The sequence below is a fragment of the Ensifer sp. 1H6 genome (genome assembly GCF_001976035.1).
In the GTDB taxonomy this organism is placed as follows: Bacteria; Pseudomonadota; Alphaproteobacteria; order Rhizobiales; family Rhizobiaceae; genus Ensifer; species Ensifer canadensis.
This window is the reverse complement of sequence record NZ_MOAI01000002.1, coordinates 169,874-282,778: the sequence shown is the minus strand read 5'-3', so window position 1 is coordinate 282,778 and position 112,905 is coordinate 169,874. Positions and strand designations below refer to the sequence as shown.

101 protein-coding genes, 9 pseudogenes and 1 riboswitch (2 of these 111 only partly in view) are annotated in these 112,905 nt (G+C 61.7%); of the genes and pseudogenes, 62 read left to right on the top strand and 48 right to left on the bottom strand.

Features of this window, described 5'->3' with window-relative positions; genetic code table 11:
• The 6 genes from BKP54_RS04215 to BKP54_RS04190 form a co-directional block, all read left to right on the top strand.
• Nucleotides 1–619, top strand: partial view of a sulfite exporter TauE/SafE family protein gene (locus BKP54_RS04215; RefSeq protein ID WP_025427284.1) — the 3' portion only. 203 nt of this gene lie to the left of the window's left edge; only the last 619 of its 822 coding nucleotides appear in the window; its start codon lies off the left edge, out of view; its stop codon occupies nt 617–619.
• Between the two features lie 301 nt (nt 620–920).
• On the top strand, nt 921–1,253 hold the full coding sequence (locus BKP54_RS04210; protein WP_025427283.1) for a metalloregulator ArsR/SmtB family transcription factor: 333 nt from the start codon (nt 921–923) through the stop codon (nt 1,251–1,253).
• Nucleotides 1,250–1,657 (top strand): YeeE/YedE family protein, encoded by a 408-nt coding sequence (locus BKP54_RS04205; protein WP_025427282.1) that lies wholly within the window; start codon nt 1,250–1,252, stop codon nt 1,655–1,657. Before BKP54_RS04210 ends, BKP54_RS04205 begins: the two co-directional genes overlap by 4 nt.
• On the top strand, nt 1,654–2,142 hold the full coding sequence (locus BKP54_RS04200) for a YeeE/YedE family protein (protein WP_025427281.1): 489 nt from the start codon (nt 1,654–1,656) through the stop codon (nt 2,140–2,142). Before BKP54_RS04205 ends, BKP54_RS04200 begins: the two co-directional genes overlap by 4 nt.
• 112 nt (nt 2,143–2,254) lie before the next feature.
• Entirely contained in the window at nt 2,255–3,181 is a 927-nt protein-coding gene (locus BKP54_RS04195; RefSeq protein WP_025427280.1) for an ABC transporter ATP-binding protein, read from the top strand.
• A complete protein-coding gene (locus BKP54_RS04190) occupies nt 3,178–3,939 on the top strand; it encodes an ABC transporter permease (RefSeq protein WP_025427279.1) in 762 nt (253 codons plus the stop codon). The genes BKP54_RS04195 and BKP54_RS04190 overlap by 4 nt, the downstream gene beginning before the upstream one ends.
• 36 nt (nt 3,940–3,975) lie before the next feature.
• On the opposite strand, the gene BKP54_RS04185 is transcribed toward BKP54_RS04190, so the two are convergent.
• The 4 genes from BKP54_RS04185 to BKP54_RS04170 form a co-directional block, all read right to left on the bottom strand.
• Nucleotides 3,976–4,656, bottom strand: coding sequence for a hypothetical protein (locus BKP54_RS04185; RefSeq protein ID WP_025427278.1), 681 nt, complete (start codon nt 4,654–4,656; stop codon nt 3,976–3,978).
• A 116-nt stretch (nt 4,657–4,772) separates the two neighbouring features.
• Nucleotides 4,773–5,474 carry a TIGR02281 family clan AA aspartic protease gene (locus BKP54_RS04180; protein ID WP_025427277.1) on the bottom strand — a complete coding sequence of 234 codons (702 nt, stop codon included), beginning with the start codon at nt 5,472–5,474 and terminating at the stop codon, nt 4,773–4,775.
• Nucleotides 5,471–5,692, bottom strand: coding sequence for a DUF1289 domain-containing protein (locus BKP54_RS04175; RefSeq protein WP_025427276.1), 222 nt, complete (start codon nt 5,690–5,692; stop codon nt 5,471–5,473). Before BKP54_RS04175 ends, BKP54_RS04180 begins: the two co-directional genes overlap by 4 nt.
• A gap of 165 nt (nt 5,693–5,857) precedes the next feature.
• Nucleotides 5,858–6,646, bottom strand: coding sequence for an adenosylcobinamide-GDP ribazoletransferase (locus BKP54_RS04170; protein ID WP_025427275.1), 789 nt, complete (start codon nt 6,644–6,646; stop codon nt 5,858–5,860).
• Nucleotides 6,647–6,797: 151 nt separating this feature from the next.
• On the opposite strand from BKP54_RS04170, the gene cobT reads away from it, so the two are divergent.
• Nucleotides 6,798–7,814, top strand: coding sequence for a nicotinate-nucleotide--dimethylbenzimidazole phosphoribosyltransferase (gene cobT, locus BKP54_RS04165; protein ID WP_025427274.1), 1,017 nt, complete (start codon nt 6,798–6,800; stop codon nt 7,812–7,814).
• A gap of 225 nt (nt 7,815–8,039) precedes the next feature.
• The gene (locus tag BKP54_RS04160) at nt 8,040–8,453 is read left to right on the top strand and encodes a diacylglycerol kinase (protein ID WP_025427273.1); all 414 of its coding nucleotides are present in this window, start codon (nt 8,040–8,042) and stop codon (nt 8,451–8,453) included.
• A 100-nt stretch (nt 8,454–8,553) separates the two neighbouring features.
• Here BKP54_RS04160 and BKP54_RS04155 read toward each other — a convergent pair whose 3' ends face one another.
• Both BKP54_RS04155 and BKP54_RS04150 read right to left on the bottom strand, forming a co-directional pair.
• Nucleotides 8,554–9,096 carry a GNAT family N-acetyltransferase gene (locus BKP54_RS04155; RefSeq protein ID WP_025427272.1) on the bottom strand — a complete coding sequence of 181 codons (543 nt, stop codon included), beginning with the start codon at nt 9,094–9,096 and terminating at the stop codon, nt 8,554–8,556.
• 3 nt (nt 9,097–9,099) lie between these two features.
• Nucleotides 9,100–10,635: a HAMP domain-containing sensor histidine kinase gene (locus tag BKP54_RS04150; protein WP_025427271.1), complete on the bottom strand. Its 1,536-nt coding sequence runs from the start codon at nt 10,633–10,635 to the stop codon at nt 9,100–9,102.
• A gap of 150 nt (nt 10,636–10,785) precedes the next feature.
• Between BKP54_RS04150 and BKP54_RS04145 the strand changes: the two genes are divergently transcribed.
• The 3 genes from BKP54_RS04145 to BKP54_RS04135 all read left to right on the top strand — a co-directional run bounded on the left by BKP54_RS04145 (nt 10,786) and on the right by BKP54_RS04135 (nt 12,626).
• Nucleotides 10,786–11,445, top strand: a complete 660-nt coding sequence (locus BKP54_RS04145) for a thermonuclease family protein (protein WP_081788859.1) — start codon at nt 10,786–10,788, stop codon at nt 11,443–11,445.
• The gene (locus BKP54_RS04140; RefSeq protein ID WP_057208708.1) at nt 11,438–12,073 is read left to right on the top strand and encodes a uracil-DNA glycosylase family protein; all 636 of its coding nucleotides are present in this window, start codon (nt 11,438–11,440) and stop codon (nt 12,071–12,073) included. The genes BKP54_RS04145 and BKP54_RS04140 overlap by 8 nt, the downstream gene beginning before the upstream one ends.
• A 64-nt stretch (nt 12,074–12,137) precedes the next feature.
• The gene (locus tag BKP54_RS04135; RefSeq protein WP_025427268.1) at nt 12,138–12,626 is read left to right on the top strand and encodes an Lrp/AsnC family transcriptional regulator; all 489 of its coding nucleotides are present in this window, start codon (nt 12,138–12,140) and stop codon (nt 12,624–12,626) included.
• 31 nt (nt 12,627–12,657) lie between these two features.
• Here BKP54_RS04135 and BKP54_RS04130 read toward each other — a convergent pair.
• From BKP54_RS04130 to BKP54_RS04115, 4 genes and pseudogenes are all read right to left on the bottom strand, one after another.
• Nucleotides 12,658–13,649, bottom strand: a pseudogene (locus BKP54_RS04130) (carbon-nitrogen hydrolase family protein).
• A 254-nt stretch (nt 13,650–13,903) separates the two neighbouring features.
• Nucleotides 13,904–14,626, bottom strand: a complete 723-nt coding sequence (locus tag BKP54_RS04125; RefSeq protein WP_025427266.1) for a DNA alkylation repair protein — start codon at nt 14,624–14,626, stop codon at nt 13,904–13,906.
• Nucleotides 14,623–15,491, bottom strand: a pseudogene (locus BKP54_RS04120) (NAD(P)-dependent oxidoreductase). Before BKP54_RS04120 ends, BKP54_RS04125 begins: the two are co-directional and overlap by 4 nt.
• Nucleotides 15,492–15,602: 111 nt before the next feature.
• Nucleotides 15,603–16,430 carry a class I SAM-dependent methyltransferase gene (locus BKP54_RS04115; RefSeq protein WP_057208705.1) on the bottom strand — a complete coding sequence of 276 codons (828 nt, stop codon included), beginning with the start codon at nt 16,428–16,430 and terminating at the stop codon, nt 15,603–15,605.
• 182 nt (nt 16,431–16,612) lie between these two features.
• On the opposite strand from BKP54_RS04115, the gene BKP54_RS04110 reads away from it, so the two are divergent.
• Nucleotides 16,613–17,338, top strand: coding sequence for a DUF2270 domain-containing protein (locus tag BKP54_RS04110; RefSeq protein WP_025427263.1), 726 nt, complete (start codon nt 16,613–16,615; stop codon nt 17,336–17,338).
• 153 nt (nt 17,339–17,491) lie between these two features.
• Here BKP54_RS04110 and BKP54_RS04105 read toward each other — a convergent pair whose 3' ends face one another.
• The 4 genes from BKP54_RS04105 to BKP54_RS04090 all read right to left on the bottom strand — a co-directional run bounded on the left by BKP54_RS04105 (nt 17,492) and on the right by BKP54_RS04090 (nt 20,517).
• A complete protein-coding gene (locus BKP54_RS04105; RefSeq protein ID WP_084814287.1) occupies nt 17,492–17,758 on the bottom strand; it encodes an usg protein in 267 nt (88 codons plus the stop codon).
• A 176-nt stretch (nt 17,759–17,934) separates the two neighbouring features.
• Nucleotides 17,935–18,765, bottom strand: a complete 831-nt coding sequence (locus BKP54_RS04100) for an ABC transporter permease (RefSeq protein WP_025427261.1) — start codon at nt 18,763–18,765, stop codon at nt 17,935–17,937.
• Nucleotides 18,762–19,565 carry an ABC transporter permease gene (locus BKP54_RS04095; protein WP_025427260.1) on the bottom strand — a complete coding sequence of 268 codons (804 nt, stop codon included), beginning with the start codon at nt 19,563–19,565 and terminating at the stop codon, nt 18,762–18,764. Before BKP54_RS04095 ends, BKP54_RS04100 begins: the two co-directional genes overlap by 4 nt.
• A 169-nt stretch (nt 19,566–19,734) precedes the next feature.
• Complete coding sequence (locus tag BKP54_RS04090; protein WP_057208703.1) at nt 19,735–20,517, bottom strand: ABC transporter substrate-binding protein; 783 nt, start codon at nt 20,515–20,517, stop codon at nt 19,735–19,737.
• A gap of 415 nt (nt 20,518–20,932) precedes the next feature.
• On the opposite strand from BKP54_RS04090, the gene BKP54_RS04085 reads away from it, so the two are divergent.
• Entirely contained in the window at nt 20,933–22,864 is a 1,932-nt protein-coding gene (locus BKP54_RS04085; RefSeq protein WP_084814286.1) for an OmpA family protein, read from the top strand.
• Nucleotides 22,865–22,964: 100 nt separating this feature from the next.
• The gene (locus BKP54_RS04080) at nt 22,965–23,708 is read left to right on the top strand and encodes a polysaccharide deacetylase family protein (RefSeq protein ID WP_084814285.1); all 744 of its coding nucleotides are present in this window, start codon (nt 22,965–22,967) and stop codon (nt 23,706–23,708) included.
• Between the two features lie 75 nt (nt 23,709–23,783).
• Here BKP54_RS04080 and mobB read toward each other — a convergent pair whose 3' ends face one another.
• Genes mobB through BKP54_RS04065 form a run of 3 tightly spaced genes read right to left on the bottom strand, consistent with a single transcriptional unit; the run spans nt 23,784 to nt 25,898 of the window.
• Nucleotides 23,784–24,311 (bottom strand): molybdopterin-guanine dinucleotide biosynthesis protein B, encoded by a 528-nt coding sequence (gene mobB, locus BKP54_RS04075; protein WP_025427256.1) that lies wholly within the window; start codon nt 24,309–24,311, stop codon nt 23,784–23,786.
• Nucleotides 24,308–24,973 (bottom strand): molybdenum cofactor guanylyltransferase MobA, encoded by a 666-nt coding sequence (gene mobA, locus BKP54_RS04070; RefSeq protein ID WP_051509168.1) that lies wholly within the window; start codon nt 24,971–24,973, stop codon nt 24,308–24,310. The genes mobB and mobA overlap by 4 nt, the downstream gene beginning before the upstream one ends.
• Nucleotides 24,974–24,989: 16 nt before the next feature.
• Nucleotides 24,990–25,898 (bottom strand): DMT family transporter, encoded by a 909-nt coding sequence (locus BKP54_RS04065; RefSeq protein ID WP_025427254.1) that lies wholly within the window; start codon nt 25,896–25,898, stop codon nt 24,990–24,992.
• 455 nt (nt 25,899–26,353) lie between these two features.
• Between BKP54_RS04065 and BKP54_RS04060 the strand changes: the two are divergent.
• Nucleotides 26,354–28,905, top strand: a pseudogene (locus tag BKP54_RS04060) (methyl-accepting chemotaxis protein).
• Nucleotides 28,906–29,171: 266 nt separating this feature from the next.
• Here the strand turns inward: BKP54_RS04060 and moaA are convergent.
• Nucleotides 29,172–30,221 (bottom strand): GTP 3',8-cyclase MoaA, encoded by a 1,050-nt coding sequence (moaA, locus tag BKP54_RS04055; RefSeq protein WP_025427252.1) that lies wholly within the window; start codon nt 30,219–30,221, stop codon nt 29,172–29,174.
• A 148-nt stretch (nt 30,222–30,369) separates the two neighbouring features.
• Between moaA and BKP54_RS04050 the strand changes: the two genes are divergently transcribed.
• Both BKP54_RS04050 and BKP54_RS04045 read left to right on the top strand, forming a co-directional pair.
• Nucleotides 30,370–30,744 (top strand): DUF971 domain-containing protein, encoded by a 375-nt coding sequence (locus BKP54_RS04050; RefSeq protein ID WP_025427251.1) that lies wholly within the window; start codon nt 30,370–30,372, stop codon nt 30,742–30,744.
• Between the two features lie 24 nt (nt 30,745–30,768).
• Nucleotides 30,769–32,588: pseudogene (locus BKP54_RS04045) on the top strand (monovalent cation:proton antiporter-2 (CPA2) family protein).
• A gap of 26 nt (nt 32,589–32,614) precedes the next feature.
• On the opposite strand, the gene BKP54_RS04040 reads toward BKP54_RS04045, so the two are convergent.
• Nucleotides 32,615–33,100 carry a MarR family transcriptional regulator gene (locus BKP54_RS04040; RefSeq protein ID WP_025427249.1) on the bottom strand — a complete coding sequence of 162 codons (486 nt, stop codon included), beginning with the start codon at nt 33,098–33,100 and terminating at the stop codon, nt 32,615–32,617.
• A gap of 47 nt (nt 33,101–33,147) precedes the next feature.
• Between BKP54_RS04040 and BKP54_RS04035 the strand changes: the two are divergent.
• The 3 genes and pseudogenes from BKP54_RS04035 (at nt 33,148) to BKP54_RS04025 (ending at nt 35,746) form a co-directional block, all read left to right on the top strand.
• Nucleotides 33,148–34,054 (top strand): annotated as a pseudogene (locus BKP54_RS04035) (alpha/beta fold hydrolase).
• A 212-nt stretch (nt 34,055–34,266) separates the two neighbouring features.
• Nucleotides 34,267–34,875, top strand: coding sequence for a pyridoxamine 5'-phosphate oxidase family protein (locus tag BKP54_RS04030; protein WP_025427247.1), 609 nt, complete (start codon nt 34,267–34,269; stop codon nt 34,873–34,875).
• Between the two features lie 64 nt (nt 34,876–34,939).
• On the top strand, nt 34,940–35,746 hold the full coding sequence (locus BKP54_RS04025; protein WP_084814284.1) for a M15 family metallopeptidase: 807 nt from the start codon (nt 34,940–34,942) through the stop codon (nt 35,744–35,746).
• Nucleotides 35,747–35,774: 28 nt separating this feature from the next.
• On the opposite strand, the gene BKP54_RS04020 is transcribed toward BKP54_RS04025, so the two are convergent.
• The 3 genes from BKP54_RS04020 to fumC form a co-directional block, all read right to left on the bottom strand.
• Nucleotides 35,775–36,419: a L,D-transpeptidase gene (locus BKP54_RS04020; protein ID WP_025427245.1), complete on the bottom strand. Its 645-nt coding sequence runs from the start codon at nt 36,417–36,419 to the stop codon at nt 35,775–35,777.
• Nucleotides 36,420–36,594: 175 nt separating this feature from the next.
• Entirely contained in the window at nt 36,595–37,665 is a 1,071-nt protein-coding gene (locus BKP54_RS04015; protein WP_025427244.1) for a GGDEF domain-containing protein, read from the bottom strand.
• A 189-nt stretch (nt 37,666–37,854) separates the two neighbouring features.
• Complete coding sequence (gene fumC / locus BKP54_RS04010; protein ID WP_107027596.1) at nt 37,855–39,276, bottom strand: class II fumarate hydratase; 1,422 nt, start codon at nt 39,274–39,276, stop codon at nt 37,855–37,857.
• A 503-nt stretch (nt 39,277–39,779) separates the two neighbouring features.
• On the opposite strand from fumC, the gene BKP54_RS04005 reads away from it, so the two are divergent.
• Nucleotides 39,780–41,675, top strand: a complete 1,896-nt coding sequence (locus BKP54_RS04005; RefSeq protein WP_025427242.1) for a murein L,D-transpeptidase — start codon at nt 39,780–39,782, stop codon at nt 41,673–41,675.
• 253 nt (nt 41,676–41,928) lie between these two features.
• Here the strand turns inward: BKP54_RS04005 and BKP54_RS04000 are convergent, their stop codons facing one another.
• A complete protein-coding gene (locus BKP54_RS04000; RefSeq protein ID WP_025427241.1) occupies nt 41,929–42,606 on the bottom strand; it encodes an HAD family hydrolase in 678 nt (225 codons plus the stop codon).
• A gap of 224 nt (nt 42,607–42,830) precedes the next feature.
• On the opposite strand from BKP54_RS04000, the gene rpiA reads away from it, so the two are divergent.
• The 5 genes from rpiA to BKP54_RS03975 all read left to right on the top strand — a co-directional run bounded on the left by rpiA (nt 42,831) and on the right by BKP54_RS03975 (nt 47,945).
• Complete coding sequence (gene rpiA, locus BKP54_RS03995; protein WP_084814283.1) at nt 42,831–43,526, top strand: ribose-5-phosphate isomerase RpiA; 696 nt, start codon at nt 42,831–42,833, stop codon at nt 43,524–43,526.
• A 121-nt stretch (nt 43,527–43,647) separates the two neighbouring features.
• Complete coding sequence (locus BKP54_RS03990; RefSeq protein WP_025427239.1) at nt 43,648–44,196, top strand: DUF2059 domain-containing protein; 549 nt, start codon at nt 43,648–43,650, stop codon at nt 44,194–44,196.
• A 218-nt stretch (nt 44,197–44,414) separates the two neighbouring features.
• Entirely contained in the window at nt 44,415–45,806 is a 1,392-nt protein-coding gene (gene gor / locus BKP54_RS03985) for a glutathione-disulfide reductase (RefSeq protein ID WP_025427238.1), read from the top strand.
• A 245-nt stretch (nt 45,807–46,051) separates the two neighbouring features.
• Entirely contained in the window at nt 46,052–47,425 is a 1,374-nt protein-coding gene (locus BKP54_RS03980; protein ID WP_025427237.1) for a 3-deoxy-7-phosphoheptulonate synthase class II, read from the top strand.
• Nucleotides 47,426–47,546: 121 nt separating this feature from the next.
• A complete protein-coding gene (locus BKP54_RS03975) occupies nt 47,547–47,945 on the top strand; it encodes a GFA family protein (protein ID WP_025427236.1) in 399 nt (132 codons plus the stop codon).
• Nucleotides 47,946–48,039: 94 nt separating this feature from the next.
• On the opposite strand, the gene BKP54_RS03970 is transcribed toward BKP54_RS03975, so the two are convergent.
• The 5 genes and pseudogenes from BKP54_RS03970 to BKP54_RS03950 all read right to left on the bottom strand — a co-directional run bounded on the left by BKP54_RS03970 (nt 48,040) and on the right by BKP54_RS03950 (nt 53,480).
• Nucleotides 48,040–48,990 (bottom strand): hypothetical protein, encoded by a 951-nt coding sequence (locus tag BKP54_RS03970; RefSeq protein WP_038576148.1) that lies wholly within the window; start codon nt 48,988–48,990, stop codon nt 48,040–48,042.
• A 162-nt stretch (nt 48,991–49,152) separates the two neighbouring features.
• Nucleotides 49,153–50,167, bottom strand: a pseudogene (locus tag BKP54_RS03965) (pilus assembly protein TadG-related protein).
• Nucleotides 50,158–50,556: a TadE/TadG family type IV pilus assembly protein gene (locus BKP54_RS03960; RefSeq protein ID WP_171520354.1), complete on the bottom strand. Its 399-nt coding sequence runs from the start codon at nt 50,554–50,556 to the stop codon at nt 50,158–50,160. The pseudogene BKP54_RS03965 and the gene BKP54_RS03960 overlap by 10 nt, the downstream one beginning before the upstream one ends.
• A gap of 195 nt (nt 50,557–50,751) precedes the next feature.
• Entirely contained in the window at nt 50,752–51,300 is a 549-nt protein-coding gene (locus BKP54_RS03955) for a DUF1003 domain-containing protein (RefSeq protein ID WP_025427232.1), read from the bottom strand.
• Between the two features lie 257 nt (nt 51,301–51,557).
• Entirely contained in the window at nt 51,558–53,480 is a 1,923-nt protein-coding gene (locus tag BKP54_RS03950) for an LTA synthase family protein (protein ID WP_025427231.1), read from the bottom strand.
• Between the two features lie 269 nt (nt 53,481–53,749).
• Between BKP54_RS03950 and BKP54_RS03945 the strand changes: the two genes are divergently transcribed.
• From BKP54_RS03945 to BKP54_RS36005, 6 genes are all read left to right on the top strand, one after another.
• Complete coding sequence (locus BKP54_RS03945) at nt 53,750–55,432, top strand: NAD+ synthase (protein ID WP_025427230.1); 1,683 nt, start codon at nt 53,750–53,752, stop codon at nt 55,430–55,432.
• A 152-nt stretch (nt 55,433–55,584) separates the two neighbouring features.
• Nucleotides 55,585–55,770, top strand: a complete 186-nt coding sequence (locus BKP54_RS03940) for a hypothetical protein (RefSeq protein WP_025427229.1) — start codon at nt 55,585–55,587, stop codon at nt 55,768–55,770.
• A gap of 24 nt (nt 55,771–55,794) precedes the next feature.
• Complete coding sequence (locus BKP54_RS03935) at nt 55,795–56,622, top strand: TolB family protein (protein WP_025427228.1); 828 nt, start codon at nt 55,795–55,797, stop codon at nt 56,620–56,622.
• 267 nt (nt 56,623–56,889) lie between these two features.
• Complete coding sequence (locus BKP54_RS03930) at nt 56,890–58,623, top strand: ankyrin repeat domain-containing protein (RefSeq protein WP_084814282.1); 1,734 nt, start codon at nt 56,890–56,892, stop codon at nt 58,621–58,623.
• Nucleotides 58,624–58,786: 163 nt separating this feature from the next.
• Nucleotides 58,787–59,902, top strand: coding sequence for a CHASE4 domain-containing protein (locus BKP54_RS03925; protein ID WP_084814281.1), 1,116 nt, complete (start codon nt 58,787–58,789; stop codon nt 59,900–59,902).
• Nucleotides 59,793–60,302 (top strand): GGDEF domain-containing protein, encoded by a 510-nt coding sequence (locus BKP54_RS36005; protein ID WP_245317802.1) that lies wholly within the window; start codon nt 59,793–59,795, stop codon nt 60,300–60,302. The genes BKP54_RS03925 and BKP54_RS36005 overlap by 110 nt, the downstream gene beginning before the upstream one ends.
• A gap of 4 nt (nt 60,303–60,306) precedes the next feature.
• Here BKP54_RS36005 and BKP54_RS03915 read toward each other — a convergent pair whose 3' ends face one another.
• The gene (locus BKP54_RS03915) at nt 60,307–60,978 is read right to left on the bottom strand and encodes an XRE family transcriptional regulator (protein ID WP_025427225.1); all 672 of its coding nucleotides are present in this window, start codon (nt 60,976–60,978) and stop codon (nt 60,307–60,309) included.
• Between the two features lie 111 nt (nt 60,979–61,089).
• Here BKP54_RS03915 and BKP54_RS03910 point away from each other — a divergent pair, with 111 nt between their 5' ends.
• Nucleotides 61,090–61,578, top strand: a complete 489-nt coding sequence (locus BKP54_RS03910) for a 2,4'-dihydroxyacetophenone dioxygenase family protein (RefSeq protein WP_025427224.1) — start codon at nt 61,090–61,092, stop codon at nt 61,576–61,578.
• Nucleotides 61,579–61,590: 12 nt separating this feature from the next.
• Entirely contained in the window at nt 61,591–62,556 is a 966-nt protein-coding gene (locus BKP54_RS03905; protein WP_084814279.1) for a quinone oxidoreductase, read from the top strand.
• Between the two features lie 34 nt (nt 62,557–62,590).
• On the opposite strand, the gene BKP54_RS03900 is transcribed toward BKP54_RS03905, so the two are convergent.
• Nucleotides 62,591–63,616, bottom strand: a complete 1,026-nt coding sequence (locus BKP54_RS03900) for a LacI family DNA-binding transcriptional regulator (protein WP_025427222.1) — start codon at nt 63,614–63,616, stop codon at nt 62,591–62,593.
• A 100-nt stretch (nt 63,617–63,716) separates the two neighbouring features.
• Here BKP54_RS03900 and BKP54_RS03895 point away from each other — a divergent pair, with 100 nt between their 5' ends.
• From BKP54_RS03895 to bluB, 3 genes are all read left to right on the top strand, one after another.
• Nucleotides 63,717–64,910: a phytanoyl-CoA dioxygenase family protein gene (locus BKP54_RS03895; RefSeq protein ID WP_057208695.1), complete on the top strand. Its 1,194-nt coding sequence runs from the start codon at nt 63,717–63,719 to the stop codon at nt 64,908–64,910.
• A gap of 91 nt (nt 64,911–65,001) precedes the next feature.
• On the top strand, nt 65,002–65,823 hold the full coding sequence (locus BKP54_RS03890; protein WP_025427220.1) for an SDR family oxidoreductase: 822 nt from the start codon (nt 65,002–65,004) through the stop codon (nt 65,821–65,823).
• A 77-nt stretch (nt 65,824–65,900) separates the two neighbouring features.
• A riboswitch (cobalamin riboswitch) is annotated at nt 65,901–66,110 on the top strand.
• 44 nt (nt 66,111–66,154) lie between these two features.
• Nucleotides 66,155–66,946, top strand: a complete 792-nt coding sequence (gene bluB, locus BKP54_RS03885; RefSeq protein WP_057214315.1) for a 5,6-dimethylbenzimidazole synthase — start codon at nt 66,155–66,157, stop codon at nt 66,944–66,946.
• Here bluB and BKP54_RS03880 read toward each other — a convergent pair.
• The 4 genes and pseudogenes from BKP54_RS03880 to BKP54_RS03865 all read right to left on the bottom strand — a co-directional run bounded on the left by BKP54_RS03880 (nt 66,855) and on the right by BKP54_RS03865 (nt 72,137).
• Nucleotides 66,855–67,925: a DUF2865 domain-containing protein gene (locus BKP54_RS03880; protein WP_025427218.1), complete on the bottom strand. Its 1,071-nt coding sequence runs from the start codon at nt 67,923–67,925 to the stop codon at nt 66,855–66,857. The two genes, bluB and BKP54_RS03880, sit on opposite strands and share 92 nt — an antisense overlap.
• Nucleotides 67,926–68,112: 187 nt before the next feature.
• Nucleotides 68,113–68,757 (bottom strand): acyl-homoserine-lactone synthase, encoded by a 645-nt coding sequence (locus BKP54_RS03875; protein WP_025427217.1) that lies wholly within the window; start codon nt 68,755–68,757, stop codon nt 68,113–68,115.
• Between the two features lie 154 nt (nt 68,758–68,911).
• On the bottom strand, nt 68,912–69,649 hold the full coding sequence (locus BKP54_RS03870) for a LuxR family transcriptional regulator (protein ID WP_025427216.1): 738 nt from the start codon (nt 69,647–69,649) through the stop codon (nt 68,912–68,914).
• Nucleotides 69,650–69,825: 176 nt separating this feature from the next.
• Nucleotides 69,826–72,137: pseudogene (locus tag BKP54_RS03865) on the bottom strand (NADP-dependent malic enzyme).
• A gap of 175 nt (nt 72,138–72,312) precedes the next feature.
• Here BKP54_RS03865 and BKP54_RS03860 point away from each other — a divergent pair.
• Nucleotides 72,313–73,152, top strand: a complete 840-nt coding sequence (locus tag BKP54_RS03860; protein WP_025427214.1) for a UDP-2,3-diacylglucosamine diphosphatase — start codon at nt 72,313–72,315, stop codon at nt 73,150–73,152.
• A gap of 105 nt (nt 73,153–73,257) precedes the next feature.
• Nucleotides 73,258–74,478 (top strand): MFS transporter, encoded by a 1,221-nt coding sequence (locus BKP54_RS03855; protein ID WP_025427213.1) that lies wholly within the window; start codon nt 73,258–73,260, stop codon nt 74,476–74,478.
• Here BKP54_RS03855 and dgcA read toward each other — a convergent pair.
• Nucleotides 74,430–75,413, bottom strand: a complete 984-nt coding sequence (dgcA, locus tag BKP54_RS03850) for an N-acetyl-D-Glu racemase DgcA (RefSeq protein WP_025427212.1) — start codon at nt 75,411–75,413, stop codon at nt 74,430–74,432. The genes BKP54_RS03855 and dgcA overlap by 49 nt on opposite strands.
• A gap of 138 nt (nt 75,414–75,551) precedes the next feature.
• On the opposite strand from dgcA, the gene BKP54_RS03845 reads away from it, so the two are divergent.
• The 4 genes from BKP54_RS03845 (at nt 75,552) to BKP54_RS03830 (ending at nt 79,711) form a co-directional block, all read left to right on the top strand.
• Nucleotides 75,552–76,706 carry an MlaE family lipid ABC transporter permease subunit gene (locus tag BKP54_RS03845; RefSeq protein WP_025427211.1) on the top strand — a complete coding sequence of 385 codons (1,155 nt, stop codon included), beginning with the start codon at nt 75,552–75,554 and terminating at the stop codon, nt 76,704–76,706.
• 13 nt (nt 76,707–76,719) lie between these two features.
• On the top strand, nt 76,720–77,529 hold the full coding sequence (locus BKP54_RS03840) for an ABC transporter ATP-binding protein (protein ID WP_057208693.1): 810 nt from the start codon (nt 76,720–76,722) through the stop codon (nt 77,527–77,529).
• A 102-nt stretch (nt 77,530–77,631) separates the two neighbouring features.
• Nucleotides 77,632–79,002 carry an MlaD family protein gene (locus BKP54_RS03835; protein ID WP_025427209.1) on the top strand — a complete coding sequence of 457 codons (1,371 nt, stop codon included), beginning with the start codon at nt 77,632–77,634 and terminating at the stop codon, nt 79,000–79,002.
• Between the two features lie 91 nt (nt 79,003–79,093).
• Nucleotides 79,094–79,711: an ABC-type transport auxiliary lipoprotein family protein gene (locus BKP54_RS03830; RefSeq protein ID WP_025427208.1), complete on the top strand. Its 618-nt coding sequence runs from the start codon at nt 79,094–79,096 to the stop codon at nt 79,709–79,711.
• A 7-nt stretch (nt 79,712–79,718) separates the two neighbouring features.
• On the opposite strand, the gene BKP54_RS03825 is transcribed toward BKP54_RS03830, so the two are convergent.
• Nucleotides 79,719–79,991 carry a BON domain-containing protein gene (locus BKP54_RS03825; RefSeq protein ID WP_025427207.1) on the bottom strand — a complete coding sequence of 91 codons (273 nt, stop codon included), beginning with the start codon at nt 79,989–79,991 and terminating at the stop codon, nt 79,719–79,721.
• 156 nt (nt 79,992–80,147) lie between these two features.
• Between BKP54_RS03825 and BKP54_RS35745 the strand changes: the two genes are divergently transcribed.
• Nucleotides 80,148–80,324, top strand: a complete 177-nt coding sequence (locus tag BKP54_RS35745) for a hypothetical protein (protein ID WP_156407975.1) — start codon at nt 80,148–80,150, stop codon at nt 80,322–80,324.
• Nucleotides 80,325–80,535: 211 nt separating this feature from the next.
• Here BKP54_RS35745 and hemF read toward each other — a convergent pair whose 3' ends face one another.
• Nucleotides 80,536–81,447: an oxygen-dependent coproporphyrinogen oxidase gene (gene hemF, locus BKP54_RS03815; protein ID WP_084814293.1), complete on the bottom strand. Its 912-nt coding sequence runs from the start codon at nt 81,445–81,447 to the stop codon at nt 80,536–80,538.
• Between the two features lie 298 nt (nt 81,448–81,745).
• Here hemF and BKP54_RS03810 point away from each other — a divergent pair, with 298 nt between their 5' ends.
• Complete coding sequence (locus tag BKP54_RS03810) at nt 81,746–82,006, top strand: hypothetical protein (protein ID WP_025427204.1); 261 nt, start codon at nt 81,746–81,748, stop codon at nt 82,004–82,006.
• Between the two features lie 6 nt (nt 82,007–82,012).
• On the opposite strand, the gene soxR is transcribed toward BKP54_RS03810, so the two are convergent.
• Entirely contained in the window at nt 82,013–82,492 is a 480-nt protein-coding gene (gene soxR, locus BKP54_RS03805; RefSeq protein ID WP_025427203.1) for a redox-sensitive transcriptional activator SoxR, read from the bottom strand.
• Nucleotides 82,493–82,570: 78 nt separating this feature from the next.
• On the opposite strand from soxR, the gene BKP54_RS03800 reads away from it, so the two are divergent.
• Nucleotides 82,571–83,146 carry an NADPH-dependent FMN reductase gene (locus BKP54_RS03800; RefSeq protein ID WP_025427202.1) on the top strand — a complete coding sequence of 192 codons (576 nt, stop codon included), beginning with the start codon at nt 82,571–82,573 and terminating at the stop codon, nt 83,144–83,146.
• A gap of 77 nt (nt 83,147–83,223) precedes the next feature.
• Here BKP54_RS03800 and BKP54_RS03795 read toward each other — a convergent pair whose 3' ends face one another.
• Complete coding sequence (locus BKP54_RS03795; protein WP_057208691.1) at nt 83,224–83,685, bottom strand: tRNA (cytidine(34)-2'-O)-methyltransferase; 462 nt, start codon at nt 83,683–83,685, stop codon at nt 83,224–83,226.
• 6 nt (nt 83,686–83,691) lie between these two features.
• Nucleotides 83,692–84,264, bottom strand: coding sequence for a GNAT family protein (locus tag BKP54_RS03790; protein ID WP_025427200.1), 573 nt, complete (start codon nt 84,262–84,264; stop codon nt 83,692–83,694).
• On the opposite strand from BKP54_RS03790, the gene BKP54_RS35735 reads away from it, so the two are divergent.
• The 6 genes and pseudogenes from BKP54_RS35735 to BKP54_RS03765 all read left to right on the top strand — a co-directional run bounded on the left by BKP54_RS35735 (nt 84,252) and on the right by BKP54_RS03765 (nt 91,659).
• A complete protein-coding gene (locus BKP54_RS35735; protein ID WP_144239149.1) occupies nt 84,252–84,695 on the top strand; it encodes a hypothetical protein in 444 nt (147 codons plus the stop codon). The two genes, BKP54_RS03790 and BKP54_RS35735, sit on opposite strands and share 13 nt — an antisense overlap.
• Complete coding sequence (locus BKP54_RS03785) at nt 84,679–86,532, top strand: ABC transporter ATP-binding protein (RefSeq protein ID WP_025427199.1); 1,854 nt, start codon at nt 84,679–84,681, stop codon at nt 86,530–86,532. Before BKP54_RS35735 ends, BKP54_RS03785 begins: the two co-directional genes overlap by 17 nt.
• Nucleotides 86,533–86,653: 121 nt before the next feature.
• Complete coding sequence (locus tag BKP54_RS03780) at nt 86,654–88,519, top strand: ABC transporter ATP-binding protein (protein ID WP_038576142.1); 1,866 nt, start codon at nt 86,654–86,656, stop codon at nt 88,517–88,519.
• A gap of 380 nt (nt 88,520–88,899) precedes the next feature.
• Nucleotides 88,900–89,462: pseudogene (petA, locus tag BKP54_RS03775) on the top strand (ubiquinol-cytochrome c reductase iron-sulfur subunit).
• A gap of 14 nt (nt 89,463–89,476) precedes the next feature.
• Nucleotides 89,477–90,757, top strand: a complete 1,281-nt coding sequence (locus BKP54_RS03770; protein WP_025427196.1) for a cytochrome b/b6 — start codon at nt 89,477–89,479, stop codon at nt 90,755–90,757.
• 32 nt (nt 90,758–90,789) lie between these two features.
• Entirely contained in the window at nt 90,790–91,659 is an 870-nt protein-coding gene (locus tag BKP54_RS03765) for a cytochrome c1 (RefSeq protein WP_025427195.1), read from the top strand.
• Nucleotides 91,660–92,932: 1,273 nt separating this feature from the next.
• Here BKP54_RS03765 and BKP54_RS03755 read toward each other — a convergent pair.
• A pseudogene (locus BKP54_RS03755) lies at nt 92,933–99,399 on the bottom strand (kinesin).
• A gap of 607 nt (nt 99,400–100,006) precedes the next feature.
• On the opposite strand from BKP54_RS03755, the gene BKP54_RS03750 reads away from it, so the two are divergent.
• Nucleotides 100,007–100,375 (top strand): Hpt domain-containing protein, encoded by a 369-nt coding sequence (locus BKP54_RS03750; protein ID WP_025427193.1) that lies wholly within the window; start codon nt 100,007–100,009, stop codon nt 100,373–100,375.
• 181 nt (nt 100,376–100,556) lie between these two features.
• Nucleotides 100,557–100,877 (top strand): 2Fe-2S iron-sulfur cluster-binding protein, encoded by a 321-nt coding sequence (locus BKP54_RS03745; RefSeq protein ID WP_025427192.1) that lies wholly within the window; start codon nt 100,557–100,559, stop codon nt 100,875–100,877.
• A gap of 463 nt (nt 100,878–101,340) precedes the next feature.
• Here the strand turns inward: BKP54_RS03745 and BKP54_RS03740 are convergent, their stop codons facing one another.
• Nucleotides 101,341–101,970, bottom strand: coding sequence for a DUF922 domain-containing protein (locus BKP54_RS03740; protein WP_025427191.1), 630 nt, complete (start codon nt 101,968–101,970; stop codon nt 101,341–101,343).
• Nucleotides 101,971–102,075: 105 nt separating this feature from the next.
• Here BKP54_RS03740 and folP point away from each other — a divergent pair, with 105 nt between their 5' ends.
• Genes folP through folK form a run of 3 tightly spaced genes read left to right on the top strand, consistent with a single transcriptional unit; the run spans nt 102,076 to nt 103,824 of the window.
• Complete coding sequence (folP, locus tag BKP54_RS03735) at nt 102,076–102,927, top strand: dihydropteroate synthase (RefSeq protein WP_025427190.1); 852 nt, start codon at nt 102,076–102,078, stop codon at nt 102,925–102,927.
• Nucleotides 102,928–102,941: 14 nt separating this feature from the next.
• Nucleotides 102,942–103,310, top strand: coding sequence for a dihydroneopterin aldolase (gene folB, locus BKP54_RS03730; RefSeq protein WP_025427189.1), 369 nt, complete (start codon nt 102,942–102,944; stop codon nt 103,308–103,310).
• A gap of 1 nt (nt 103,311) precedes the next feature.
• The gene (gene folK / locus BKP54_RS03725; RefSeq protein WP_025427188.1) at nt 103,312–103,824 is read left to right on the top strand and encodes a 2-amino-4-hydroxy-6-hydroxymethyldihydropteridine diphosphokinase; all 513 of its coding nucleotides are present in this window, start codon (nt 103,312–103,314) and stop codon (nt 103,822–103,824) included.
• Between the two features lie 69 nt (nt 103,825–103,893).
• On the opposite strand, the gene BKP54_RS03720 is transcribed toward folK, so the two are convergent.
• Nucleotides 103,894–104,445, bottom strand: coding sequence for a hypothetical protein (locus tag BKP54_RS03720; RefSeq protein WP_025427187.1), 552 nt, complete (start codon nt 104,443–104,445; stop codon nt 103,894–103,896).
• 248 nt (nt 104,446–104,693) lie between these two features.
• On the opposite strand from BKP54_RS03720, the gene BKP54_RS03715 reads away from it, so the two are divergent.
• Together BKP54_RS03715 and BKP54_RS03710 are read left to right on the top strand one after the other, a co-directional pair.
• Complete coding sequence (locus BKP54_RS03715; protein ID WP_162249743.1) at nt 104,694–105,557, top strand: cytochrome b/b6 domain-containing protein; 864 nt, start codon at nt 104,694–104,696, stop codon at nt 105,555–105,557.
• The gene (locus BKP54_RS03710; protein ID WP_025427185.1) at nt 105,554–106,342 is read left to right on the top strand and encodes a molybdopterin-binding protein; all 789 of its coding nucleotides are present in this window, start codon (nt 105,554–105,556) and stop codon (nt 106,340–106,342) included. The genes BKP54_RS03715 and BKP54_RS03710 overlap by 4 nt, the downstream gene beginning before the upstream one ends.
• A gap of 110 nt (nt 106,343–106,452) precedes the next feature.
• Here the strand turns inward: BKP54_RS03710 and BKP54_RS03705 are convergent, their stop codons facing one another.
• From BKP54_RS03705 to BKP54_RS03695, 3 genes are all read right to left on the bottom strand, one after another.
• The gene (locus tag BKP54_RS03705) at nt 106,453–107,538 is read right to left on the bottom strand and encodes a TIGR01620 family protein (RefSeq protein ID WP_025427184.1); all 1,086 of its coding nucleotides are present in this window, start codon (nt 107,536–107,538) and stop codon (nt 106,453–106,455) included.
• Entirely contained in the window at nt 107,535–109,028 is a 1,494-nt protein-coding gene (locus tag BKP54_RS03700; protein ID WP_025427183.1) for a YcjX family protein, read from the bottom strand. Before BKP54_RS03700 ends, BKP54_RS03705 begins: the two co-directional genes overlap by 4 nt.
• Before the next feature lie 120 nt (nt 109,029–109,148).
• On the bottom strand, nt 109,149–109,670 hold the full coding sequence (locus BKP54_RS03695; RefSeq protein ID WP_057208685.1) for a histidine phosphatase family protein: 522 nt from the start codon (nt 109,668–109,670) through the stop codon (nt 109,149–109,151).
• 415 nt (nt 109,671–110,085) lie between these two features.
• On the opposite strand from BKP54_RS03695, the gene dksA reads away from it, so the two are divergent.
• On the top strand, nt 110,086–110,505 hold the full coding sequence (gene dksA / locus BKP54_RS03690; RefSeq protein ID WP_025427181.1) for an RNA polymerase-binding protein DksA: 420 nt from the start codon (nt 110,086–110,088) through the stop codon (nt 110,503–110,505).
• Nucleotides 110,506–110,607: 102 nt separating this feature from the next.
• Here dksA and BKP54_RS36370 read toward each other — a convergent pair whose 3' ends face one another.
• Nucleotides 110,608–110,889, bottom strand: a complete 282-nt coding sequence (locus tag BKP54_RS36370; protein ID WP_245317804.1) for a hypothetical protein — start codon at nt 110,887–110,889, stop codon at nt 110,608–110,610.
• Nucleotides 110,789–111,445, bottom strand: a complete 657-nt coding sequence (locus BKP54_RS36365) for a hypothetical protein (RefSeq protein ID WP_348626725.1) — start codon at nt 111,443–111,445, stop codon at nt 110,789–110,791. The genes BKP54_RS36370 and BKP54_RS36365 overlap by 101 nt, the downstream gene beginning before the upstream one ends.
• Between BKP54_RS36365 and BKP54_RS36360 the strand changes: the two genes are divergently transcribed.
• Nucleotides 111,341–111,658, top strand: a complete 318-nt coding sequence (locus BKP54_RS36360) for a hypothetical protein (protein WP_245317803.1) — start codon at nt 111,341–111,343, stop codon at nt 111,656–111,658. The genes BKP54_RS36365 and BKP54_RS36360 overlap by 105 nt on opposite strands.
• A 189-nt stretch (nt 111,659–111,847) precedes the next feature.
• Nucleotides 111,848–112,905 carry the 5' portion of a PAS domain-containing sensor histidine kinase gene (locus BKP54_RS03680; protein WP_025427179.1) on the top strand. The gene runs 1,567 nt beyond the window's last position, so only the first 1,058 of its 2,625 coding nucleotides appear in the window; it begins with the start codon at nt 111,848–111,850; its stop codon lies beyond the right edge, outside the window.

Below are 112,905 nucleotides of genomic sequence, written 5' to 3'. Positions count from 1 at the left end.
GACCTCGGTGCGGTCCTTCCTGTCGCACTACAAACGCGGCGTCGTCGACATGGCGCTGTTGCGAAACTGGACCATTGCCGTGCCGCTTGGCGCGATCCTTGCGTCGGTCATCGCGGCTTCTATCAGCAGCGGAACGCTTCGGCTGATCTTTGCGGTGATCGCGCTTGCCGTCGCCTTTCGCATGCTGCTCAACCGCGCGAGCTGGCGGCTTGGATCCGACCTGCCGGCCAATCCGGTGAAATGGCTGGTCGGCGTGGCGATCGGCATCCTCTCGGGGCTGATGGGCATCGGTGGCGGCGTTCTCAACAACACCTTCATGACGCTCTATAACCGCCCGATTCACCAGGCGGTCGCGACGTCTGCGGGCGTCGGTGTGTTGATCTCTATCCCTGGTCTGTTCGGCTACGTCTGGGCCGGGTGGGGCATGCCGGGCCTGCCGCCGTTTTCGACCGGCTTCATCAACTGGATCGCCGTTGGCCTGATCATACCGATCACCCTGCTGGTTGCGCCACTCGGCGTGCGCGCCGCTCACGCCATGAACCGCCGGCAGCTCGAGGTCGGATTCGGCATTTTCATGATTCTGATTGCAGCCCGTTTTTTCTACAGCCTGTACGGTTAAGCCGTTTTTATACCGTAGGTTTTAGCGCTTCCTCATGGTTGATTTCAGGAATCGACCCAACTTTGGCGCGTCGTTCTCCCGTGGTGCGCAATTGTAACAAGCTGAATTTGCGGTATTATTTTCTCTGTGAGGATCGGTGCGGGCCGAAGTGGGTCGGTAACGCGTTTGTGTGTCGTCTGGCTTGCGTATAAGTAATATGATATTATATTACTTCATATAACAATCATGGATAGAATCCGGGCTTGTCCCGGACGCATTGTTTTAGGGTTCTACTCACTCCTTGATACGACGGGAGGACGGCATGGGAACTGTGATGCGATTTCCCGGCGTGCGCGCCGACATGACCGCGCATGCCACAGAAGTTTCGAAGATCCTGCGCACGCTTGCCAATCGCAACAGACTGCTGATCGTGACGACGCTTCTCGAAGGGGAGCATTCGGTGGCGGCACTTGAGGAATTGCTCGGAATCCGACAGCCGACGCTCTCACAGCAACTGACTGTGCTGCGGGAAGCCGGCGTCGTTTCGACGCGGCGGCAGGCCAAGCAGGTTTTCTATCGCCTGAGCCATGATAAGGTCGCCCGGCTCGTGGGCACGCTTTGTCAAATCTTCTGTCGCGAAGGCGCGAAAAAATGAATGAGTACTGGAATGCGCTTGCCGGAGGCCTGCTGATCGGGCTTTCGGCGGCAATACTGATGGTGGCAAACGGACGTGTGGCCGGTGTCAGCGGAATTGCCGGCAGGCTGCTGCAGGGTGTGCAGGCCTCGACCGGCATCGTCTTCGTTCTTGGCCTGCTGGCTGGCCCGGTGATCTACCGTCTTTTCTCCGGCATCTGGCCAACCGTCACCGTCACCTCCTCCTGGCCGTTGCTGGTGGTCGGCGGGTTGCTTGTCGGCTTTGGCTCGCGCATGGGTTCAGGCTGCACCAGCGGACATGGTGTCGTCGGTCTCGCCCGGCTTTCCCGCCGGTCGATTGCAGCGGTTGCGACCTTCATGATCGCTGCCGTCGTCACCGTCTATCTCCAAGGTTTCGTCCAATGAACGGCAGCGCCTTCCCGCGCCTGTTGGCAACGCTTGCCTCCGGCGTGATCTTCGGTATCGGCCTGTCGCTCTCCGGCATGTTGGATCCGGCCCGCGTTCGCGGCTTTCTCGACGTCACGCGCGACTGGAACCCGAGCCTTGCCTTCGTGCTCGGAGGCGCTGTCGCCGTCTCGGCGCTTGGCGTTCTCTTGACCCGGCGCATGCGGCGCCCGCTGCTCGACGATGCCTTTCATCTGCCTTCGAACCGCGTGATCGACCGTCGCTTGATCATAGGCTCGGCGATCTTCGGTGTCGGCTGGGGCCTTGTCGGCCTATGTCCTGGCCCCGCGCTGGCATCGCTGTCGCTCGGGTTGCCGGCGACGGCACTCTTCGTGGTCGCCATGCTTGCCGGCATGGTGCTGCACGACCGGTTGCCGCGGGTGGGATCGCGTCAGCAAGGTGAGGGCCGAGGTCCGATCGGAATGGAAAGCGGCCGATTGTCCTGATGTTGACGCTCTGTCACCTTGTTTTTTGCGGGGCGCGGGCTGCAAATCGTGATGAAACGGCCCATATAGGCGTGACCTGCCGACTTCGCCCCCCGCATTCCGGATCAGCTTCATGGCACCAATCGTTTCCGTTTCCAATCTTTCGAAGACCTATGCCTCGGGCTTCAAGGCGCTGAAAGGCGTTAGCCTCGATATCGAGCAGGGCGAGATCCTGGCCCTGCTTGGTCCGAACGGGGCGGGCAAGACCACGCTGATCTCGATCATCTGCGGCATCGTCAACCCGAGTGGTGGTACCGTGACGGTCAACGGCCATGACGTCGTGCGCGATTTTCGCGAGACGCGGTCGATGATCGGTCTGGTGCCGCAGGAACTGACGACGGACGCCTTCGAGACCGTCTGGAACACCGTCACCTTTTCGCGCGGCCTGCACGGCAAGAAGCCGAACCCGGCCCATATCGAAAAGGTGCTGAAGGATCTGTCGCTGTGGGACAAGAAGGACAACATGCTGCGCGAGCTTTCCGGCGGCATGAAGCGTCGTGTGCTGATCGCCAAGGCGCTGTCGCATGAACCGCGCGTGCTCTTCCTCGACGAGCCGACGGCCGGCGTCGACGTCAGCCTGCGCAAGAGCATGTGGGAAGTCGTCGAGCGGCTGCGCGCCTCGGGCGTGACGATCATCCTGACGACGCACTACATCGAAGAGGCAGAAGAGATCGCCGACCGCATCGGGGTGATCAACGGCGGCGAGATTCTGCTGGTCGAGGACAAGACGGCGCTGATGTCGAAGCTTGGGCGCAAGCAGTTGCGGGTCGACCTGTCGCATCCGCTGGAAGCCGTGCCCGAAACGCTCTCGGGCTACAACCTGATGCTTGAGGGTGATGGTCATTGTCTGATCTACGATTATGACACCAGCGCCGACCGCACCGGCATAACCTCGCTGCTGGCGGCTCTTGCCGAGGCCGGCGTGCGCCTCAAGGATATTTCCACGCGGCAGAGCTCGCTGGAGGATATTTTCGTCGAGATCGTGGGAGCAGGACGATGAACATCGAAGCGATCAAGTCGATCTATTTCTTCGAGATGGCGCGCACGCGGCGCACCCTGTTGCAGAGCGTGGTGTCGCCGGTCATTTCCACCTCGCTCTACTTCATCGTCTTCGGCGCGGCGATCGGCGCGCGCATCCAGGAGATCAACGGCGTCTCCTATGGCGCCTTCATCACGCCGGGCCTGATCATGCTGACGCTTCTGACGCAGTGCATCGGCAACGGCTCGTTCGGCATCTATTTTCCGAAGTTCACCGGCACGATCTACGAGGTGCTGTCCTCGCCGGTCTCGATGATCGAGATCGTGCTCGGCTATGTCGGCGCGGCGGCGACCAAGGGGTTGATGATCGGCACGATCATCCTGTTGACGGCTTCGCTGTTCGTCGATCTTTCGATCGCCCATCCCATCGCGATGGTGTTCTTCTTCGTGCTGACAGCCGTGTCGTTCAGCCTGTTCGGCTTCATCATCGGTATCTGGGCCAAGGACTTCGAGCAGTTGAACCTGATCCCGATGCTGGTCATTCCGCCGCTGGTGTTCCTGGGCGGCAGCTTCTACTCGATCGACATGCTGCCGCCGTTCTGGCAGGCGGTCAGCCACTTCAACCCGGTGCTCTATCTCATCAGCGGTTTCCGTTGGAGCTTCTTTGAAGTGTCCGACGTCAACCCAGTCTTCAGCGCCGCGATCATCCTGGTGTTCCTGACGATCTGCCTGTCGGTTCTCGCTTGGATCTTCCGCACCGGCTACCGGCTGCGGAACTGACGGCGGAGAGCCAAAACCTGCGGGCGCCAGCCGATATCAGGCGGGCGTTGCGCCTGTGCCGAAGACGATAGCGGCGCCAACCAGGAAAATAGCGATCAGCGCTTGAAACAAAGTCCACACGACGCGCAGGGCCGCCTGTGATGTCGACAGACCGAGGTCGGACTTGAACCAGCGCGTTTCGACGATCACGTACCAGACGAACGCGACAAGGATGAAGGCGAGGCCTGCGGCAAGCGCCTTCTGGTTTTCCGCTCGGGAGAGCAGCGTACCGATGCTGAGTGCAAGCGCGAACGGCGCCGTGATGTAACATTGGCTGTAGAAGGGCGCCCTCAGCGTGTGTCTGGTCAGCCGCACGCCCTTGCGGTGCAGCAACTTGACTGCCATCAGCAGCGGCAGAATGCTGAAGGCGACGGCGCGAAACATCAACAGATTGGAATGGCTTGCAAGCAGCGGCGGCGGTGCCCAAGGCGTCGTCTGGTTGACAAGCCCGAGTTCGACGCCGTGGGCGAGCAGCAGCGTGATCAGCAGAAAGAGTGGCGGGCTCAGCGTCTCGGTATATTGCTCGGACACATCGTCCGTCAGCTCCACATCAGCATAGCGCATCATCGCCTGCGGTTGCCGCAGTGTGCGCCACATCGTCAGCGGATAGAACAGCAGCCATGACACGAGTTCATAGAGAAGCTCTTCGATCGACTTCAGCAATCGCATGAAATCCATGAGGCGCTTCTCCTTGACGTCTGTCGTGCAAAAATAATCGGCGGTTTTGCGATGGCGATAGGCGCAGGCCGGATCTCGCCAACATGCACGAAGACGCGTTCGCCGCAAATGCCCGATCAATCGCGCAGTCGAAGCTCGTCGGTGCGCATCTGCAGGAAGTCGAGCGTCGAGAGGAAGGTCATGCCGAGCAGGCTCTGGTCGAGCTTGCCTTCAGCGGCGACCGTCGCACGGATGTCGTTGCGCACGATCGGGCCGATCGCGACCTCGGAAAGCAATACGGGTGCGGCCATCGCCTGCCCATTGGCGGTCATGACCGTCATCGTGTAGCTCAGATTCGCCGGATCGAGACCGATACGCTCAGCATCTTCATAGGTCAGCGCAATGCTGCTGGCGCCGGTATCGACCAGCATGTTGATTTCCTTGCCGTTGACCGCGGCATTGGTCTCGAAATGACCGTTGATCATCTTCTGCAGCACCACTTCCTGACGACCCTCGCTGTCGGTGATCACAGTCGCGCGGCCCGGCATCAGACCGGAGAGCACCCGGTTGCCGAAGCCCTGAAACTCGAAGCGGTAGACATAGGCCGAGACGAGCGCCAGCACGATGAGCAGCCAGATCGCAGCCTGTCGGGCGCCTTCGCCAAAGCGGCGGCGGCTTTGCCAGATGCCGGCACTCAAGAGCGTGGCAATTGCGCCGAGTGAAACGAGCTGGCCGAAATCGTCATTTGCCAGTCCGAAGGTGCGGCCGACGTCGTGATTGACGATCAGCAGCAGGAGGCCGATCGCAAGGATCGAGAGCAGGATCAAAAGACGTGTCATGCGTCGCCGCGTTCCCTGGCCATGCGCGCGCGGCGCGTTTCGCGCCGGGGCTTTCGCACCATTGTTTCAAGCCTTGCCGGGAGCGCCAGCATGATCGCGTGTCTGTCGGCATCGGTGTAGAGCGTCCAGGCGCCGATCTCGTTTCGTGTGCGACCGCAGCCGAAACAGTAGCCGGTCTTTTCATCGATAGAACAGACGAGAATGCAGGGAGATTCCATGGTCCTGAACTGACGGTCCCGGGTTGCGGCGAATGGGACTGCATGTTCCTCAAATCCCATCCGGTTTGGGGAAACATGCAGCATTTCAAAGTGCTACAGCGACCTTTGCACGTCTGACAAGACGTGCGGCACTGTAGCGTTGTTTCGAATGATTATATCGGCGTTTCAAACTGTCAGCGCAAGGGCGCTGAGAACAGCGATCTCCGTCAGTTGCTGGGTAGCGCCGATGGTGTCGCCGGTGTGGCCGCCGATCTTGCGGGTGGCCAGACGGCCGAAGGCGGCAACGGTTGCGATGAAAGCGACGAGCGAGAGGATGAGGGCAAGGGCCGGGGCCTTGGCGAAATAGAAGAGCAGCATGGCGGCGAGCACGCCCGAGGTAAGCGCGAAGGATGTCGCTGCCGGGTCCGGTTCGCCGGCCGAGGCGGCAACCCCGTCGCGGCGTGCCGGCGGCAGCCGTGACCAGTGCCAGACCATGGCCGCACGGCTGAGGGCGGCGGCACCGAGGATCATGAGGCCTGCGCCAGTCGGCGTGAACAGCGGCAGGAAGGATGCAAGCGCCGACACGCGAAGGCCGAAGGAAAGGATCAGCGCCACGGCGCCATAGGAGCCGATGCGGCTGTCCTTCATGATCACCAGCGCCGCCTCCCGGTCTCGCCCGCCGCCGAAACCATCGGCGGTGTCGCCGAGCCCGTCCTCGTGCAGGCAGCCGGTGATGAGCGCCTGCACCGCGACGACCACGAAAGCGGTGAAGAGGGAGCTGACCTGAAGCGCAATCAGCAAGGAGGCGACCGCGGCTGCGGGCAGGGCGATCAGCATGCCCGCCAGCGGAAAGGCGCGAACGGCGCGATTGAGCCGGCCGTCATAGTCAACGAAATGGCGTTGCGGCATGTGGATGCGGCTGAGGAAGGCGACCGAGCGCGCCACATCGTCACAAAAGTCGCGAAGATAGGTCATGGCCCCTCCAAATTCCGGTGCGCCGAATCGCCGCGCGTTCGGCGGATCATGCTCCGGCGACGCGGATTGGCGCAAATGTCGTTGCCCGAAATTTCCTCGCCCTCTATGAGGAGCGTGGATTGAACTTCACGAAATGCAAGGATTCTTCTCCATGAGCGCCAGCGGCCTGCCGTTTGATGATTTCCGCGAATTGTTGCGCAACCTGCCAGGCCCGAATTCGGCCGCGCTGGTTGCCGCGCGCGATCGCGATGCGCAACTGACGAAGCCGCCGGGCGCGCTCGGGCGGCTCGAGGAGATCGCCTTCTGGCTCGCCGCCTGGACGGGCAAGCCGCCGGCGGTCAACCGGCCGCTCGTCGCGATCTTCGCCGGCAACCACGGCGTCACCCGCCAGGGCGTGACGCCATTTCCCTCGTCGGTGACGGCACAGATGGTCGAGAACTTTGCCGCAGGCGGTGCCGCGATCAATCAGATCTGCGTCAGCCACGATCTCGGCCTGAAGGTCTTCGATCTGGCGCTCGACTATCCGACCGGTGATATCACCGAGGAGGCAGCACTTTCCGAGCGCGACTGCGCGGCAACGATGGCCTTCGGCATGGAGGCTGTCGCCGGCGGTACCGACCTCTTGTGCATCGGCGAGATGGGCATCGGCAACACGACCATCGCCGCGGCGATCAATCTCGGCCTTTACGGCGGTTCTGCCGAAGACTGGGTCGGTCCGGGCACCGGTTCGGAAGGAGAGGTGCTGAAGCGCAAGATCGCCGCCGTCGAAAAGGCAGTCGCGCTGCACCGCAACCATCTGTCCGACCCGCTCGAGTTGATGCGCCGCCTCGGCGGCCGTGAGATCGCGGCCATGGCCGGCGCCATCCTGGCAGCCCGCATGCAGCAGGTGCCTGTCATCATCGACGGTTACGTCGCGACGGCCGCTGGCGCCATCCTCAAGGCTGCCAATCCTTCGGCGCTCGACCATTGCCTGATCGGCCACGTCTCCGGCGAGCCCGGGCATATGCGGGCGATCGAGAAGCTCGGCAAGACGCCGCTGCTGGCGCTCGGCATGCGGCTTGGCGAGGGCACGGGTGCAGCCCTTGCCGCCGGCATCGTCAAGGCGGCTGCCGCCTGCCACGGCGGCATGGCGACGTTTGCGCAGGCCGGCGTCAGCAACAAGAACTGACGAAGAAACGGCGGGCCTTTGAGCAAAGGCCCGCGTTTGCTGTCGATTGGCTGTCGTCGCTGCTTCGCTACGCGTGTCGGGCCTTGCTGGCCGCATTCTTCTCGCCTATCCAGAGGCGCAGATGCACGCCGCAGCCACCTGCCGGCGTCTCTGCAACCGAGACCGCCTTGCATTCGCCTCAATGACGATGTCGAAGCAGCGCAGTTTATAGCCAGTCGAGATGAAATGGACGCCAACAACACCACGCCCCGCCGCGGCCAGACCGGCCCCGTCGAAAAGCAGACCGGGATCCGCCATCTGTTCGCTGCCGCCAGCTATTCGCTGGGCGGCGCCAAACGGCTGATCGGCGAGGCGGCGTTCCGGCACGAGCTGATCGCCTTCGCGGTGGCGATGGTCGCGTTCGCCATCGCCGGCGCCACCTTCTTCCAGTATGTCGCCATGGCGATCCTGTTCCTGCTGATGATGGCGTTCGAGGCGATCAACACGGCGATCGAAGAGATCGTCGATCGCGTCTCGCCGGAAATCTCGGAGATGGGCAAGAATGCCAAGGACCTCGGCTCCTTCGCCTGCCTCTGCCTCATCGTCGCCAACGCCGTCTATGCCGGCTACGTGGTGATCTTCGTCGGCTTCATGAGCTGAGCACGAGAGCGTTTCCGGTTTCCACGGACTCGTAGAAACGCTCGATCTCCTTTTTCAACATTTCATTGCGGAAAACGCGTCGCATTTTTCCAAGGAATGCTCATCGGTCAGCCGGACTGATCCGATAAAGCACGTGCGGCCGCAGCGGATTGCCTTCGGGCACCGTGACGTCGTCGAAATCCTCAGCCGGATCGGTCCGCATTCCCAGCTTTTCCATCAATGCCCGTGAGGGATGGTTGATCTGCGAGGTGTAGCCGATGACTTCGGCAAGTCCGAGCGTCGTCCAGGCATATTGCATGCAAGCGCAGGCCGCCTCCAGCGCATAGCCGTTGCCCCAGTAGGGCCTTCCGAGGATCCAGCCGATCTCGACATGCGGACCATCAGGAATTTCGTTACCGGCAATGGAAAGGCCGAGCCCGCCGATGAGGGCCGCATCCGTGTTGCGCTCCAGTGCGATGAAGGCAAAGCCGTGTTGGCGCAAGTGGGCATCACACTCTGCGATGACGCCCGCGGTTTCTTCAGGTGTCAGGATGGCGGGATAGTAGTAGCGCCGGACTTCAGGATCGGCATTGATGACCGCAAAAGGCGAGACGTCGCGCTCCTGCCAGGGCCGGAGCCGCAGGCGTTGTGTCTCAATCTGCATGGATCAAGCGAAGCTTTTGCGGCGGCGGGCAGGGGCGGGCACATCCTCGACCGCGGGCAGGCTTTCGAGCACGCGGCGGGCCGGCAGGATGGCGATGGCTTCGGTGCCTTCGCGCAGCTTGGAGCGCAGGATGAACTCGCCATTGTGCTTGGCTAGGATCGCCTGCACGATCGGCAGGCCGAGGCCAGTGCCCTGTTCGGCGCTCTTGATGGCGATGGAACCCTGACCGAAGGCCGAAAGCACGATCGGGATCTCCTCATCGGGAATGCCCGGGCCATTGTCCTTGATCGAGAGATATTGACCGCCGCCGGCCGTCCAGCCGACCTTGACGGTGACTTCCCCGCCGGAACTGGTGAACTTCACCGCATTCGACAGCAGGTTGAGGATCACCTGGCGCATGGCCTTTTCGTCGACCCAGACGGCAGGCATGCCCTGCTCGAACTGCGCGTGGATGGCAATCGTCTTGGCGCGGGCGCGAAGCTGGACCATGCCGATGCAATCGTCGGCGATATCGACCAGGCTGACGGCCTCTTCGTTGAGGTCGTAGCGGCCGGCCTCGATACGCGACAGATCGAGGATCTCGTTGATCAGGTTCAGGAGATGTTCGCCCGAGCGGTGGATGTCGCTGGTATATTCCTTGTAGGTCGGGTTGTTGAGCGGCCCGAGAACTTCGGTCGACATGACCTCGGAGAAGCCGAGAATGGCGTTGAGCGGCGTGCGCAGCTCGTGCGACATCGAGGCGAGGAACCGCGACTTGGCAAGGTTCGCTTCCTCGGCGCGCCGACGGGCTTCGTCCGACATCGATTTTGCCACTTCGAGCTCGGCAATCAGGTCGTCCTTCTCCGATTGCATCGACAGAATGTGCACATTGGCGCGGTTCATGCGGTCGGTCATGAAGACGAGGAACAGCAGAGACAGCGAGATCACGCCGGTGAGACCGACGTGAACCGGATCGGCCGTGGTCAGCGAGGAAAAGGCGAGAGCGGCGACGACAGGTACGAACGTGTAGAGCAGGGCATTGCGCAGCAGGAAGGTGCCCATCGCGGTGGCAGCAAGCGCGATCAACAGGCCGGCGCCTTCGAACAGGCCATAGCGGATATCGCCGCAGGTTGCGCAGTCCTGCGTGACGAACGTCGCCCAGCAAAGGCCCATCAGCAGCTGGCCGATCAGGAAGCGGCGGCGCCACACCGGCACCTTATCGGCGGCGATGTCCTCCTTGCGCGCCTTTCGCGCCAGGAAGACGGTGACGGCGTGAGTCGAAAGCGTCATCACGGCCCAGACGACGATGCTCAGATTGCCAGAAAGGTAGATGCCGACCGCAGTGATGAGCGCAACCAGCAACGGCACGGCAATGGCGCCATGCAAGGCGGACCCGATATAGAGATTGAGCATTTCGCGTTCAAAGCCGGAAGGGGCGGACGAACCGGTTTGCAGCCGTTCGCGCGTCGCGCGTACCGTCTTCGAAACAGCCTTGTTTCGATGGCTTCGCGACTTGTCGACGATGATCTTATCTGTCGAGGTGCTGACGGCGATACTCATGCTCATATATGCAAAGGTTACAGCTGGTTGCAGTCTAGACAGCAATCCTTAAGAAGTTGCTGCCTCAGGTGAAGGATTCGACAACCATTGTGGCGCGATCGTGTTTGGCGATCGCCTTGAGACACCGAAAAACAAGGGGATGCGGACAAGTTGAGATCGGGCAGATCGAGATATCGGTTCACGGGCGGAGGCGGAAAGGGCGCGCCTGCCGGGCACATCGGGACCATCGGCGGTTGGGTCATTTTCCTGCTGCTCTGCGCCGGCGCCTATGTCGCCTCGCAACTGCCGCCGCCAGAGCGGACCGTGACAGGAGAACTCTCGGGGTTTGCGACCGCGAGCGATGGCGACAGCCTGCGCCTTGACGGCCGGCGCATACGCCTAGAAGGCATCGATGCGCCCGAGATCGGCCAGACCTGCAGACGCGATGGAGCGGAGTGGGACTGTGGGGCGGATGCCCGCAAGCGGTTGAAGGCAATGGTCTCGGGCGGCACGACGCTGTGTCGCCTGCATGGACGCGACAAATATGGCCGCGATCTCGGCACCTGCGAGACCAATGGGCGAGACGTCGGGCGCCAGATGGTGGCGACCGGCTATGCCGTGAGCTACGGCCGCTATCAGAAGGAGGAGGCAACGGCCGAAAGGCAGAGGGTCGGGCTTTGGGCCGGCGAGTTCACCCGGCCGCAGGCCTGGCGCCGCAGCAACCGCCATGCGGAAGAGGCGCCGCATGTGGTTGACGGTTGGCTTGAGGCGATCCGGCTTTGGCTGTTCGACCACCTATCGGCGCTGTTTGCGAGGATCGGCGATGGGTGAGGAACGGGATGATCTCGCAGCACTTCGCGCCGCTATCGCCGCCTGCCGTATCTGTCGCGACCAGCCGGCGCGCGGGGCGGAAGACCGGCTGCCGCACGAGCCGCGACCGGTTGCGGTCATTTCCAGCTCCGCGCGGGTGCTGATCGCGGGTCAAGCACCGGGCCTGCGGGTGCATGAAAGCGGATTGCCCTTCAACGACGCCTCCGGCGACCGGCTGCGGCAATGGCTCGCTGTCGATCGCGAGACGTTTTACGACAGGGACAAGCTGGCGATCGTGCCTATGGGGTTCTGTTTCCCCGGCTACGATGCCCATGGCAGCGATCTGCCGCCGCGGCGGGAATGCGCGCCTTATTGGCGCACGAGCGTGATGGCGGCGATGCCGCAGGTGGAGCTGGTGCTGGCCATCGGTCACTATGCGCAGCGCTGGCATATCGGGCCGGACTGTCCGAAATCAATGACCGCGACCGTCGTCGGCTGGCGTCGTTACGCCATGCGCAACGCCATGCCTGCGATCCTGCCATTGCCGCATCCGAGCTGGCGCAATACCGGCTGGCTGAAGCGCAATCCGTGGTTCGAAGCGGAGGTTTTGCCGTTCCTGCGCGAGCGCGTCGGTCTGTTGATTGTCTGAAAAAATATTCTTTATCTTTGTCGATTTCACGCTATAGAAAGAAAAATAATTCGAGAGGGACATCATGGATCGTCTAGACCGCAAAATCCTGCGCCTGTTGCAGGAGGATTCCACGCTGGCTGTTGCTGACCTCGCCAAGAAGGTGGGCCTGTCGACCACACCTTGCTGGCGGCGCATCCAGAAGATGGAAGAGGACGGCGTCATCCGCCGCCGTGTGGCGCTGCTCGATCCGGTGAAGATCAACACCAAGGTTACGGTGTTCGTGTCGATCCGCACCAACACGCATTCGATCGAATGGCTCCGGCGCTTCTCGGAAGTGGTCGGCGAATTCCCCGAAGTCGTCGAGTTCTACCGCATGAGCGGCGACGTCGACTACCTGCTGCGGGTTGTCGTTCCCGATATCGCCGCCTATGACGCCTTCTACAAGCGGCTGATCGCCAAGATCGAGATCCGTGACGTCTCCTCAGCTTTCGCGATGGAGCAGATCAAGTACACGACCGAGCTTCCGCTCGACTACATGATGATCGATCAGGCGAAATCCAGCGAGGATTGAGGCTTGGTAAACGGGCGGCGGAGAACGCCGCTTAGAATGTGTTGCGGCCGTCGCTCCTTGGATCACTGTGGATCTGATGCGGCATGTAAAGATCGGCCCGGCCGTTCGTCTCCATAGCCGTGCAGGATGCTCCGGATTGGGATTGATATCCGCGATAGCGATTGCGGGGGTGCCGTCTGACGAAGATTGCGCGGCCCATTGAGCGTCGGGCGCGGCTATTCCCGAGGGAACGACTACACTTTGGCGCGCATGGGCGGAATAGCTGACCCAAAATGCGTTGCTCGCGGCATGGCCCAGCACCTCAGCCGCGAAAGCCGGCGCAGCGGAAGGGACTTCGCCTGTCGTTGAGAAGAGGACGCAATCGACGTCCAGCCCTTCATATTCTCGGAAGATTTCGGGATAATGCGTTTCCATACCCAGTGCGCATCCGAAGCGGACGCCATCAACCTCAAATGTCACCGGGATTTTCCCTGGCGCGTACATGAACGAGATCTTCGTGTTCGACAGCATGCGCTCGTCGTAGCGCGTCACCAGTTCTCCGTGATCGGAAACGACATAAAGGCTGTTATGCGGGCAATGTGGTGGCGTGAGTTGATGGACCGAGCCAAATACCGTCCACAGCTTGAGTTCTCTCGCTAGCTGGCTGGTTACGCTTAGCTCCTCACGCAAAACCGTCCATTCGAACCTGCTCCAATCGGATGGGCCGATCTCTCTGGGACCGGTTTCAGACATGATGCGCTTGTTGGGCGCGCACGTTGCTCCCTCGGGGAAATGTATTAGGCGCGCGCCGGTCTCGCGTGCTTCCCGCATGAGGCGTCGCATTTCCATTCCGCTGGCACGAAGGCCTGAAATGTCGTGGGGGTCGTCGAAGAGCGACGTTTGCGCGACAGCCAAACGCACCGATTTGGCGCCGGGATGATCAGGGGATGTTTGCCGAACGTGTCTGAGAGCTGATGTATAGGACTCGCCCGTTTTGGCTGCGCGAGCACGGACGCGGCGCTTGAGATTTCCATTTTTTGTCATTGTCGGGCCTTTCACGTCGCGGACGTCAGTTCCCCAGCAACCACGTCCGAAACGATCGGACCAAGACAATAGCCCGAGACAGAAGTCCCTTTGCCTCCGTTTAAGACCATGCTGAGGAAGGCCTTGGGAGGTTAGGCGAAGGTCACGCCAAGGGAAGGATGGCGTTGCCGTTTTGATTCGTCAAGCTCTTGAGAAGACCCGGATCGTTCGGTTTGCGCCCGACAAAGCAGCCGTCTTGTGTTGGGCGATCCGATCTAGGATTGAGCGCGATCCGTGCTGGCGCCGACGACACCGAGCCTCGCCAATACCTTGTCGCTGCTCAGTTCACGCAGGGCGTCCTTGCCGATCCACCTTGCTGTGCGATCGGTGCTGCCTGCGAGTTTTTGGGCAAGTGCCAGTGCAGGACCATGACAGGCGGCGTTGCGCTTGCCGATCTGGCGCAGCGCCCAGTTGACCGCCTTCTTGACGAAGTTGCGTTCATCTTTGGCGTGGCGCTCGATCAGCGGCAGCCAGGCAAGAAGGCTTGCATCCGGCTCCTTCTTCAGATGCACCGCGGCGGTCGCGATCATCGCGAATGCGATGCGGCGAACGAATTCTCGGGTGTCCGCCGCGAACTCCGGGATCAGGACCTGTTCGAAGCGCGCAGCCACGAAGACGTCGGCGATGGTGTCGACGACCTCCCAGGAATTGCAATCATCGGCCCAGAGCCTTGCATCATCGAGCGTCAACGTCTTCGGGTCGGCGGTGAAGGCGGCGAGAATACGTGCCTCGCGGATGCCGGACTGCCATAGTTCGAGCGCGCGGGCATGGTTGACCTTCACCAGCCGCGTGATCCGGTGGAGCTCGACATTCGAGAGCCCAAGCGCCGTCTCGGTGACGATGCCGAACCGTGCCATGCCGGCGAGGTTCTCCTGCGAACGCAGCGTCCGCAAGTGCTCGATGATGTCGCCGGCGCCCGAGGTCGGCGAAAGGCTCATTTTTCCAGCCGAGCGAGCAGCGAAGACGTATCCCAGCGGTTTCCGCCCATGGCCTGCACGTCGCCATAAAACTGGTCGACGAGGGCGGTCACCGGCAGCTTGGCGCCGTTGCGGCGCGCTTCCGTCAGCACGATGTCGAGATCCTTGCGCATCCAGTCGACGGCAAAGCCGAAATCATATTTGCCGGCATTCATCGTCTTGTGGCGGTTTTCCATCTGCCAGGAGCCTGCAGCGCCCTTGGAGATGACGTCGATGACTTTCTCGATGTCGAGACCGGCCTTCTTGCCGAAGTGAATGCCTTCGGCGAGGCCCTGGACGAGACCGGCAATGCAGATCTGGTTGATCATCTTGGTGATCTGGCCGGCGCCGGCCGGTCCCATCAAGCCGACCATGCGGGCAAAGGCGTCGATCACCGGCTTGGCGCGCTCGAAGGCAGGCTCGTCACCGCCGCACATCACCGTCAGCGCGCCGTTCTCGGCGCGGCCTGACCGCCGGACACGGGCGCATCGACGAAATGGGCGCCACGGGCCTGGGCCGCCTCGTAAAGTTCACGGGCGACTTCGGCCGAGGCCGTGGTGTTATCAATGAAGATGGCGTCAGCCGCCAGCGTTTCGAAGGCGCCGTCCTTGCCTGTGGTGACCGAGCGCAGGTCGTCGTCGTTGCCGACGCAGGCGAAGACGAAATCGGCGCCATCGGCCGCTTCCGCCGGCGTCTTGACTGCACGTCCGCCGAACTCGGCGGCCCACTTCTCGGCCTTGGCGAAGGTGCGGTTATAGACCGTCAGTTCGTGTCCGCCACGTACCCTAAGGTGGCCGGCCATGGGGTAACCCATCACGCCGAGACCGATGAATGCGACCTTTGCCATTTCCAAAACACTCCCGATTGCTCTGGGTGAGGTTTAGCCGATGGCGCGGGTGCGCGAAAGGGGCGAGGGAACAGGCGGACGCCTGTTCCCTCGCAAGCTTTTGTTTTCTGCTTAAGGTTTGAAGCGGGCGATCACGAGGTGGCCGGCGATCGGCTCGCCTTCTTCCATGCGTACGGTGATGTCGCCGACTTCGATCACTTCGAAACCGGTCGCCGTCAGGCGTTCGCGCAGATAGGTCTCGGCATGGGCAAAGCGCTGGTGCGCGCCGACCATGAAGGGGCGACCGGCGAAGATCTCGGCCGGCAACGTTTCGCTCGAAAAGATGAACAGGCCGCCGGGTACGAGATTGTCGACGGCGCCGAAGAACAATGCCTCGAGCGCGCCCATATAGGGCAGAACGTCGGTTGCGACGATCAGGTCGAAGGGTTCGTCGTCGTTGTCGTCGAGAAAGTCCACCGCTTCGGCGACGTAGAGGGTGTCGTAGAGCTCCTTCTCGTGGGCGATCTCAACCATGTTTTCGGAGAGGTCGATGCCGGTGATGTCTTCGGCCATGTCGCGCAGGGCGCCGCCGGTCAGGCCCGTGCCACAGCCAAGGTCGAGCACGCGGTTGAAAGGACCGAGTTCGAGCGCCTGCAGGCGCTGGCGCACGAGCAGCGGCACGCAGTAGCCAAGCTGCTCGACAAGCACGTTGTCGAACACGTCGGCATGCTGATCGAAGAGCGTCGCGACATAGGCGTCCGGCGCCTTCACCGGTGTTTCGCCGCGCCCCATCGAGGCGAGCCGCACGGATGCGCCGCCGTGATCCTCGGGATCGAGCGCCAGCACTTCGGCATAGGCATCGGCGGCGGCATCGAAGTTGCCGGATTTTTCCAGGGTGAGGGCGCGGTTGTAGGCTTCCGCCAGCGCTTCCTCGTCGATTTTCGTGGTGTTCTGGGTCATGCGCGCTTCTTACGTCCGAAGGCCGCTTTTGGCAATGCGCCGCAAGATGCAGCCCGCCGAGATCCTTGGGTCTCCGGGGCGCCGAAAATGCAAAAAACGACGGCCGGCGGCGAGCACGGGATTTATCCGGAGGGGGAAAGGGTTCATGATCGCAACAACAAGAAAAGACGGAGGAAATGCCGATGGCTGCCGAACTCAGTCCGCTGCTTGTGGGCACGGAAATCAAGGAGCCGAAGGGCCCGCCACTGCCCCAGACCTCGCAGGAGCAGATCAATGCCGTCGTGCATTATTATCGCGGCGAATTGGGGCGGATGGCCGGCTGGCGGGATCGCATCGACCGCACGTCCAACTGGGCGATTACCGTGGTCGCCGCCCTGCTGTCGGTATCGTTGTCGACGCCCAACTCCCATCACGGCGTGCTGCTGTTCGCGATGCTGCTGATCACGTTACTGCTTCTGATCGAGGCTCGCCGCTATCGCTTCTTCGACGTCTACCGCGCCCGCGTGCGCCAGCTCGAGCGCGGGTATTTCGCGCAGATCCTGGCGCCGGACGGCACTGCCAACCTTAACTGGGCCGCGTCGATTGCCAAGAGCCTGCGCAAACCGGCGTTCCTGATGAGCTACCGCGAGGCGTTGTGCCGCCGGCTGCAGCGCAACTACTGCTGGATGTACCTGATCCTGCTGCTCGCCTGGGCCCTCAAGATCTCGTCGCCGAAACTGTCGACCAATGGCGAGCCCTTCGGGCACGTGCGCTCCTGGATCGATGTCACGGAGAATGCAGCGCTAGGCCCTTTGCCCGGCTGGCCCGTCATCATGGTGGTGGTGCTGTTCTACGCAGTGGTGCTTTACGGCTCGCTGCACAAGGAACCGGGCGAGGGCGAGCTTGCCCATGGCGAGGTCCATGTCTGACGCGGCATAGGCGCCAAGGATTGTTGCATTTGTGGCCGACGGCGGTGCGTCGTTCTCTACAGCACCGCGCGTCAAGTGTGACGGGCCGGGCGCGCAGCAACCTGGCTGCATGATTTTGCGCTCAATAGAAACCTGATGCAGCGGAGGGCGGGTTCAGTGCAGGTTGAACTCGCCGTTGAGTGCCCGCCATTCGGTGGCCGAGATCAGCTTGCGGTGGACGTAGCGTACCGAATGCAACGGGCCATCCAGCTTTTCCTGCCAGAACTTCAGGAAGCTGCGCATCTCCGGGAAATCCGGGGCGATGTCGTAGTGCTGCCAGATGTAGGTCTGCAGGAATGTCGGATGATCCGGCATGCGGTAGAGGATCTGGGCCGTGGTCACGCCGTAGCCCTTCAGCTGCAGTTCCATTTCGTTCGTCATATGAACCTCACTTCTCGCAAAGGTTGGTCTTTATGATGAAACGCTTGATTTATTAATCAAGTTCTAATATTTGCTTCAATATGAAATTTTAGGCGTAATAACAATAGCTTGGCAGCACTCCATGCAGAGTGCTGCCACGCTATTTCATTTCAACTCGGTCTTGGCGAGATAACGCTTTAGCGCTTCAGATGCCGGGTCAGGCGGTTTTCGAGCCAGGCCCAGATATTGCGCAGCACTTCCACCATCAGGAGATAGAGGATCGCCGCCCAGACATACATCTGGTAGTCGAAGGTGCGCGAAAAGGCGCGGCGCGTTTCACCCATCAGGTCGAACACGGTGACGATCGCGACGATGGCCGAACCCTTGATCATCAGGATGATCTCGTTGCCGTAGGGGCGCAGCGCCACGATCATCGCCTGCGGCAGGATGATCTTGTAGAAAGCGATGCGCTCCGGCAGCCCGAGGGCGGCTGCACCTTCGCGCTGACCGCGCGGCACGCTCTCGATCGAGCCGCGCAGGATTTCCGCCTGGTAGGCGGCGGTGTTCAGCGTGAAGGTAAAGAGGGCGCAGTTCCAGGCCTCGCGGAAGAACCACCAGAGGCCGACGGATTCGAGCTGCGGGCGGAAACTGCCGAGGCCGTAGTAGATCAGGAAGAGCTGGGCGATCAGCGGCGTGCCGCGGAAGAAGTAGACGTAGCCATAGGCAAGCCAAGACCAGATCTTGTTCTTCGACATGCGGCCGAGCGCGACCGGCAGCGACAGGAGGGCGCCGAGCACCACCGAGCAGGCGACCAGCATCAAGGTGACGCCAAGACCCGACAGGAAGCTCGGACCGTATTTGGCGAATTTCGCCGGATCCCAGCCGTTGACGACAGTCAGGAAGACGCCGACGCCGAGGGCGAGCCAGATGCCGAGCGTTACGCTGCCGACGAAGCGCGCCAGGGTGTAAGGCTTGGGCGGCGCCGGTGGCGGCGCTTGCGGCGGGATCATCGTTTCGACGAAGCTCATCGACCCATCTCCGCGCGTTTGGTCCAGCGTTCAAGGTTCGAGAATATGATCGACGAAACCATGGCCAGCACCAAGAAGAGAATGCAGGCCATGCCGAAGAACTCGAAGGCCTGCTTGGTGACGCGGGCGGCAATGCCGGTCTGGCGCAGGATGTCGGGCAGACCGACGACCGAGACCAGAGCCGTATCCTTGAGCAGCGCCATCCAGAGATTGCCGAGGCCCGGCAAGGCGATGCGCACGAGCTGCGGCAGGATGATCAGCCGCATGGTGCGGCCGCGATGGAGCCCGAGTGCCGCACCCGCCTCGTACTGGCCATGCGGGATCGCCTTGAAGGCCGACAGCAGAACCTCGGAGCAATAGGCCGAGAAGACCACGCCAAGCGCGATCATGCCGGCAAAGAAGGCGTTGATCTCGACCGGCCCTTCGTAGCCGAACGATGCCAGAAGCTGCTGCACCAGAATCTGCAGGCCGTAGTAGACGATGAACAGCGTCAACAGTTCCGGCAGACCGCGGAAGATGGTGGTGTAGATGTTCGATGCCAGGCGGACCGTGCGCTCTTCTGACTGTTTGCCGAGTGCAACGAAGAAGCCGATCAGAAGGCCGACCGGCAAGGTCGCGATGGCAAGGCTTGCGGTGACAACGAAGCCGTAGGCGATCTCGTCGCCCCAGCCGGCGTCGCCGCAGGCAAGGAGCGTACCGGGTGCCAGCCAGCGAAAGACGCCGACAGGGCCGCACAATGGATCCACGATGGAGCCGATCCAGGCTAGGATCGAGTAGAAGCCGGTAAACAACCCGCTCATGTCAGAGAATTCCCCTTTGCGCTGTTCTTATGGATATGGATCGCGCTTATGTTTTAGTTTCTTGTCAAACAAAAACGGCGGAAGGGCAAGCCATCCGCCGTTGCATTTTTTTCATCAACCAACGTTTTTCCGGCATGATTCACTAGGAAAACAGGCCGGAAGCCGTCGATCAGCTGCCATAAACGTCGAACGGGAAGTACTTTTCGTTGATTTCCTTGTACTTGCCGTTGGCGCGGATGGCTTCGATCGCCTTGTTGAACTTCTCGCGCAGCGCGTCATCGCCCTTGCGCACCGCGATGCCGGCGCCTTCGCCGTTGATGACAGGATCAACCGGCAGCGTGCCGAGCAGCTTGCAGCATGCGCCGTCAGCCGACTTCAGCCACTCGGAAAGAACGACGACGTCGTCGATCACCGCGTCGATGCGGCCGTTGACGATGTCGAGCTTGTACTCTTCAGCGGTCGGATAGAGCTTGATGTCCGCTTCCTTCATATGCGCTTCGGCATAGTTGGAGTGGGTGGTCGAGCCCTGAGCACCAAGCGACTTGCCGGCAAGTGCTGCCTCGGTTGCTTCGGTGATCGGCGAATCCTTCGGCACCACGATCGCCGGCGGCGTGTTGTAGTACTTGTTGGTGAAGTCGACCTTTTCCTTGCGCTCGGCAGTGATCGACATGGAGGCGATGATTGCATCGAACTTCTTGGCGATTAGTGCCGGAATGATGCCGTCCCAGTCCTGCGTCACGAACGTGCATTCGACCTTCATCTCGACGCAGAGGGCCTTGGCGATGTCGACGTCGAAGCCGGTCAGCGTGCCGTCTGATTCGAGATTGTTGAAGGGCGGGTAGGCGCCTTCCGTGCCGATAACGACCTTTTCGCCATCTGCCATGGCAGAGCCAGCCATGAGCACGAAAACGGCAGCCGATGCGGCGGCTGCCAGCCGTCTGGAAATACGCATGATAGTCCTCTCTGTTGGCCGACATCCGGTTTCTTGTTCTTCACGGATGCCTATCTTGACCGGGGCGCTTGCCACCGGTTGAGGCGATATTCGTACTGTTTTCCCGCAAAAATCAACTGGAAAGCGACAACGCTCGCCGGGAAAAGAATTTCGACCGGAGATTGCACTGGCCATGATCCAAGCGAACATGAACGGTGCGTTCAGGGGCGGTTAATCTTGCTTTGGTTAGCCCTATTACGGGAACCGATCTGAGGTGCGGGCGTTGGGTTGGCGGCTCGTTTGGCCGGCAACACAAAAAAGCCGGAAGCTTGGATCAAGGCCCTTGAGAATTCACGCCTACCCCCTGTTGCCGAACTGGCTGTCCGGTGGGTAACAGTGGCAGGTAAGGGACCTCCCAGGACGAGGAAGGAAGACTATGTCGATTCGATCCAGACTATTCGCAACCGTGGCGCTACCGGTGCTCTCGGTGTCGCTTGCGGTGCAACCAGCCCTTGCCGACAGCCTGATGAAGCCGTTCGAAGTGGCGCAGGAAGGAAGCGGGCAGCCATCGGAAGAAGAGCTTCTGCTGCAGCAGCGCCAGGCGGAAGAGCAGCAGCGCGCAGCGGAAGAACAACAGCGGGCCGCTGAGGAGCAGCAGCGTGCGGCGGAAGCCGAAGCGCAGCGCCAGCAACAGGAACAGCAGGCCGCCGAACAGCAGAAGGCCGCCGAAGAGGAGGCTGCCCGCCAGGCGGCCGAGCAGCAGAAGGCCGCCGAGGAAGAAGCCAAGCGCCAGGCCGATGAAGCCAAGAAGGCCCAGCAGGGCGAGTGCGTCGTGCCGGAAGGCCAGGATGCATCCACCGCTTGCCCGCCGGCTGGTGGCGAAGCGACGACCGGTCAGCCGCCGGCGACCGAAGGCCAGAACGCCGGTGAACAGCCGCCTGCAACCGACGGGCAGAATGCCGGCGAAGCCGTAGCACCCGCCGTCGAGCCTCAAACCGAGCCGCAGACAGGCGAGGGACAGCCGGCTCCGGGCACCGAGCAGCCGGCGACGGCTGAGCAGCAGCCTCAGGTCCAGCCAGTACCGGAGGTGGTCGACACCCGCACCGAGGAAGAAAAGCAGAAGATCGCCGAAGATCCCGCGGCGTCAGACGAAACTGTCGTTCTGCCGGTTGAAAACGGCGCTGCCGTTCTCGACAGCGACAAGGACGCCGACAATGCCGGCGGCAACAAGTCGCGCGAAGACCGACAGAAGCAGCGCGAAGAACTGCGTGCGCAGGAAGAAGCCGCTCCGGCGCCGACCGATGACGCCTCTTCGCAGGCGCAGATACCGGCAGAGATTCAGGCTGACTTGCCTCAGAAGATCGAAGCGAACCTGAACGAGAAGGGCACGCGCGTCGAGGAAGTGCCGGTATTCGCCGTTCCCGAGACGACCAACATCGTCAACAACACCATTGTCAACAACACGGTGATCAACAACAACACGACCGTCAACAACGTGACGAACAACGTCACCAATGTGGAGGTGGTGCAGGAGATTGACAACCGCGTCATCCTCGGCGTTGGCGACCAGATCTTCGTTCGCGGCGACGATCGTCCACGCCTTCGCCGCGATGCGGAAGAGACCTTCTACGACGAGCTGCCGCGTGGCCGCACCCGCGAAACCATCGTTCGTCCCGGCGGCTACCGGATCGTCACGGTCTACAACCGCTATGGCGACATCCTGCAGCGCTCGCGTGTCGACCGTGATGGCAACGAGTACCTGATGATCTACGCGCCTGAGCGCGACGAAGGTCCGCGTCCGGCGATCATCGACGTCGGCTACGAGCTGCCGCCGATGCGCCTGCGCATCCCGGTTCGCGAATACATCGCCGATGTTTCCGAAGATCCGGACCGTGACTACTACGACTTCCTGGCCGAACCGCCGGTGGAGCGCGTAGAGCGCGTCTATACGATCGACGAAGTGCGGCACTCCGCGCGTCTGCGCGACAAGGTTCGCCGCATCGACCTCGACACCATCACCTTCCCGACGGGCAGTGCCGAAGTGTCGATGTCGCAGGCAAAGACCATGCGCAGCGTTGCCGCCGCCATGGAGAAGGTGCTGGCCAAGGATCCGGGTGAAACCTTCTTCATCGAAGGTCATACCGACGCTGTCGGCTCCGACCGCTCGAACCTGGTGCTTTCCGACCAGCGCGCCGAATCGGTCGCCTCGCTTCTGACCGAGGTCTACGGCATTCCTGCCGAAAACCTGGTGACGCAGGGCTATGGCGAGCGCTTCCTCAAGGTTCGCACCGAGGTCGCCGAGCAGCAGAACCGCCGCGTTACCATTCGCCGCGTGACGCCGCTGGTTCGCCCGGTCGCCCAGCGCTGATCAAAGCGCGGGCACAGTCGCCCGCGCAAATCTTCGGAAACCCGCCCGTCACAGGGCGGGTTTCTGCCGTTTCCATTCTTCTTCTTCATTCCGGATTGCCATGAAAACCGCTGCTCTTCTCATTGCCTCCCTTGCCCTGTTTGCCCAGTCCGCCACTGCGGCGCCGGCACTCGTCGAACCGGACCTGCGGCTTCCGAGCAATCCTTTGGGCAGGGACCAACCTCCGCGCGTGGCGTTGACGCTTGACGCCTGCAGCGGCGCAACCGACATGCGCATCCTCGGAACCCTGATCGAGAACCGCATTCCGGCGACGATCTTTGTGACGGCGCGCTGGTTGAAGCGCAACGGGCTGGTGGTCGAGATGATGAAGGCGCACCCGGACCTGTTCGAGATCGAGGATCATGGCGCCATGCATGTGCCGCCGATCGACATCAAGGTCTCTGTCTATGGGTTGGCTGCGGCAGGCTCGAGCGCTGCCGTTGCGGCCGAGGTCGACGGTGGCGCGGCCGCAATCAAGGCGCATGGCCTTGCCGCACCACGCTGGTTCCGCGGCGCGACGGCGAAATACACCCACACCTCGATGAGCCAGATCCGCGAAATGGGCTACCGCATCGCCGGCTATTCCGTAAATGGCGACGGCGGGTCGCTGCTCGGGGCGGCCATGGCAGAGAAGCGCATCCGCACCGCCCGGGACGGCGACGTCATCATCGCCCATATCAACCAGCCGACGCACGCCGCCGGCGCCGGCGTCGCTCGCGGTATTCTCGACTTAAAGGCAAAGGGCTACAGCTTCGTCCGCCTCAACGATATTCCCGATGAAATGACAGTCGGCGCCACCAACTGACTCTGTTCGACCGCGTGTCGTGACTTCGCGCGGGTAAGCCCTGCGTTTCGCTTGCTCAGCAATGACATGACGGCGTTAACGAGCGCCGCTGTTGCTTTGCAAGCCGGTCACGCGCTCGACAAAATCGGCAATCGTATTCGTGTCGTCGAGATCGAACACGGGCAGATCCGTGTCCGTAACCGGGTGATCGGCGGCAATGGCGCAGATATGCGGATCGGTCGGAGCCAGAGGTTCGCGGTTGGCCGATTCCAGCCGACGGGACTCGATCTTCGGGATCGGCTCGCGCTTGTAGCCTTCGACCAGAACCAGATCGCACGGGGCGAGCCGGGCGATGATTTCCTCGAAACTCGGTTCCGGCCCGCCGCGCAGTTCATGCATGATCGCGAAGCGCGTGCCTGACACGATCGTGACTTCGTGGGCGCCTGCCTCCCGGTGGCGGTAGCTGTCGGCGCCCACCTTGTCGATGTCGAAGTCATGATGAGCGTGCTTGACGGTCGAGACGACGAAGCCGCGCCGTGTCAGTTCGCTGACAAGCCGGACCATAAGCCCGGTCTTGCCGGAATTCTTCCAGCCGGCGATGCCGAAGATTTTCGTCGCAGTCATGCGCTGTTCTCCCCGAGAATGCGAAGCCATTCCTCTGCCCGCAGCAGATCGTCTGGTGTGTTGACGTTGAAGAAGGGGTCGAACAATCCACTGGCTGTGGTGGTCATCGGAAAATCGACCGTGACCGATGGATGGCGCTCGATGAAGGCGCGCACGCGGCGTTTTGGGTCGGTTGTGATCCAGTGTTCTAGGTCATCGGCGAGCGCGACCGGCCATAGGGCAAAAAGCGGATGCAGGGCGTCATCGGATAACGCAACGGCAATCTGCTCGCGCTGCGTCATCGCATCGGTCAGGCGTTGGGCGAGGTCGTGCGGGAAGAAGGGCGTATCGGTGGGCACGACGAGGACATGCGTTGCTGCCGGCGTGATGGCGGCCGTGTGGCGCATGGCGGTCAATACACCGGCGAGTGGGCCAAGAAAGCCGGGCACGGTATCGGCGATGACAGGATGCCCCACGATCGTCTTCTGCTCGGCTGCGCCGTTGAGGTTGATGGCGATGCTTGCGACCTGTGGCCGGAGCCTGTCGATAATCCGCGATAGCATCGTCTTTCCGCCGAGGCTCAATCCGGACTTCGGATGACCCATCCGGCGTGAAAGCCCGCCGGCAAGGATCACGGCCGGCCACGGTGGGTGTCTCGCATCTGGTGTCTTGACTGTTGGCATCGGGCTTTCGTTGTTCCTATTCGAGCGGTCCGGTCAGCGAGCTTTGGGCTATCGGCTTCTTGCCGCGCCGGCTCTCGCGATAGAAGGTGTAGAGGCCGGAACCGATGATCACGGCAACACCAAGCAGCATCCATGCATCCGGCTTCTCCGAGAAGAAGAAAATGCCGATCGTGATCGCAAACAGCAGGCTGGTGTAGCGAAAGGGCGCGATAACGGAGATATCGCCACCGCGCATGGCAAGCACGATCGTCTGGTATCCGACCATCAGAAGCAGGCTTGCGGCAGCGATGTGGGTCAGCGTGGTCGAGGACATCGACTGCCATCCGCCAAGCGGTACGATCATTGCGGCACCGACCAGGGTCGTCACGAGCGCCGTCGTCACCGTGATGTAGAGCGAGGGGATGTCGTGGTCGATGCGGCGGGTGCAAAGATCGCGCGTGGCTGTGCAGAAGACACAGGCAACGACCGTGAGTGCGGCCGGTGTAAAACCTTCCGGCCCCGGGCGAAGGACGATCAGCACGCCGATGAAGCCGACGAAGATGGCGGTCCAGCGCCGCCAGCCGACCGGCTCGCCGAGGAATACGGCGGCGCCGAGCGTCACGGCCAGCGGCAGCGCCTGCATGATCGCGGATGCATTGGCGAGCGGAATCTGTCCGAGCGCCGAGATGTAGGTGATGGACGCCAGCGCCTCCATGATGATGCGCAGGATGATGACCGGCTTCATCATGGTGCGAAGCGGACGAAATGCCCGGAAATGCCGGGCGATGACGATCACCATCAAGGTGGTCAGCAGCCCGCGCACGAACAGGATTTGGCCGACATTCATCGCCCCGGTCACCGATTTCACCAAGGCGTCGTTGCAGGAGAAGGCGACCATCGCCAGGCACATGAAGACGATGCCGCGGAAATTGCTGGAGGATTGCATGCGGGCTGTCCTGCGGCGCCGGATCGGGCGGAAACCTGACGGCGGATGGGAAGGCGAATCCGTTGCCGGATCTCGCATACCGTTTAAGCATCGGCCGCCATTTTGTGCAAACACCAACCCGCCGACGGCGGATTTTTCTTCCAGCGCAAGTAGAATTTTCGGGCAATGGCGAGATCAACCCGGACGAAGACTGTCCGCCGTGCAGAAAATGCGTTCTCCCGAACCGGTTTCTATTCGCGGAATCTTAAGTTTCACTGCCTATCGTCATCGATGATTCCGCTTCCAATCGCATGACGCGATCGGTGGATGGCGTGCGCCGGAACCTTGGCGGCGCGTCATTCCAGAGATGTCGGTCGGGGCCTGGGAGGTGCTTCCGCCGATATTTCACCCGTGCTTCCAGCAAGAAGAAGCCACCGCGCGGACATGTCTCACATAAGAATAATCTGGGGTCCGCAATGTCTTTCATCGATCGTCTATTACAGCGACTGCGAATCGTCACGAAGGTTCTGCTCTTCGTGGTTCCTCTGGTGGCTCTGATCGCGGGTATCGGCCTCATCGGCTTCTTCACGGCGCGAACGCTGAACGGCCACATGACCGTGACGCGCGAAACCATCAACAATCTCTCGGATTTCCAGGCGCTGCGCAGCGCGCTCCAGAGTTTTGCCGATGCGCCGAGCGAAGAAACGCGAGGGGCGCTCAGCGCCCAGATCGACGAACAGGAAAGCGGCGTCCGTTCGCTTGACGGCTTACTGACGCGCGAGGCTGACAAGTCAGAGATCGCCTCCGTGCTGTCGCTCGGTGAAGCCATGCGCGCCCAGACCGAAAAGCTCTGGTCGATCAAGGTCGAACAGGATCAGGTGACGGCTTCGCTCGAGGCGGCGCTGACAGACATGACGACGCAGGGCAACAGCGCCTACAAACAGATCGACATCATCCGCAAGGAATCGGGTGAGAAGGAAGCGTTTGCCAAGGCGCTGCTGTTCGATGCCGCCGCCTATCAGGGGATCGCCGAGCGGATCAAGAAATTCCGCCTACCGGTGACGATGGCGGCGAACGCCGACGCCAAGATCGATCAGGCGGGCAAGTTGCTGCCGCACCTCATCAAGCAGATCGAGGACGCCGAGACGATCGCTTCCGAAAAGGTTCAAAAGCCGATTGCCGAGCTGAAGGATTTGGCGCTGAAGGTCCAGGCGATCCTTGCCGGCGCTGAAGACAGCGAGACCAAGAAGAACGCGTTGGTGCCGATCCTCAGCAAGTTCTCGAAATACGAGGCCGACTTCGCCAAGGAAGCGGCCAAGAACTCCGACACAGCCGCCAAGCGTTTCGTCGGCATGGACAGCGAGATCTCGCAGTTGAAGACGCTGATCGCGCTGATGGGCGATACCTTCAAGGGGCTAGACAGCACGCGGCTGCATATCAGCGAGCTACACCGCAAGCTCGACGCGGAAGGCCGCGATCTGGTGCTGGCCGATATTCAGGCCGTTCGTGACAGCGCGGCGAAACTGTCGGAGCTTGGTGGCAAGAATGCCGCGCTGCGTGACCTGCCGGCCAAGCTCAAGCCGTCGCTCGACAACATCGACAAGGGCACGGCCGCGCTGATCGACGTCGGCGGCGCTGGCAGGAAGCCAAGACCGCGGCCTCGACACTGGTTGCCGGTGCGAGTGCGACGCTGGAAAGCTTCGTCAGCAGCGCCCAGGAAGCCGGCAAGGTCGACAGCCAGCGTTCGGCTGACATGTCGATCGTGGCGATGGTGGCCGGAACGCTGCTTGCAATCGTCGGCGGCCTGATGCTGGTCGAGACCCTGCGCGGCCCGTTGAAGCGCGTGACCGAGACGATGACCCGGCTTGCCAACGGCGATCTCGACGTGGCGATCGAAGGCCGCAACCGCGGCGACGAGATCGGCGACATGGTGCGTTCTGTAGCGGTGTTCCGCGACAACGCGGTCGAAAACGTCCGGTTGGGACGCGAGGCGGAGGCCGCCCGTACGTTATCGGCGGAAGACGAAGCCCGCCGCGCCGAAGAGCGTGCCAGGATCGAGGCCGAACAGATGCAGGCGCTTAACGCGCTTTCTGACGTGCTGGCGGAGCTTGCCGCCGGCAATCTCGAAGAAGGCATGGCGGAAGACCTGCCGGCCGACTACGTGATCATGGCGCGCACCTACAACAACGCTGTCGAGGCACTGCGCGCCACGCTCAGCGATGTGCGTATGGTGACCGGCGAGATCACCGGCGGCACCAGCAATCTCTCGGCCTCGGCCGACGATCTGGCGCGGCGGACGGAGCAGCAGGCGGCCGCGCTCGAGGAAAGCTCGCGCGCCTTGCGCCAGCTGACAGAGATCGTTCGCTCGACGGCCGAAAGCGCCCGCAAGACCACTGTCTCGGTCGACGAGACCAATTCCTACGCCAAGCATTCTGGCCAGGTCGTCGCCAAGGCGATCGACGCCATGGCGGAGATCAACCGCTCGTCCGAGAAGATCAGCACGATCATCAGCGTCATCGACGAGATCGCCTTCCAGACCAACCTTCTGGCGCTCAATGCCGGCGTCGAGGCGGCGCGGGCGGGCGAGGCGGGTCGCGGCTTTGCCGTGGTCGCGCAGGAGGTACGGGAGCTCGCCCAGCGTTGTGCTGGTGCTGCGCGTGAGATTAAGGGGTTGATTTCCGACAGTTCGGCGCAGGTCAGAAGCGGCGTGGCGCTGGTGAAGGAAACCGGCGACGCGCTTGCAGTGATCAACGACCACATCGGCACCATCCATCAGCTCGTCAGCAACATCGAGGCCGCCGCCGCCGACCAATATACGGGGCTCAACGAGGTCAACTCGGCGGTGCACGAGGTCGAGCTGCTCACCCAGCAGAATGCGGCCATGGTGGAGGAAAACACCGCCGAGATCCACGGCCTGCGCCGGCAGGTCGAGGCGCTCAACGAAAAGATCGAGCGTTTCAAGACCGGTACCTCGACGGTCGCGAGCCAGGCCTATGGCCGTGGCTATGGATCGAACTACGCGGCTTGAGCGAGCCGGCGGGCGGCATCTGCCGGCTGCCCCTCACCCTAATCCTCTCCCCGCAGACGGGGAGAGGGCACGTGCCACGCGACAGGTTTTCGACTGCTTCGGCTCGTTTACGGCGCCATTCCCAACATGTCGATCGCGCATCCTTGCCCGACTCACTTCGTAGCGGTTGACCTTTGTCCGGCCCGCCGCGCAGGCTCAAGGCTCAAGGGAGGCGAGAGCGCTGCCACGCGTGCTCTTCTCCCCGCTGGCGGGGAGAAGAGGGCGGATCAGCCGCCGGTGACGCTCATGTGGCGGGCAACGGCCGGGCGGTTGTGCTCACGATCGATGATGAAGTCGTGGCCCTTCGGCTTGCGGCCGATTGCCTCGTCGATCACCTGGCCGAGATACACGTCGTCGTCCGAGGCCCGCAGTGCTGTGCGCAGGTCGGCGGCGTCATTCTGGCCGAGGCACATGTAAAGCGTGCCGGTGCAGGTCAGCCGGACGCGATTGCAGCTTTCGCAGAAATTATGGGTCATCGGCGTGATGAGGCCGAGCCGGCCGCCGGTTTCGGCGACCTCGACATAACGGGCCGGTCCGCCGGTCTTGTAGGCGATGTCGGACAGCGTGAACTGCTGCTCAAGCTGCCGGCGCATTTCCGACAGCGGCATGTAGTGATCGGTGCGATCTTCCTCGATCTCGCCCATCGGCATGGTTTCGATCAATGTCAGGTCCATGTCGCGACCGTGCGCCCAGCGCATCAGGTCGGGGATCTCGGCGTCGTTGAAGCCTTTCAGCGCAACGGCATTGATCTTGACCTTGATGCCGGCGGCTTGGGCCGCGTCGATGCCTTCGATGACCTTGCCGAGATCGCCCCAGCGGGTGATCTGGTGGAATTTCGCGGGATCGAGCGTGTCGAGCGAGACGTTGATGCGGCGCACGCCGCAATCGGCCAGTTCCGCGGCGTGTTTCGCAAGTTGCGAACCGTTGGTCGTCAGCGTCAGCTCATCAAGGCGCCCGGCCTCGATCTCGCGGCCGAGTTCGCGCACCAGAAACATGATGTTCTTGCGTACCAGCGGTTCGCCGCCGGTCAACCGCAGCTTGCGCACACCCTTGGCGATAAAGGCGGAACAGAGCCGGTGAAGTTCTTCCAGCGTCAGAAGATCCTTCTTCGGCAGGAAGGTCATGTGTTCCGCCATGCAATAGGTGCAGCGGAAATCGCAACGATCGGTAACGGACACGCGCAGATAGGTGATCGCCCGGCCGAACGGATCGATCATCGGGGCGGTTCTGTCCTCAAGCGGCCTTGCGCCGGCTTTCACTATCGCTGCTGTGTTCAAATGTCTTTCTCCCAGCCCCTTCAATGTCGCCAGCAAACGTGGTCGCGTCAAGGCGCATCCTGTCGCAAAGTGTTGATTGGAAAAGCCGGGTAATTCTCCACGGGCGATTCTTCAGTTAAGCGTGAGCTTGAAAACAGGAGCAGACATCATGAGCGAAATCTGGCCGACGGAACTGCGTGTATCGAAAGATCGCCACCGCCTCGTCGTCGCCTTCAATGACGGCGCAACCTTCGACCTTTCGGCGGAGATGATGCGGGTGCTTTCGCCGTCTGCCGAGGTGCAGGGGCATGGACCGGGTCAGCGGGTGACCGTGCCGGGCAAGCGCAACGTCCAGATCATCTCGGTGCAGCCGACCGGAAACTACGCCGTGCGGATCGGCTTCGACGATTTTCACGATACCGGCATCTTTACCTGGACCTATCTCCGCGAGCTGGGCGAGAAGGGCGAGGAGCTTTTTGCGGCTTACGAGCAGGAACTCGCCGACAAGGGCATGTCGCGCGACAAGACCGAAAAGCCACGCTGAACCATCTGAAAAGGAGAGGGTCTATTGGCCGAAGCATCTGATGCGAATGACCTGATGCAGGTGGTCGTGCTGTTGACCGCCGGTGTCGTTGCCGTGCCGCTGTTCAAGCGCATCGGGCTCGGGTCGGTGCTCGGCTATCTCATTGCTGGATTGGTGATCGGCCCGTTCGGCCTGCGCTTCTTCACCGAGCCGCAGGCGATCCTCCATGTGGCCGAACTCGGCGTCGTGATGTTCCTGTTCATCATCGGGCTGGAAATGCAGCCGTCGAAGCTCTGGAGCATGCGCAAGGATATCTTTGGCCTTGGCGCGGCACAGGTGCTCGCCTGCATTGCCGGCCTGACCGGTGTCGGGTTAGAGCTCGGCTTTGCGCCCATTCCCTCCTTCATCGCCGGCACCGGCTTCGTGCTGACCTCGACGGCGATCGTCATGCAGATGCTGCAGGAGCGAAACGAGATTTCGACGCTGAAGGGCCAGCGCATGATCGCGATCCTCCTGTTCGAGGATCTGGCAATCGTGCCGCTGCTGGTGCTCGTGACCCTGCTTGGCAGCAGCGGGGCTGCGAGCGAGCCGTCGGAGCGCTGGATGGCGATCGGCATTGCTTTTGCAGCGCTTGTGGCGCTGGTGATCGCCGGTCGTTACCTGTTGAACCCGCTGTTCCGGCTGTTGGCAGCCGCGGGCGCACGCGAGGTGATGACCGCAGCGGCGCTGCTTGTGGTCCTCGGTTCGGCGCTGGCGATGCAGCAGAGCGGCCTGTCGATGGCGATGGGTGCCTTCCTTGCCGGCGTGCTGCTTTCTGAGTCTGCATTCCGCCACCAGCTCGAAGCCGATATCGAGCCGTTTCGCGGCATCCTGCTCGGCCTGTTCTTCCTTGGTGCCGGCATGGCGATCGACCTGTCGGTGATCGCCGCCAACTGGCAGGTCGTTGTGATTTCCGTGCTCGCCTATATGGCGCTGAAGGGCGTGCTGATCTATGCGGTCGCGCGGCTGCTGCGTGCCTGCCACAGCGAAAGTCTGGAGCGGGCGGTGCTGATGGCGCAGGGCGGCGAATTCGCCTTCGTGCTCTATGCCGCCGCCGTCTCGGCCGGCATCATCGATGCCGAAGCCAATGCGACGCTAACGGCGACGATCATCCTGTCGATGATGCTGACCCCGATCGCAATCTTCATCCATGGCCGTCTCGCCAAACCCGAGCCGCCGAAGACTGACGATCTGGAAGTGCCTGAGAATGTCGAAGGCACGGTGCTGATGATCGGCTTCGGCCGTTTCGGCCAGATCGTCAGCCAGCCGTTGCTGGCGCGCGGTTACAAGCTCTCGCTGATCGACAAGGATGCGGACTTCGTGCGCGACGCTTCGAACTTCGGCTTCCGGTCTTTTACGGCGATGGATCCCGCAGCGATATCCTGCACGCGGCAGGCGCAGCCACCGCAAGGGCAATCCTCATCTGCGTCGACGACAAGGCGGCGGCGATCAAGATCGCCCACACCGCCAAGGAGGAGTTTCCGCTGGTGCCCGTGCTGGCGCGCGCGTTCGACCGCGGTCATGCCATCGACCTCCTGCACGCCGGGGTGGACTTCGAGATCCGCGAGACGTTCGAATCGGCGCTCGCTTTTGGCACTGAAGTGCTGAATGTTCTGGGCGAGGATGCTGAAACAGCTGCGGATGTGATCGAAGAGTTCCGCGACCTCGACAAGGAGCGCTTTGCGCTCGAAACCATCGGCGGCATCTATGCCGGGCGACAGCTGATCCGAGGCAACGCGCAGCCGTCCGACATTATCGCCTCGCGAACCGCGCGCGAGCGGGCGGAAGCGGAAGCCCGCGAGGCACAGGAAGGCTCAGCCAGCTAAAGACTGGCTCGTGCCCGGTCCGGCAGTCAGGCGAGTTCGTTCTCGTCCCTGAGCAGAACGGCGATGAGCCGCTCCATGGATTGTGCCACGACCATGCAGTCCTCGAGCGGTGCGCCCTCCATCGACTTTTCGATGAGGCCGGTCTGAACCTCCATGGCCTCTTCCGTCAGCGTGCGCCCGGTGGGTGTCAGCGACAGCCGAAGCACGCGCTTGTCCTTGTCGTCGCCGCGGCGCTCGATCAGCCCGCGTTTTTCCAGCTGCGGCAGCAGCATGCTCATGTTGGACCGCCCCACCAGCAGCTTGCGGGCAAGCTCCTGCTGCGAGATCCCGTCAAAGCGATAGAGGTTGATCAGGATGTCGAGATGAGGCGGCTTGATGTCGAGATGCGCGAGCGAGCGCGTCATCGTCTGCTGCATCAACTGACAGGCGCGCGCGACTGCAATCCAGCTACGAAAACGCGGGTGGTCCCAGGGGAAATGATGCTGTTCGTTCATCACTTGCTTTTTGTTCATCGTTGTACAATAATGTTCAGCATTGAACATATCAAGAGATTCTCACTATGGCATCCTTTGCGATCAAGGTCATCCGCCATGCGCTTGCCGGCGTGTCGGTCATTTCTCCCGAGGCCGCCGGCCGGCTCGCCTTCAAACTGTTCAGTGTTACGCCCGGCCGCAAGCCGAAGAGCGCCAAGGAACGCGCGGCCCTTGCCGCTGCCGTCCCGGTGATCGCCAAGGGCGAGCCGGTGACGCTTTCCTATGCCGGCGGGTGGGTCCTAGCACGGCATTTCGCGAGCCCGCGCAATGCCGCCAACGCCAAGCGCGTGCTGCTGGTTCACGGCTGGGGATCGCGCAGCGATTATCTCGCCACCATGATCGAAGGGCTGGTTGCCAGCGGAGCCGAGGTGGTAACACTTGACTGGCCCGGGCATGGCGCCTCGCCGGGGCGGACGCTGACGATGCCGGCCGCCGTCAGGGCGATCGATGCCGCCTGGCGGCATTTCGGGGGCTTTGACGTCAGCGTCGGCCATTCCTTCGGAGGCGCCAGCCTTGCCTGTGCGGCCGGTGGTCTCGTTTGCGACGTGCCTAGTCATGTCGCAAAAAAGCTTGTCCTGATCGGTGCACCGAGCGAGATGACCTGGCTTTTCAAGGGCTTCGGAAAAGTTCTTCGCCTTTCACCCAAAACCCAGGGCGCCTTCGAGCGTCGTCGAACGCCTGTCCGGCCGCCGGCTGGAGGATTTCGATGCGGCCAGGATCCTTGAGGTGCGGGCCGTTCCGACATTGATCATCCATGCGGAAGATGACAAGGAGGTTTCGGCCGACCATGCGCGCCGCTATGCGGCGGCCGGACCCAATGTCGAGCTTCACTGGGCGAATGGCTACGGCCATCGCCGCATCGTATCGGCAAGCCCGGTGATCGACAGGATCAATGCTTTCGTCCATGCCGAGGATCGAAAGGCTGCTGCCTGACCGAAGGCTGGTCGCGCATCCGCGTTCTCGCGTCCGATACGGCTTCGGAAGATTTCGCTGATGCCGTCATATGCCCGTCATGCTATCCGTCGAAAGGATCACTTCGACCGCGGTGTTACCGTCTTTCGCGAGGCGAGCGCCGCTGCTGATATTGAGTTGGCTGCATGAAGCCGGATAACGGTTTGGGCATCATGCATTTGCGGGAGGACGGCATGTCGATCATCACCTCGGTCGAGGAATTGAACGCGCTTTACGGCGGCGTCAGCGAGGCATCGGTGGCAAAGGTCACCAAAGTGCTGACCGCAGAGTACCGGCAGATGATCGAGGCATCTCCCTTTGCCGCACTTGCGACCGTAGGTCCCGAAGGGCTCGACTGTTCTCCGCGCGGCGACGACGAATGCGTTGTCCGGGTCGCCGACGACAAGACGGTTCTGATGCCCGACTGGCGCGGCAACAACCGCGTCGATTCGCTCGCCAACATCGTGCGCGACCCGCGCGTGGCGCTGATGTTCCTGGTGCCTGGATCCAACACCACCATGCGCATCAACGGCACCGCCGTTGTCAGCATCGATCCGGCGCTGACTGACTCCTTCGAGATCGATGGCAGGAACCCGCGCAGCGTCCTCGTCGTCACCATCGGCGAGGTCTATTTCCAGTGCGCCCGCGCCTTGATGCGATCGCAGATCTGGAATCCTGAGCGCTTCATCGATCCCGCGACGCTTCCGACGCCCGGTGCGTTGCTGAAGGCCGCCAAGGCCGATTTCGATCGGGATACCTATGACCGCGAATGGCCGGAGCGCGCAGCCCAGACCATGTGGTAGGCTGAACGGCCGAGCGGGTTTGCGAACGACCGCGGAGCCGACGCAAGCCAGAGATGGAAACGTGATGCGACGTGGATCTATAAGCGCGTGTCTTGGTGCCGCCGTTCTGCTTGTCTCGGCCTGTGTCAGCAGAGGCTTGGCGGCCGAGCCGACGCTCAGCGAAAAGCTCGAACTGCTCGCCAGGGCCTATCCGGAGGCGGTCGCCGAGGTCGGCCAAGACACGCTGACCCTGCGCGATGGCGGCCCGGCGCTGCCGATCGATGATGGCAGGCAGAAGAGCCACGCCGAAAAGCTCGCATCCGGCGATATCGAGGACAGTCTTTCGCAGATCTATCCGCTTGGTCCCTGTGCCAAGCCGCCGGGTGTGGATTTCGATCCGGGCCGCATCCGCAGCGAAGCCTTGATGAAACGTCTTTATGGGGGCAGTGCTGCGGGCGTCAGGCGCGATCTTGTCGTGGTTGACTGGTTCGGCGAGCGCCTGAGCGTCACCAGCAGGCACGGTGTGGCCAAGGCGTTGCAGGCGGTCGGGCGCGAGCTTGCCTCACGACCAAAGCTGAAGCGGTATCTCGTGCCCAGTGCCGGGACCTTCAACTGGCGCAACATTGCCGGCGCGCACACGCTCTCGGTGCACAGTTTTGGCGCGGCGATCGATCTCAACACCGGCTTTGCCGACTACTGGCGCTGGGCGGGCGGAGGCAAGAGCGGCGCGGCGCCCTACCGCAACCGCTATCCGCTGGAGATCGTCGAGGTCTTCGAGAAGCATGGTTTCATCTGGGGCGGCCGCTGGTATCATTTCGACACCATGCATTTCGAGTACCGGCCGGAACTGATCGGCAAGACAGGCGGGTGCCTCCGCCTGTCGATAGGCTGAGTGTGGACGCCTTGCCTTGACTGGTCGGTCAGTCGCGAACGACCACAGTCGTGCCGAGCTGGACATTGGCATAAAGGTGCTCGACATCCTCGTTGGCCATGCGGATGCAGCCTGATGACATCGCCTTGCCGATCGACAGCGGCTGGTTGGTCCCGTGAATGCGGTAGATCGTCGAGCCGAGATACATGGCGCGGGCACCGAGCGGATTGTCGATGCCGCCCTCCATGCTGGCGGGCAGCACCTTGCCCTTCTTGGCTTCACGAACGCGCATGTCCTCGGGCGGCACCCAGGTGGGCCATTCGGCCTTGCGGCTCACGGTGTTGGTTCCGGTCCACAGAAACCCCTTCCGCCCAACGCTGACGGCGTATTTGACTGCGATGCCGCGGCCGACGACGTGGTAGAGGCGACGCTCGGAATTGTCGATGATGATGGTGCCGGGAGCGGCGGTCTCAGGGAAGGCGACGAGTTCTCGCGCGATCGGTGACTGGCTGATGTCGCCGCGCTTGGCCTTATAGCTGGCGCCGCCTTGCGACAGGACCTGAAGCCAACCGGTCTTGGCGGCGTTGCTGTCGAGGGAGGCGACGGTGATCTGACCCTGTGCCTTTTCGCCGGCGATTGCGGCTGATCCTGTCATCAAGACGATCGCGGTGACGGCTGCAAAAATGCGCTTCATGTCGGTTCTCCCCCTCGGATTGTGGGAACCGATCGTGCTTTCCGTAGCCGTTGGTCCCTGTTGCAACTGTTCTAGCGATTGCAATCAGGCCTGGCTGTTTCCAAGGGAACGAGAGTGCTGACATGAAAATGGCGCCCGATGGACGCCATTTTCATGAAGGGTATCTCGGACGTTGCTAACGTCGGTAGATCAGCCAGTTGCGGCCGGATTCCTTGCGCATGCCGTCTTCGAACAGCATCGTCTTGTTGCGGCCGGCATTCTTGGCGGAATAGAGCGCGATATCCGCCTTGTTGTAGAGATCGACGGCATCCTCCGCGGCGGTCGCCATGCAGACGCCGACCGACAGGGTGATCGGGCCATAATTGACGCCGGTCTTGGAATTTCTAAAGGGCGTGCCGGCCAGTACGGTGCGAATGCGATCGGCGACCTGCAGGCATTCTTCCTGGCTGCTGTCTTTGAGTATGACCGCGAACTCCTCTCCGCCGGTGCGGGCGACAAAGGCGTCGCGGCGGACATTGGCGCGGATGACGCTGCCGACCGTCGCCAGGATCTTGTCGCCGACCGGATGGCCGAACGTGTCGTTCACCTTCTTGAAGTGGTCGATATCGGCAACCAGCAGGCCGGTGAAGTTCTTCTCATGATCGTTGTTGTAGACGGCGGCGAGATTGTCGTCGAAGGCACGGCGGTTGGCGAGCCGCGTCAGCGAATCCGTATTGGCGATCCGCTTGTATTCGTCGAGTTCCTGGCGGATGACCTCCATCTCGAAGGACTTCTGCACCACGGTCTGCACGCGCTCCTTGCCCTGGCTCATCGTGTCGGCGGTCGCCTCGGTGAGGATACCGATGGCGTGGCGCAGGATGTCGGCGCTGGACGCGCTCTTGCTCGTTATGTTGACATAGGCTTCGTCGAGAACCTTGTTGTAAGTCTCGAGCGCATATTGCTCGTCCTTCAACAGGTTGACCAGTTCGGTCAGCTTGGCCGCAAGGCTGGTGTGGGCGCGCTCGATACCGGTCGAGCGATGGATATGGCTGAAATATTGTGCGCCGATCGCGTCGAGTTCCTCCTGGGTCGCGCGGCTGCCGAGAGCTGCGAGTTCCTTGGACAATTGCGGATTCGAACCGAGGTAGGCTTCGTAATAAAGCTCGTAATTGCGCGGTATCGGCGACACGCCCATCATGCGCATCGCATGAGTTACTTGTGCTGCGATATCCGGAGCTTGCGTTTTTCCAGAGGTGGCCGTTTGCATTCGCAAACCCCCAATATTACTCATTGCTTACAGGTACTGATTTTTAGGGGCAAATGATTTGCGAAGTCTTAATGATTGCTTCTGCGAATGAAGACAATTCGACTTAACGCAGACAATGCAATGTCCCGTCGATCCGGGCGAGGGCCGAGCCGCGACGCGGATTAAGGCGCCGCGGCAGGGGTATACGGATCAGGCCGGGCTGATCATCGTTTCCGGACGCACGATGGCGTCGAACTCTTCGTTGGTGACGTAACCGCCGCCGACGGCTTCTTCGCGCAGTGTCGTGCCGTTCTTGTGGGCGGTCTTAGCGATCTTGGCCGCGTTGTCGTAGCCGATCTTCGGCGCCAGCGCCGTCACCAGCATCAGCGAGCGGTCGAGCGCTGCCTTGATGTTGTCTTCGCGGGCCTCGATGCCGACGACGCAGTTGTCGGTGAAGGAGATCGCGGCATCGGCGAGCAACTGTACCGACTGCAGGAAGTTATAGGCCATCAGCGGGTTGAAGACGTTGAGCTCGAAATGGCCCTGGCTGCCGGCAAAGGTCAGTGCGGCGTTGTTGCCGAACACCTGGACGCAGACCTGTGTGAGCGCTTCGCACTGGGTCGGGTTGACCTTGCCCGGCATGATCGACGAACCCGGTTCGTTTTCCGGCAGCGAGAGCTCGCCGAGGCCCGAGCGCGGGCCGGAGCCGAGGAAGCGAATGTCGTTGGCAATCTTGAAGAGGGCAGCTGCTGCGGCGTTGATAGCGCCGTGGCTGAAGACCATCGAATCGTGGGCGGCAAGCGCTTCGAACTTGTTCGGTGCCGTGGTGAAGGCAATGCCGGTGATCTTGGCGATTTCTTCCGCGACCTTCTCGGCAAAGCCGATGGGTGCATTGAGGCCGGTACCCACGGCGGTACCGCCCTGCGCGAGCTCGCAAAGGCCGGGCAGGGTCAACTCGATGCGCTTGATCGAGGACGCGACCTGGGCGGCATAACCGGAGAATTCCTGGCCGAGCGTCAGCGGGGTTGCGTCCTGGGTGTGGGTGCGGCCGATCTTGATGATGTGATCGAACGCCTTGACCTTGGCTTCGAGCGCCTCGTGCAGGTGCTTTAGCGCCGGCAGCAGATCATGGATCACCCGCTCCGCGCAGGCGATGTGCATCGCCGTCGGATAGGTATCGTTGGACGATTGGCTCATGTTGACGTGGTCGTTCGGATGCACCGGCGTCTTCGAGCCCATGACGCCGCCGAGCATTTCGATTGCGCGGTTCGAGATGACCTCGTTGGCGTTCATGTTCGACTGGGTGCCGGAGCCTGTTTGCCAGACAACCAACGGGAAGTGGTCATTGAGCTTGCCGTCGATGACTTCCTGCGAGGCCTTGACGATGGCATCGGCAATGGTTGCATCCAGGCGACCGAGCGCCATGTTGGTGCGGGCCGCGGCCTGCTTGACGATGCCGAGCGCGCTGACGATTGCGACCGGCTGTTTTTCCCAGCCGATCTTGAAGTTGCCGAGGGAACGCTCGGCCTGGGCGCCCCAATAGCGGTCGTTTGCCACTTGGATGGGGCCGAACGTATCTGTTTCCGTGCGCGTCGATGTCATCGTGATCCCTGCCTTCGTCATGCGGTTCATGAAGTCTGGGCGAGGGGACGCGGTCGCAACCGGCTGTCCCTTCCCCAAGGTGCCGGGCCTCTCTCTGCCCCGGCTGGCAAGGCTTGTAAAGAGGTGGCCCCGGAGCTGGCAATGCTACAATCGTTTGAAAGGCGGGCGTGCGACAAAGAGCGGCCTTTGCAGTCGTGCAGCGGCTGATTCGCGTGCGCGCGGCGAACCCGGATTCCTTGTGGCGTTTCAGCCACATTCGTTGCCTTCCTTTAAGGCTCGCATTGCTCGCCTTGCCGTGCGGGCCGGGTGGCAACGACACTAATGTCGATGCAAATCAAATTTTTACGCCCCCTCGAACGTCCTGGAAATCAAGCGGTTTTTTTACCACGCAGAGGTGTTTTCATGCACGTTCGGGGAGGCGCGTTTCCTTTTCATTCACCATCCTTTTCTATAAGTTTTAGAGCACGAGGGCGTGGCGAGAATCTGGCTAAAGCCGAGTTCGGCGACAACGCGATACGGGGACGTAGTTTCACATGAGAATTTTCAAGACGGCAGCGATCGTAGCGCTCATGAGCAGCTGTTCGATTGCAACCTTCGATGTGCGGCCGGCTGCGGCCATCACGTTGATGGACCTTATCCGCGGCGGCAGACAGAAGACGCCGAAGCAGGAGATGCAGTCCGGCCAGCCGCTGCCCGGTGTCGGTTCCATGGGGCAGCCGCAGCAGAGGACGGTCTCCACGCCGCTGCCGAAGGTGACCGGCCCTCGCTATTATACCTACAAGGCGGAACCTCTGCGCCGGGTCGATACCGGTAGGCTGCTCGATCCGGTCGTCACCGGTTCTGTGCGCAACGAAGCGCTGCCGCCAATGCTGCGTGCGGCGCTCACCGATGCCCGTCAATTCATGCCTGACGTTGAGGTTCGCACGACCTCGAATGTGGCAAAAGCCATCGAGACCCATTACGGCTCGCGTTCTGATTTCGTCTGGATCGACGGCACCGGTGTCAACGCGCGCGCAAAGGGGGCGATTGCCGTTCTTGCCGATGCAGCAAAGGTCGGTCTCGATCCGCAGGATTATGCCGTTCAGGTGCCTGCTGATGAATTCGACCGCGGCGATATGATCGCGCGCGAAAAGGAACTTGTTCAGTTCGAAATCGCGCTGTCGGCGGCAACGCTTTCCTATGTCGAGGACACGGTGCGTGGCCGCATCGATCCCAACAAGATCTCCGGCTATCACGATTTCAAGCGCAAGACCGTCGATCTCTCAGCCTTCCTCGATAGGATGTCGGCAAGCTCCGATGTTGCCACGCTGCTCAACGATCAGAACCCGAAGAGCGAACAATTCGCTGCATTGTCGGTTGAACTCGAGCGCCTTCGTGCAGAGAAGAGCGTGGAACAGCGTGTCGAGATCGCGCCGGGCACGCTCCTGAAGCCGGGCCAAAGCAATCCGGAACTTGCCAACATCGTCGCCGGGATCCGCATCAAGGGTTCCGAGACGCTGAAGTCGGATCACGCCGCAGTGCTCGCGGCCTATCAAGGAACCCCTGAGTACACGCCTGAGCTGGTTCTGCTCGTCGAAGCGTTCCAGAAGGAGAATGGCCTGAAGGCCGATGGCGTCGTCGGTCAGGCGTCGCTGCGACTCCTGACCGGTGGCGACACCGTGGCAAGCAAGATCAACAAGCTCGAAGTCGCGATGGAACAGGCGCGCTGGCTTCCCGATGGGCTCGGCAACCGCTACGTCTTCATCAACCAGCCGGCCTTTACCGCGTCCTATAGCGACAATGGCGCCGAGCAGTTTTCGATGCGCGTCGTCGTCGGTTCAAAGGCGAACCAGACCTATTTCTTCCAGGATGAGATTCAGACCGTCGAGGTCAATCCATACTGGGGCGTGCCGCAGTCGATCATCATCAACGAGATGCTGCCGAAGCTGCGCAACGACCCTGGTTATCTCGATCGGATGGGCTATCAGGTTGAGATAGGCGGGCGCTCAGTGCCGTCGTCTTCCGTCAACTGGACCGGATCGACCGCCTCGGTTGCCGTGCGCCAGCCGCCGAGCAGCGACAACGCGCTTGGCGAACTGAAGATCCTGTTCCCGAATGCGCATGCCATCTACATGCACGACACGCCGTCGAAGAGCTTCTTCAAGCGTGACCAGCGCGCACTCAGCCACGGTTGCGTGCGGCTCGCCGATCCGCGCCGGATGGCAGCGGCCGTGCTTGGCACCAGCGTCGAGGATGTCGGCAAGGAAATCGGCGGCGGCAGCAACAAGGCGTTGCAGGTGCCGCAGAAGGTTCCTGTTTACGTCGCCTATTTTACCGCCTGGCCGAACAAGGACGGTGTCATCGAGTATTTCGACGACGTGTATGAGCGCGACATGTACGTGAACCGCGCCCTCGACGCCACCCGCGACGCTCGCCGGGCCGAGGGGTAAGTCCCAATTAGGCGATGGCGCCACTCGCACTGGCACCGTGTTCGACGACAGAATTTCAGACCCCGTGGAGCTTCTCCATGGGGTTTTTCGTTTAGGTGGTGGTGACGCGAGAGGAACGCAGCGTGTTTTTGCGATGCGAGAAGCGGCGCGACGCAGGAACCTGCTACGTGCGCGCTGCCAATGACGATTGATCTTAGTGGGCTCTATCCTCGATCAGATGCGGATCAAAACCTCAGGCCCAGCGCCCGCGCGCTTACTTGCCGTTGAAAAGCCCTGTCACCAGCGCCGGCGTCAACTCGTCGAAGTGGCGGATGATCACTGTCGGCTCCAGGCTTTCGATCGGCACGTCGGAATAGCCGAACGGCACGGCGATCGACGGGATCGCGGCGTTTCGGGCGACCAGAATATCGTTGAGGCTGTCACCGATCATCACCGAGTGCGCGGCACTGCCGCCGGCATTGGCGATCGTGCGCAGCAGGTGGTCGGCATTCGGCTTGCGGATTTCGAACGTGTCGCCACCGGAAACCGCCGCGAAGCGATCGATGAGGCCTAGGCGCTCGAGCAGCCGGTTTGCCAGCATCTCCGGCTTGTTGGTGCAGACTGCGAGCTTGAAGCCCGCCGCCGACAGCCGGTCGAGTGCGTTGAGCATGCCCGGGTAAGGCAGGGAATCACCCGGCATCGAGCCATGATAGAAGTCGACGAACTCCTTCATCTGCCAGGCCAACGCTTCTTCATCGAGCGGCTTGTTGCGAAGCGCAAAAGTCCGCTCGATCATCGCGCGGGCACCGTGGCCAACGAGATGGGTGAGGTCGCGGTAGGTGACCGGCTCGACGCCGGCCTGGGTCACCGCATGGTTGAGGCTCGCCACCAGATCCGGCGCCGTATCGACAAGGGTTCCGTCGAGATCAAAGACGACAATGGGGGAAGACAAGAGGTGAACCTCGCGTAGCCGGAAAGAGTTGTCGTTCGGGTAGGCGAAGTTGCAAGAGAATGCAATGGCAAGTGTGTGTGGGAAGGGACCAGGAATCCGGGCCGGGCCCCTGATTTTGGCTTTTGTTTGCAGCTTTGGGCGTGTAAGTGTCTCAGCGGAAAACGGATGGAGAAGGTGGGTAACCGCATCCACATCCGGTGGGTAAAAAAGGGAGCGACTGGCGTATGGACGCCCGCCAAATGAAAATCAAAGCCGCGGCAGCGGCGCTCGAACATGTCGAAGACGGCATGCGTCTCGGCATTGGGACGGGATCGACTGCCGAGGAGTTCGTTCGGCTCCTGGCCGAGAAGGTCGCTGCGGGCTTCCGCATCGAAGGCGTTCCGACCTCCGAGCGTACTGCGCGGCTGTGCCTGGAGCTTGGCGTGCAGTTGAAGTCGCTGGACGAACTTCCGGAACTGGACCTGACGATCGATGGTGCCGACGAAATCGATGGTCAGTTGCGACTGATTAAGGGCGGCGGCGGCGCATTGCTGCGCGAGAAGATCGTCGCGGCCGCTTCCAAGCGCATGATTGTCATCGCCGATGAATCGAAAGTCGTCGATGTTCTCGGCGCATTCAAGCTGCCGATCGAGGTCAATCCCTTCGGCCAGGTGGCAACGCGCATCGCCATCGAAAAGGTGGCCTCGCGTCTCGGTCTTTCCGGTGACATCTCCGTGCGCAACTCAGGCGACGGCCCCTTCAAGACGGACGGTGGACACCTCATTCTTGATGCATCTTTTGGCCGTATTCCTGATGCAGATGCGCTCGCGGGAGAGCTGAATGCCATTCCGGGCGTGGTCGAGCATGGACTTTTCATAGGCATCGCGTCGCTGGCAATTATTGCCGGACCGGAAGAGGCACGCATTCTGACCGCATCTTGAGCCGGTTCCCGTCGCTCCCTGGGGAGCAGGGGCCGGTGAAGAAAACAGGTTACCACACATGCGGGCCTGGCGGCGGCAATCGCCCCGGCAGCATGCGACAAACACAGGAGCATGGATAAAAATGAACAAACTCGCAGGTCTTGTCCGCACTTTCGCAGCCACCGCGGTTCTCCTTTCTGCATCCATTCCGGTTCAGGCTCAGGACGTGTCCGACGCCCAGATCAAGGCCGCGCGTGCGACCATCGCTGCACTCGGCGTGACCAACAACTTCGACAACATTCTGCCGAACCTCGCCGAGCGTCTGAAGAATACTCTGATCCAGGCTTCGCCGAACTTCCAGGAGCTGATCACCGCGACCGTCGACGAAAAGGCTTTGACCCTGGCAGCGCGTCGCGCCGATCTCGAAAACGAAGCCGCGACGATCTACGCCAAGACCTTTACGCTTGAAGAGCTGAACGCCATTACCGAGTTCTACAAGTCGACGGCCGGCAAGAAGCTTCTGAACGACGGCCCGATTGCTTCGCGCGAATTGTTGAAGGCGGCAGACATCTGGGCAGCCGGCGTGTCGCGCGACCTCAACACCGAAGCCACGAAGTCGCTCGACGCCAAGGTCGGCACTTCGGCTCCGCCACGTATTGAAGGCACCGTTGAGACACCGCCCGCCCAATAATCCGCGGTCGGTCGGAGAGAGCTCGGGTCAGCTGGGCTAAACATCACGTTTTGGGGAGCCCGGAGCAATCCGGGCTTTTCTTTTTCTGCAGTGCAACACTATATGTGCCTGCGACGGGGGACTGCCCCCCGAGCGGGGCGTGCCGCCGGCGAAAATGCCTGGTCCGCGGTCCCCTAATTGTCCTAATTGCAGCTTGCACGACCTTCAGGAGTTCGCCCATGCCCGCTTTCGACTATGACCTCTTCGTAATCGGTGGCGGTTCGGGTGGCGTCAGAAGCGGCCGGCTGGCGGCAAGTCTCGGCAAGAAGGTCGCGATCGCCGAAGAGTTCCGTTATGGCGGCACCTGTGTCATCCGTGGGTGCGTTCCGAAGAAGCTCTATGTCTACGCGTCGCAATATTCGGAACATTTCGAGGATGCGGCGGGTTTCGGCTGGACCGTCGGCGAAAGTCGCTTTGATTGGCAAAAGCTCGTCGCTGCCAAGGAGCAGGAGATCACGCGGCTCGAAGGCCTCTACCAGAAGGGGCTCGCCAATGCCGGCGCGGAGATCCTGCGTACACGGGCTGAGCTTGTCGGCCCGAATACGGTTCGCCTGCTCGACACTGGCAAGACCGTGACCGCCGAACGTATCGTCATTGCTGTCGGCGGCCACCCGACGCCGCATGACGCGCTGCCGGGCCATGAACTCTGCATTTCCTCCAATGAGGCTTTCGATCTGGCGGAACTGCCGAAGTCGATCCTGATTGCAGGCGGTGGCTATATCGCTGTCGAGTTCGCCAATATCTTTCATGGTCTCGGCGTCGAAACGACACTGATCTATCGCGGCAAGGAAATCCTCTCGCGTTTCGATCAGGATCTCCGCCGCGGCCTGCACACGGCGATGGAAGAGAAGGGCATCCGGATCCTTTGCGAAGACATCATCCAGTCGGTCACGACTGACGCCGACGGCAAGCGCGTGGCGCAGACGATGAAACACGGCCAAATCGCCGTCGATCAGGTGATGCTGGCGCTTGGCCGCGTGCCGAACACCAAGGGCCTCGGGCTCGAAAGCGCCGGGGTGAACACGGATGAGCGCGGCGCGATCGTCGTCGACGCCTTTTCGCGCACGAGCGCGCCCGGCATCTATGCCCTCGGCGACGTGACCGATCGCGTCCAGCTGACACCGGTCGCGATCCACGAGGCAATGTGCTTCATCGAGACCGAATACAAGAACAACCCGGTATCGCCCGACCACGACCTGATCGCCACGGCCGTCTTCTCCCAGCCGGAGATCGGCACCGTCGGCCTCAGCGAGGAGCAGGCTGCGCGTCAGTTCGAAGAACTGGAAGTCTATCGTGCCGAGTTCCGGCCGATGAAGGCGACGCTTTCCGGCCGGAAGGAAAAGATGATCATGAAGCTGATCGTCAACGCTGCCGACCGCAAAGTGCTGGGCGCCCACATCCTCGGGCACGATGCCGGCGAAATGGCGCAATTGCTCGGCATTTCGCTGAAGGCCGGTTGCACCAAGGACGACTTCGATCGGACGATGGCGGTGCATCCGACAGCATCGGAAGAGCTTGTGACGATGTATGCGCCGTCCTATCGCGTGCGTAAGGGCGAGCGGGTCGGCTGAGCAGGGCGGTTGCTTTGCTGACGCCGGAAACCATGAATTCTGGTAGGATGCCTTTCCAAGCCATCGCTTAACGTCTATAAGCCCGCATCCGCGAAGTCACCGGCTTCGAGCGGGCGCGAAGGCTTGGCCACGCGCTGAAGCGGGGCGCGCGGACGCAGTGAAATTTCCGAATACCGGGCGGTGTCGAAACCGTCAGGGCGCGACCCGCGCGGACCGACGTCCGCGGCAGACAACAGGTGATCGAAATGGCACAGACTTGGACTCCGAATAGCTGGCGGCAGAAACCCATCCAGCAGGTTCCGGATTATCCGGACCTTGCGGCTCTTGCGGCAACGGAAGCGAAACTCGCGAAGTATCCGCCGCTGGTGTTTGCCGGCGAGGCGCGGCGTCTGAAGACTGCTCTTGCCAATGTTGCCGAAGGCCGCGGCTTCCTGCTGCAGGGCGGCGATTGCGCCGAGAGCTTTGCCGAGCATGGGGCCGACACGATCCGCGACTTCTTCCGCGCGTTCCTGCAGATGGCCGTCGTTCTGACGTTCGGCGCTCAGCAGCCGGTGGTCAAGGTCGGTCGCATCGCTGGCCAGTTCGCCAAGCCGCGCTCCTCCAACATCGAGAAGCAGGGCGACGTCGAGCTGCCGAGCTACCGTGGCGACATCATCAACGGCATCGAGTTCACCGAAGCGGAACGCGTTCCGGATCCGGAACGGCAGATCATGGCCTACCGCCAGTCCGCCGCGACGCTCAACCTGTTGCGCGCTTTTGCGATGGGTGGCTATGCCAACCTCGACAACGTTCATCAGTGGATGCTCGGCTTCGTCAAGGATAGCCCGCAGGCAGAGCGCTACCGCAAGCTCGCCGACCGGATTTCCGAGACGATGGATTTCATGAAGGCGATCGGCATCACCTCTGAAAATCATCCGAGCCTGCGCGAAACCGATTTCTTCACCAGCCACGAGGCGCTGCTGCTCGGCTACGAGCAGGCGCTGACGCGTGTCGATTCCACCTCCGGCGACTGGTATGCGACTTCGGGCCACATGATCTGGATCGGCGACCGTACCCGCCAGCCGGACCACGCCCATATCGAATATTGCCGTGGCATCAAGAACCCGCTTGGCCTCAAGTGTGGCCCGTCGCTGACGGCTGACGGCCTTCTGGAACTGATCGATCTGCTCAACCCGGCCAACGAAGCCGGCCGCCTGACGCTGATTTGCCGCTTCGGCCATGACAAGGTTGCCGAGCACCTGCCGCGCCTCATCCGCGCGGTTGAACGCGAAGGCAAGAAGGTCGTCTGGTCCTGCGATCCGATGCACGGCAACACGATCACGCTCAACAACTATAAGACCCGCCCGTTCGAGCGGATCCTGTCGGAAGTCGAAAGCTTCTTCCAGATCCACCGTGCGGAAGGCTCGCACCCGGGCGGCATTCATATCGAGATGACCGGCAACGACGTTACCGAATGCACCGGCGGCGCCCGTGCGCTTTCGGGTGACGATCTCGCCGATCGCTACCACACCCATTGCGATCCTCGCCTCAATGCGGACCAGGCGCTGGAATTGGCGTTCCTGCTCGCCGAGCGCATGAAGGGCGGCCGCGACGAGAAGAAGCTGGTCGTCAACGGCTGATACTGAGGCATTGCCGCACGGTTCAGATTTTCTGAACCTCGAGCGGTCGCTATGAAATTGACAATGCCGGGCCGGCTCGCGAAGCTGGCCCGGCATTTCTCGTTTCAGGAGGTCGGGGACCATGTCGGATATTCACAGCGGCAGCTGCCTTTGCGCGGCAGTGCGGTTCAAGACGCGGGGCGAACTGCGCGAGTTGATCTTTTGCCATTGCACGCAATGCCGCAAGCAGACGGGCCTCTATTACGCCGCGACCAATGTGCTGGATCGCGACATGGAACTTGAGGGGGCGGAGGACGTGACCTGGTATCGTTCGAGCGATGGCGCGCAGCGTGGTTTTTGCCGCAACTGCGGCTCGGCTCTGTTCTGGAAATCCGATAGCGCCGAATACGTCTCGATCATGGCCGGCGCCTTTGAGAAGCCGACGGATCTCCTACCCGGCTATCACATATTCTGTGCCGACAAGGGCGATTTCTACGACATTAACGACGATCTGCCGAAGTTTGAAGCGGGCCGGTCGTAGGACCGTTCAAGCCACTTCCGGCCGCCAGGCGATGACGCGATCCGTGCGCGCGAACCTCCGGCGACGCCGGGCCGCACTTAGTGAAGGAAATGACCTATTTCGCCAACCGGACTGCACCGTCCGTGGCTCGCTCATAGGCATTGGCCAGGGCCGCGAGCTTTATAGCCTGCCAGCGACAATACTCGTCGACCAGTCCGGCGCTCATCCAAAAGCGTCCACGGGAGCCGTCGTTCGATCGGCCGATGAAACCTGTGTCCTGCGCTTTGGTGAACAGTCTGCGCACGTGCGTGTTGGAGATGGTGTAGTGGTTGGCAAGCTCGGCGAGATTGAGTTCCAGCCAGACCTTTCCGTCCACGGGCGTCAGGCTTTTCGGACGCGCCATGAGGTCATCGAGCAGCAAGCCCCCGCATTCGGTCCAAACGAAGATGGCAACGCCTTCGGGGGGCTCGCTCCAATTCTTGTCGGACAGGAGCATTCGCGCCGCGATCGGCTGCGTGCGTCCAAGGACAGAGGTGTCGGCCTCGACATGTTCCAGACGTCTGCCGCCATCGAGGCGGTCGAGCGTGCCCATTTGGCTCATGAACCAACGCATCATGGCGCTCTCGCTGACTTCCGTCGGCTCAAGTGGGCGAACCTTCTTGTTCGTCCGCTCACCTCTGACATCGCGCAGCAGCTTGTAGGCGAGCAGCTCGGACAGGAATGCGGCTGCCGTGTTCCTGCTTGCGCCGCCGGTCTCGCGCATGAACTTCAACAACCGCGCGGCAGTCACTCCCGAATCGGGGTGAGACGGGTCGCGCTCAAGATGAAGCGCGTAAGCGGCCTGGGTCAGCGTCCATTTCTGGTGGGAGGCGACGAGACGAGCCACACGTGGAAAAATATCATAGACCGCCATCAGATCGCGAGCGCTGATCTGCAGCGTCTCGCGCAGGAGCGGGTTGCGCAGCAATCCGTCCGCCGTGAAGGCGAGCGGTTTCTCCGGTGCAGCATCCCCCTGTTTTGCAACCAACTGCATCTGTCGCGCACGTCTCCCGACGATCTCTCGCATACGCCTCGGGTTCCGATCCCTCGCCACGTGTGCTTCGATACTACTCAACCCATCTGCATGTAGCAGCTCTACCTTGCCCATAACGTGCGAACCCGTCATTTTGTTCGAAAGCATCGGCAATCGATTTTCCGTTGCCAGTCCCTTTGTGCTGTCGCGAGGCTGTTACTGCACCAGTACCGGTGGCTGACATTTGACGCCGGTGACGCGGACATCGGCTTCTCCCACGCGTACCCCCACTAGGAGCAGCAGATTGTAGAGCAGATCGTCCACCGGTTTCGTGACCGCGGCCAAGGTCTGGGCAAGCGCCTGTTGCAGGATAGTCGGGCTGCCGAGCGTCAGGAACAACACCTGAATGTTCAGGTCCAGATTGTTGAGCAGGGTCTTCGTCGTCGACGACAGGATGTCCTTGGTCGAAACGCTCTTGATCGAGCGTGCGGCCACTTCGGCGGGGCTGAAGGTGAGGCGGGACGCTTGAAGGTTCTGCGCCTCGACGTGAGCGATGGCGTCGATCTTGACCGCCAGCGCATCGACGATGCGGGCGCGCTCGACCCGAGCGTCGAAGGAGAAACTCGAAAGCACCTTCGGATTGACGTCACCGACGGCGATCTCAGCGACGCCCGGCACCGCGTCGACGACGACTGCCGCGTTCTCCGGCTTGCCGCCGTAGCAACGGATGTCGGCAAGTTTGGCTTCTGCGTGGGCAAGCTCGACATAGATCGGCAACCGAATGCGCATACCGGCAAGGGCCGCAAGCCCGTCTATGCCCCGCGGCATCCCTGACGAAGCGCTGGCCGGCTGCGACGCCCGGATCGGGGACATACCGTCCACGCGTGACCGTTGCCACGCCGTCGACCTTTTCCGTCCCGACGTCGCCGGGCGGCAGAACCTTGCCATCGACGGTCAACAGGCCGGAGGGCGTCGCAACAGCGAAATTGACATGGTTGTTGGAGAAGTACTTGAGAACAGCCTGCTCGGCGGAGGAGACGTTCGATGCGGCGGCGATGGCAGCAAGATCGACGGTCGACTGCATTTCCTGCTTCTGGACCGTGAGGTAACCGTAGTCGATGCCAAGTCCCATGGAGGCGATCACGAGCGGCATGACGAGAGCGGCGGATATGCCGACGTTGCCACCTCTTGATCGGGCGAGGTGTGCTATTCCCGGCGCTTTCAAACCCATATCAGATACCTCCCAAACGGATCGTAGCGAAGCGCTCGATAAATCGGGAGATCGCCGGCGTCGTACTTGATCCTCACGGTAAACTGGTTGGCGTTACCAGCATCGTCCTTGACGGTGACCGTCATACGGGACGGCTTGATGAAGGCTTGGTCCATGGTCGTGCGCTGGATGTAGTCCGTGGCAAGGCGTTCTCGCTCGCCTTCGGAAAGTCCGGCAATGGCGGTGCGCGCTGCGTCGGCGGCTATCTGCTGAATGGAGTGGGCCGCGCTGAGGTAGATGCCGTAGGCGATCAACGTCAACACACATAGAAAGAATAGAGGGGCGATGATTGCAAATTCAATTGCGGCAGCGCCATCGCGGCTGCCGAACAGGCGCGTTATTTTGGACATATCAGCAACTCCGACCGAACCGTGACTGCTTTTTCTCTGTCCCTGCGCCTTGACGGTGCTCCCCAAGTGTTAATTTTTCGATACGCTAATAGGTTGTTTCAATAGTCAGAAATAGCCTATTGTTGCAAAATACAAATTTGTGATTGAATTAGGAATCTTGCAGATTCTTGCGCGCTTTAGTGGCTTGTCCGGTGTCTATTCATTGTCGGGTATGTGCCGATACTGGGAAAGCTGGCGGTTAAGATTGGCGATGTCGGTCCTCAGCTCGGCGATCTCGCGCAGTAGCACATCGTCCACCTTGTGGTGCAGGGCGATCAACTCGACTTCCGACTTCAGATTGACCTCATAGTCCTTTGCCGCAGCGAAGCGATCGCGCTCGGCCTGCCGGTTCTGGGACATCATGATGACCGGCGCCTGCAGCGCCGCCAGCATCGAAAGCAGCAGGTTGAGGAAGATGAAGGGGTAGGGATCGAAGGCCCCGGTCACCAGCAAGACGGTGTTGATGATCACCCAGACGACGAGAAAGCCGCAAAAGCTGAGAATGAACCCCCAGGAGCCGCCAATCCTGGCAATGGCGTCGGCGAGCCGGTCGCCGACGGACAGCTCGGCGCTGAACGCGGCATTGGTGTCGGTTGCAACGGTGCGTCGTTCCTTGGCGCGGGTCAGGATGCGGCGCTCGATTTCGCCGAGCTCGGCCATCGGTTTGCCGAAGATGTGCTGCGAGAGTTCGTTCAAATGCGGCATGGCTATCTCCGGAAATGGATCGGACGATATCGAAAGCGTTTCGCGCAAAAGTGTGCGGCGGATTTGCGATAACGACACGGGCAAAAAACAAGAGCCTAAAGCGCAGTGAGCGAATCGGAAAGATCGCGACGCGCTTAAGCGCACCACTTCGACGAGGAAATCAACGGGATAGATGAGAAAGTGCACAGAGCCGGGCGGTTTACCGTCCGGCTCTGTTCAGAGGCCAGTGATGTCGCACGAACGTGTGCGGGTGTGGTTTAGAAGCCTGCGGCGTAGAGATCCGCGTGCGACTTGAAGAAGCGGTCGGTCGAGTAGCGCTTGCCGAACATCATGTCGTGCTGGAGGAAGCGATAGTCGCGCAGCAGGGCCGGGACCTTCGGCTGACGAGACCATTCGGCGACATCCTTGCCGTTCTTGCGGATCAGCATGTAGCGGTCGACGACGCGGTACTGGTCGTGCACCTTGCCGAGGAAGCCGGTATAGTAGGGATGCTCGTAGCCGGACTGCTTGAGGATCTGGTAGGAAAGGAAGGCCGGGCTGATCGTGCCGACATTCTTCTTCGGACCCGTCTTGTTCGACCAGACGACGAGCGGAGTTTCGTGCTGCGCCTTCATCTGGTCCTTCGAGCCCTTGCGCTCCGCGGTCACGCCCTTCATGAAACCGGTGTTGGTGTAGACCGTGTTCAACGGCGGCAGGTGGTCGCCGAAGAGCACGATGATGGTTTCGCGGTCACGTTGCTTGGCCCAGTCCATCAGCTTCTTCAGGCTCTCGTCGGCTTCCTTGACGCCCTGGGCGTAGGTTTCAAGCACCTGGCGATCGCTCTCCGGCAGGTTGCCTTCGACCTTGATGGTATTCTTGGCATAGCGGTTCGGCTCATAGGGGCCATGGCCCTGCAGCGTTACCGCGAAGAAGAAGAAGGGGTCATCCATGGCGTCCGCCTGGCGGATGATCTCCTTGGTCAGGGATTCGTCCGAGGCGAAAATGCCGCGCTTCTGCATCGGCGGCATATTCTCCTCCGACTTGAAGGTGTCGAAGCCGAAGGCCTTGTAGACGGCGGTGCGGTTCCAGAACCAGCTCTGGAACGGATGGATGGCACGCGAAACGTAACCCTCGCCACGGAAGAAGGTGGCAAGCGAGGGGATCGGATTGCGGATGTACTGTTGGTACGGAATGCTGCCATAGGGCAGGAAGGCATTCGAAAAGCCGGTCAGCGCTTCGAATTCGACATTGGCCGTCATGCCGCCGAACTCTGGCGAGAACACGTTGCCAGATTGCATTTCGCGGATCGTCGGCATCGGGTCGGGCGAAAGCTTGACGTTCGGCAGACGGGTCGGATCCCAGAAGGATTCGCTCATCAGCACGATGACGTCGGGCTTGCTGCGGTGGGAGGTGCCGGCCGGCAGCGGCTTGACCGGGATGCGATCGATCGCATCGGCCATGTAGCCGGCGGGCGCGTTGACGTTGGCCATCGGCAGATTGATCGCAAACGCCAGCGCAAAGCCGTTGTGACGATAGTTTTCGGTCTGGTCCCACATGATCGGGATGACCTTCAGGCGATCACGGATCCAGGAGAACTGGTTGTAATCCATGATGTGCCAGAAGGCGAAGAGCAGCGGCAGCGCAAAAGCTGCGCGAGCGATGCGCTCGCGGCGTGTCAGCTTGGGGAAGTTGCGCCAGGCGTAACGCAGCAACAGGCCGATGGTTGTAACGGCTGCGATGAGGCCGACAACGATGCCGACGGCCGTCCACGGACGATCCTTGACAAGCACAGGCATCAATTCGAGGATCTGGCGGCCAAAGAGGAAGTCGGTCGGATAGAGCGGGTCGGAGAGAAAGACCTGCTTCTGCTGGCAGATGATGGCCGGTATGATCGCCAGCGGCGCGAGCACCACGGCGGACTTGTGTTCGCGGCCGAAAACGCCATCGATGGCGAGAAGGATCAGGAAGAATGCACCGATGGTGGTCCATGCGGGGCGCGTCGGATCGAGGAAGTAGGCGACCGTGTCGGCCATGGACTGGCGCACGATCAACTCGACTGCAAAAACGAGGGCTGCCGCGATCGACAGCGAGAACAATGCACTGCGTGCGGAGGTCAGCGTCTTGGCGTGCCGCGCGGCAAATCCGGGTCTACCAGCGTAGACTCGTGATCTCCTCGCTACGGCTGAATCGATATTGGCCAACGTCTTCTCCAATTTCATCAATGTGTCGTGTAGCTGTCATACGACTGTCATTTTGAACAGGGGATGAATGACTTGTTCAGGGTGTTTGGAAACAGGTTTTCGTGACGTGAGGACGCGCGAGCCGGCGCCGATAACAAACCGGAAACGCAGAATTTTTTGGAATTTTTCGCTTCGCGGCGATTGGCTGTGGGCATTTTCGCGCGGATTGCGCTAAAGATCGGGGCGAAAGTCAGACGCATTCGTTCGAGAACAGACCGACAGGCCCGCTCATGACCGCTCACAAAGCCGCTCCCACCCTGCTTCGTATCGCAATCGCCCAGCTCAATCCGACCGTCGGCGATATCGCCGGAAACCTGGCGAAAGCGCGTGAGGCGCGCGCCGATGCGGCGCGCCAGGGCGCCGACCTCCTGCTGCTCACCGAGCTCTTCATTTCCGGCTATCCGCCGGAGGATCTGGTTCTCAAGCCTGCTTTTCTCAAGGCCTGTTTACAGGCGGTGGAAAAGTTGGCCGAGGAGACCGCCGACGGCGGCCCGGGCGTCATTATCGGCTTCCCGCGCCTGGCCAAGACCGGGCGCCACAATGCCGTCGCCGTGCTCGATGGCGGCAAGATCATTGCGGTACGCGACAAGGTCGATCTGCCGAATTACGGCGAGTTCGACGAGAAGCGGGTGTTCGACCAGGGCGAGATGCCAGGGCCGGTCAATTTCCGCGGCATTCGCATTGGTATCCCGATCTGCGAGGACATCTGGGGCGATCTTGGTGTGTGCGAGACACTGGCGGAAAGCGGCGCCGAAATCCTGCTGTCACCGAACGGCTCGCCCTATCATCGCGGCAAGGTGGACGTGCGCCATCAGGTCGTGCTCAAGCAGGTGATAGAGACCGGCCTGCCGATGATCTATGCCAACCAGCTCGGCGGTCAGGATGAACTGGTGTTCGACGGCGCGAGCTTCGCCTTCAACACGGACAAGTCGCTCGCCTTCCAGATGAGCCAGTTCGAGGAGGCGCTGTCGATCGTCGAATGGAAAAAGGGCGACAATGGCTGGCACTGTGCCGGCGGCCTGCAATCGCGCCTGCCGGAGCGGGAGGAGGCAGACTATCGCGCCTGCATGCTCGGCTTCCGCGACTACGTCAACAAGAACGGTTTCAAGAACGTCGTGCTCGGCCTGTCCGGCGGCATCGACTCGGCGATCTGCGCAGCACTTGCCGTTGATGCGCTCGGCGAGGAGCGGGTACGCACGATCATGCTGCCTTACCGCTACACCTCGAAGGACTCGCTGAAGGACGCCAAGGATTGCGCCGAAGCGCTCGGCTGCCGCTACGATATCGTGCCGATCGAAGAGCCGGTCGAAGGATTTCTCGGCGCGCTGGCCGATATGTTCGAGGGCACGGAATCGGGCATCACCGAGGAAAACCTGCAGAGCCGCACGCGCGGCACGATCCTGATGGCCGTCTCCAACAAGTTCGGCTCGATGGTGGTCACCACCGGCAACAAGTCGGAAATGTCGGTCGGCTACGCCACGCTCTATGGCGATATGAACGGCGGCTTCAATCCGATCAAGGACCTCTACAAGATGGAGGTCTATGGCATCTCGCGCTGGCGCAACACCACCGTGCCGCCGGGCGCGCTCGGTCCATCCGGCGTGGTCATCCCGCAAAACATCATCGACAAGGCGCCGTCGGCCGAGCTTCGCCCCAACCAGACGGACCAGGATTCACTGCCGCCCTATCCGGTGCTCGATGACATTCTGGAGTGCCTCGTCGAAAAGGAGATGAGCACGGAGGAGATCGTTGCTCGTGGTCATGACGAGACAACGGTACACCGCATCGAACATCTGCTCTATATCGCCGAATACAAGCGCCGACAGTCGGCGCCCGGCGTGAAGATCACCAAGAAGAATTTTGGCCGCGATCGGCGCTATCCAATCACCAACCGGTTCCGCGATCGGGGATAGACGGTGAGCGCATCCCCGAAGGGCGGGACGGCAAGGAAAGCCAGCCGGAGTTCACCGAGGAGGAAATCCGGCTGATCCGGCTGTGGTCGCTGAGCGACGTTTCTGCCGGTGGGCAGCTTTCGGCGCAGATCGCCTGTTTCGCGACGCCGGCCGTGTTCGGTGTCTATGGTCTTGCGACCGGTAGTCTCGTCACCGTCGGCGTCGCCTTCGTCTGCATTCTTCTGCTGCTGGCCTGGGGCTTGGTCTCGACCTGGCAAGACCAGCGCAGCGTCATCTTGATGCGGTCGATCTGCGCCAAAGTCTTGGCGGTGCTGCCACGGGGCGAAGAAAGCAAATAGCTGCGGTTGCGGCAGGAGAAGCGTATGCGCAGTTCCATCGAAACCTATGACATCGTTACCGCCGAGACTCGCGTCGTCTGGCAGACGGAGCGGCTGGTCGAGGCGCCGAATTGGTCTCCGGACGGGCGATATCTCATCATCAATGGCGACGGCCGGCTTTACCGGCTGGCCTTCGACGGCTCGGAGCCGGTCGAGATCGAAACCGGCTTTGCCCATCTCTGCAACAATGACCACGGCATTTCGCCTGATGGCAGCACGATTGCGATCAGCGACAAGACCGAGTTCGGCAAGTCGGCGATCTACCTGCTGCCGGCTTCTGGCGGCACTCCGCGGCTTGTCACCCCCAACCTCCCGTCCTACTGGCACGGCTGGTCGCCGGATGGCGGCGCACTGACCTATTGCGGTATTCGTGATCAGGTCTTCGATATCTATACGATCTCGGTCGAAGGCGGCGAAGAGCGGCGACTGACGCAGGGCGAAGGCCGCAACGACGGGCCGGACTGGTCGCCGGATGGAGCGTGGATCTACTTCAACTCCAGCCGCACTGGCCGCATGCAGATCTGGCGCGTTCGTCCCGACGGCACCGACGTTGAGCGCGTGACCGACAGCCCCTATGGCGACTGGTTCCCGCATCCGTCGCCCGACGGAAGACACCTTCTGGTTCTCTCCTATGACGGCGATGTCTTCGATCATCCGCGGGACCTGAACGTCCGTCTGCGATTGATGGAGATGGATGGCAGCAACGCGCGCGAGCTGTTCGAGCTCTTCGGCGGGCAGGGCACGATGAATGTTCCCAACTGGTCGCCCAAGGGGGATCGCTTTGCTTTCGTTCGCTACGAACCGGAAAGCTGAGAAGCCTACAGCGCCGCGCGTCTTATCAGACGCGCAAAGGTCGCTGTAGCACTTTGAATTGCTGCATGTTTTATCCTTAACTCGGATAGGATTTAAGGAAACATGCAGTGGACAAGAATATCGGCTGCGTGCTAGCGATCGTGTCGTTCGCAGGGCGCACCCGATCCGCGGGAAGGGCCAGACCCACCTGTTTCACTGGACTTGGTTGCCACACCTCTTTTCAGTCTGTGGGCGCGGATACCGGACGTGAATGAAAGGAGGTCTTTCATGATCACGCGCGATCTTTCCGCGAACGCTACCCTCTATTCCATCCGCAAGCAGGCCAAGGCTTTTCACAAAGCCCTGGAGGCTGGCGATGCCGCGGCACGCCAGCGGGCGCTGTCCTATTTCTCCGAGCCGGCCACAATCGGCCTGCAGGATGCCCAACTGGTCATCGCCCGGGAGTTCGGCTTCTCCAGCTGGACCCGATTGAAAACGCATCTCGAACGCGCTCAGGGCGGCAAGCCCGCCACCGAACAGCTTGCCAATCGCTTCCTCGCATTGGCGACCGTGTCCTATTTCGGCGACATCGCTGCGGACCCGGAGCGATATGCCCAGGCGAAAGCCTTGCTCGACGAGCATCCAGAAATTGCCCGTGAAAGCATCCATGTAGCAGCCGCTCTTGGCGATGGCGACGCCATCGACCGTTGGCTCGACACGGATCCGAAACTCTCCGGCAAGCGTGGTGGGCCTTACGATTGGGAGCCTCTGCTCTACGCGGCCTATGCCCGCGTTCCCGGCAGATCTTCCCTTGCAGCGGCTGAACGGCTCATTGCGTGTGGCGCCGATGCCAATGCCTTCTGGATGGACGACGGGCAATATCGTTTTACCGCGCTGACGGGCGTCTTCGGCCAGGGCGAGGCGGGCAAAGAGCGTCAGCCAGAACATCCGGATTGCGTCGCCTTTGCCGAACTCCTGCTTAAGGCCGGCGCTACGGCCAATGATAGCCAGGCGCTCTATAACCGCATGTTCGAGCCCGATAACACCTGCATCGGTCTTTTGTTGCGGTATGGGCTAAGCGCAAAGGACAGGAACAACTGGCTTGTCCGCGAAGACGGTCAGTTGATCGAGAACAGCGAAAGGGTCTTCGACTATCAACTTGCCTGGGCGCTGGAAAAGAAGATGACGGACCGTGTGCGGCTGCTGGTCGAGCATGGGGCCGACGTAAACCGCGTCGTGAAAGGTCGCACGCCCTACCAATGGGCCGAGCTCGGCGGTGATCCGACCCTTGCCGGCTATCTGGTGGCCCATGGCGCCACGGTCGCGGAACTCACCGATGTCGATCGCCTCGCGCGGGCGATCGGTGAGGGAAATGCGACGGCGGCAAAGGCGCTGGCAGCCGGGGATGCGGCGCTTGTTTCGCGCACGCAGGCGGCCCATCCGGCGATCCTGCATGAGGCTGCGGGTGAAGCCCAGCCGGCCCAGGTGGCGCTGATGCTGTCGCTCGGCTTCGACGTCAACCGCATGACGTCGCGCACACCGCTGCACGAGGCGGCATTGCACGGGCATATCGAGATGGCGAAGCTGCTGATCGCGCATGGTGCCAACACCATGGCGCGCGACCCGTATCATCACGCACCGCCGATCGGCTGGGCCGAATACAACGGCAAGGCCGATATGGTGCGCTTCCTCGAGACACAGCCGCTCGACCTGTTTGCGGCCGCTGCCTTCGACAAGGGAGAGCGGGTGCTCGAGATCGTCAATGAAAAGCCGGAGTTGCTCGACATCCCCTTCGGTCAGTTCCGTGGGCGTGGGCGGCCAAACCCGCAGAGCGACTGGATGACGCCGCTCGCTATCGCTGTCGTCAACAGGAGGCCATCCGTGGTGAAGCTGTTGCTCGAAAAAGGCGCGAACGCCAACCTGCGTGATGGTACTGGTACGAGGTCGATCCGCGACCTGGCGCGCGACGAAGGCGACGACGAAATCGTCTCCTTGTTGCGTCCGGCTGTGCAGTCCAACTAACAGTCGCACGACTGGTGATTGTCGGCTTTACTAGGCGGTTGAAGTCTTTAAGGCTTTCAAATACCAGCTTGCTTAAACTAAATTTCTGCTTTGATCTTTAGGGTGGCGTCTGACCGGTGCCACCCCTCGCCTTTGACGGCTGGTCCGGTGAGGGGGCGCTGGCGTGATCGAGCAAAAGTTTCGGCAACCGAAGCGCAACAGGGCGGTGTGGGCGATCCATGCGGCCTGTACCCTGGTCGCGATCCTGACGATCGCCAGCCTCATCTTCGTTCTCAACCGCTCCGTCGTCGAGGCCGATCGCTTCGGTCTTTCGGCGGAACGCCGGCTGGTGGCAAACGAATTGCGGCACCAGATGGAAGCCGCCGTCCAGTTTCAGGCCCAGGTTTCCTTCTGGAATGCGACCTATGCGGAACTTGCGGCCGGACGGCTGAGCGATACCTTTGTGGCCCCGGAATTGGCGGGTTGGCTGTGGGAGGACTACGGCTTTTCCTGGCTGATCGTCAGCGATGCCGACGGGCATGTCTCGACCGCGGTGAAGGATGGGCTGGTCGTGCCGGCGGAGGCGGCCGATGCCCCGCTTCACGACGTCGAAGATCTGCTCGACGAAGCCCGACGCCGCTACGACAACGCGTTGAGAAACAACAACGGCACCTATACGCTCGATATCCCCCAGCCTGATCGGCAATCGGTCACGCCGATCGTGCCCGGCATTCATGCCGTGGATATGCGCCAGATCGAGGGCCAGATGAGCATAGCCGTCGTTCAGGCCGTCATCCCGGAAACGCTGCAGCTGCCGGCCGAACGCCGCAAGCCGGTGTTCATGGTTTCGGTTCGCCCGCTGACGGCGCGGTCGCTGCGCGAAATCGAGGCAAAGCTTGGCGTAACCGGCCTCGCTTTCGTGCCATTGTCACAGCGGCCGGCCGACGGCGTGCACGTCTCCGCCGGTCGCTGCGCTGATGTCTCATGCCTTGTCGTCGCCTGGACGCCCAAATCGCCCGGCGGCTTCGTCCGCGCGGAAATCCTGCCGAGCGTCATCGTCATCGCGATCGCGGCTACCCTGCTGATGGCGTTTGTGGCCCTCAGGTTCTCCTCCGTCTTTTCCGCCCTGCAGCAGAGCGAGGCGCGAAACCGCCACATGGCGAAACACGATCGTCTCACCGGGCTGCTCAATCGCAGCGGCTTCGACGAAGTGCTCGCTGCGGCCCTGCTCGACGTCAAAAAAACGTCCATTCGCGCTGATCTTTGCCGATCTCGACGAGTTCAAGGCCGTCAACGATGAGCACGGCCATGCGGCGGGTGACGCAGTCTTGGTGACGATGGCCGAACGTTACCGCCTGCGGGTTGGTGCGCGCGGAACTGTTGCCCGCCTTGGCGGCGATGAATTTGCCGTCATCCTGCGGTCAACCGGCAAGGATGCGTCCGAACTTGCCACCGGTCTCGTCAACGATGCGCAGACGCCAATCGAGTTCGAGGGGCAGGTGCTGCGTATCGGCGGTAGCATTGGTGTGGCCTTTGCGCCGAGGCATGGCCGTACTGCTCGGTCGTTGCTGGCTGTAGCCGACGAGGCGCTCTATCTGGCCAAGCGACGGGGACGCAACCGCGTCCAGACGGCCGACGACCTTTCGACGGAAAACAACGATGCGCCGGACGATGAGGCTGACAGGCGCCATACCGGCTGAGCTGTCAGGCCGACGCCGTTCCATCGGCATGGTCATCGTCTGAACGGCTGAAGCGCCCGCCAAGCGGAGCGGTCACCCACAACAGCCGGGCATCGTTGTCGCTGGTCGATATGCAGGCGTGGCCAAGGCGCGCATCGAAGTAGACGGCGTCGCCGGATTTCAGCACGGCTGGCGCGTAGTGTTCGGTGTAGAGCGTGATATCGCCTTCGAGAACATACATGAAGTCCTCGTCGTCATGCCGGTCCCAATCCGGGAACTGGTCGAGCGATCGTGCTCTGACCAGAACCTCCACCGCCATGAAGGCGGTGTTGCGGACCTCTTCCATCAACAGCCGCAGACCATAGTTCGGCGTTTCGTGGCGGGTACCATCGTCCTGTCGGGTGATGCTGCGCCGACCGGCAGGCGGGCTTGCCTCGCCGGAGGCGAGAAAACTCAGGAGGTCGAGCGAGAATCCAGCTGCCAACTTCTGCATGGCGTGGAACGTCGGTGACATCTCGTTGCGCTCAATCTTCGACAGGGCCGAACGCGACAGGCCGATATGCTGGCTCGCCTCTTCTAGTGTCCAGTCGCGCGCGATTCTGAGCTCCTTGACCCTTGCACCGAGTTCGGCCGGACGCTCCTCAGTCGTGCGCAATCTCTGTTCGGCGGGGCGGCGGGTGATGGTCAGCTTCGGCATGGCGTCTCCTCGCGCAACAGATAGAGGCAAAATCGACGATTCTCAATTCTGTTGACGAAATCCACTATAGTAGATAATTCCCAATTGTTGAAGTTAACGGGAGGATGGACTGTGATCAACATTGCCGAAAGCAGATATGGAGTAGACGAGCTGCTCGTTGCCGATGCGGAGGCCGACGAGCGGCGATGGCTGCCATTTGGCGACAGTGCCTTTTCCTTGCCCTTGCTGTTTGACGTGCGCGGCGGGAGCTGGGTCAGCCTCTTCAAGGCGAAGGGAGCCGGCACGATCGAGCGGCATCGCCATTCCAATCCGGTTACCGGTTGGACGCTCGAGGGCACTTGGGGGTATCGTGAGCGCGACTGGATAGCACGACGCGGCACCTTCATCTTCGAGCCGGCGGGAGACATTCATACGCTCTACGTGCATCCGGAGGCCGGGCATATGAAGGCGCTGTTCCATGTGTTCGGCCCCCTGGTCTATCTCGACGAGGACGGCAACGCCGAAGGGTATGACGATGTGCTCGTCAGGCTCGATCGGTATGCGGCACACTGTAAGTCCGTCGGGCTCGGCGACGAATTCGTCCGTACGCTCATCCGATAGGGGGAAGTGATCATGCATGCATTGGTGTTCGACTCGTTCGGTGGGCCCGAGGTGCTGAGCTACCGCGAGGTTGCCCACCCGGCCGTGCCGCCCGGCCACATCCAGCTCGCCATGCGGGCGATCGGGCTGAACTTCGCCGATATCTACCGGCGCAAGGGCAATTATGTGCTCGCCGGCAAGGCACCCTTTATTGCCGGCTATGAAGGGGCCGGTGAGGTCATCGCGGTCGGTGAAGGCGTTGAAGGCATCGCCCTCGGCGACAGGATAGGGTTTGCCGACGTGCCGTTTGCCAATGCAACGCGGGTGACCGTGCCTTTGGAGCGGGCGATTCCGCTTCCTGTTGATATCGGCTTCGAGGCGGCGGCAGCGCTCCTGCTGCAGGGGCTGACGGCGCAGTATCTGGTTGAGGACAGCTATAGCGTCCGGGCCGGTGACACGGTTCTTGTCCAGGCGGCAGGCGGTGGCGTTGGGCAATTGCTGATCCGGCTCGCCATCGCGCGGGGCGCAAGCGTCATCGCCATGGCCTCGACGCTGGAAAAGCAGGCCCTTGCCAAGGCCGCCGGTGCTGCCCATGCGCTCGGATATGACGAGGGCTGGCCGGACAAGGTGCGCACCTTGAGCGCCGGTGGGGTCAATGTCGCCTATGATTCGGTCGGCATAACCTTGCTCGACAGTCTCTCGGCGGTGCGCTCGCGCGGCACGCTGGTGACATTCGGCATGGCGGGTGGGCCGGCGCCGCTGGTCGATCCGCGCTATCTCATGGAAAATTCGAAAACCGTCGTTGGCGGCGATCTCTGGGATTTTCTGACAGACCGGCAGCAACGGCTAAGCCGGGCAGAGCGTCTGTTCCAGGCCCTGCGCGCTGGTATCATCGAACGTCCGCGCATCGAGACCTTCGCACTGTCGGACGGTGCGGCAGCCCATGCGCGGCTCGAAGACCGCAGCTTTTCCGGAAAGATCGTGCTTTTGCCGGAGTGAGAGACCGGCCCCGTGTCGTCGCGGGGCCCGCCTTTCAAATGATGGGCACGTTGTAGGGTGTAATCACCTCGACGGCCGACAGTCGGCTTCCGCCCAGCTTTTGCCCGGCGCCGCTCCGTCGTGCGAGAATAGCGCGAAAAGTCATGCGGGCGTCGCTGCGCAAGTCATGATGCAGGACGAAATGGATCCGGCGTTGGCGCAGCAGCGCCAGATTGTCCTGGTCGAGGTCATGAGCGATGAACAGGCTGCAGTCGCGGCCGAGGCGCTCGAAGGCGGCCAGCACGGCGCGGTTGCCGCCGCCGATCGAATAGGCGGCATTGATGTCGGCGTCTGTCGCAAGCGCTCTTGCTGCAAGAACACCGGTTTCGGCGTCCTTGCCGTAGCCTTCGCTGATCTCGACGATGCGGATCGCCGGATAGTGCTCGCGGAGCACCCGGCGAAAGCCGATTTCGCGTTCCTCCTCGCCACGAAAACGGCTGCTCGAAATCGTCACGAGCACGGTTGCTGCCTGCCCGGCGAACCGTTCGCCCACGAGATAGGCCGCCGTCTCGCCGGCCGCGCGGTTGTCGGCCCCGGCATAGGCGGTGCGCGCCGAGTTCGGCAGATCGGTGACAAGCGCGACGACCGCAATTCCCGCCTGTTCGAGGCGGGCGACGGCGCCAACGATTTCGGGCACATCAGGTGCCTTCAACACGACGCCGTCGGTCCCACGCAGGCGGACGCGGTCGAGCAGCTGCGCGATGTCGTGCGGCCGCATGATCTCGGCAAAATGGAACCGGCAGCGAAACGTGGTCGGCATGAAGGTCGGCGCCTCGGTTTCGAACGCCTGCCTGACCGCCTCGGTGAAGCGCTCCGGCGCCTCCATCACGATATCGATCGCGCGCTTCTGGCCTTGCATCTCCGATCCCGATTGCTGCTTCTCCAGCTCGCGGATGGCGGCTCGCACGCGGGCTGCCGTCTGCCGGCGCACGCCGGGACGTTCATTCAGGACGCGGTCGACGGTCGCGGTGCTGAGTCCCGCCTGAAAGGCGATATCCTTGACCAGAAACGGATGTGCCAACGACGAACTCTCCTGATGGTTTTTTGATGGATTCCTGCTCTATATCACGATCTCACGCCGCCTATAGTCGGGACATCGAAAGTTTCTGAGGAGGAACGAGATGAAGACCGACAACAGGGCGCGCCAGCGCCTCGACCGTGTGTGGCTGAGCGAGGATGCCTGCGACATCGAGGCGTTCCGTGCGGAGGTGGAGCGGCAGACGAACCTTGCTGATTATCCACACGCGCTCGCCTGCGAGAAAAATGTGCTGATCTATGACAGCGCCAGCCTGGTTGCCGCCTGCGCCACGACCGAGGGGCGCCGCGCTGCCCTGGCCGAAATCTGCGAGGTGCTGGCAACCGGGCCCGGGGTGGCGGTGTTCAAGCACGCCTATGCCGACACATCAGTCATCGATGCGGCCAGCGGCATCTTTGACGCCATCATCGACGAGCAACACCGCACCAACAGTGGCGGCGGCGACCACTTTGCCAAGCCCGGCGCTAACGACAGGATCTGGAATTCGCTCGAAAAACACTGCCTGAAAAGCCCTGAGAACTTTGCCGCCTATTACGCCAACGCCATCATCGCGCTCGTCAGCGAAGCCTGGCTTGGTCCGAACTACCAGCTGACGGCGCAGGTCAATCGCGTCAATCCCGGCGGCGCGTCGCAGGCGGCCCATCGCGACTATCATCTGGGATTCCAGACCTCTGATGTCATCGAGCAGTATCCTGTTCATGTGCACAGGCTGTCGCCGGTGCTGACGTTGCAAGGTGCCGTTGCCCATTGCGACATGCCGATCGAGAGCGGTCCAACGCTTTTCCTTCCCTATAGCCAGACCTACGTGCCCGGCTATCTCGCGTTGAAACGTCCGGAGTTCCGGGCCTATTTCGACCAGCATCACGTGCAGCTGCCGTTGGAAAAGGGCGATGTCGTCTTCTTCAACCCGGCTCTCTTCCATGCGGCCGGCAGCAATCATTCGACTGATATCAAGCGCGTCGCCAACCTGCTCCAGGTCTCCTCGGCCTTCGGGAGGGCGATGGAGACCGTCGATCGCGCCAGGATGAGTGCAGCCCTCTACCCGGCGCTGACCGCACTCGTGGCATCCGGCACGCTTTCGGCCGATGAGGCGGCCAATGCGATTGCGTCCTGTGCCGAGGGCTATTCCTTCCCGACCAATCTCGATCGCGATCCGCCGCTGGGCGGTCTCGCGCCGAAGACCCAGGCGCAACTGATGCATGAGGCGCTGGCAGGCAGGTGGAGCGATGCGGATTTCAGAAGCGCGCTTGGCGAGCAGGCACAGCGCAAGCTGAGCTGAACGGCAGAATCGATCTTTCCGGTCCCCGGCGTTCTGCGGCGGGGGCCGGTCGCCCTGTTTTCATCTCACTTTCAATTCTGGGAGGACTTTCATGACCGAGCAATATGGCCGTCTCGACGGCAAGATCGCCATCGTCACCGGCGGGACGCAGGGGCTGGGCGCAACGATCGCCAACCTGTTTGCGGAACGTGGGGCTAAAGGTGTCGTCATCTGTGGACGCAACGTTGCCAAGGGCGAAGCGAAGGCCGAGCAGATCCGCAAGGCAACCGGCGCGCAGGTACTTTATGTCGAGGCAGACCTCGAAAAGGTCGAGGACGCGCGCAAGGTCGTCAGCGCCTGCGACGCCACATTCGGGCGCGTCGATGCGCTGGTCAATGCGGCGGCGATCACCGATCGCGGCACCATCCTGGACACCAGCCCCGAACTGTTCGACCGGATGTTCGCTGTCAATGTGCGCGCACCGTTCTTCCTGATGCAGGAAGCGGTAAAGCTGATGCGGCGGGAGGGCACGCAGGGCACCATCGTCAATATTGGCTCGATGTCGGCGATGGCCGGTCAGCCGTTTATCGCCGCCTATTGCTCGTCGAAGGGGGCGCTGGAGACGCTGACCAAGAACACCTCCTATGCGCTGCTGCGCAACCGCATTCGCGTCAATGGCCTCAATATCGGCTGGATGGCGTCCGAAGGGGAAGACCGCATCCAGCGCGAATTTCATGGGGCGGCAGACGACTGGCTCGAAAAGGCGGCCGCCAGCCAACCCTTCGGTCGGCTTGTCGACCCCAAGGAAGTCGCGCGTGCCTGCGCCTATCTCTCGTCGGATGAGTCCGGCCTGATGACGGGGTCGGTCATCTGCTTCGACCAGTCGGTGTGGGGCGGCTATGACGGCTCGCCGCATCCGGTCGCGCCGCTCTGACATCTGACGCTGTCGCGAGGCCCTGTGGAGTGACCGGCAAGCGACGCCGGACTTGCTTGTCATTCCCTGTGGGCTGTGCCCTTATGACGCCGTCAGGTGCCCGCAACGCGGGAGAATCGGGAATCCGGTGTTATTCCGGAACGTGCCCAACGCTGTGACGGGGACGACTGCCTCTAGGGATTTTGAGCTTGCTCAAGATCTTGCCACTGGATCTTCATGTGATCTGGGAAGGTGAGGCGGCCGGTTGATCCGAAGTCAGAAGACCGGCCTGGCAAGATAGACCGATATCCGCGCGGACGGCGGAAGGTTGTGCATTGTTGGGGATCGAACGATGCTGACTGACGCTAATGGCGGCCTTGCGGCTGCAGAGGCCTTTTCATCCGACGAGCGCGAAGCCGTCTATCGAGCCATCGAAACGCGCCGGGACGTGCGGGATCAGTTCCTGGCCGAACCCTTGCCTGACGATGTGGTGATGCGCCTGCTCAATGCTGCGCACCGGGCGCCATCGGTGGGTTTCATGCAACCGTGGAATTTCGTCGTGGTCCGGCAGGCCGAAACCCGCGAGCGGGTATGGCAGGCCTTTTCCCGCGCCAACGACGAAGCGGCATTGATGTTCGATGGCGACCGCCAAGCGAAATACCGCTCCCTGAAGCTGGAGGGGATCCGCAAGGCACCCTTGAGCATCTGCGTCACCTGCGACCGCACGCGCGGTGGAGCGGTCGTTCTCGGGCGCACCCATAACCCGCAGATGGATCTCTATTCCACCGTCTGTGCCGTGCAGAACCTCTGGCTTGCGGCGCGCGCCGAAGGCGTTGGTGTCGGCTGGGTCAGTATCTTTCATGAAAATGAGATCAAGGCGATCCTCGGCATTCCCGATCATGTCGTGATCGTCGCCTGGCTTTGCCTCGGATATGTCGATCGCCTTTACCAGGAGCCGGAACTTGCGGTTAAGGGCTGGCGCCAGCGGCTGCCGCTGGAGGAGCTGGTGTTCGAGGAAGGCTGGGGAACCTGCCGAAAGGCAGACGCTGCGATCAGTTGCTCTGAACCGGCTGGTAGCCCGGACCCTTCGGATGGCGAAGGTCGATCGACGTTTCCTCCTGGGGAAGGAACGTCGGCCCGATGACCCGCACCTTGCTCTTGGCGGGATCGTAGGGGCGCTCCTCCGCAGCCGCCTTGGCGGTAGGGGCGGCCGCTTCCTTCTTGCCCTCGATGACGATGATCGACGATTCGCTGTTGCCAGTGTTGCCACTGGAAGCCTTGGGCGTCGTCGCGATCTTTGGAATCTGGCAACCGCAAATGCCCGGCTTGCCGACGCCGCGCGTCCGATAGGCAAAGGCGTTTGGCAGTTCTTTATAGGGGCGTCCCGTCGAGGCGGAGACCATCTGGTCGCTCTCCTCGGTCGCCAGGTCGTGGAAAAATAGTTCTGTTTCGGCACCCGGGCAGCGGGCGCGGCAGGCCTGCTCGTCGCGGGCGAAGTCCACAGGGCTTGCCTCGGACGAGATCGGGAAGAAGGCGCCATCGCAAGTGCGCACGCACATGGTGCGAAGCGTGCCGGAATAGACGCCGCTTTCCGGCGGGTAGGTGCCCATTTCGCCGTCCCGCAGCATTGGTCCGTAGCTTTCGTCCGGCGGCAGATCGCGCAGGATGTTGCGGTACGTTTCCGGCTCGTCCGGGTCGGCGGTCGCAAATTCCTCGCTGCCACCATAGCAACCGTTGATCTCGAGGGCGGCGAGGATGCGCCGGCGCGTATCGTCTCCATCGCCTGACATCAGCTGCTGGCGCTCCGATTTGAGGATGCGCAGATTGTCTTCCATCTCGGCGATCAGACTGTTGATGTCTGTGCAGATATCCGGGTCGCCGCCGTTGAAGACGACGACGCTGCCTGTGCCGCAGCCGGCGCGTCGGCGATCGTTGCGCGCCCGGCGCAATTCGATGTTCTGTCGGGAAATCGCGCTCGCATAATCGCGGGTATCGGCCGTAGTTTCGATGGCGGCGGGCAGTTCGGCGAGCCGAGTGTTCAGGCGGTCGCACACGCTGGAGGCCAGCGCCTGATCGGCAAGAACCAGAAGCAGCGGCAAGGTCGCCGCGGCTAGGGTTTTCATGTTCCGGAACACGGGCGAACGTCCATTCCTGCAACCGCACGGCGCCACCCTTGTTGTCCGGGTTCGGTCGCTGTCGGCACTTCCTGTTTCAGCCCTATCATAAGGCTTGTCGCCGCCGGTGCAACGACAAGCCTCGCATTGCGTTAACAGCTCCGTCCGGTGGGAGGAACGGAAGGAGCGTTAGAGATCAGGCGGCGCGTGCCGTCTCCAGCGACATCGGCCGTTCAAGAACCGTGCCTTCGATCGCCGCTACGGCCTTCATGGCGCTGAGCAGCGACGGCGTCACTTCCCAGGCGACCGCTACGGCATAGACCGAGCCGATCCGGTGCGGGTCAGCGATGCGCTCGCCGGGGCAACCCATGCGGCGGAACATCCGCTCGAGGAAGACATCGGTCACCGTGACGATATGGCTGATGCCGGAGGCCAGCCCGAGTTCGCCGACACCGCACATCAGTTCTGCGGCGGCGACGGTCACCTGGTTGGAGGCGCGGTCCTGAGAAATCTCCGGGTCGATGCAGAAGCGGCTCGATTCCCAGATCGAGGCGCTGCGGATCTCAGGGTTGTCGCCAAGCAGGATCGGGAACGTATCGTCCAGCATGTTGGGGCCGAGCGTCGGCAGCAATCTCAGCGATCCGCGCAGTTTTCCCGTCTCCGGCGAATAGGACAGAATATAGAGCGGATTCGACTTGTCGTAATTGTCGATCTCCCATTCCCCATCGGTCTGCACGTCCCATTTCAGGAAATCGTGGAAGACGCGCTTGCGCAGCTTGAACATCTCGTCGATGGACTGTGGGTGCTGTCCGCGTGTCCTGCCGTTGAGGATCCTGATCATCTTCTTCTCCATCCTTGTTTTGGGGGATGGCGTGATGCTGTCAGTCCTCAGGCAGGGGCGAAACTGTCACTACCGACAGTTCCGGAAACCGTTTTTTCCCACTAAATATAGACGGGTTTTCAGATGAGCGAAGGAGGAGCGTCTTGAGGGTGGGTCAAACCGTCGGGATCAGTGCATGGCGAACGGCCTGGGCCACGGCCTGCGTGTTGGAGACAACATTGAGCTTTCGGCGGGCATTGGTCATGAAGAAACGCACGGTGCGTTCGGAAATGCCGAGAATGGTGGCAATTTCCCAATAGCTCTTGCCGGCCGCCGACCAGGTGAGAACCTCGGTTTCGCGACCTGTGAGGCGCGTATCGCGCGTGTTCAGCCCCCCTGTCATGGCGGCGTTTTCAAGCATGCCGGCATGAAACAGGTTGGCGGCGAGCTGGAAGTCGCGCAAGTGGTTGCGCCGATAGATCGACCACTCCGCGGCCGACATATTGACGTTGATGGCCAGCAAGGCGGTGCGGCCGGCCGGCGAGGGCAGCGGCAGGGCGACGCCTTCACTGGAAAGGCCGATCTCTTCGGCCGTCTTGAACAATGGCTCGCATTCGGGAAAGCGGTGGCGCGCCGTCGTCCATTCGACAGGCCTGACGCCACCGAGCGCCAGCTTGAGGATCGGGTCGATACGGTAGAGCTCCCGCGTCAGATAAAGCTCGGCCGCGTAGGCACCGAACGTGTGGTGCAACCGGCAGATCTTGAGCTCGTCGGCATAGGGCTCAGCTTCAAGATATAGGAGATGAGCGATGCGAAAGGTACGGCGCATCAACGTAAAGAAATGGGCCGGCTCGACACAGCCTCCGCATTCCAGAATTTCCAGCATGTCGAGGACAGCCTGTTGTTCAGTCATGCCACAACACCGATTTTTGCGCTAAACCCCACAATGGTTGGGGGTTCACCTTTTGTCCAGAACCGACAGCCGATTTGCTGTGGATTGTCGACCCTTGCAAACAATGGTTGTTGCCCAGGGTCGCGGCAGCATCACAGGGCCGCCGGGTGCGGCGGCCCTTAAAAACGAGGGCGTCGCTAGCCCGGATGGCTGGCTTCAACGACGGCGAGTGCCGCCATGTTGACGACGCCACGCGAGGTCACGGACGGCGACAGGATGTGCGCCGGCAGTGCTGAGCCGAGCAGGATCGGTCCGACATGCAGGCTGTCCGTCATCGTCTTGACGACGCCAAGCGTGATGTTGGCAGCATCCAGGTTCGGGAAGACCAACAGGTTGGCTTCGCCCGAGAGCGTGCTGTCGGGCATGACGCGCTGACGCAGCACTTCGGAGATGGCCGAATCGCCGTGCATTTCGCCATCGACTTCCAGATCGGGCGCGAGTTCGCGCACAAGCTGAAGCGCCTGGCGCATCTTGGTGGCACTCTCGGAATCGCGCGAGCCGAAGTTCGAATGCGAGACCAGGGCGGCATGTGGCGTGATGCCGAAGCGCCGGATCTCCTGCGCCGCCATGACGGTGGTCTGGGCGATTTCTTCGGCACTCGGGCAGTAGCTGACATAGGTGTCGGTGAAGAACGTGGCGCCACGCTGCGAGATCAGCAGGCTGAGGGCCGAGAAATCGAGCACGCCGTCGCGCTTGCCGATGATCTGCGAGACGTCGCGCAGGTGCTTGCTGTAACGCCCTTCGACACCGCAGATTAGCGCATCGGCTTCGCCGCGCTTGACGGCAAGCGCCCCAATGACGGTGGTGTTGGTGCGGACGATCGTGCGGGCAGCTTCCGGAATGACACCGAGACGGCCGACGAGGGCGAAATAGTCCTCGACGTAGTCGCGGTAGCGCGGGTCGCCCTCGGGGTTGACCACCTCGAAATCGATATCCGGACGAATGCGCAGGCCGTAGCGACGCAGGCGCGTCTCGATGATCTGCGGACGACCGATCAGGATCGGGCGGGCCGTGCCTTCCTCCAGCAGCACCTGGGCGGCGCGCAGCACGCGCTCGTCTTCACCTTCGGCGAAGATCACGCGGTTCTTCTGCGCATTCTTGGCGGCGGCAAAGACCGGCTTCATGATGAAGCCCGAGCGGAAGACGAAGCGGTTCAGCTTGTCGAGATAGGCGTCGTAGTCCTGGATCGGGCGGGTGGCGACGCCGCTTTCCTCGGCAGCCTTGGCAACCGCCGGCGCAATCCGGAGGATCAGGCGTTGGTCGAAGGGCGAGGGGATCAGGTAATCGGGACCGAAGACCGGCGTCTCGCCGGAATAGGCGCGGGCGGCCACGTCGGACGGCTCCTCGCGGGCAAGGCCGGCAATGGCGCGGACCGCCGCCATCTTCATTTCTTCGTTGATCGTGCTTGCGCCGCAGTCGAGCGCACCGCGGAAGATGTGCGGGAAGCAAAGCACGTTGTTGACCTGGTTGGGGAAATCCGAACGGCCGGTGCAGATCATCGCGTCGGGGCGCGCCGCGCGCGCTGCCTCCGGCATGATCTCGGGCGTGGGGTTGGCGAGCGCCATGATCAGTGGCTTTTCGGCCATCTGCACCAGCAGTTCCGGTTTCAGGACTCCAGCGGCGGAAAGACCGAGGAAAACGTCGGCGCCGCCGATACTGTCGGCTAATACCCGGTTGTCGCTTTCCTGCGCGTATACGGACTTCCATTCGTCCATCAGCACTTCGCGGCCCTTGTAGACGAGGCCTTCGAGGTCGTGCACCCAGATGTTTTCGGTCTTGGCGCCAAGCGTGACCAGCAGATTGAGACAGGCGAGCGCTGCGGCACCTGCACCCGAGGTAACGATCTTGGCCTTGGCGATGTCCTTGCCGGCCAGTTCCAGACCGTTGAGGATTGCGGCCGCAACGATGATCGCGGTGCCATGCTGGTCGTCATGGAAGACGGGGATCTGCATCTTTTCGCGCAACTGGCGCTCGACCTCGAAGCATTCCGGCGCCTTGATATCTTCGAGGTTGATGCCGCCGAAGGTCGGCTCGAGCGCGAGATGACATCGACCATACGCTCGATGCTCGCCGCGTCGATCTCGATGTCGAAGACGTCGATGCCGGCAAATTTCTTGAACAGGACGGCCTTGCCTTCCATGACCGGCTTGGAGGCAAGCGGACCGATATTGCCGAGGCCGAGAACGGCCGTGCCGTTGGAAATGACCGCGACAAGGTTGGCGCGTGCCGTGTAGTCGGCAGCCGTTTCAGGATTGTCGCGGATGGCGATGCAGGGCGCAGCCACACCGGGCGAATAGGCGAGCGCGAGATCGCGCTGGTTGCCGAGCGGCTTGGTGGGCTGAATTTCGAGCTTCCCAGGGCGAGGGTAACGGTGGAAGAAAAGGGCCTGCTGGTCGATGTCGCCGCTGACCGGACCTGTCTGGGATTTCGTTTTGTCGCCCGTGCTCATAGTCTGCATTCCTCTTTTTTGGACGTGGCCTTGTGGCATGAATTGCGAACCGCGTACAGTTTTTGCGCGGTTCTTTTAAGCCGGTGCGACGAAGCGGCCGGCGTCCGTGTCATCTTCCTGAAACACGAGTCTGGTTTTGACGGGCCCCAGAAGGCTCAATCAAGACGAGGCTGGTATGATGGCGGCACCGCAAATCAATTCCGTAAGACACCTCAGGACGTTGTTCATCTCCGACGTCCACCTCGGCTCCAAGGCCGCCAAGACCGACTTTCTTATTGATTTTCTGCGCCATCACGAGGCTGAGACCATCGTTCTCGTCGGCGACATCGTCGATGGCTGGCGGTTGAAGCGTAGCTGGTACTGGCCGCAGAACTGCAACGACGTCGTCCAGAAGCTGCTGCGCAAGGCGCGCAAGGGCACGCGCATCATCTATATCCCCGGCAATCACGACGAGTTCATGCGCGATTTCCCGGGTGTTCACTTCGGCGGCATCGAAGTGGCGCAGCGCCATATGCACAAGGGTGCCGACGGCCGCAACTATCTGGTGCTGCATGGCGACGAATTCGATGTGGTCGTGCGCAATGCGCGCATCCTCGCCTATCTCGGCGACTGGGCCTACGATACGGCGATCGCCATCAATATCGGCCTGGCCGCCGTTCGTCGCCGGCTCGGCATGCCCTATTGGTCGTTCTCTTCCTGGGCGAAGCTGCAGGTGAAGCACGCCGTCAACTTTATCGGTGAGTTCCAGAAGGTGGTTGCCGACGAGGCGCGGCGGCATGATGCGCAGGGCGTGATCTGCGGCCATATCCACCATGCGGTCATCGAGGATATCGGCGACGTGCGCTACATCAACACGGGCGACTGGGTCGAAAGCTGCACGGCGATCGCCGAACACCACGACGGCACCATGGAACTGATCACCTGGCATCAGATGCGCGGCGGCGTCGCAGAGGCCGAGGGAACGGCCGAAGCCGAACGGCTTCTGGCGCACCTGCTGACGCAACGGGCAGCCTGACGGGAACGCCGGCGAGGGCGCAAGCGTCGCTTGTAGTGAAATCTAGGTTATGGCGATCCGGCAGCGGGCTATGCTATTGCTGGCCGATAGCCATCAGGTTCTCCCATGATTCCCTCCCAAGCGCCCGCAACTGTGGGCCCTCCGCCGCGTCATTTTGCGCTTCGCATCGCCTTGCTCTTCTGCGCTCCGTTGATCGTCAACGGTTTCGCAATGCCGTATTTTCCGGTCTGGTTGAGCACGCTTTCCATGAGCGATTTCGAGATCGGCGTCGTGCTGGCGCTGCCGATGTTCGTACGCGTGATCACCGCGCCAATTGCCGGTGTGATCGCCGATCGGCTCGGAGAGCGCACGATCGTTTTGATCTGGTCAGGTTTCCTGTCGCTGGCGACGGCTTTCGTGCTGTTCTACGCCCGGGAGTTCTGGCCGGTTCTGATCATCTATACGCTGCAATCGGCGGTCTATTCGCCCTATGTGCCGATCGTCGAGGCGATCGCGCTTTCCGGCGTCCGGCGCTGGGGTTTCGATTATGCGCAGATGCGGCTTTGGGGTTCCGTCGCCTTCATCGGCGCAACCATGCTCGGCGGCTGGATGATCGGCATCTTCGGTGGCGACATGGTGCTGCCGGCGATGGCGGTCGGTTTCGGCCTGACGATCCTGATGGCCTTTGCGGCGCCAAAGGTCGGCCGACCGCGGCGCCCGTCACCGATCACGGCGCTGACCGAGCCTCCGCCGCAATCGTTGCGCCAGCTCGATCTGCAGCTATTGCTGATCGGCGTGACGCTGGTGAACGCCAGCCACGCCATGCTCTTCGCTTTCTCGGCAATCTACTGGCAGCATATCGGCTATAGCGGCACGGAGATCGGCATCCTCTGGAGTGCCGGCGTTGCTGCTGAAGTGACGATGTTCATCTTCGCCAAGGCGATCATCCGCCGCTTCAGCGTCTGGACGATGATCCTGTCCGGCTGCTCGCTGGCGGTCGTGCGCTGGATCATCTTCCCGATGGATCTCGGCTTTTCCGGCTATTTCGTGCTGCAGTGCTTCCACGCCTTCACCTATGCGATCATGCACACCGGCATGCAGAACAAGCTGGTGGAGCGCGTCGTCGAGGAGCAGGAGGCATCGGCCCAGGGGCTCTATTTCTTCTACACCGGCATTTTCACGGCGATCCTCACCTTCCTGTCCGGCTATCTCTACGCCTGGTACGGGGTGAACGGGTTCTATTCGATGTCGGTCGTCGCCTTTGCCGGCTGCTGCTTTGCCGTTGCCGCCTGGTATCTTCAGCCCCAGAGGCGTGGTTCCGGCGGAAAGACCAGCGAGGCTTCGTAGCGCAGGCCGGGCGTGCGATCGCGTGCCAGAAGCAGGGGCCCGTCGAGATCGACGAAATCCGCGCCCTGCGCCGCCAGGATTGCCGGTGCCATGCCGAGCGAGGTTCCGACCATGCAGCCGACCATCACCTTGAGGCCGAGCGACGTTGCCGCATCGCGCATGCGAAGCGCCTCCGTCAGGCCGCCCGTCTTGTCGAGCTTGATGTTGACGGCGTCATAGCGATCGACCAGGGCCGAGAGGTCGCCGGTCGCGTGCACGCTCTCGTCGGCACACACCGGAACGGGGCGGGCGATCGTGGCCAGGGCCTGATCATGGCCGGCGGCAAGCGGCTGTTCGATCAGGTCGATGCGCTGCTCGGCGCAGATGGCGAAGTGATAGGCGAGGCTGTCGGGCGTCCAGCCTTCATTGGCATCGAGAATGATGCGGCTCTCCGGCGCACCCTCGCGCACGGCGCGGATGCGGGAGGCATCGTCTGATGTGCCGACCTTGATCTTGAGCAGCGCGCGGTGGGCATATTGTGCGGCCTGGTTGCGCATCGCATCGGGCTCGGCAAGCGACAGCGTATAGGCCGTCGTCAATGTGCCAGGTGAGGAGAGACCGGCAAGCTCATGGACAGATTTGCCTTTCTGCTTTGCTTCCAGATCCCACAACGCACAGTCGACCGCATTGCGGGCCGCACCCGGCTTCATCGCCGACTGTAGCTCCGGGCGCGTCAGGCCTTGTTCGATCTGCGGGCATATGGCTTCGATTTCGGCGAGCACCGAGGCAATGGTTTCGTTGTAGCGGCCATAGGGTACGCATTCCCCCCAACCGCTGGTGCCGTCCTTGGTGATTCGGCATGTCACGACGCTTGCCGTGGTCTTCGAACCGCGTGAAATCGTGAATGTGCCCGCAATCGGGAAGTCTTCGGTTGTCGCTTCGAGCACAGTTGACATGAAATCTTCTCCGGCGGGGCCTATCTGGCGCTTAGGTCTTGATGTTACCGGCTTCGTCAGGATGACATCAAGGATGTGAGCCGTTATGACGGAGCAAGCTTTTACGAGCGGTTAGCAAATCGGGATGACAGAGACCAGGTGACGCGTTCCCAGACCAAGATCGTTGCGGATGTCGCGCTCAGTGGAGACGCCGGAGGCTCGGAACGCGCGTATGTCTTTTCAGGCGTCTGGCGGCACGAGACAGCTGAAGCCATGGCCGCCAAGCTCGAACAGCTTGCGCGCAAGGGCAGCAGCGTCAGGCAGTTCGATCTGTCGGGTGTGACGGCTATGGACACGGCCGGCGCCTGGATCATCCGGCGCTTCATGACGCGGCTTGCCGGACCTGAAAAGGACGAGATCCAGTTCGTCGACGGCGGTCAACGCTATGTCGAGCTGATCGGCGCGCTACCGGCGGAACTGCCGGCACCGGAGGACGAAAGCGAACATCTTCCGCTGTTCCAGCGGCTGTTCGCACCGGTCGGCGAGGTGATGATCGCCACTTGGAACGATACCGTCGCGGCGATGTACATTCTCGGCTCGGCGGTTCGCGGTGCCCAGCTCAAGCTCGGGCGGCACAGTGGCGTCTCGCCGGCGGCCATCGTTCACCAGATCGACCGCATGGGCGTCAAGGCCGTGCCGATCATCATGCTGATGTCCTTCCTGATCGGTGCGATCATTGCGCAGCAAGGCGCATTCCAGCTGCGTTATTTCGGCGCCGAAGTCTTCGTCGTCGATCTGGTCGGCATCCTGCAACTGCGCGAAATCGGCGTGCTGCTGACCGCCATCATGATCGCCGGGCGTTCGGGCAGCGCGATCACGGCCGAGATCGGTTCGATGAAGATGCGCGAGGAGGTGGACGCGCTGAAGGTCATGGGCCTCAGCCCCGTCGGCGTCTTGGTGTTTCCGCGCCTCGTGGCGCTGACGATCGCGTTGCCGCTCCTGACCATCATTGCCAACTTCGCAGCACTGACCGGTGCGGCGCTGGTCGCTTGGACCTATTCGGGCATCACCGTTGCGACCTTCCTGTCGCGCCTGCAGGAGGCCGTGGATTTCTCATCGGTTGCGGCAGGCATGATCAAGGCGCCGTTCATGGCGCTGATCATCGGCGTGGTGGCGGCAGTCGAAGGCCTGAAGGTTGGCGGCAGCGCCGAATCGCTTGGCCGCCACGTGACCTCTTCGGTGGTCAAATCGATCTTCGTGGTGATCCTGATCGACGGCCTGTTTGCCATGTTCTACGCAGCGATCGATTTCTGAGGCGGATGGAACGATGAGCACAGCAGCCACGGAAAGACAGCAGGATCCGGCCTACGAACACGAAGCGGTTCTGTCCGTGCGCGACCTGACGGTCGGCTTCGGCTCCCACATCGTGCTCGACAAGCTCAACCTCGAGATTTTTCGCGGCGAAATCCTCGGCTTCGTCGGTGCCTCGGGTACCGGAAAGTCGGTGTTGATGCGCACGGTGCTGCGGCTTCTGGCCAAGCGCTCCGGCACGATCAAGATCCTTGGCGCGGAATACGACAGGATGTCCGAGGTTGACCGGATCGCGCTCGACATGCGTCTCGGCGTGCTTTTTCAGCACGGCGCACTCTTTTCGGCCCTCACGGTGCGTGAAAACATCCAGGTGCCGATGCGCGAATATCTCGACCTGCCGCAGAGCCTGATGGACGAACTGGCGCGCGTGAAGATCGAGCTGGTAGGTCTGGCGCCGGAGGCGGCCGACAAATACCCATCCGAGCTTTCGGGCGGCATGATCAAGCGAGCCGCACTTGCCCGCGCGCTCGCGCTCGACCCCGATCTCGTCTTTCTCGACGAGCCGACATCAGGCCTCGACCCGATCGGCGCGGCCGAGTTCGATGAGTTGATCGCCAAGCTGCGCGACACGCTCGGATTGACCGTGTATATGGTGACTCACGACCTCGACAGCCTGTTTTCGGTTTGCGATCGCATTGCGGTGCTCGGAAACAAGAAGGTTCTGGTCGAGGGGACCGTCGAGGACATGTTGGCCTGTGACGATCCTTGGGTGCAGTCCTATTTCCGGGGCAAACGGGCGCGGTCGATCGTGCGGCACGACGAATAGCGTCAGGAAGCCGGCGGGCGATCCCGGGTGTCTTGGACATCTTCCGGGGTGTCTGAAGCAGAAGAACGGCCGATAGGATGGCCACTGAGGTAGTCGGGACGAATGGAAACTAAAGCGAACTACGCCATTGTCGGCTTCTTCACGGTGTTCGTGATCGCGGCTGCCTTCGGCTTCGTCTACTGGATGTCGCAATACGGCCGCAGCGGCGAGATGGTCGAGCTGGTCGTCAACATTCCGGGTTCCGCCAACGGGCTCTCCGTCGGCTCGCCTGTTCGCTTCAACGGCATTCCCGTCGGCTCGGTGCGCAATCTGGCGATCGACGCCAACGATCCGCGTTACTCGATTGCTGTCACGGAAGTCTCCATCGATGCGCCCGTGCTGAAATCGACCAAGGCGACGCTCGAAGTGCAAGGTTTGACGGGTTCTGCCTATATCGAGCTGAGCGGTGGCAACAAGGGCGATGAGAACATCCTGCGCAGCGCCGTTGAAAATGGTACGCAGGCGCGCATTCTTGCCGACCAGTCGAGCGTCACCAGCTTGCTCGCGACAGCGGACAAGATCATGGACCGCGCCGACGATGCGATCAGCGACATCCAGGGCTTCGTCAAGGACGTGCGCGGCCCCCTGACCAGCACGATCGGCAATGCCGAGAAATTCTCCAAGGCGCTTGCCGACAATTCCGGCGCAATCGACGACTTCCTGAAAAGCGTGACCGAGCTTTCGGCATCGATCAATGCCGCGTCGAAGAAGCTTGATTCGACCCTTGCCTCGGCCGACGTGCTGGTGAAGTCGGTCGATCCGAAAAAGATCGATCATATCGTCAGCAACGTTGAGCAGCTTAGCAATGACCTGAAGGCCGCCTCAGGCGGCGTTTCCGAAACCATTGCAGCGTTCAAGCGCACGGTCGAGACCTATGACCAGTTCGGCAAGAATGCGCAGAAGACGCTCGAGCGCGTCGATACGCTGGTGGCTGCCGTCGACAAGCAGAAGGTCGAACTTGTTGTCAACGACATTTCGGCAGCAAGTGCCGACGCCCGCAGGACGGTCGCCAACATCACGCAGTTTGCCGAGAAGATCACGGCGCGCCAGCAGGACATCGATCGCACGATCACCGACGTGACCCAGATGGCCAGCAAGCTGAATGCTGCCTCCAGCCGCGTCGACAGCATCCTCGTCAAGGTCGATGGGTTCCTCGGCGATGCCGACGCACCGTCGCTTTCGGCCGAGGCGCGCACCACGCTCGAATCGTTCCGCAAGATGGCCGACAACCTCAACGCCCAGATCGGCCCGATTGCAGACAATCTGAAGCGGTTCTCCGGCTCCGGCCTTCGCGATGTCGAGGCACTGGTGACCGATACACGTCGCACCGTGCAGAGCCTCGAGAATACGATTTCGACATTCGACAAGAATCCGCAACGCCTGCTGTTCGGCGGCGAAACAGTCAAGCAATACGATGGTCGCACCCGACGCTGAATCAGGTAAGACAAAGCCGGGTGGGGCCGGCGGGTTGCTTTCATTAAAGAGCGCTCTAAGGTGCTGCGAATTGGACAAGGGTTTGGGCAGTATGAATTTTCCGGGGCTGGTGTGTATGCGTGAGACGGGAGCGAAACGCTCTGCCCTGGTTTTCACGCTGGCTGTCTTGTTGGCCGGGTGCGGCGCCGGTGCTGCCGTCAACGATACATTCAGCCTTTCCGCGTCGCCGGTCGTCGAAGGACGGGCTGCGACCAGCAAGCAGATACTCGTGCCGGAACCGACGGCGCTGAAAGCGCTCGACAGCGACCAGGTCGTCATCCGTCTTTCCGGTTCGGAGCTGCAGTATCTGTCCAAGGCACAATGGAGCGACCGCCTGCCGCGCATGGTGCAGGCAAAGCTGGTTCAGGCGTTCGAGAATACCGGCAAGGTGGCGGGCGTCGGCAAGCCCGGCGAGGGGCTGGCGATCGACTATCAGGTGATCAGCGAGATCCGCTCCTTCGAGATCTCGACCGAAGGCGCCGATACGGCGGTCGTCGAGATCTTTGCAAAGATCGTCAATGACCGGAACGGCACTGTGCGGGCGCAGAAGGCATTCCGCGCCACGGCCGGCGTCAAGGGCACCGGCAACCCGGCCTTCGTCAGGGCCCTCGATCAGGCGTTCGCGACGGTCGCATCCGAGATCGTCGGCTGGACGCTCGGTTCTATCTGAGCCAGTCCTATCTTCCCTCTGCCGCCTCGATGCGGTTGACCACTTCTGCCACCCCCTTCGTCAGTCTTGCGGCTTCTTCGGCGCGGGCGGATTCGGCCTTCGTGGCGACATGCCCCGCAAGCACGATCGTATTTCCCTGGCAGACAACCGTGACGTCGGATGCATCGAGCCCGGGCGTCACCGCAAGGCCATGCGCCACGCGACGTTCCAGCTCGGCGGGGTGATCCCCGGTGCTGCGATCCGGTTCGCTGCCGTGAAATGTGCGCTTCTTGAAGATCATGGTCCGGCCCCCTTCCTCGATGGAAGGACAACGCGGCGCTCGACGATTTGTTCAGCTGTTCCAATCGAAACAGCGCAATCCAGGCTTTCGTGCGATGGCTCGGACATGCGGATCGCACGTCATTCCTGGCCGCAGAATTCGAACGGGGAACCATTCATGCGCCATTCTCTCTTCGCCGTCGCGCTCGCGATGACGACTGTCATTGCTCTCGCCATTCCGGCAAAAGCCGGCAACTACAGCTACGGTTATCGACAGACCTGCGTGGTCAAGACGGTGCAGACCTATGGCGCCTATGGCCGGGTGGTGATCAAGAAGGTGCGCATCTGCAAATGACGTCCGCGCACCTTCGGTTTCGTTCAAAAGGAGCCTCAGAAACGCTCTATCTCTTCATTTCCAAGTATTTCCTGACGGAAACCGCTTCGCACTTTTCCTACAGCGCCGCGCGTCTTATGAGACGCGCAAAGGTCGCTGTAGCACCTTGAGTTGCTGCGTGTTTTTATCCTTAAATCGAATAGGATTTAAGGAAACATGCAGTAGAAATTTTTTAGGGCCAGCGCACGACCGGGGGCAGGGACGAGAGGATCGACTCGACATTGCCGCCGGTCTTCAGGCCGAAGATGGTGCCGCGGTCGTAGAGCAGGTTAAACTCGACATAGCGGCCGCGACGCACGAGCTGCTCGTCGCGATCTTCCTCGGTCCAGGGCGTATTGAAATTGGTGCGCACGATCTTGGGGTAGACAAGCGCGAACGCCTTGCCGACATCACGCGTGAAGGCGAAGTCCGCGTCCCAACCGCCTTGCTCGGCCGGAGACTGAAGCCAATCGTAGAAGATGCCACCGGTCCCGCGCGGCTCGTTGCGGTGCTTCAGGAAGAAGTACTCGTCGCACCACTGCTTGTACCTGGCGTGATCAGCCACCGAGTGACGGTTGCAGGTGATCTCCATCGCGCGGTGGAACAGCTGCGTGTCAGGGTCGGTCATGACGCGGCGGCGGTCGAGCACCGGCGTCAGGTCTGCGCCACCGCCGAACCAGTTGCTGGTGGTGACGACCATGCGGGTGTTCATGTGAACGGCCGGCACATTGGGGTTCACGGGATGCGCGATCAGCGAGATACCCGATGCCCAGAAGCGTGGGTCTTCGCTGGCGCCGGGGATCTGCTCACGGAATTCCGGTGAGAATTCGCCGAAGACGTTCGAGGTGTGTACGCCGACCTTCTCGAAGACGCGACCTTCCATCATCGACATGCGACCGCCGCCGCCTTCGCCGCCGTCCCGGCTCCATTCCTTGCCGACAAAGCGGCCCGGTTCACGGTCGGACAGCGGGCCGGTCAGGTCGTCTTCGACAGCCTCGAAAGCGGCGCAGATCGTATCGCGCAGGCTTTCGAACCAGGCTCTGGCTGCTGCCTTCTTGTCTTCGATATCGGCAGGCAGCCCCTGGGGTAGTTGCGGTCGTTCCATGAAAATTTGTCCTGTTCGCGGCTTTGCGCGCCGGAAAGCCGCCGATTCGTTGATATGGGCCACAGTTCATATTTCCGCCGGATTGGCAACGGCGGAGGGGCCATCGGGCTACTGCATAATTCCTTAAATCAGATTCGATTTAAGGAGAAAATTATGCAGCAAGTCTAAAGCGCTGCAGCGTCCTTTGCGCGTCATATTTGGCGCGCCGCGCTGCAGTCTGCCGCATCGTATGGGCGGTGTAAAACGGACTCGCAATGGCCCGATACTCACACTATCTTTACCTCCAGAGGTATGGCCCATGGCAAGAATACCCGCAGGTCCGCCGCTCGATGGTTTGCGGCGCCAGATCGCCCGGCATCGCCGGGACAATCCGACACGAGGCGATGGCCTTTTCGTGCGTGAAACCTTTCGGCTCGATCGAAGTGCGGCCCGCGCCAAGGCGCGCGAATGGTTCGATACCTGGCCAAAAGCCGCCTATTGGACCGAAGTGGAAAGCTGGCGCCAGCTCGACGGCGACGAGATCGAGTTCACCATGCGCCGCCTGCCGACTGCAGACTGAGGCCTCCTAGGGCTGGCCGTCCTCTTCCGTCGCATCCATCAGCCGAGGGCCGGCGCCTTCCATCGAGAGCACATCGTAGGGGTTGCGCAGCGGACATTCCCTGAGCGACAGACATCCGCAGCCGATACAGCTCGTCAGGTGGTCGCGTAGCGCCATCAGGCTGGCGATGCGCGCATTCAGTTGCTCGTGCCAGCTTTCCGACAGCCGAGCCCAATCCTGCACCGTCAGGGGCCGGTCGTCGGGCAGCACCGTCAGCGCCGCCTGGATTTCCGAAAGCGGAATTCCGGTCCGTTGCGCCACCTTGATCACCGCCACGCGCCTCAGCACGCTTCGGGGATAGCGGCGCTGGTTGCCGCGGCTGCGGTTGCTGCGGATCAGACCCTTGGCCTCATAGAAATGCAAGGTGGAAACGGCGACGCCGCTGCGTTCGGCGACTTCGCCGACGGTCAGTTCGCGTCGCATTTCGCTGTTTCTTACAATCGTCATGGCGGGCTATTGACCTCAACTAATGTTGAGGTTTTATAGCATGAGCTCCATGGAATTCACAACAAGGAGCTGATCCCCATGACAGAGAAAATGACGCTTGCGGTGATCTACGGCAGCGCCCGGCAGGGGCGCTTCTGCGACACGGTCGCCAACTGGCTGATCCGTGAGATCTCGGATTCGAACGTCTTCAATCTCACGGTCATCGATCCGGCACGGCTGAGGGCATCGCGCGGCGTCGGCGCCACGGTCAATCCCGGCGAGTGGCTGGAGCGCAAGGTGGCCGAAGCGGATGCCTTCCTGGTGGTGACGCCGGAATACAATCACGGCTACCCGGCCGCGCTGAAGGAACTGATCGATTCGGTCTACGAGCCGTGGCATGCCAAGCCCGTCGCCTTCGTCTCCTATGGCGGCGCTTCCGGCGGCATCCGCGCCGTCGAGCAGTTGCGCCAAGTCTTTGCCGAGCTGCATGCGGTGACGCTGCGCGACGGCGTCCAGTTTGCCAAAGCCTGGTCGAAGTTCGATGCGGCCGGCAACCTCTACAAGCCCGAGGAGCTGCGTGCGCCGCTGTTCCTGATGATGGATCGGCTCATCTGGTGGGCGCGGACATTGAAGCAGGCCCGCAAGGCGACGCCCTACAACGAGGTTGCCGCCTGAATTTTGGGGCGCTGCCGTTGGCCGCGCCCATCGTCACCCCCCATCGGGAAAGGCAGGGCATTACCATGCGATGTTTTTCAGAGCAGTTGCACTTGCCGGATCGCCTCGCCGGCGATCATCGCAGCAGACATGGCGACGTTGAGCGACCGTTGCCCCTCGGCCATCGGGATGAGGATGCGGCCTTCCGCGCGATCATGCACATGGTCTGGCACACCGGCGCTTTCCCGACCGAACAGCAGGATATCGTCGGGCCTGAATTCAAAGCGGGTATAGGGCTCGGCGGCCTTGGTGGAGGCGAGCACAAGCCTTCGGCCGGTCGGCACCCGCCACGCCTCGAACCGTTCCCAGTTGATGTGGCGGGTGAGGGTGACCGAGGCGATATAGTCCATACCGGCGCGCTTGAGATTGCGGTCGGAAAGGTCGAAGCCCGCCGGCTCGATGACATCGACGGCAAGGCCGAGGCAGGCAGCAAGGCGCAGGATCGTGCCGGTATTGCCGGGAATGTCGGGCTGGTAGAGGGCAATGCGGAGGTCACTCACGTCTGTTCACTTTTCTTGCGACTTGTCTTTTGCGGCGGAGAATTCATGCGCCAGAATCCCCATCATGATGTCGTCGTGCCAGGCGTCGTCGATCAGCGCCGTCTCTCGCTCTCGTCCCTCGACCGAGAAGCCGCATTTGCGGTAGCTGGCGATGGCGCGCTCGTTGAAGGCAAGCACGCGCAGCGAAACACGGTGCAGGCCGAGCGCGCCGAACGCATGCGCCAATACAAGCTTGGTGACGGCAGTGCCAAGCCCTTGGCCGAGCAATTTCGGATTGAAGATGCCGATGGCAAAGGAGGCGCGCCGGTCGACCCGGTTGATATTGTCGAGCCTGACTTCGCCAATTGGCCCGTTGCGATCGATGATCCAGGCAGCTGGATGCTCGACGAGGTGTTGCACCCACGCTTCTGCATCCGCTTGTCCGAAAGCGCGGGCGAAGGTGGCGCTGCCACCGAACATGCGGTGGATCTCGGGATCCCGCCCGAGCGCCAGTCGCGCCTCGACGTCGCCCCCTTGCGGCCGCCTCAGATGGAAACCTTGTCCTTTCAATTCGGGAGGGGGCGTCGATGATGCGTTCATATGCGTCTCCTACCAATGCCGGACGCGCCTGCCATGTGTCGTTTCCGTTTGATTTCGCGGTGTCTAATCTGTGCCGAATGAGCAACATCCGACCGAACGATGAAAAAACAGGCAGGAAAGTGCCTGCGACAATCTGGCATGTCGACGCGATTAGGGGTAGAGAGAACCTCTCTTCAACGCGAACCGACGGAGGCAATGATGACTGTATTGATGTTGACACGCCTTCCAGGAGTGATGGGCCACCGTTTGGCCTGACCGGTTCCGCGACTTATCTTTCAAGAGATCGATGCGCGCTTCCGGAACTCCGGAAGACAAACCGCTATGGCGGGCAGCATTTCCGGACTGAAATTTTCACGATAAAGAATGCGGGGCAAATTCCCGCCTTCCTTCAAAATACTCTGAAGGAGCAAGTCTATGTTTGGCTGGTTTGAATCCCGCCTCAATCCCTATCCGACGGAAGAGCCCGTGCTTCCGCCGAAGAGCCTTTTCGGCTTCTGCTGGCACTATTCCAAGCCCGCAGTTCCGTGGTTGCTCATCATGTCGGTCTGCACCATGCTCATCGCCATCGGCGAAGTGGCGCTGTTCCAGTTTCTCGGAAACATGGTCGACTGGCTGTCGAGTGCCAATCGCGACACCTTCCTGCAGGCGGAAGGTCACCGGCTGATCTGGATGGGCGGCCTGGTTCTGATCGGCCTGCCGCTGCTGGTGGCGATCGATTCGTTCATCATGCACCAGGTGCTGCTCGGCAATTACCCGATGATCGCCCGCTGGCAGATGCACCGCTATCTGCTGCGCCAGAGCATGACGTTCTTCGCCAACGAGTTCGCCGGCCGCGTGGCGACCAAGGTCATGCAGACCTCGCTTGCGGTTCGCGAAACGGTGATGAAGATCCTCGACGTCTTCGTCTATGTCGTCAGCTATTTCGTCACGATGCTGATCGTCGTTGCCGCTGCCGACTGGCGGCTGGTGACGCCGCTCGCCGTCTGGCTGGTGATCTACATCTGCATCGTTACCTATTTCGTGCCGCGGTTGCAGAAGATTTCCAAGGAGCAGGCGGACGCGCGATCGATGATGACGGGCCGTATCGTCGACAGCTACACCAACATCGGCACGGTCAAGCTGTTCTCGCATGCAGGCCGCGAGGAAACGTATGCGCGCGCCGGCATGGACGGCTTCCTCGACACGGTGCATCGCCAGATGCGCAAGGTGACGCTGTTCCACGTGCTGGTCTACGCCAACAACAGCATCGCGCTGTTTGCAATCAGCGCGCTCGGCATTCACCTGTGGCTGACAAGTGCCATCTCGGTCGGCGCGATCGCGATCGCCGTTGGTCTGGCCATGCGCATCAACGGCATGTCGCAATGGATCATGTGGGAAGTCTCGGCGCTGTTCGAGAACATTGGCACTGTCTATGACGGTATCGGCATGATGACCAAGGCGCACGACATCGTCGACGAACCGGATGCCAAGGCGCTGAAGGCGGAAAAGGGTGCGATCACCTACGACAACGTCCGCTTCCACTACGGCAAGGCAAAGGGCGTCATCGATCACCTGTCGCTCGACATCAAGCCGGGCGAGAAGATCGGCCTGGTCGGACGCTCGGGTGCCGGCAAGACGACGCTGATGAACCTGCTATTGCGGTTCTACGACGTGGAGTCAGGCGCAATCCGGATCGACGGCAAGGATATCGCCACCGTCACCCAGGATAGCCTGCGCGCCCAGATTGGCGTCGTCACGCAGGATACCTCGCTGCTGCACCGCTCCATTCGCGACAACATCGCCTATGGACACCCGGAAGCCGACGACGAGGCGATCACCGCGGCTGCGAAGCGGGCGAATGCCTGGGAGTTCATCCAGGCGCTCGAGGACAACCAGGGGCGCAAGGGGCTCGACGCCCAGGTCGGCGAACGGGGCGTCAAGCTCTCCGGCGGCCAGCGCCAGCGTATCGCGATCGCCCGCGTCTTCCTCAAGGACGCGCCGATCCTCGTCCTCGACGAAGCGACATCAGCGCTCGATTCCGAAGTCGAGCAGGCGATCCAGGAGAACCTGTTCGCGCTGATGGCTGGCAAGACGGTGATCGCGATCGCCCACCGCCTGTCGACGCTGACGGAAATGGACCGCCTGGTCATCCTCGAGGCCGGGCGGATCGTCGAAACCGGTTCGCATGCCGAACTCGTGGCCAAGGGCGGCCTTTACGCCGACCTCTGGTCACGCCAGTCGGGCGGCTTCATCGCCGACGATACCGAGAAGGAAGAAGCGGCGGAGTGATCCGCTGTGACCCTGCCGCCCATGCGGGCGGCGGGGTTTTGCCACGTCACCTAACGCATTTGTAATGCGCCCGATGGTGGAAACCGATTGCTGTTGCCGCCGAACCGCCTATATCGGAAACATGCTCAGCGCCATCGTCAGCATCTTTGAGAACTGGATCAAGCCGTTTGCGCCGCGCGAGCGATTGCAGCCGCCGAAATCGCTGTGGGGTTTTGCCTGGTTCTACGCCCGCCAGGCCAAAGGGCCGTTTCTGGCGATGGCCATCCTCGGGGGCCTTGTCGCCATGCTGGAGGCGGGGCTCTTCTACTTCGTCGGACGGCTGGTCGATCTGCTCGACACTGTGAAGCCCGAAGCGGGCTGGAGCGGGCTAATTTCCGCCAACGGGCCAGAGCTTCTGTTCATGTTGCTGACGGTGCTGGTGTTCCGCTTCGTCGCGGTGTCGCTGGCAGCGCTCGTCGAGGAGCAGTCGATCATCACCGGCTTCCTCAATCTCGTGCGCTGGCAAACCTACACCCACGTCGCTCGGCAATCGCTTTCCTTCTTCCAGAACGATTTTTCCGGCCGGATCGTGACGAAAGTCTGGTCCGGCGCGCAGGCGACCAGCGATCTGATCGTCTCGCTGCTGCAGGTCGTCTGGTTCATCGTCATCTATACCGCCTCGACCATGGCGCTCATCGCCCAGCTCGACTGGCGGCTGGCGGCAATGGTCGCGTTCTGGATCGTCCTCTTCCTGGCGCTGGCGCGCTACTTCGTTCCGCGCATCCGCAAGCACGCGCGCGATACGGCTGAAATGGCCTCGATGCTGAACGGGCGGATGGTTGATGCCTATTCGAACATCCAGACATTGAAACTGTTCGGTCGCGACGACGAGAACGACCGCTATATCCGCGCCGGCTTCGATCGCTTCCAGCGGGCGGTGATCCCCTTCACGCGGCTACTGACGGCCGTGCGTGCCTCGCTTGCGCTGCTTTCGGGCATGATGATCGCGGCCATCGCCGTCTATGCCATCCACCTCTGGCTTGGCGGTGCGATCAGTTCGGGTGCGGTTGCCTTCACGCTGGCGCTGGTGCTGCGACTCAACATGCTGCTCGGCCGGATGATGACGCAGTTCAACTCGATCATGCGCAACATCGGCACGATCCAGAATTCGGCCGAGCTCGTCTCCCAGGCGATCGGTCTTGTGGACAAACCGGATGCCAAGGAGTTGTCGGTCAGCGAGCCGGAAATCCGTTTCGAGCATGTGAAGTTCCATTACGGCAAGAGTGCCGGCGTCATCGACGACTTCTCGCTCGTGATCCGTCCAGGCGAAAAGGTCGGGATCGTCGGCCGTTCGGGCGCCGGTAAGTCAACGCTCGTTAACCTGCTGTTGCGCTTCTACGACCTCGAGGGCGGGCGCATCCTGATCGATGGGCAGGACATTTCGACGGTGAAGCAGGAATCGCTGCGCGCACAGGTCGGCATGGTCAGCCAGGACACCTCGCTGCTGCACCGCTCCATCCGGGACAACATCCTTTTCGGCCACCCGGATGCAACCGACAAGCAATTGATCATCGCAGCCGAGAGGGCCGAGGCCTACGAGTTCATTCTCGATCTCCAGGACCAGCGCGGCCGCAGGAGTTTCGATGCCCATGTCGGTGAACGCGGCGTCAAGCTTTCTGGCGGGCAGAGGCAGCGTATCGCGATTGCCCGCGTCATGCTCAAGGATGCGCCGATCCTCGTTCTCGACGAGGCGACGTCGGCGCTCGATTCCGAAGTCGAGGCGGCAATCCAGTCCAATCTCGACCGGCTGATGCAAGGAAAAACGGTGCTTGCTATCGCACACCGATTGTCGACGATCGCCGCTCTCGATCGGCTCGTCGTCATGGATAAGGGCCGGATCGTCGAGGACGGAACCCACGCCGAACTGATCGCTCGGGGCGGTCTTTACGCTGACCTCTGGTCGCGGCAATCCGGCGGCTTTCTGGCACGCGAAGAAGCGGCAGAGTAGGGCGGCCTCGTCGCCTTTTCTCCACCCTTCGAACGGCCGCCGGCCAACTGCAATGACGACCGTCAAGTCCTTGTGCCAATCGGCCGCGCTTTTCCCCGCGACAATCTGCCCACCCACCCTTGTCAAGGCTGGACATAATTTGCGATCAAGCATAGAACGCGCCGGATTGACGGGGAATCTGCGAGCCGTGTGCGCGCAGCACTTTTCGGATTCTGACGCCCGATAACGTGTTTGCAACAGCAAACCGGCTAAGGTGTCAGCACATTGATTGGGCGTGCTTCCTTGACCTAGGTGAAACCGCAAGGGCAGGGATCTCGCTGGGCGGATGCGGTTTCCGCAACATTGCGTGAGAGGATGGTTTAGCCGTGAGCGAACACGACATTTCAAGCGAGACCTCGGGCGAGCCCACTCGCCGCGATTTCCTTTACCTGGCCACCGGCATGGCGGGCGTCGTCGGCGCCGGCGCGGTCGCTTGGCCATTCATCGACCAGATGCGTCCGGATGCTTCGACGCTTGCTCTCGCCTCGATCGAGGTCGATGTGTCGAGCCTGCAGGCCGGCATGTCGCTGACGGCCAAATGGCGCGGCAAGCCGATCTTCATCCGCAACCGCACTGAGAAGGAAGTGGAAGAGGCCAAGGCGGTCGCTCTTGCCGACCTCAAGGATCCGGTTGCGCGCAACGCCAACCTTCCGACCGACGCCGAGGCGAACGATCTCGATCGCTCGCCGGCGAAGGCAAGGAAAACTGGATCGTGATGATCGGCTCCTGTACCCATCTCGGCTGCGTGCCGCTTGGTCAGGCCGGTGATTTCGGTGGCTGGTTCTGTCCCTGCCATGGTTCCCACTACGATACGGCCGGCCGAATCCGTAAAGGTCCGGCGCCGGAGAACCTCGCCGTGCCGACCTTCTCGTTCGTTTCCGACACAGTTATCAAGATCGGTTGAGGGGACTACTGATAATGAGTGCTGAACATTCAACCTACACGCCAACGACTGGCATTGAGAAATGGGTTGATTCCCGTCTTCCGCTGCCGCGTATGATTCACGACAGCTTCATCAGCTATCCGGTTCCCCGGAACCTGAACTACGCATATACCTTTGGCGCCATGCTTTCCGTGATGCTGATCGTGCAGATCCTGACCGGTATTGTGCTGGCCATGCACTATGCCTCCGACACGACCGTTGCGTTCAACTCGGTCGAAAAGATCATGCGCGACGTCAACCACGGTTGGCTGCTGCGCTACATGCACGCCAACGGCGCATCATTCTTCTTCATCGCCGTCTACCTACACATCGCCCGTGGCCTCTATTACGGCTCGTACAAGGCACCGCGCGAAATCCTCTGGATCCTCGGCGTGGTCATCTACCTCCTGATGATGGCTGCCGGCTTCATGGGCTACGTTCTGCCCTGGGGTCAGATGTCCTTCTGGGGCGCGACCGTTATCACCGGCTTCTTCTCGGCCTTCCCCTTGGTGGGTGAGTGGATCCAGCAGTTCCTGCTTGGCGGCTTTGCCGTTGACCAGCCGACCCTGAACCGCTTCTTCTCGCTGCACTACCTGCTGCCCTTCATGATCGCCGGCGTTGTCGTGCTTCACGTCTGGGCCCTGCACGTCACCGGCCAGACCAACCCGACCGGCGTCGAAGTGAAGTCGAAGACCGATACCGTTCCCTTCACGCCCTACGCGACCTTGAAGGACGCACTCGGCGTCTCCGTGTTCCTGCTGGTCTATGCATGGTTCGTATTCTACCAGCCAAACTTCCTCGGCCATCCGGACAACTACATTCCGGCTGACGCTCTGAAGACGCCTGCCCACATCGTTCCTGAATGGTACTACTTGCCGTTCTACGCGATGCTGCGCGCCATCACCTTCAATGTCGGCCCGATCGACTCCAAGCTCGGTGGCGTTCTGGTGATGTTCGGCTCGATCATCATCCTGTTCTTCCTGCCATGGCTGGATACCTCGAAGGTGCGTTCGGCTGTCTACCGTCCCTGGTACAAGCTGTTCTTCTGGATCTTCGTGGTCAACGCCATCCTGCTCGGCTGGCTGGGTTCGCGCCCTGCGGAAGGCCTGTACGTTGTCATGTCGCAGATCGGCACTCTGTACTACTTCGGTTTCTTCCTCGTCATCATGCCGGTCCTCGGCCTGATCGAAACGCCGAAGCGCATTCCGAATTCCATCACCGAGGCGGTGCTTGAGAAGAAGAATGCGAAGGCACAGCCGGCCACCGCACGTGCCTGATCAGAACAGCGATTGATAAGGAACCCACAACAATGAAAAAGCTTGTAACAGGCATTCTGTCACTTGCTGTCGTCGCTGGCCTCGGTCTCGGAGCTGCTGTCGCTGAAGAGGCGGCAGGTGGCGCGGAGCATGGCGGCGGCACGCCCCACTATCCGATCCACAAGCCTGAGCAGCAGGACTGGTCGTTTGCCGGCCCGTTCGGCAACTACGACAAGGGTCAGCTGCAGCGTGGCCTGAAGATCTACACCGAAGTCTGTTCGGCCTGCCACTCGATGAATCTGGTGGCATTCCGTACGCTCGAAGGCCTCGGCTATTCCGACGCACAGGTGAAGGCCTTCGCCGCGAACTACGAAGTTCAGGACGGCCCGAACGCTGACGGCGAAATGTACACCCGCAAGGCCGTGCCTGCGGATCACTTCCCGTCGCCGTACCCGAACAAGGAAGCAGCTGCTGCTTCCAACAACGGGGCTGCACCGCCGGACTTCTCGCTGATCGCCAAGGCGCGCGGCATCGAACGCGGCTTCCCGCAGTTCGTCTTCGATATGTTCTGGCCTTACCAGGAAGGTGGCCCGGATTATATCCACGCGCTGCTGACCGGTTACCATGAGCCGCCGGAAGGCGTTCAGGTCGCCGAAGGCACGCACTACAACCCTTACTTCGCCAACGCTTCTGCGCTGGCGATGGCCCAGCCGATCTCCAACGATCAGGTTACCTACGAGGATGGCACGCCGCAGACGGTGGACCAGTATGCCAAGGACGTTTCGGCCTTCCTGATGTGGGCAGCCGAGCCGCACCTGGAAGACCGCAAGCGCACCGGCTTCATGGTCATGGTGTTCCTGCTGATCTTCACCGGTCTCGTCTACCTGACCAAGAAGTCGGTTTACGCCAACAAGGAACATTGATCGCAGACTGGCTTCGCCAGCTTGATCGAAACCTTAGAAAGGCCCCGGTTTGTCCGGGGCCTTTTGTTTTGCGCGGTGTTGTTTTCGTTCGACGGTGCGAAATGCGCATGAGGTGGCTCTGCCTGGACGGGAAAGAGCAACCTGGTGTCAATGCGGTGATGGGGTATCCGAGCCTTGTCTCGTGTTGTCGAACCGTGGCGCGATTGGTTGCGTCGGACCAGTGGGTCGGATCGCTGCTACTTCCCGAAATAAGCGCCTTTGGGGGTATGTGCCGGCTGCCGCCGGAATGCACTCAAACGCGCTGATGCAACGCAATGCCGCGTAGCTACTATGGTGGTGGCCGCCAGGTCGTTCTCGTCATGAGGAGTGAACCGCGACATCTGTCGCGTCGGGCTAATGCCAGATGCATGAGATGCTCGCGGCAGCTTCCGCAGGAGATAGTTAAGGTGTGGATACATACCACTGCGGAACCTGGCAGGGCGTCCGCCTGGGCCTGGGCAGAATTTTAGAATGCTAGGCATGTCTGCTGTCTTCTGGTCAGCGTTTGCTGATCATGCGACGAACATGCCCGGGCTTTTCCAAGCTCGAACCGCGCCTTTCTCGATTGTGGTCGACGGTGCGGCAAACGCCGTTCTCCTGCACTCCGGCCCACACCGCCAAGATTGGCTGCGGGATACTCTTGTGGACAATGGCGTCGGCCAGCCGACGCTATGAAAGGGTCATCCGTTGGGTGCTTGGTACTCCGCCACCTCGGCAGCATCGGCGGTGATGTAGTACGGCAGTTTGCCGTAGGTAGCCGCCGGTAAGCTGCCCACGTTGGCGCGCAACGCGCGTGGAGTAACTCTGCCATTCAAATGGGACTAGTGAAGCGGCTTCCGCTCCTGGGGCGTGCTTGCGCCGTAACATTGGCGATGCCGCGCATCCTTGAACTTAGGGCACTGTGCCGCCGCCAACGGCACTGTGCTGGCACCGACGCGCCACTTTTCAATGTCGATCCTCGGCGCCCGACGGCACCGGGTGGTTGGGGAAGATCGGCGGTGATGATGCGGCAGGGATTTTGGGTTCGACAGTGTGGTATCCGGATACAATGCGGTATCTGGGTAAGGCACACAACGACCGTCATCGCGCCGTGGGTCACACTGGGTCGATGCAGAACATCTCGAAGCCCTCAATGCGGACGCGAACCTGTTGCGCGCTTCCGCTGTGGACGACACATGTGAAAACGGCCCCACCTTGCGATGGGGCCGTCAAATCTTGCCGGTCGGGCTGCCTCTTAGTTGAAGCGGCCGGCGGCGTGGGCGAGCATCGTGTAGACCTTGCCCGTGTCGGATGTAAGGTAGGTCTGGGTGATGCGCTTGTCCGGATCGTTGCGTGCGACATCGGCGAGCAGCTTTTCGAAGTCGGCGATGTAGCGATCGACGGCGGTGCGGAATTCCGGCTCGCGGTCGTACTTGCGCTTGATCTCGTCGAAGGTCTGCTGGCCCTTCAGCGTATAGAGCCGGCGGGTGAAGACGTCGCGCTCGCCGCGCTGGTAGCGGCGCCACAGGTCGACCGATGCGTCGTGGTCGATGGCCCGGGCGATATCGACCGAAAGCGAGTTCAGCGATTCCACCACGTGGCGCGGGTTGCGGTTATCGCCGCTGCGGGCAACCGGCTGGCTTTCTGCCGGGCGCTGCGGTGCGGCTGCCGGCGCTTCTTCCCGCGACGCGGCACGCAGCAGGTCTCGCATCCAGCCACCGCCTTCTGCGACTTCGCTGGTGACGGCCTGCGTTTCCGGCTGGGCCGGGCAGGCTGCTGGACGGTCGCCTGTTCGATGCCGAGGCTGCCGCGCAGGGCAGGCGCCGGATCCTGGCGACGCGGCTCTGCGACCGGCTGCTGGACCGGACGGGCGACAGGCGCTGCAGCCACAGCAGCGGCAGCAACCGGCTGCTGGCGCAGCGGCTGGGCGACTTCGAGCTGCGTCGAGGACTTGCCGATGATTTCCGACAGCTCCTGCAGGGCCTTGATCTGCTCGGCCACGGCACGACGCATGACGGCGGCGTTTTCCTTGGCTTCCTCGGGCAGGTCGAAGGCGCTGCGCTTCAGCTCTTCGCGGGTCATATCGAGTTCCTTGCGGATCTCGCCGGCCGAGCGGCGGATATCGTCGGTCGCACCGCTGAAGCGGCCGATGGCGTCGTCGATCGCCACGCGAACGGCGTCGCGCAGCTGGATTGCGACGCCGTCGGACTTCTTGCCACTTTCGCTAAGCATGCGCTCGACGTCGGAGACAGACGACGCGACGCTGCCGCGCAGGCGGGACGCCACTTCCTTGGAGCGTTCCTCGGCGGTTGCGAATGCACCCTCGATTGAGGAACCCGCATCTTCGCCCACCTTGGCGATCGCCTGGCGGAGCGCCTCGGAGGCGCCGAGCGCGCGGCCCTCGACCGCCGAGAGCGTCTTGTTGACGTCGGCGAACGAGGTCTCGACGCCGGAGCGCAGCGTATCGGCAATCTGGCGCGACCGTTCTTCGGCGCGGGAGAAGACTGCCTCGACCGAGGCACCAGCCTCGTCGCCGGCCTGGGCCAGCGCATTGCGCATGGATTCGGCGGCTTCGGCTGCACGCTGTTCGGTGCTCGACAGCAGGCGGCCGACATCCGAGAAGGATTGCTGGATGCCGCTACGCAGATTACCAGCAACCAGACCTGAGCGCTCTTCGGCACGCTGGAAGGCACCATCGACGAAGCCTTCGAGTGCACGCATGGTGCGTTCGATTTCTTCCGAGCGCTGGACGAGGCCGACCGACAGGGTGCGCAAGGCATCCTGGCGTTCCTCGAGTGTGCTGACGAGGTTCGACTGGGCGGCGCCCAACAGGTCCGAGGCCTGGCCGAGCACCTTGGAGTGATCCTCGAAGCGGCCGACGATGCCGCCGATCTGCGACAGGGTAGAGGCCGAGATGTCCGAGAGCTTGTCGACCTTGCCTTCGATGAGGCGCGTAGAGGTCGACAGCATGTCGGAAGCCTGGCGCGTGGTTTCGGAGAATCGGGTGGCCGTAGCCTCCAGCCGCTGGTCCATGTCGCCGAGATTGTCGCTTGCCTGGTCGATGACAGTTGCGATCGCCGTGTTGTTGGCGGCGAGCTGGTCGATCAGGCCGAGGGCCGTCGACTGCAGACGGTTCTCGACCATCTTCATCGCCTTTGCCGTTTCCTCGGCGCGCAGCGAGATGGCGTTGAGCGTCTCGCCGGTGCGTTCGGTAATGGCATTGACCAATGCGGCATTTTCCGCGCGCAGGCGATCGGTGCTGTCCTTCGTCAGGCTGGCGATGCGCTCGGCAGCCTCACGGCCGGTTGCGGCATATTGATCGATGACCGGGCGTGCCTGCTCGTCGATGATGCGCGACAGTTCCATAGAGCGGCCGGCGAGCATCGAGTTGAGTTCGCGGGTCCGATCGTCGAGCGTGCTGCGGATCGCCTCACCACGGGCTTCCAGTGCCTTTTCGGCATCTGCCAAGCCCTGCTGGATGTTCTGGGCGTGGCTGGCAACCTGGCCATGCGTGGCGGCAAGGCGTGCAGTGGCGGTGTCAGAGGCATCGGCGACCGAGCGGGCGAGTTCGGCATGGCGTGCGGCCGTTGTCGAGGCGGTCTGCTCAATGGCATTTGCGAAGTCGGCGTTGCGGGCCGCCAGCACATTGGCGAAGTCCTGACCAGCCTTGGAAAGAAGGCCGGCGGAACGGGCCGCTTCCGCGTCGAGGTCCTGCGCTGCTTCGCTAACCGCGCCGCGAAGGCTGGTGACGAGACCGGCAGCCTTGCCTCCGATGCGGGCGGCTTCGGTGTCGAGTTCCTGGACCACATCGCCGACTGCGCCGCGAAGGTTGCTGATGAGGTCCGCGGTCTTGCCTTCGATCCGGCCGGCCTCGGCGTCGATCTCCTGCGTCGCTTCGCTGACGGCGCCGCGCAGGCTGGTGACAAGCACCGCAGCCTTGCCTTCGATCGTGCGGTTGACGTTTTCGAGGCCGATGTTGAGGGCGCGGTCCATGGTGCCGAGGCGCTCTTCAATGCGGTCCGTACCGGCATTGATGGCGCTGGAGATGCGGCTTGCGGCTTCCTCGCTGACGCGGTCGATCTCGCCGGAACGCTCACCGAGGCTGTCGGCGATGCGCTGGCCGGCGTTGTCAACGATAGCGTTGACACTGTCGACGCTGTCGCGGACGCGATCCTCCAGCGAGCCGAGGCTCGTTTCCAGGCGCAGACCGGTGTCATCGACCAAGGCATTGACGCTGCCGACACTGCCTCGAATACGGCTTTCCAGAGAACCGAGACTTGTCTCGATCTTGGCGCCGGTATCGTCGACGATGGCATTGACGCTTCCGACGCTGTCGCGGATACGATCCTCCAGGGTGCCAATGCTGGCCTCGATGCGGATACCGGTGTCGTCGACGATTGCGTTGACATTGCCGACGCTGCCGCGGATGCGGTCTTCCAAAGTTCCGAGGCGAGATTCGATGAGGCTGCTGGTTTCATCGACGATGACGCTGACCTTATCGACGCTCCCGTGCATCCGCCCCTCGAGCGAACCCAGACGGGTCTCGATGCGGGCGGCCGTGTCATCGACGATCGTGCTGACATTATCGACGCTGCCGCGCATACGGTCTTCGAGCGAGCCAAGACGGGTCTCGACACGAACACCCGCCGCATCGGCAATCGAACCGACATTTTCGGCACTGTCGCGCATGCGCTCTTCAAGCGCGCCAAGGCTTGTCTCGATGCGCAGACCGGTGTCGTCAAGGCGGTCGTTGAGGCCGTTGATCGACATGTCGACGCGGTTGGTCAGCGTGTCGGCGGCGAGGCTGATCTGGCCGGCCGTTTCCGCCAGGCGCTCGGCAATGTTGCCGGTCGTCGAGCGCATGCGGGCTTCCAGCGTTTCGCCGCTGCGGTCGATGATGCCGGCAAGTGCCGCTTGGCGCTCTTCGAGCGACATTTCGAGCATGCTGGCGCTGGTGGCAAGGCTGGTGGCGATCGACACGGACTGGTCGGACAACATGCCTTCCAGCTGGTCGCGGCCCTGGTCGACGGCGAGGTTGATTGCGTTGATCCGGTCGTCGAGCGTGGCTCGAATCTGCTCGTGGGTCGAGGAGAGTGTTTCGCGCAGGTGCTCGGCGCGGCCGGTCAGCGTCTGTTCGATTTCCGTCGCCTTGCCGGCGAGCGAGGCTGTCGCCTCGGTGGTGCGCGCGGTCAGCGCCTCGGCGATCTGGGCGCTGGTGGCCGTCAGGACGTCCGAGATCTTGCCCACGCGGCCGCTGAGGTCTTCGGCAATGCGAGCGCTGGTGTTGGTAAGAGTGTCGGAGATCTGGCTGACGCGGCCACCGAGGTTTTCGGCAACGAGGGATACGCTGTCCGAAAGCTTCTGTTCGATTTCACCGACACGGTCGGTCATCGTCTCGGCAACGGCCGTGGCGCGGAAGGTGAGGTTGTCGGCGACGTCTTCGGCATGACGGCTCAGGGAATCTGCCATTTCGTTGGCGCGGGCCGTCATCGTCGAGGTGATGTGGGCGGAGCGATCGGCGAGAACGCCGTCGAGTGCCGATGTCTGGGTCGAAAGGGTTTCTGCAATCGCCTGGCTGCGTTCCGAAAGAACACGCTCCAGCCGGTCGGCCGTTTCGCCGACGGCACCTTCGATCGCGTCCGTTCCGGTCGAAAGCACGGTCGAAAGGGCAAGGGTGCGCTCGGACAGGGTGTTGTCGAGGCGGTGCTGGCTTGCCGCGATGGCGCTGGTGATCTCGTCGGTCGAGCCGGTCAGCGTCTGCTCGATGCGGGCATGGGCCGCGTGCAGGCCATCGACGAACTGTGCCGTGCGGGTGTCGAGGCCCTCGGTCAGGCGCTGTTCGCTTGATGTCAGTGCATTTGCAAGCGCATCTGCGCGCTGGCCAAAGCCGTTCTCGATGCGATCCTGAGCCTCGGACAAGGCGCCCATCAGGCTGCTGGTCTTTTCGGAAAGAACGCTGTCGATGCGGCTATGGGCTCCGCCGATCAGGTTGCTGAGATCGGACGTGCGGCTGCCGATCGTCTCCTCGATGAAGTCGTGGGTGGCGCCGAGTGCTGTCGCGAGTGTGAGCGACTGATCCGAAAGCGCCGAGCCGATCTTCTCGATGCTGCTGTCGAGCGCGCCACCGATGGCATCCGAACCGCCACTGACGGTCTCGTTGATGCGGTGCAGGCTTTCCATCAGCTTGGTGTCGAGCAAGCTGGCGCGCTTGTCGAAGGCCGATGCGAACTCGTGGAAGCGTTCGTCGAAGGCGGTGGCAAGGTGGCCGACTGTCGTCTGCAGCTTTTCTTCGAAGAATCCGCCGCGCAGATCGAGATCCATGATGGCATCGTCGGCGCTGGAGCGCAGGCTCTGGCGGAAATGCGCACCCTTTTCGTCGAGGGTGGCGTTGAGCGTCGCGAGCACGTCTTCGAGGCCGCCGGCAATTGCCTGCTGGCCGACGCTCAGGCTTTCGTTGAGGTCGCGGGTGCGGGCAATCAGCGTTTCATTGAGCTGGCGGGCGCGCTCGTTCAGCGCGGCATTCAGCTTTTCAGTGTTAGCATCGAGCGAGGAGGCGCGGGTCTCGAACTGGCCGAGCAGCTGCTCGCCGCGCTTTGTCAGCGTATCGCTCAGCTGGTCGAGGCGGGTGTCGAATTCGCTGCTGAGGCCGAGGCCGGCTGCCGTCAGGCCGGAAAGGAGCGAGTCCGTGCGGTTCGACAGCATGGTGCTGATGTTCTGCAGCGCCGTGTCGGACTTTTCGCTGAGTGCCGCTGCCCGCGTGTCGATCAGCGAGGCAAAAGCCTCGCCGGAGATGGCGATGCGCGAGGCGATGTCTTCGCCGGCCTGGTCGAGATCGTCCTTCAGCTTGCCATGCGCACCGGCGATGGTCGAGCGGATGCGCTCGGAGTGGCCGATGATGGCTTCGCGCTCAAGGCCCAGCTCCTGAACCAGCGTACGCACGCGCAGTTCGTTTTCGCTGTAGCTGCGCTCGAGCGCATTCACCTCGGAGTGAACCAGCGTTTCGAGTTCGGTGGCGCGCGCAATCGTGCGCTCGATGCCTTCGTTCATCGCCGAGACTTCGCGGCGAACGGCCTGACCGACGGTCATGACCCGGTCGGCGGCCGCAGTTTCCGGTTCGGCCAGGCGCAATGCCACTTCGGCCATGGAGCGCGCGGCGTTGCGCAGTTCCTGCGCGCGGGCGATCATGATGGCGAAGGAGAAGAAGAGCATGATCGGCAGCGCGATGCCAATGGCGACGCCGACGGCACCCGGGGTGGCAGCGAGATCGCTCAGCGAGCGGATCTGCCAGATCTGTGGGCCATAGAGCAGGTTGGCGACACCGATGCCGGCCACGGCCCAGATCACCGAAACGAGGGCTGCGACACGGATGGCGGCGCGGTTCGAGCGAACGTCGAGGGCGCGCAACATGGCAGCCGGAGAGCGGCGCCCATCGTCGTTTGCCGGAGAAAGGGGAGGCGACTTTGGCGCAGGTTCAGGAGCGAGCCCGCGTGCGGCGTCATTTGCTCGCGCGGCGCGGGGGGCTTCCTGCTGAGGCTTGGCATTTCGGCTGTGATCGGGCTGAGCAGCCTGATTAGTGGAGTCAGACACATTTTCCTCCGGATTATCCAAGGAAGTCTTGTCGTTAGGGCTCGACTTAAGCTCGTCAAAATCGATCTTAAGGGCCGCTTCCAGAGCCTGGAAGGCCTTTTCATCAATTGACTCGTTGCTCTTCTTCGTCGCCATAGGGATACGCCTCATTACCTTTTGCCTGCGATGAAGCGTGTCCATTTGATCCGCGATTGCGGCCAGGCACTGACTTCACCGGGGCGGTGACGGCAAGATACGCGCATCACATCTACGCAATACCCTACTGAACACCACTGCATTTCCTCGATGGATAGTCGGAATTGACCCTCGAGGGCACCACTCGCACAGCTTATCCACCGGAACGGTTGCCATTTTCGTACGCAAGCCCGTTCCTAACCGTATCGTAGTGACACATTAGCCCGGTTGTTACAATTAAGAGCACTCCAGCTTCATTAAAATCCTAATGAATTCTTAATGTGGCAAAGGGGTTTAGGTCGGAAAAGGCAAGGAAATCAGGAGGTTTAACGAGCGTTAACCATTTTCCCAGATTCCTGCCTATATTGCGCCCCGTTTTAAGCCGATAGCAGCGCCCGCCCGTGGAGGATGATAGCTCGCAAACCGTAGCGATCGTCCGGCGACGAAGCTTGGTGAACAGGCGTCGTCGGTCACGGTGTCCGTGCCGCCCATGGCAATTGGACCGCGAATGTCGCGGGACGGCGTCGGATAAAGACCAACAGCATACAAACAATAGGGAAATTGGCTCATGGCGGCCCTCAGAATTGCCTTCGAAGCTCCCGACACTCCGGGTAGCTCTTCTCTTTCCGGCAAGAAGCCCATCGATTTTGCCCACCTTGCCGCGCAGACAATGGGAGACAAGGCGCTCGAAATCGAAGTGCTGCAATTGTTCGCCCGTCAGGCACGCAAGGTGATGAAGGAAATCACCGATGGCGACGTGAATGGACGTGCCCAGGCGGCCCATCAGTTGAAGGGGGCCGCACTCGCTGTCGGCGCCGTCGACGTCGCTGCTGCGGCCGGCGCGATCGAACAGCGTCCGACCGATGCGGCTTTGCCCGACGTTCTTGCAGAGAGCGTGCTTGAGGCTGAACTGTTTATCCTGAAGCTCTGCCGCTGATTGCAGCGAGCCACAAAGGTGCATCGCGGCCCGCGCTGAAACGCTGCGTCCGCGATGCAACTGCCGGCTGTTGTTGACTGGATGGCCGAATTGTTGGAAGAACTTTCCCTGAATTCGCGCCCGCCGCCCCGCGCGGCTTTGCGCAATCGGCCAGTCCCATCAGCTTATTCCGGAAAGTGACATGACAAAACTTACGATCGTTGCCTTTGATGGCACGCGCCACGAACTCGATGTCGAGAACGGCTCGACCGTCATGGAGAACGCCGTTCGCAATTCGGTTCCGGGTGTCGAAGCGGAGTGTGGCGGGGCCTGTGCCTGTGCCACCTGTCATGTCTATGTCGACGATGCCTGGACGGCTGTCGTCGGCGCTCCGGAAGCGATGGAAGAGGACATGCTGGATTTCGCCTATGATGTCCGTCCGACCTCGCGGCTTTCCTGTCAGATCAAGGTCAGCGATGCGCTGGACGGGCTCGTCGTGCACGTGCCCGAACGCCAGGCCTGATCGCTGGCCGTTGGCGCCCATCTTCAGTCTATCGATCTATTGATGTCATGTTTGCCAAAAAAGCGCCTCGCTGGTCGTGTGACGAGCGAGGCTAGGAGGGCGCATCGCACGCAGATGAGGGAGGGAACATCTGCTGCATGAAGACACGCCAGGAGAACCTGTATTTGCTGCGTCGTCGAGCTTTGCGCTTAAAGAAACGAAACGACACTGCTGAACTCAAGTAACGGCAATATTTATACGTCGTGCAAGACCATGATGGTCCGCCAAATTCCTTTCGACAACGGAGGGTTGGATTTCAATTCGCCCCCACGTTCCATATTCTGAATATAAGCGAGTCGCTCAGCTGTAGCTATCGCTAGATTTCACCAATAAAATACTGTGGGTGCGCACTCGTTGAACAGGTCGCCTCAAAGTATATTCCGGCTATGCTTATGTCGGTCGTGACCGTTGAACAGCGACCTGTCTAGCGCTGCGTTTTCTTCAGCGCATCCAGCCGGTATTGCAGCAATCGGATTATGCGCTTGTCGAAATTGGCCGCCTCCGTCCGGTCGAACCGGGCCTGGTCCTTGTCGTGAGCGGCGATCGCTTCGGTACTGGCGCGTGTGACGCTTTCTTGCATCTGTTCGCAGTCCGCCTGCGGCCTCAGGGCCAGAAACATCTTCTCCATCTCGCGGGCGTGGTTGCGGGCGATCTCGGCGTGGCGTTCCTCGTGCCGCTTGATATCGCTCGACAACGTATCCCAGACCAGAGCGAGGTCGCGGCTGGCCTGCTTGCGATATTTCCAGCGCGGCAGGATGATGCGCGTGCTGAGCGTGACGCGGGCGACGCCGACCGCGCAGCGTCCGCCGCGATTGACGTAGGTGATCGTGCCGCCAAACTTGATCCGCGTCGCGCCCGGATGGCGCGCGCCCGTCGATTTCATCATCGGCCCGGCTTTGGACAGAGCTTTGTCGAGGTCCGCCGCCGTGCGGCCGCCGATCGAGAAATAGGAAAAGCTCTTGTTTATCACCGTTTCGCCGGACGCAGAGCCCAAGGGCATGGCAACCAGAAGGGCAAGAAGGGCGGCTTTGAACGGAACGCGTACTCGAGACATCAATGCGTAGTTCTCTTTAGTTGAACTTCAATCAAGCTTGGGGCATAGCCAGCGTGGGTGCAACAGCAAATCGAAATGGTTGTCTGCGGCGCATCGTGAGGGGAAATGACTTACAATCCATTTCAAAATTTTCATTGGAAGCTGGCGCATGGCCGTAGTCTCGAACTGGGGCCGCGTGGCGTTTTGATGGCGATCATCAATGTTACCCCCGACTCTTTCTCCGATGGCGGTCGTTTCACGGATACGGCAGCAGCCGTTGTCCAGGGCAAGCGCTGCATCGACGACGGCGCCCTGATCCTCGATGTTGGCGGTGAATCGACCAGACCGGACGCAGCGCCCGTGAGTGCCAAAGAGGAACAGAACCGGATCTTTCCGGTCATCGCGGCATTGGCGCGCGACACCGATGCGCTCATTTCAGTCGATACCTATAGGGCAGAGACCGCACGGCTTGCCGTCGACGCTGGCGCCCACATCATCAACGACGTGCACGGCCTTCAGCGCGAACCGGATATCGCGCGGGTTGCTGCGCAGACGGGCGCCGGGCTCTGCATCATGCACACAGGCCGCGATCGCCAGAAGCTTGCCGATGTGGTGGACGACCAGTTCCATTTCCTAGACCGCTCGCTGCAGATCGCGGCAGAAGCCGGCATCGAACGCGAACGGATCGTGCTTGATCCGGGCTTCGGCTTTGCCAAGGACACGGAAGAGAACCTCGAACTGATGGCGCGGTTTACCGAATTGCACCGTTTCGAGCTGCCTTTTCTGGTCGGCACGTCACGCAAGCGGTTCCTTGGTGCTGTCACCGAACGAGAGCCGGCGGACCGCGATGCCGCCACCGCGGCGACCACGGCCCTGCTACGCATGGCGGGTGCGGCCATTTTCCGCGTACATGATGTCGCAAACAGCAGGGATGCGCTGATGGTGGCGGATGCTATGCTGGGTGCAAAGAAGAGCTGACGGGACGGAAAACCATGAGCGCGACCTATACGATCACCCTGAAAAACTGTGCCTTCTTTGCGCGCCATGGCGTTCTCGACGAGGAAGAATTCCTCGGGCAACGGTTTTTCGTCGATGCGGAGCTTGAAGTGGAGCAAGGCTCGGCGCTGGTCGATGATTCGATCGACGACACCGTGCATTACGGCATCGCCTTTACCGAAATCGAGCGCATCGTCACCGGTCGGCGGCGCTATCTGATCGAGGCGCTGGCGCTCGAGGTCGCAAAGACCCTGTGCGTGCGTTTTCCGCAGGTCCGGCGTGCCAAGGTCTCCGTCCGCAAGCCGAATGCACCGGTTCCCGGAATTCTCGATTATGTCGAAGTCACGGTCGAGCACGTCGCCTGAGATGAGCGGGCATATCGCAACTTTGGGACTTGGCGGAAACCTGGGCGAGCCGAGAAGGGCCATGGCAGATGCATTGCAGATGCTCGATGCCAGGCCGGATTGCGCGGTTCGGGCCGTTTCGCGTCTGTATCGGACACCACCCTGGGGCAAGACCGATCAGGACTGGTTCTTCAACGCCTGCGCCGAAGTCGAAACGTTGCTCGGCCCGGAGGCATTGCTGGACGCCTGCCTTGATATCGAGCGGCAGATGAAGCGGGTGCGCGACGAACGCTGGGGCCCGCGCACGATCGACATCGATGTCCTCACCTTCGGCGACCTGTCCCAGACCGAGACCAAGCTGGAGCTACCACATCCGCGCATGACTGCGCGCGGTTTCGTCCTGATGCCGCTTGCGGACTTTGCCTCCGGCATGCGTGTGAACGGACGGCGGGTCGAAGACTGGCTGGCGGATGCCGACGTCACCGGCATCGAGGTGGTGGACGAAGACAGGGGCTGGTGGCGGGCAGGGGCCTGAGTTCGAGTAGCACAAAAAGAAAAGCCCCAGCGTTTGGCCGGGGCTTTTCTCCGCAATCTGGACTGTCGTCTACTTGATCGAGCCGACGGCGATGTTGTCGAGCTGGCGGTTGAGACTGACGCCGATCACCGGCACCATTGTATCCTCGACCTTCACCGAGATGGTGATGTTCATGGTCGAGTCGTTCTGGAGCCGGGCGATCATCGCGCCGTTCAGCTTCTTGCGGTTGATGCCGACGACGACCTTGTCCTTGGCGACGTTGCCGGAGACTACGTCGAGACCCTTGCCATCAGCGCCGTCGAGAAATTTTCCGGTGTAGCTGCCGCCCTTCTGGGTGATCAGCGCCGACATCGGTTGCTTGAACACGCCGACGCGGCAGAAGCCGTCGAGCTTGATGCCGGCATCATTGCCGGCAACCGGTTCGCCGGCGAGATCGCAGGTGAACTTGGTGCCCTTGTATTTCCCGGCGACGATCTCGCCGGGGCCCTTCCACTGGCCGGAGACTTTCTCGAAGAAAGCCTTGTCCTTGCCACCGGAAATGGCTGGCGTAGCAACGCCGACGGTTGCTGCGAGCGCGAAGGCGGCAGCGCCGCGAGCGATCAAAGAAGGGCGCGAGAACATAAACGATCCTTGATGGGTCAACGTCCGAAACTAGGAGCCACATTTGCGCGCAAATGGTTAATGGACGGTTTCTTTCGGGCTGATATCAAGGCTTCTTTGTGTCGGTGATGCGCTCTGTGCGCCGCAGATCGGATGGCTGCAAGGCAGTCACGGCGGCCTCACCGTCATGTGCTACGATGCGCGCAGACGTGTTTATGAAACTCTATCGCAACGGCGTACGTATCCACTTGAAACGCGGAGGTTTCATGATGGCAGCGGCGATCAACAGCACCACCCCGGAAACGGACATCTCGCAGGCACTCATAATCCGCCGCCACGGACTTGCCACGCGGCTGACCCATTGGCTGTGGGCACTGGCATTGTTCTTCCTGCTCCTGAGTGGCCTGCAGATCTTCAACGCCCACCCGACGCTTTATCTTGGGCAGCAATCGGGCTTTGCCTTCGACAACGGCGTGCTGTCCATCAGCGCCGCCCGGACGCAAGATGGAGAGGTCAGGGGCGTGACGACGCTGCTCGGCCTGGGGGTCGACACGACGGGTGTTCTCGGGGTCAGCGGCGCCGCAGACCGGCGTGACTACAGGGCATTTCCAGCCTGGCTAACGGTGCCTTCTTATCAAGACCTGGCGACGGGCCGGGTGATACATTTCTTCTTCGCGTGGCTTTTTGCGACCGTCTTTCTTGTCTGGTTGGTTGCGAGCCTGATCAACGGGCACCTGTGGCGCGACATCCTGCCATCGGCCTCCGATATCAGCGGCCTGCCACGAAGTTTCGTCAACCACGTGCGGTTCCGATTCGATCACGGCCGCAGCTACAATGGCTTGCAGAAACTCTCCTATGCCGCTGTTTTGCTCGTCTTTTTTCCGTTGATGATCCTGACGGGGCTGACGATGTCGCCGGGCATGGACGCGGCCTGGCCATGGTTGATCGACGTCTTTGCCGGTCGACAGACGGCACGCACGATCCACTTCGTCGTCATGCTTTTGCTCGTGGGCTTCTTCGCCATACACATCTTCATGGTTTTTGCCGCCGGGCCGATCAACGAATTGCGCTCGATGATAACAGGGCGTTACCGCATCGATAGCGAGGCGCAGCGCAAGGAGGCAGGGCAATGACGCGGCTTCTGATCAATCGCAGGCGCTTTTTGACCGCCGCCGGCATTGCCGCCTCGACGTTGCCTCTTGCAGGTTGTGATGCATTCGATGGAATCCTGCAAAACAGAAGCCCGGTCCGTGATGTCCTGGCATCGGCGAACAGCCTGACTTATCGGGTACAGCGGCTATTGATGGACGCGGACCGGCTGGCGCCTGAGTTCGCCGAAAGCGAAATCCGCCAGGGACAACGGCCGAACGGCTCGACCGATCCGACCGACCCGGAGTATATCGCCCTCCAGCAGGATTTTTCCGGATACCGCCTCGGCGTCACCGGTTTGGTCGAAAAGCCGCTCAGCCTGACATTGGCCGAATTGCGCAACATGCCGTCGCGGACACAGATCACCCGCCACGACTGTGTCGAGGGCTGGAGTTGCATCGCCAAATGGTCGGGCGTTCCGCTTGCCAAGGTACTTGATGAAGCCAAGATCAGACCGGAAGCGCGTTATGTCGTCTTCCATTGCTTCGATCGCATGGGTCTCGGGCTTTCCGGACCGACGGCCTACTACGAATCGATCGACCTCATCGATGCGCGCCATCCGCAGACGATCCTTGCCTATGGATTGAACGGACGGTCACTTCCGGTCGCCAATGGCGCGCCGCTTCGAGTGCGCATCGAGCGGCAGCTCGGCTACAAGATGGCGAAGTACATCAGTGCCATCGAGGTCGTTGCGGATCTTTCGACGTTCGGTCGTGGACGCGGCGGCTTCTGGGAAGACTTGGGCTATGAGTGGTATGCGGGCATCTAGTTCTACAGGCCGCGCGTCTTTTCAGACGCGCAAAGGTCGCTGAAGCACTTTGAATTTCTGCATGTTTTCATCCTTAAGTCGGGTAGGTTTTAGGAAACATGCAGTCGTTTCTAGACGTCGCCGTTCTGACTAGCCGCGCGACCGGCACCGGGCGCGAGGTCCGAAAGAAAGTCGCCGATCCCGGGACGTTTCAGTGCTCTGAAAGGCATCGGTCGGCAAAGGTCCATGGCAGCGATGCCGATGCGGGCGGTCATCAGTCCATTGATTACGCCTTCGCCGAGCCGGGCCGAGAGTTTTGACGCCAAGCCGTGGCCAAGCACCTGCTGGATGAGGCTGTCACCGGCGGCGATCGAGCCGGTGACAGCGAGATGGGCGATAACGTCGCGCATCAGCCTGATCATGCCGAGCGTACCGGGGCGGCCGCCATAAAGCTCGGCCATCGCGCGGATCATGCGAGCGGATTCATAAAGCACATAGCCGAGATCGACGAGCGCGCGGGGGCTGACGGCGGTGACGATCGACACGCGCTTGGAAGCGGCGAGAATGATGCGCCGGGCCTCGCGATCGAGCGGCGTCAACAATTCGCGCTCCGTCAGGTCAAGCAGATGCGGGCCATCGATGATTTCGCCTTCGGTTTCCTTAAGGCGCGTACGACCGCGTGCCGTGCGCGGATTGGTGGCGAGAAGATGGACGAGTTTTTCCGAAGCGGACCGTGCCAGCTTGGTATTGCCGGAAGCGGCGGCATTCTCCGTTTCCGTCTTCAAGCTCTGGACGGCAGTCAGTTGCATCATGCCTGAAAGCTCGCGGCCAATGACTACCAGCAGTGCCAGGAGCCCGATGGCAACGATACCCATTGCGGCATAGCCGAGCCAGTCGGCGCGGGAAAACAGGTCGCGGATGAGGCGGTCGACCCAAAGACCCGTCGCCAGCGAGAGGAGAATGCCGAATGCCCCCATGGCGATCTTGCCGACGGACAGGCGACGCCTGCGCGGGTTTGCCTCCGGCAAAGCGAGGCTTTCGACGCCAAGCGTCGTTTCCCGGAAGGGATCCTCCGTGTCGGGGGTCATCACCACCTTGTCGTCGAAGCTCGCCGGGGCGCGGCGGGGGCGGTCGCTTTCCGCCGGCTTCTGCTCCGGATCCGGGTTCACCGAAAAAGCACCGGGCTTTCGGCCACGGCTGTTGAAATCGTCACTCATGCCAACCGGTCTCCGAACAGGAACTGCATCGCCCGATCGAGCCGGATATGCGGCACCGACAGCTTCAATCCGCCGCCCGTCTCTTCAAGATGCGGCGGCCGGAAGCGCACGAAACTGAGCTCGGGCATCGGGTGCACGTCGCCGAATTTTTTCGCCGACGCATCGGCATCAAGCGCCCTAAAAAAAACTTCAGGATCATCCGGCAAGTCACCGGGAAATATCGCTGTTTTCCCTTCACCGTCGAAGGTCTCGCCGTTGATCTTCTCGCCAGCGATCGGTGTTCCGACGATAACCGGAAGCGTATGCCCTCCATGGTCGACCGTGGCCTCGCGTGTCGCCCGGACCGAGGCGATCGCCATGACCTCGAGCCCCGCACCGCTCATGCCGATGCGGGCGGCTGCCCGGCTGACGAGACGCGCCGTGATGCGCTCCAACCGATCGTGGCTTTCGTGGTGCAGATGGTCCGCCTTCGTCGCGGCGATCAGCACCTTGTCGATCCGTCGGGTCAGGAAAGACGAGAGCCAGCTGTTCGTGCCGGGACGGAAGCAGGCGAGCACGTCGGCCAGCGCCTGCTCCAGATCGAGCAGCGCTTCCGGCCCGCCATTGATCGCCTGTAGCGCATCCACCAACACGATCTGACGGTCGAGCCGAGCAAAATGCTCGCGGAAGAACGGGCCGACGACGTGCTTCTTGTAGGCTTCGTAGCGGCGCTCCATCATCGCCCAGAGCGAACCTTTCGGCGCACGGCCCTCGGGCAGGTCGGGCAGTGGCGAGAAGGTCAGGGCAGGTGAGCCCTCGAGATCGCCCGGCATCAGGAAGCGACCGGGCGGCAGGGTCGAGGGCGAGCTCGCGTCCGCCTTGCAGGCTTTGAGGTAGGCGGTGAAGCTTTCGGCGAGCCGGCGCGCGCTGCTTTCATCGGCGATCGCCGTTGGTCCCGCAGATGAGGCAAGCGTCAGCCAATCCGCCGACCGGTTGGCGCGGCCCGGAGCACGGGCGCGGGCAACCGAATTGTCGCTGAACTGCTTGAAATCCTGTGCGAGTAGCGGCAGATCAAGTAACCATTCACCGGGATAATCGACGATATCGAGCGACAGCCGGCCGGCCGAGAACAGCCTGTTCCAGCCGCTGGCGCTCTCGAAATCGAGGGTAATGCGAAGCTGCGAGATCGCGCGGGTCGAATCCGGCCAGATACGATCGCGCACCAGGGCGGCAATGTGATCCTCGTACTGAAAGCGCGGCACGGCGTCGTCCGGCTGGGGTTCAAGCCTTATCTTCGAGACGCGGCCGGAGCGCACCGGCTCGAACACCGGCAGCCGTCCGCCGTTGAGGAGATTGTGGACCAGCGACGAGATGAAGACGGTCTTTCCGGCTCTCGAAAGCCCGGTGACGCCCAGCCGGATAGAGGGATTGACGAGGCCCGATGCACGATCGGTGAGATTGTCGAATGCAATCAGGGCGTCGTCTTTGAAGCTGGTCAGATTTGGCGCCAAGTCGTGCTATCCCTCGCGGACCTTGCCGCTTTCGTTCATGCGAATGTCTGCCAGACGTGCGGCAGGTCCTGTTTGCCTTGGCGATATAGGAAATATTTCCCGCACCGCAACAATGGCATGTCATTTCGGTTCCCTGGTTGGCAGGATCAGCGACACCAGCGTGGCCGTTGCGGCGCCGCCTGGGCCTCCCTGTAAGTCAAGGATCGCAAGGGCTGCCGGCGGATAACCATGCGGAAGGGCGTCGGTCGCCGCCTCGTTCCCGGCAAAGCGGCGGAAGAGTTCGTCAATCATCGGATTGTGTCCGACGATCATCAACGAATTCAGATGCCTGTTTGCATCGATGATATCGGTATAGACGCTTGCCGGGCCGGTATAGAGCGCATCGACATAGCGGATCTGGATGTCTTCGCTGACGGATCGGAAGAAGGGTTCCGCGGTCTGGCGACAGCGGACCGCCGTCGAGCACAAGATCAGCTCCGGCCGGATGCCGCGATCGGCAGCCATCTGCGCGATCAGTTCCGCCTCGGCATATCCTACGTCGTCGAGCGCGCGATCGAAATCACGTTGACCGGGCAAGGCCCAACCGGAGCGGGCATGACGCAGAAGGAAGAGACGGAAGGGCCTGGCGGCACTGTCTTGCATATATTGAATTCCGGTAGCTGCCGGCCGCGGGTCGCGACGGGATAAAGTATCGCCGGATCGGGGTCTTGCGCGTCTCGCGGCGGATCACCACCTTTTCCCGTCGATGATGCAAAGATCAAGCTGTGAACCGCTTTTTTCAGGGGATTGCCCGGTTGCCGCCGGGCGCACCAATCCCGGCAAAAGGGCGGCGTCGCGCTGGCGGCAGAACATCCAAGTTACGACCGGTCTTCTTGGCGCCGGGTAGGTGATCATCTCTACGACTAAGATCTCATCTGTAATTTTGATGAAATATTCGCCAGTTAGCCTGAATTGCAAGCATTGTTAAAATACGGTTGAGTGTCTAATCCGAGGCTTGAATCGCGGCTTCCATGGGGCTATACACCGCCGCAATGAGATGTTCTTCAGGAGAATCGCGTTGAGTGAGAAGATCGATCTTAGTACCTTTGTCCTCTCGGAGGACGAGGAATTCATGAATGCCACCCACCGGGCCTATTTCCGGGCCAAGCTGAATGCTTGGAGAAACGACATCCTTCGCGAGGCACGCGAGACACTGGATCACTTGGCCGAGGAGAGCGCCAATCATCCCGATCTCGCCGACAGGGCCTCTTCCGAAACAGACCGGGCGATTGAACTGAGAGCCCGCGACCGTCAGCGGAAGTTGATCTCGAAAATCGATGCGGCGCTACAGCGGCTCGATGAAGGGACCTACGGCTATTGCGAGGAAACGGGAGAGCCGATCGGCTTGAAGCGTCTGGACGCCCGACCGATCGCAACGCTCTCGATCGAGGCGCAGGAGCGCCACGAGCGTCGGGAAAAGGTCTATAGGGACGAATAAGGGTCCGATTTCCGGATCAGTCTTGAGAAAAAGGCGCGGGTTGACCGCGCCTTTTTTCTTTTTGCTGAATGTTTGTTCCGTGGTGAAATGACGCCGAATGTGTCAAGGCTTACGGCCGGCGGAGATGTCGGCGAGCATGCGGTTCATCTCTTCCTCGATCGTCGGCTCCTTGCGGACATCGTCGATCGGTGCGCCGAGCATCGGCTCATGGCGGGCGGCAGCGGCCACAGGCGCGCGATTTTCCGGACGTGCGGCCGCCGCAGCCGGCGTCAGCCGCTGCAGGTCACCGCTGATTTCGGCGTCGAGGATACGTTCGAAGTCCGAAAGCGCGCTTTGGGCAACGGGCTGCGATTGGGCAACGGCTGCAGGACGCTGTTCCTGCACTGGCGGCTGGGTCGCAGCACGCGGCTGCGGGCGGCATCGAAGATGCCCTCGACCTTCTCGGCCGTATTGACAGGGGCAACGATCTCGGGCGCTGTGGCGCAACCCTTTCGACCGGACGCGGCTCAATGGCCATCACGGGGGCCATCACAGGAGCCGGGCGCTGTTCGACAATCGGGCGAACCGCCGGGGCCGGCTCGACACGCGCAACCGGCTGCTCCTGCGGTATCGCCGCCGGACGCACTGGCGCGGCGACGGCCATCTCCGGCTGTACGACAGGGCGCAACTGCACCGGCGCTGCTGCCCTTGTCTCTGTTCCATTGCCGCTGGCAACCGGCTGCTCGATCGGCTTGCGCTCGATGACTGCCGGACCGTCGTTCGCTGAGGCGCTCTCATCGATCGGTGCAATCCGGCTTTCGATGACGATATCCGTAGGTCCGCCGATCATGATCAGGTGTTCGACGTCGTCGCGACGCACGAGCACCAGGCGACGGCGTGTGTCGACAGCGGCCGCATCGAGCACAGCGAGGCGAGGCTGCCTGTTCTTGCCGCCGCGAATGAAGGGCGACGACGGCCTGTTGCGCATGATCCAGAGCACGGCCACGAGGCACAGAAGCCCGATCGCAACGGCGCCGGCGGCGATAATGAATCGGCTACCGTTGTCTCCGACGATCGTTTCCATCATAGGCTGAACTCCTTAAAGCCTTTCGAGTGGCAGTATTTGACGGCTTTTTTCGGGCTTGGACAAGCACTTCGCCGACATTCCCTGTGAATTGACCGCTGCGCTTCCGCACAGGTGCTTTTTGCTGTTATCTCTGATCGTTAAAGATGATTCCTATCCGAATGATCGAGGGCGTGTCGGGATTGGCCGATTTCACCTGGCGGATTGCGCGGATGCCGGCCGGAGCGCCGGACCGTATCGGCTATGTGCCGGGCGGTATTGGCGGCAGATGAGGACCCGATGACGAAAATGCGGCAGTCAGGTGACTACCAGATGCCGGTTGTTGACCGTGGCGTCAGGCCGGGAACCGTCATGCGGATCGTCCTGCTTGCGATCGTTCTGACCGTCTCTGCGATCGCCTTCGTGATCTTCAAGAACGAGTTGGACAACGAGATCGTGCTCGGCATCCTTGGCGTTCTTGCCATGGTCGGCATCTTCTTCCTCGTCTCGTCGGTCATCGGCTTCATCGAGGTGATGCCGCAATCGCGGCCGGACGAACTGGCGCGCGCCTTTCTCGACGCCCATGAAGACGGCACGATCGTCACCGACCGCAAGGGCCGCATCATTTACGCCAACGCCGCCTACGGCGCGCTGACCGGCGCGAAGAATTCTGCCGGCATCCAGTCGCTCGAAACGATCCTGTCGCGAAACCGCGAGGCGACCGAAGCGATCTACCGCCTCACCAACGGTCTGCACGAAGGCAAGCAGGGGCACGAGGAGTTTCGGCTGTTGAAGCCGCTGGCGACCGGTGCTGCGTCCAGCGGCTCTGGTGCCCACTGGTTTCGCTTGAAGGCCCGGGTGTTGCCGCTCGAAGATAGTGACCGCAACCCGCTCTATCTCTGGCAGATTGCCGACATCACCGCCGAACGTGACGACCAGGAGCGGTTCTTCAAGGAACTGCAGAACGCCATCGATTATCTCGACCATGCTCCGGCCGGCTTCTTCTCCGCCGGGCGCAAGGGCGAGATCTTCTACATCAACGCTACCCTTGCGGATTGGCTGGGCATCGACCTGACAAAATTCCAGCCGGGCTCCATGAGCATCGGCGATCTTGTCGCCGGCGAGGGGTTGACGCTGGTGCAATCGGTGCAGGCGGAGCCAGGCCTGAAGAAGACCAAGGTGCTGGATCTCGATCTGCGCAAGTCCAACGGCCAGAGCCTGCCGGTGCGCATGGTGCACCGCGTGTCGTCGGCACGCGATGGCGCGCCCGGCGAAAGCCGGACCATCGTCATGTCGCGCGACGGCGGCGAGGACGAGGATCAGTCGGCGTCGAGCGCTGCGATGCGCTTCACCCGCTT

Excerpts from the sequence above, each read along its gene's own strand:
- BKP54_RS04210 (WP_025427283.1), top strand. The coding sequence starts at position 921 with ATGGGAACTGTGATGCGATTTCCCGGCGTGCGCGCCGACATGACCGCG.
- BKP54_RS04205 (WP_025427282.1), top strand. The coding sequence starts at position 1,250 with ATGAATGAGTACTGGAATGCGCTTGCCGGAGGCCTGCTGATCGGGCTT.
- BKP54_RS04200 (WP_025427281.1), top strand. The coding sequence starts at position 1,654 with ATGAACGGCAGCGCCTTCCCGCGCCTGTTGGCAACGCTTGCCTCCGGC.
- BKP54_RS04195 (WP_025427280.1), top strand. The coding sequence starts at position 2,255 with ATGGCACCAATCGTTTCCGTTTCCAATCTTTCGAAGACCTATGCCTCG.
- BKP54_RS04190 (WP_025427279.1), top strand. The coding sequence starts at position 3,178 with ATGAACATCGAAGCGATCAAGTCGATCTATTTCTTCGAGATGGCGCGC.
- BKP54_RS04185 (WP_025427278.1), bottom strand. The coding sequence starts at position 4,656 with ATGGATTTCATGCGATTGCTGAAGTCGATCGAAGAGCTTCTCTATGAA.
- BKP54_RS04180 (WP_025427277.1), bottom strand. The coding sequence starts at position 5,474 with ATGACACGTCTTTTGATCCTGCTCTCGATCCTTGCGATCGGCCTCCTG.
- BKP54_RS04175 (WP_025427276.1), bottom strand. The coding sequence starts at position 5,692 with ATGGAATCTCCCTGCATTCTCGTCTGTTCTATCGATGAAAAGACCGGC.
- BKP54_RS04170 (WP_025427275.1), bottom strand. The coding sequence starts at position 6,646 with ATGACCTATCTTCGCGACTTTTGTGACGATGTGGCGCGCTCGGTCGCC.
- cobT (WP_025427274.1), top strand. The coding sequence starts at position 6,798 with ATGAGCGCCAGCGGCCTGCCGTTTGATGATTTCCGCGAATTGTTGCGC.
- BKP54_RS04160 (WP_025427273.1), top strand. The coding sequence starts at position 8,040 with ATGGACGCCAACAACACCACGCCCCGCCGCGGCCAGACCGGCCCCGTC.
- BKP54_RS04155 (WP_025427272.1), bottom strand. The coding sequence starts at position 9,096 with ATGCAGATTGAGACACAACGCCTGCGGCTCCGGCCCTGGCAGGAGCGC.
- BKP54_RS04150 (WP_025427271.1), bottom strand. The coding sequence starts at position 10,635 with ATGAGTATCGCCGTCAGCACCTCGACAGATAAGATCATCGTCGACAAG.
- BKP54_RS04140 (WP_057208708.1), top strand. The coding sequence starts at position 11,438 with ATGGGTGAGGAACGGGATGATCTCGCAGCACTTCGCGCCGCTATCGCC.
- BKP54_RS04135 (WP_025427268.1), top strand. The coding sequence starts at position 12,138 with ATGGATCGTCTAGACCGCAAAATCCTGCGCCTGTTGCAGGAGGATTCC.
- BKP54_RS04125 (WP_025427266.1), bottom strand. The coding sequence starts at position 14,626 with ATGAGCCTTTCGCCGACCTCGGGCGCCGGCGACATCATCGAGCACTTG.
- BKP54_RS04115 (WP_057208705.1), bottom strand. The coding sequence starts at position 16,430 with ATGACCCAGAACACCACGAAAATCGACGAGGAAGCGCTGGCGGAAGCC.
- BKP54_RS04110 (WP_025427263.1), top strand. The coding sequence starts at position 16,613 with ATGGCTGCCGAACTCAGTCCGCTGCTTGTGGGCACGGAAATCAAGGAG.
- BKP54_RS04105 (WP_084814287.1), bottom strand. The coding sequence starts at position 17,758 with ATGACGAACGAAATGGAACTGCAGCTGAAGGGCTACGGCGTGACCACG.
- BKP54_RS04100 (WP_025427261.1), bottom strand. The coding sequence starts at position 18,765 with ATGAGCTTCGTCGAAACGATGATCCCGCCGCAAGCGCCGCCACCGGCG.
- BKP54_RS04095 (WP_025427260.1), bottom strand. The coding sequence starts at position 19,565 with ATGAGCGGGTTGTTTACCGGCTTCTACTCGATCCTAGCCTGGATCGGC.
- BKP54_RS04090 (WP_057208703.1), bottom strand. The coding sequence starts at position 20,517 with ATGCGTATTTCCAGACGGCTGGCAGCCGCCGCATCGGCTGCCGTTTTC.
- BKP54_RS04085 (WP_084814286.1), top strand. The coding sequence starts at position 20,933 with ATGTCGATTCGATCCAGACTATTCGCAACCGTGGCGCTACCGGTGCTC.
- BKP54_RS04080 (WP_084814285.1), top strand. The coding sequence starts at position 22,965 with ATGAAAACCGCTGCTCTTCTCATTGCCTCCCTTGCCCTGTTTGCCCAG.
- mobB (WP_025427256.1), bottom strand. The coding sequence starts at position 24,311 with ATGACTGCGACGAAAATCTTCGGCATCGCCGGCTGGAAGAATTCCGGC.
- mobA (WP_051509168.1), bottom strand. The coding sequence starts at position 24,973 with ATGCCAACAGTCAAGACACCAGATGCGAGACACCCACCGTGGCCGGCC.
- BKP54_RS04065 (WP_025427254.1), bottom strand. The coding sequence starts at position 25,898 with ATGCAATCCTCCAGCAATTTCCGCGGCATCGTCTTCATGTGCCTGGCG.
- BKP54_RS04050 (WP_025427251.1), top strand. The coding sequence starts at position 30,370 with ATGAGCGAAATCTGGCCGACGGAACTGCGTGTATCGAAAGATCGCCAC.
- BKP54_RS04040 (WP_025427249.1), bottom strand. The coding sequence starts at position 33,100 with ATGAACAAAAAGCAAGTGATGAACGAACAGCATCATTTCCCCTGGGAC.
- BKP54_RS04030 (WP_025427247.1), top strand. The coding sequence starts at position 34,267 with ATGTCGATCATCACCTCGGTCGAGGAATTGAACGCGCTTTACGGCGGC.
- BKP54_RS04025 (WP_084814284.1), top strand. The coding sequence starts at position 34,940 with ATGCGACGTGGATCTATAAGCGCGTGTCTTGGTGCCGCCGTTCTGCTT.
- BKP54_RS04020 (WP_025427245.1), bottom strand. The coding sequence starts at position 36,419 with ATGAAGCGCATTTTTGCAGCCGTCACCGCGATCGTCTTGATGACAGGA.
- BKP54_RS04015 (WP_025427244.1), bottom strand. The coding sequence starts at position 37,665 with ATGCAAACGGCCACCTCTGGAAAAACGCAAGCTCCGGATATCGCAGCA.
- fumC (WP_107027596.1), bottom strand. The coding sequence starts at position 39,276 with ATGAACCGCATGACGAAGGCAGGGATCACGATGACATCGACGCGCACG.
- BKP54_RS04005 (WP_025427242.1), top strand. The coding sequence starts at position 39,780 with ATGAGAATTTTCAAGACGGCAGCGATCGTAGCGCTCATGAGCAGCTGT.
- rpiA (WP_084814283.1), top strand. The coding sequence starts at position 42,831 with ATGGACGCCCGCCAAATGAAAATCAAAGCCGCGGCAGCGGCGCTCGAA.
- BKP54_RS03990 (WP_025427239.1), top strand. The coding sequence starts at position 43,648 with ATGAACAAACTCGCAGGTCTTGTCCGCACTTTCGCAGCCACCGCGGTT.
- gor (WP_025427238.1), top strand. The coding sequence starts at position 44,415 with ATGCCCGCTTTCGACTATGACCTCTTCGTAATCGGTGGCGGTTCGGGT.
- BKP54_RS03980 (WP_025427237.1), top strand. The coding sequence starts at position 46,052 with ATGGCACAGACTTGGACTCCGAATAGCTGGCGGCAGAAACCCATCCAG.
- BKP54_RS03975 (WP_025427236.1), top strand. The coding sequence starts at position 47,547 with ATGTCGGATATTCACAGCGGCAGCTGCCTTTGCGCGGCAGTGCGGTTC.
- BKP54_RS03970 (WP_038576148.1), bottom strand. The coding sequence starts at position 48,990 with ATGCGAGAGATCGTCGGGAGACGTGCGCGACAGATGCAGTTGGTTGCA.
- BKP54_RS03960 (WP_171520354.1), bottom strand. The coding sequence starts at position 50,556 with ATGTCCAAAATAACGCGCCTGTTCGGCAGCCGCGATGGCGCTGCCGCA.
- BKP54_RS03955 (WP_025427232.1), bottom strand. The coding sequence starts at position 51,300 with ATGCCGCATTTGAACGAACTCTCGCAGCACATCTTCGGCAAACCGATG.
- BKP54_RS03945 (WP_025427230.1), top strand. The coding sequence starts at position 53,750 with ATGACCGCTCACAAAGCCGCTCCCACCCTGCTTCGTATCGCAATCGCC.
- BKP54_RS03935 (WP_025427228.1), top strand. The coding sequence starts at position 55,795 with ATGCGCAGTTCCATCGAAACCTATGACATCGTTACCGCCGAGACTCGC.
- BKP54_RS03930 (WP_084814282.1), top strand. The coding sequence starts at position 56,890 with ATGATCACGCGCGATCTTTCCGCGAACGCTACCCTCTATTCCATCCGC.
- BKP54_RS03915 (WP_025427225.1), bottom strand. The coding sequence starts at position 60,978 with ATGCCGAAGCTGACCATCACCCGCCGCCCCGCCGAACAGAGATTGCGC.
- BKP54_RS03905 (WP_084814279.1), top strand. The coding sequence starts at position 61,591 with ATGCATGCATTGGTGTTCGACTCGTTCGGTGGGCCCGAGGTGCTGAGC.
- BKP54_RS03895 (WP_057208695.1), top strand. The coding sequence starts at position 63,717 with ATGAAGACCGACAACAGGGCGCGCCAGCGCCTCGACCGTGTGTGGCTG.
- BKP54_RS03890 (WP_025427220.1), top strand. The coding sequence starts at position 65,002 with ATGACCGAGCAATATGGCCGTCTCGACGGCAAGATCGCCATCGTCACC.
- bluB (WP_057214315.1), top strand. The coding sequence starts at position 66,155 with ATGCTGACTGACGCTAATGGCGGCCTTGCGGCTGCAGAGGCCTTTTCA.
- BKP54_RS03880 (WP_025427218.1), bottom strand. The coding sequence starts at position 67,925 with ATGAAAACCCTAGCCGCGGCGACCTTGCCGCTGCTTCTGGTTCTTGCC.
- BKP54_RS03875 (WP_025427217.1), bottom strand. The coding sequence starts at position 68,757 with ATGATCAGGATCCTCAACGGCAGGACACGCGGACAGCACCCACAGTCC.
- BKP54_RS03870 (WP_025427216.1), bottom strand. The coding sequence starts at position 69,649 with ATGACTGAACAACAGGCTGTCCTCGACATGCTGGAAATTCTGGAATGC.
- BKP54_RS03860 (WP_025427214.1), top strand. The coding sequence starts at position 72,313 with ATGATGGCGGCACCGCAAATCAATTCCGTAAGACACCTCAGGACGTTG.
- BKP54_RS03855 (WP_025427213.1), top strand. The coding sequence starts at position 73,258 with ATGATTCCCTCCCAAGCGCCCGCAACTGTGGGCCCTCCGCCGCGTCAT.
- dgcA (WP_025427212.1), bottom strand. The coding sequence starts at position 75,413 with ATGTCAACTGTGCTCGAAGCGACAACCGAAGACTTCCCGATTGCGGGC.
- BKP54_RS03840 (WP_057208693.1), top strand. The coding sequence starts at position 76,720 with ATGAGCACAGCAGCCACGGAAAGACAGCAGGATCCGGCCTACGAACAC.
- BKP54_RS03835 (WP_025427209.1), top strand. The coding sequence starts at position 77,632 with ATGGAAACTAAAGCGAACTACGCCATTGTCGGCTTCTTCACGGTGTTC.
- BKP54_RS03830 (WP_025427208.1), top strand. The coding sequence starts at position 79,094 with ATGAATTTTCCGGGGCTGGTGTGTATGCGTGAGACGGGAGCGAAACGC.
- BKP54_RS03825 (WP_025427207.1), bottom strand. The coding sequence starts at position 79,991 with ATGATCTTCAAGAAGCGCACATTTCACGGCAGCGAACCGGATCGCAGC.
- BKP54_RS35745 (WP_156407975.1), top strand. The coding sequence starts at position 80,148 with ATGCGCCATTCTCTCTTCGCCGTCGCGCTCGCGATGACGACTGTCATT.
- hemF (WP_084814293.1), bottom strand. The coding sequence starts at position 81,447 with ATGGAACGACCGCAACTACCCCAGGGGCTGCCTGCCGATATCGAAGAC.
- BKP54_RS03810 (WP_025427204.1), top strand. The coding sequence starts at position 81,746 with ATGGCAAGAATACCCGCAGGTCCGCCGCTCGATGGTTTGCGGCGCCAG.
- soxR (WP_025427203.1), bottom strand. The coding sequence starts at position 82,492 with ATGACGATTGTAAGAAACAGCGAAATGCGACGCGAACTGACCGTCGGC.
- BKP54_RS03800 (WP_025427202.1), top strand. The coding sequence starts at position 82,571 with ATGACAGAGAAAATGACGCTTGCGGTGATCTACGGCAGCGCCCGGCAG.
- BKP54_RS35735 (WP_144239149.1), top strand. The coding sequence starts at position 84,252 with ATGATGCGTTCATATGCGTCTCCTACCAATGCCGGACGCGCCTGCCAT.
- BKP54_RS03790 (WP_025427200.1), bottom strand. The coding sequence starts at position 84,264 with ATGAACGCATCATCGACGCCCCCTCCCGAATTGAAAGGACAAGGTTTC.
- BKP54_RS03785 (WP_025427199.1), top strand. The coding sequence starts at position 84,679 with ATGTTTGGCTGGTTTGAATCCCGCCTCAATCCCTATCCGACGGAAGAG.
- BKP54_RS03780 (WP_038576142.1), top strand. The coding sequence starts at position 86,654 with ATGCTCAGCGCCATCGTCAGCATCTTTGAGAACTGGATCAAGCCGTTT.
- BKP54_RS03770 (WP_025427196.1), top strand. The coding sequence starts at position 89,477 with ATGAGTGCTGAACATTCAACCTACACGCCAACGACTGGCATTGAGAAA.
- BKP54_RS03765 (WP_025427195.1), top strand. The coding sequence starts at position 90,790 with ATGAAAAAGCTTGTAACAGGCATTCTGTCACTTGCTGTCGTCGCTGGC.
- BKP54_RS03750 (WP_025427193.1), top strand. The coding sequence starts at position 100,007 with ATGGCGGCCCTCAGAATTGCCTTCGAAGCTCCCGACACTCCGGGTAGC.
- BKP54_RS03745 (WP_025427192.1), top strand. The coding sequence starts at position 100,557 with ATGACAAAACTTACGATCGTTGCCTTTGATGGCACGCGCCACGAACTC.
- BKP54_RS03740 (WP_025427191.1), bottom strand. The coding sequence starts at position 101,970 with ATGTCTCGAGTACGCGTTCCGTTCAAAGCCGCCCTTCTTGCCCTTCTG.
- folP (WP_025427190.1), top strand. The coding sequence starts at position 102,076 with ATGACTTACAATCCATTTCAAAATTTTCATTGGAAGCTGGCGCATGGC.
- folB (WP_025427189.1), top strand. The coding sequence starts at position 102,942 with ATGAGCGCGACCTATACGATCACCCTGAAAAACTGTGCCTTCTTTGCG.
- folK (WP_025427188.1), top strand. The coding sequence starts at position 103,312 with ATGAGCGGGCATATCGCAACTTTGGGACTTGGCGGAAACCTGGGCGAG.
- BKP54_RS03720 (WP_025427187.1), bottom strand. The coding sequence starts at position 104,445 with ATGTTCTCGCGCCCTTCTTTGATCGCTCGCGGCGCTGCCGCCTTCGCG.
- BKP54_RS03715 (WP_162249743.1), top strand. The coding sequence starts at position 104,694 with ATGGCAGCGGCGATCAACAGCACCACCCCGGAAACGGACATCTCGCAG.
- BKP54_RS03710 (WP_025427185.1), top strand. The coding sequence starts at position 105,554 with ATGACGCGGCTTCTGATCAATCGCAGGCGCTTTTTGACCGCCGCCGGC.
- BKP54_RS03705 (WP_025427184.1), bottom strand. The coding sequence starts at position 107,538 with ATGAGTGACGATTTCAACAGCCGTGGCCGAAAGCCCGGTGCTTTTTCG.
- BKP54_RS03695 (WP_057208685.1), bottom strand. The coding sequence starts at position 109,670 with ATGCAAGACAGTGCCGCCAGGCCCTTCCGTCTCTTCCTTCTGCGTCAT.